The sequence below is a fragment of the Acinetobacter sp. ANC_7503 genome (genome assembly GCF_056780035.1).
Window position 1 is genome coordinate 57672 of record NZ_JBWYJA010000001.1, and the last position, 115343, is coordinate 173014.

The 115343-nt window shown below is 38.6% G+C and carries 133 protein-coding genes, 1 other RNA gene and 1 pseudogene (2 of these 135 cut by a window edge); 51 read left to right on the plus strand and 84 right to left on the minus strand.

Annotation, left to right across the window (positions count from 1 at the left end):
• The 3 genes from AC1M9M_RS00250 to AC1M9M_RS00260 all read right to left on the minus strand — a co-directional run.
• Positions 1-607, minus strand: partial view of a DUF4760 domain-containing protein gene (locus tag AC1M9M_RS00250; RefSeq protein WP_481595284.1) — the 5' portion only. It extends 332 nt beyond the left edge of the window; only the first 607 of its 939 coding nucleotides appear in the window; the start codon lies at positions 605-607; the stop codon falls past the left edge of the window.
• 252 nt (positions 608-859) lie between these two features.
• Positions 860-2254 (minus strand): class II fumarate hydratase, encoded by a 1395-nt coding sequence (fumC, locus tag AC1M9M_RS00255; protein WP_481595658.1) that lies wholly within the window; start codon positions 2252-2254, stop codon positions 860-862.
• A gap of 110 nt (positions 2255-2364) precedes the next feature.
• Entirely contained in the window at positions 2365-3366 is a 1002-nt protein-coding gene (locus AC1M9M_RS00260; protein ID WP_481595285.1) for an NAD-dependent epimerase/dehydratase family protein, read from the minus strand.
• 71 nt (positions 3367-3437) lie between these two features.
• Between AC1M9M_RS00260 and tusD the strand changes: the two genes are divergently transcribed.
• From tusD to AC1M9M_RS00280, 4 genes are read left to right on the plus strand one after another with little or no spacing between them, the layout of a single operon-like run.
• Positions 3438-3806 (plus strand): sulfurtransferase complex subunit TusD, encoded by a 369-nt coding sequence (tusD, locus tag AC1M9M_RS00265; protein ID WP_035267807.1) that lies wholly within the window; start codon positions 3438-3440, stop codon positions 3804-3806.
• Positions 3807-3850: 44 nt separating this feature from the next.
• Positions 3851-4201 carry a hypothetical protein gene (locus AC1M9M_RS00270; RefSeq protein ID WP_035267809.1) on the plus strand — a complete coding sequence of 117 codons (351 nt, stop codon included), beginning with the start codon at positions 3851-3853 and terminating at the stop codon, positions 4199-4201.
• Between the two features lie 5 nt (positions 4202-4206).
• Positions 4207-4506 (plus strand): DsrH/TusB family sulfur metabolism protein, encoded by a 300-nt coding sequence (locus tag AC1M9M_RS00275; RefSeq protein ID WP_035267811.1) that lies wholly within the window; start codon positions 4207-4209, stop codon positions 4504-4506.
• A gap of 27 nt (positions 4507-4533) precedes the next feature.
• Positions 4534-4857, plus strand: a complete 324-nt coding sequence (locus AC1M9M_RS00280) for a TusE/DsrC/DsvC family sulfur relay protein (protein ID WP_035267814.1) — start codon at positions 4534-4536, stop codon at positions 4855-4857.
• 247 nt (positions 4858-5104) lie between these two features.
• Here AC1M9M_RS00280 and AC1M9M_RS00285 read toward each other — a convergent pair whose 3' ends face one another.
• Both AC1M9M_RS00285 and AC1M9M_RS00290 read right to left on the minus strand, forming a co-directional pair.
• Positions 5105-5476, minus strand: coding sequence for a hypothetical protein (locus AC1M9M_RS00285; RefSeq protein ID WP_481595286.1), 372 nt, complete (start codon positions 5474-5476; stop codon positions 5105-5107).
• Entirely contained in the window at positions 5476-5826 is a 351-nt protein-coding gene (locus AC1M9M_RS00290; RefSeq protein WP_035267817.1) for an immunity protein Imm33 domain-containing protein, read from the minus strand. The genes AC1M9M_RS00285 and AC1M9M_RS00290 overlap by 1 nt, the downstream gene beginning before the upstream one ends.
• A 152-nt stretch (positions 5827-5978) precedes the next feature.
• Here AC1M9M_RS00290 and AC1M9M_RS00295 point away from each other — a divergent pair, with 152 nt between their 5' ends.
• The 5 genes from AC1M9M_RS00295 to accC all read left to right on the plus strand — a co-directional run bounded on the left by AC1M9M_RS00295 (position 5979) and on the right by accC (position 10466).
• The gene (locus AC1M9M_RS00295; RefSeq protein ID WP_257219868.1) at positions 5979-6596 is read left to right on the plus strand and encodes a LexA family protein; all 618 of its coding nucleotides are present in this window, start codon (positions 5979-5981) and stop codon (positions 6594-6596) included.
• A 28-nt stretch (positions 6597-6624) separates the two neighbouring features.
• Positions 6625-7956, plus strand: a complete 1332-nt coding sequence (locus AC1M9M_RS00300) for a Y-family DNA polymerase (RefSeq protein WP_481595287.1) — start codon at positions 6625-6627, stop codon at positions 7954-7956.
• Between the two features lie 236 nt (positions 7957-8192).
• Positions 8193-8648, plus strand: coding sequence for a type II 3-dehydroquinate dehydratase (gene aroQ / locus AC1M9M_RS00305; protein ID WP_481595288.1), 456 nt, complete (start codon positions 8193-8195; stop codon positions 8646-8648).
• 18 nt (positions 8649-8666) lie between these two features.
• Positions 8667-9086 (plus strand): acetyl-CoA carboxylase biotin carboxyl carrier protein, encoded by a 420-nt coding sequence (accB, locus tag AC1M9M_RS00310; protein ID WP_035267829.1) that lies wholly within the window; start codon positions 8667-8669, stop codon positions 9084-9086.
• Between the two features lie 15 nt (positions 9087-9101).
• A complete protein-coding gene (gene accC / locus AC1M9M_RS00315) occupies positions 9102-10466 on the plus strand; it encodes an acetyl-CoA carboxylase biotin carboxylase subunit (RefSeq protein ID WP_035267832.1) in 1365 nt (454 codons plus the stop codon).
• Between the two features lie 83 nt (positions 10467-10549).
• Here the strand turns inward: accC and AC1M9M_RS00320 are convergent, their stop codons facing one another.
• A complete protein-coding gene (locus tag AC1M9M_RS00320) occupies positions 10550-11032 on the minus strand; it encodes a hypothetical protein (protein WP_035270703.1) in 483 nt (160 codons plus the stop codon).
• Positions 11033-11284: 252 nt separating this feature from the next.
• Here AC1M9M_RS00320 and AC1M9M_RS00325 point away from each other — a divergent pair, with 252 nt between their 5' ends.
• Entirely contained in the window at positions 11285-12751 is a 1467-nt protein-coding gene (locus tag AC1M9M_RS00325) for a GGDEF domain-containing protein (protein ID WP_481595289.1), read from the plus strand.
• 4 nt (positions 12752-12755) lie between these two features.
• Here AC1M9M_RS00325 and AC1M9M_RS00330 read toward each other — a convergent pair whose 3' ends face one another.
• A complete protein-coding gene (locus AC1M9M_RS00330; protein ID WP_481595659.1) occupies positions 12756-13919 on the minus strand; it encodes an MFS transporter in 1164 nt (387 codons plus the stop codon).
• Between the two features lie 605 nt (positions 13920-14524).
• Between AC1M9M_RS00330 and AC1M9M_RS00335 the strand changes: the two genes are divergently transcribed.
• On the plus strand, positions 14525-14713 hold the full coding sequence (locus AC1M9M_RS00335) for a hypothetical protein (protein ID WP_481595290.1): 189 nt from the start codon (positions 14525-14527) through the stop codon (positions 14711-14713).
• 65 nt (positions 14714-14778) lie between these two features.
• Positions 14779-15003, plus strand: a complete 225-nt coding sequence (locus AC1M9M_RS00340; RefSeq protein ID WP_481590017.1) for a hypothetical protein — start codon at positions 14779-14781, stop codon at positions 15001-15003.
• Between the two features lie 451 nt (positions 15004-15454).
• Here AC1M9M_RS00340 and AC1M9M_RS00345 read toward each other — a convergent pair whose 3' ends face one another.
• The 11 genes from AC1M9M_RS00345 to AC1M9M_RS00395 all read right to left on the minus strand — a co-directional run bounded on the left by AC1M9M_RS00345 (position 15455) and on the right by AC1M9M_RS00395 (position 28710).
• On the minus strand, positions 15455-16219 hold the full coding sequence (locus tag AC1M9M_RS00345) for an N-acetylmuramoyl-L-alanine amidase (RefSeq protein ID WP_481595291.1): 765 nt from the start codon (positions 16217-16219) through the stop codon (positions 15455-15457).
• Positions 16206-16442, minus strand: a complete 237-nt coding sequence (locus AC1M9M_RS00350; RefSeq protein ID WP_481595292.1) for a holin — start codon at positions 16440-16442, stop codon at positions 16206-16208. The genes AC1M9M_RS00345 and AC1M9M_RS00350 overlap by 14 nt, the downstream gene beginning before the upstream one ends.
• 59 nt (positions 16443-16501) lie before the next feature.
• On the minus strand, positions 16502-18991 hold the full coding sequence (locus AC1M9M_RS00355) for a phage tail protein (protein WP_481595293.1): 2490 nt from the start codon (positions 18989-18991) through the stop codon (positions 16502-16504).
• The gene (locus AC1M9M_RS00360; RefSeq protein WP_481595294.1) at positions 18991-19422 is read right to left on the minus strand and encodes an NlpC/P60 family protein; all 432 of its coding nucleotides are present in this window, start codon (positions 19420-19422) and stop codon (positions 18991-18993) included. Before AC1M9M_RS00360 ends, AC1M9M_RS00355 begins: the two co-directional genes overlap by 1 nt.
• Positions 19400-20251 (minus strand): hypothetical protein, encoded by an 852-nt coding sequence (locus tag AC1M9M_RS00365; RefSeq protein ID WP_481595295.1) that lies wholly within the window; start codon positions 20249-20251, stop codon positions 19400-19402. Before AC1M9M_RS00365 ends, AC1M9M_RS00360 begins: the two co-directional genes overlap by 23 nt.
• 9 nt (positions 20252-20260) lie before the next feature.
• Positions 20261-22186, minus strand: coding sequence for a hypothetical protein (locus tag AC1M9M_RS00370; protein WP_481595296.1), 1926 nt, complete (start codon positions 22184-22186; stop codon positions 20261-20263).
• 58 nt (positions 22187-22244) lie between these two features.
• On the minus strand, positions 22245-23102 hold the full coding sequence (locus AC1M9M_RS00375; RefSeq protein WP_481595297.1) for a DUF2163 domain-containing protein: 858 nt from the start codon (positions 23100-23102) through the stop codon (positions 22245-22247).
• Positions 23099-23740 (minus strand): DUF2460 domain-containing protein, encoded by a 642-nt coding sequence (locus AC1M9M_RS00380; protein ID WP_481595298.1) that lies wholly within the window; start codon positions 23738-23740, stop codon positions 23099-23101. The genes AC1M9M_RS00375 and AC1M9M_RS00380 overlap by 4 nt, the downstream gene beginning before the upstream one ends.
• A 10-nt stretch (positions 23741-23750) precedes the next feature.
• Positions 23751-27446 carry a lytic transglycosylase domain-containing protein gene (locus tag AC1M9M_RS00385; protein ID WP_481595299.1) on the minus strand — a complete coding sequence of 1232 codons (3696 nt, stop codon included), beginning with the start codon at positions 27444-27446 and terminating at the stop codon, positions 23751-23753.
• 96 nt (positions 27447-27542) lie between these two features.
• The gene (locus AC1M9M_RS00390) at positions 27543-28475 is read right to left on the minus strand and encodes a phage antirepressor N-terminal domain-containing protein (protein WP_481590004.1); all 933 of its coding nucleotides are present in this window, start codon (positions 28473-28475) and stop codon (positions 27543-27545) included.
• 82 nt (positions 28476-28557) lie between these two features.
• Positions 28558-28710: a toxin-antitoxin system HicB family antitoxin gene (locus tag AC1M9M_RS00395; RefSeq protein ID WP_481590003.1), complete on the minus strand. Its 153-nt coding sequence runs from the start codon at positions 28708-28710 to the stop codon at positions 28558-28560.
• 108 nt (positions 28711-28818) lie between these two features.
• On the opposite strand from AC1M9M_RS00395, the gene AC1M9M_RS00400 reads away from it, so the two are divergent.
• A complete protein-coding gene (locus AC1M9M_RS00400; protein WP_481590002.1) occupies positions 28819-29070 on the plus strand; it encodes an Arc family DNA-binding protein in 252 nt (83 codons plus the stop codon).
• A gap of 35 nt (positions 29071-29105) precedes the next feature.
• Here AC1M9M_RS00400 and AC1M9M_RS00405 read toward each other — a convergent pair whose 3' ends face one another.
• The 23 genes and pseudogenes from AC1M9M_RS00405 to AC1M9M_RS00515 form a co-directional block, all read right to left on the minus strand.
• Complete coding sequence (locus tag AC1M9M_RS00405) at positions 29106-29873, minus strand: hypothetical protein (RefSeq protein ID WP_481595300.1); 768 nt, start codon at positions 29871-29873, stop codon at positions 29106-29108.
• Between the two features lie 96 nt (positions 29874-29969).
• Positions 29970-30260 (minus strand): hypothetical protein, encoded by a 291-nt coding sequence (locus AC1M9M_RS00410; RefSeq protein WP_179998024.1) that lies wholly within the window; start codon positions 30258-30260, stop codon positions 29970-29972.
• A gap of 4 nt (positions 30261-30264) precedes the next feature.
• A complete protein-coding gene (locus AC1M9M_RS00415) occupies positions 30265-30498 on the minus strand; it encodes a hypothetical protein (protein ID WP_481595660.1) in 234 nt (77 codons plus the stop codon).
• A 26-nt stretch (positions 30499-30524) separates the two neighbouring features.
• Positions 30525-30845, minus strand: a complete 321-nt coding sequence (locus AC1M9M_RS00420) for a hypothetical protein (protein WP_481595301.1) — start codon at positions 30843-30845, stop codon at positions 30525-30527.
• Between the two features lie 6 nt (positions 30846-30851).
• Positions 30852-31613 carry a hypothetical protein gene (locus tag AC1M9M_RS00425; protein WP_481595302.1) on the minus strand — a complete coding sequence of 254 codons (762 nt, stop codon included), beginning with the start codon at positions 31611-31613 and terminating at the stop codon, positions 30852-30854.
• A 60-nt stretch (positions 31614-31673) separates the two neighbouring features.
• Entirely contained in the window at positions 31674-32114 is a 441-nt protein-coding gene (locus AC1M9M_RS00430) for a hypothetical protein (protein ID WP_481595303.1), read from the minus strand.
• Complete coding sequence (locus tag AC1M9M_RS00435; protein WP_481595304.1) at positions 32107-32589, minus strand: hypothetical protein; 483 nt, start codon at positions 32587-32589, stop codon at positions 32107-32109. The genes AC1M9M_RS00430 and AC1M9M_RS00435 overlap by 8 nt, the downstream gene beginning before the upstream one ends.
• A 7-nt stretch (positions 32590-32596) precedes the next feature.
• On the minus strand, positions 32597-32791 hold the full coding sequence (locus tag AC1M9M_RS00440; protein WP_481595305.1) for a hypothetical protein: 195 nt from the start codon (positions 32789-32791) through the stop codon (positions 32597-32599).
• Between the two features lie 9 nt (positions 32792-32800).
• Complete coding sequence (locus AC1M9M_RS00445; RefSeq protein WP_481595306.1) at positions 32801-33184, minus strand: DUF4054 domain-containing protein; 384 nt, start codon at positions 33182-33184, stop codon at positions 32801-32803.
• An 8-nt stretch (positions 33185-33192) separates the two neighbouring features.
• Complete coding sequence (locus AC1M9M_RS00450) at positions 33193-33579, minus strand: hypothetical protein (protein WP_481595307.1); 387 nt, start codon at positions 33577-33579, stop codon at positions 33193-33195.
• 13 nt (positions 33580-33592) lie between these two features.
• Positions 33593-34588, minus strand: coding sequence for a DUF2184 domain-containing protein (locus AC1M9M_RS00455; RefSeq protein ID WP_481595308.1), 996 nt, complete (start codon positions 34586-34588; stop codon positions 33593-33595).
• A 6-nt stretch (positions 34589-34594) separates the two neighbouring features.
• On the minus strand, positions 34595-35065 hold the full coding sequence (locus AC1M9M_RS00460; RefSeq protein ID WP_481589993.1) for a structural cement protein Gp24: 471 nt from the start codon (positions 35063-35065) through the stop codon (positions 34595-34597).
• A 14-nt stretch (positions 35066-35079) separates the two neighbouring features.
• The gene (locus AC1M9M_RS00465; protein WP_481595309.1) at positions 35080-36264 is read right to left on the minus strand and encodes a DUF2213 domain-containing protein; all 1185 of its coding nucleotides are present in this window, start codon (positions 36262-36264) and stop codon (positions 35080-35082) included.
• Between the two features lie 102 nt (positions 36265-36366).
• Positions 36367-36663 carry a hypothetical protein gene (locus AC1M9M_RS00470; RefSeq protein ID WP_481595310.1) on the minus strand — a complete coding sequence of 99 codons (297 nt, stop codon included), beginning with the start codon at positions 36661-36663 and terminating at the stop codon, positions 36367-36369.
• A 47-nt stretch (positions 36664-36710) separates the two neighbouring features.
• A pseudogene (locus tag AC1M9M_RS00475) lies at positions 36711-37520 on the minus strand (phage head morphogenesis protein).
• Complete coding sequence (locus AC1M9M_RS00480) at positions 37495-38853, minus strand: DUF1073 domain-containing protein (protein ID WP_481595311.1); 1359 nt, start codon at positions 38851-38853, stop codon at positions 37495-37497. The pseudogene AC1M9M_RS00475 and the gene AC1M9M_RS00480 overlap by 26 nt, the downstream one beginning before the upstream one ends.
• An 8-nt stretch (positions 38854-38861) precedes the next feature.
• Complete coding sequence (terL, locus tag AC1M9M_RS00485; RefSeq protein WP_481595312.1) at positions 38862-40388, minus strand: phage terminase large subunit; 1527 nt, start codon at positions 40386-40388, stop codon at positions 38862-38864.
• The gene (locus tag AC1M9M_RS00490; protein WP_168396906.1) at positions 40366-40848 is read right to left on the minus strand and encodes a DUF2280 domain-containing protein; all 483 of its coding nucleotides are present in this window, start codon (positions 40846-40848) and stop codon (positions 40366-40368) included. Before AC1M9M_RS00490 ends, terL begins: the two co-directional genes overlap by 23 nt.
• Before the next feature lie 46 nt (positions 40849-40894).
• Complete coding sequence (locus AC1M9M_RS00495) at positions 40895-41539, minus strand: putative metallopeptidase (RefSeq protein WP_481595661.1); 645 nt, start codon at positions 41537-41539, stop codon at positions 40895-40897.
• Positions 41540-41580: 41 nt separating this feature from the next.
• Entirely contained in the window at positions 41581-41820 is a 240-nt protein-coding gene (locus AC1M9M_RS00500; RefSeq protein ID WP_481595313.1) for a DUF6953 family protein, read from the minus strand.
• A gap of 13 nt (positions 41821-41833) precedes the next feature.
• A complete protein-coding gene (locus tag AC1M9M_RS00505; RefSeq protein WP_481591008.1) occupies positions 41834-42073 on the minus strand; it encodes a DUF2158 domain-containing protein in 240 nt (79 codons plus the stop codon).
• A gap of 78 nt (positions 42074-42151) precedes the next feature.
• Positions 42152-42322 carry a hypothetical protein gene (locus tag AC1M9M_RS00510; protein WP_481591009.1) on the minus strand — a complete coding sequence of 57 codons (171 nt, stop codon included), beginning with the start codon at positions 42320-42322 and terminating at the stop codon, positions 42152-42154.
• 506 nt (positions 42323-42828) lie between these two features.
• The gene (locus tag AC1M9M_RS00515) at positions 42829-43059 is read right to left on the minus strand and encodes a hypothetical protein (RefSeq protein ID WP_179998039.1); all 231 of its coding nucleotides are present in this window, start codon (positions 43057-43059) and stop codon (positions 42829-42831) included.
• Positions 43060-43384: 325 nt separating this feature from the next.
• Between AC1M9M_RS00515 and xseA the strand changes: the two genes are divergently transcribed.
• The 3 genes from xseA to AC1M9M_RS00530 are packed head-to-tail and all read left to right on the plus strand — an operon-like array spanning position 43385 to position 45805.
• Complete coding sequence (gene xseA / locus AC1M9M_RS00520; RefSeq protein ID WP_481595314.1) at positions 43385-44647, plus strand: exodeoxyribonuclease VII large subunit; 1263 nt, start codon at positions 43385-43387, stop codon at positions 44645-44647.
• Positions 44640-44834 carry an exodeoxyribonuclease VII small subunit gene (gene xseB, locus AC1M9M_RS00525; RefSeq protein WP_481595315.1) on the plus strand — a complete coding sequence of 65 codons (195 nt, stop codon included), beginning with the start codon at positions 44640-44642 and terminating at the stop codon, positions 44832-44834. Before xseA ends, xseB begins: the two co-directional genes overlap by 8 nt.
• A 38-nt stretch (positions 44835-44872) precedes the next feature.
• A complete protein-coding gene (locus tag AC1M9M_RS00530; RefSeq protein WP_481595316.1) occupies positions 44873-45805 on the plus strand; it encodes a hypothetical protein in 933 nt (310 codons plus the stop codon).
• Between the two features lie 80 nt (positions 45806-45885).
• On the opposite strand, the gene AC1M9M_RS00535 is transcribed toward AC1M9M_RS00530, so the two are convergent.
• Genes AC1M9M_RS00535 through AC1M9M_RS00570 form a run of 8 tightly spaced genes read right to left on the minus strand, consistent with a single transcriptional unit; the run spans position 45886 to position 49775 of the window.
• Positions 45886-46386 (minus strand): hypothetical protein, encoded by a 501-nt coding sequence (locus tag AC1M9M_RS00535; RefSeq protein WP_481588167.1) that lies wholly within the window; start codon positions 46384-46386, stop codon positions 45886-45888.
• A 2-nt stretch (positions 46387-46388) separates the two neighbouring features.
• Positions 46389-46790: a DUF559 domain-containing protein gene (locus AC1M9M_RS00540; RefSeq protein ID WP_481595317.1), complete on the minus strand. Its 402-nt coding sequence runs from the start codon at positions 46788-46790 to the stop codon at positions 46389-46391.
• Positions 46790-47086 (minus strand): hypothetical protein, encoded by a 297-nt coding sequence (locus AC1M9M_RS00545; RefSeq protein ID WP_346792898.1) that lies wholly within the window; start codon positions 47084-47086, stop codon positions 46790-46792. Before AC1M9M_RS00545 ends, AC1M9M_RS00540 begins: the two co-directional genes overlap by 1 nt.
• Entirely contained in the window at positions 47068-47337 is a 270-nt protein-coding gene (locus tag AC1M9M_RS00550; RefSeq protein ID WP_481595318.1) for a hypothetical protein, read from the minus strand. The genes AC1M9M_RS00545 and AC1M9M_RS00550 overlap by 19 nt, the downstream gene beginning before the upstream one ends.
• A 3-nt stretch (positions 47338-47340) precedes the next feature.
• On the minus strand, positions 47341-48099 hold the full coding sequence (locus AC1M9M_RS00555; protein WP_481595319.1) for an ATP-binding protein: 759 nt from the start codon (positions 48097-48099) through the stop codon (positions 47341-47343).
• Positions 48096-48998 (minus strand): replication protein, encoded by a 903-nt coding sequence (locus AC1M9M_RS00560; RefSeq protein WP_481595320.1) that lies wholly within the window; start codon positions 48996-48998, stop codon positions 48096-48098. Before AC1M9M_RS00560 ends, AC1M9M_RS00555 begins: the two co-directional genes overlap by 4 nt.
• Before the next feature lie 49 nt (positions 48999-49047).
• Positions 49048-49500, minus strand: coding sequence for a phage regulatory CII family protein (locus tag AC1M9M_RS00565; RefSeq protein ID WP_481595321.1), 453 nt, complete (start codon positions 49498-49500; stop codon positions 49048-49050).
• Between the two features lie 23 nt (positions 49501-49523).
• Entirely contained in the window at positions 49524-49775 is a 252-nt protein-coding gene (locus tag AC1M9M_RS00570; RefSeq protein WP_481587470.1) for a hypothetical protein, read from the minus strand.
• 132 nt (positions 49776-49907) lie between these two features.
• Here AC1M9M_RS00570 and AC1M9M_RS00575 point away from each other — a divergent pair, with 132 nt between their 5' ends.
• From AC1M9M_RS00575 to AC1M9M_RS00605, 7 genes are all read left to right on the plus strand, one after another.
• The gene (locus AC1M9M_RS00575; RefSeq protein WP_481595322.1) at positions 49908-50573 is read left to right on the plus strand and encodes a LexA family protein; all 666 of its coding nucleotides are present in this window, start codon (positions 49908-49910) and stop codon (positions 50571-50573) included.
• A 138-nt stretch (positions 50574-50711) separates the two neighbouring features.
• Positions 50712-51773: a nucleoid-associated protein gene (locus AC1M9M_RS00580; RefSeq protein ID WP_481595323.1), complete on the plus strand. Its 1062-nt coding sequence runs from the start codon at positions 50712-50714 to the stop codon at positions 51771-51773.
• On the plus strand, positions 51766-53010 hold the full coding sequence (locus AC1M9M_RS00585; RefSeq protein ID WP_481595324.1) for a hypothetical protein: 1245 nt from the start codon (positions 51766-51768) through the stop codon (positions 53008-53010). Before AC1M9M_RS00580 ends, AC1M9M_RS00585 begins: the two co-directional genes overlap by 8 nt.
• A gap of 601 nt (positions 53011-53611) precedes the next feature.
• On the plus strand, positions 53612-54040 hold the full coding sequence (locus tag AC1M9M_RS00590; RefSeq protein ID WP_035265477.1) for a hypothetical protein: 429 nt from the start codon (positions 53612-53614) through the stop codon (positions 54038-54040).
• On the plus strand, positions 54040-55161 hold the full coding sequence (locus AC1M9M_RS00595; RefSeq protein ID WP_481595325.1) for an ATP-binding protein: 1122 nt from the start codon (positions 54040-54042) through the stop codon (positions 55159-55161). The genes AC1M9M_RS00590 and AC1M9M_RS00595 overlap by 1 nt, the downstream gene beginning before the upstream one ends.
• Entirely contained in the window at positions 55158-55301 is a 144-nt protein-coding gene (locus AC1M9M_RS00600) for a hypothetical protein (protein ID WP_481595326.1), read from the plus strand. Before AC1M9M_RS00595 ends, AC1M9M_RS00600 begins: the two co-directional genes overlap by 4 nt.
• A gap of 64 nt (positions 55302-55365) precedes the next feature.
• Positions 55366-55632 (plus strand): helix-turn-helix domain-containing protein, encoded by a 267-nt coding sequence (locus AC1M9M_RS00605; RefSeq protein WP_179998061.1) that lies wholly within the window; start codon positions 55366-55368, stop codon positions 55630-55632.
• Between the two features lie 14 nt (positions 55633-55646).
• Here the strand turns inward: AC1M9M_RS00605 and AC1M9M_RS00610 are convergent, their stop codons facing one another.
• Entirely contained in the window at positions 55647-56909 is a 1263-nt protein-coding gene (locus tag AC1M9M_RS00610; RefSeq protein ID WP_481595327.1) for a tyrosine-type recombinase/integrase, read from the minus strand.
• Positions 56910-57222: 313 nt separating this feature from the next.
• Entirely contained in the window at positions 57223-57456 is a 234-nt protein-coding gene (locus AC1M9M_RS00615; RefSeq protein WP_035270711.1) for a hypothetical protein, read from the minus strand.
• Positions 57457-57728: 272 nt separating this feature from the next.
• Here AC1M9M_RS00615 and AC1M9M_RS00620 point away from each other — a divergent pair, with 272 nt between their 5' ends.
• Together AC1M9M_RS00620 and AC1M9M_RS00625 are read left to right on the plus strand one after the other, a co-directional pair.
• Positions 57729-58277: a hypothetical protein gene (locus tag AC1M9M_RS00620; protein ID WP_179998064.1), complete on the plus strand. Its 549-nt coding sequence runs from the start codon at positions 57729-57731 to the stop codon at positions 58275-58277.
• A gap of 148 nt (positions 58278-58425) precedes the next feature.
• Positions 58426-58902 (plus strand): hypothetical protein, encoded by a 477-nt coding sequence (locus AC1M9M_RS00625; RefSeq protein ID WP_035263591.1) that lies wholly within the window; start codon positions 58426-58428, stop codon positions 58900-58902.
• 43 nt (positions 58903-58945) lie between these two features.
• On the opposite strand, the gene AC1M9M_RS00630 is transcribed toward AC1M9M_RS00625, so the two are convergent.
• The 3 genes from AC1M9M_RS00630 to prmB all read right to left on the minus strand — a co-directional run bounded on the left by AC1M9M_RS00630 (position 58946) and on the right by prmB (position 61508).
• Positions 58946-59299, minus strand: coding sequence for a hypothetical protein (locus tag AC1M9M_RS00630; protein WP_143047393.1), 354 nt, complete (start codon positions 59297-59299; stop codon positions 58946-58948).
• Between the two features lie 98 nt (positions 59300-59397).
• Entirely contained in the window at positions 59398-60483 is a 1086-nt protein-coding gene (gene aroC / locus AC1M9M_RS00635; RefSeq protein ID WP_092766326.1) for a chorismate synthase, read from the minus strand.
• A gap of 14 nt (positions 60484-60497) precedes the next feature.
• On the minus strand, positions 60498-61508 hold the full coding sequence (gene prmB, locus AC1M9M_RS00640; protein WP_035263595.1) for a 50S ribosomal protein L3 N(5)-glutamine methyltransferase: 1011 nt from the start codon (positions 61506-61508) through the stop codon (positions 60498-60500).
• A gap of 371 nt (positions 61509-61879) precedes the next feature.
• Between prmB and AC1M9M_RS00645 the strand changes: the two genes are divergently transcribed.
• From AC1M9M_RS00645 to AC1M9M_RS00670, 6 genes are all read left to right on the plus strand, one after another.
• Positions 61880-62089 carry a cold-shock protein gene (locus AC1M9M_RS00645; protein ID WP_035263597.1) on the plus strand — a complete coding sequence of 70 codons (210 nt, stop codon included), beginning with the start codon at positions 61880-61882 and terminating at the stop codon, positions 62087-62089.
• 122 nt (positions 62090-62211) lie between these two features.
• The gene (locus AC1M9M_RS00650) at positions 62212-62517 is read left to right on the plus strand and encodes a hypothetical protein (protein WP_481595328.1); all 306 of its coding nucleotides are present in this window, start codon (positions 62212-62214) and stop codon (positions 62515-62517) included.
• Positions 62518-62660: 143 nt separating this feature from the next.
• Positions 62661-64034 carry an ABC1 kinase family protein gene (locus AC1M9M_RS00655; RefSeq protein ID WP_092766329.1) on the plus strand — a complete coding sequence of 458 codons (1374 nt, stop codon included), beginning with the start codon at positions 62661-62663 and terminating at the stop codon, positions 64032-64034.
• Positions 64035-64261: 227 nt separating this feature from the next.
• The gene (locus AC1M9M_RS00660) at positions 64262-65557 is read left to right on the plus strand and encodes an acyl-CoA dehydrogenase family protein (RefSeq protein ID WP_481595329.1); all 1296 of its coding nucleotides are present in this window, start codon (positions 64262-64264) and stop codon (positions 65555-65557) included.
• Positions 65558-65587: 30 nt separating this feature from the next.
• Positions 65588-66787: an acyl-CoA dehydrogenase family protein gene (locus tag AC1M9M_RS00665; RefSeq protein ID WP_035263603.1), complete on the plus strand. Its 1200-nt coding sequence runs from the start codon at positions 65588-65590 to the stop codon at positions 66785-66787.
• Between the two features lie 73 nt (positions 66788-66860).
• Positions 66861-67346 (plus strand): GNAT family N-acetyltransferase, encoded by a 486-nt coding sequence (locus tag AC1M9M_RS00670; RefSeq protein WP_481595330.1) that lies wholly within the window; start codon positions 66861-66863, stop codon positions 67344-67346.
• A gap of 38 nt (positions 67347-67384) precedes the next feature.
• Here AC1M9M_RS00670 and AC1M9M_RS00675 read toward each other — a convergent pair whose 3' ends face one another.
• Positions 67385-68596: an alkane 1-monooxygenase gene (locus AC1M9M_RS00675; protein WP_035263607.1), complete on the minus strand. Its 1212-nt coding sequence runs from the start codon at positions 68594-68596 to the stop codon at positions 67385-67387.
• A 188-nt stretch (positions 68597-68784) separates the two neighbouring features.
• Here AC1M9M_RS00675 and AC1M9M_RS00680 point away from each other — a divergent pair, with 188 nt between their 5' ends.
• The gene (locus AC1M9M_RS00680; protein ID WP_481595331.1) at positions 68785-69717 is read left to right on the plus strand and encodes an AraC family transcriptional regulator; all 933 of its coding nucleotides are present in this window, start codon (positions 68785-68787) and stop codon (positions 69715-69717) included.
• A gap of 74 nt (positions 69718-69791) precedes the next feature.
• Here the strand turns inward: AC1M9M_RS00680 and AC1M9M_RS00685 are convergent, their stop codons facing one another.
• The 3 genes from AC1M9M_RS00685 to AC1M9M_RS00695 all read right to left on the minus strand — a co-directional run bounded on the left by AC1M9M_RS00685 (position 69792) and on the right by AC1M9M_RS00695 (position 72655).
• The gene (locus AC1M9M_RS00685) at positions 69792-71657 is read right to left on the minus strand and encodes a SurA N-terminal domain-containing protein (RefSeq protein ID WP_481595332.1); all 1866 of its coding nucleotides are present in this window, start codon (positions 71655-71657) and stop codon (positions 69792-69794) included.
• A gap of 128 nt (positions 71658-71785) precedes the next feature.
• Positions 71786-72058 carry an HU family DNA-binding protein gene (locus tag AC1M9M_RS00690; protein ID WP_035263613.1) on the minus strand — a complete coding sequence of 91 codons (273 nt, stop codon included), beginning with the start codon at positions 72056-72058 and terminating at the stop codon, positions 71786-71788.
• Positions 72059-72226: 168 nt separating this feature from the next.
• The gene (locus AC1M9M_RS00695) at positions 72227-72655 is read right to left on the minus strand and encodes a phasin family protein (protein WP_481595662.1); all 429 of its coding nucleotides are present in this window, start codon (positions 72653-72655) and stop codon (positions 72227-72229) included.
• 233 nt (positions 72656-72888) lie between these two features.
• Between AC1M9M_RS00695 and AC1M9M_RS00700 the strand changes: the two genes are divergently transcribed.
• The 8 genes from AC1M9M_RS00700 (at position 72889) to fdx (ending at position 79081) form a co-directional block, all read left to right on the plus strand.
• A complete protein-coding gene (locus AC1M9M_RS00700; protein ID WP_481595333.1) occupies positions 72889-73539 on the plus strand; it encodes a hypothetical protein in 651 nt (216 codons plus the stop codon).
• Between the two features lie 139 nt (positions 73540-73678).
• Positions 73679-74152 (plus strand): Rrf2 family transcriptional regulator, encoded by a 474-nt coding sequence (locus AC1M9M_RS00705; RefSeq protein WP_035263618.1) that lies wholly within the window; start codon positions 73679-73681, stop codon positions 74150-74152.
• A 1-nt stretch (position 74153) separates the two neighbouring features.
• The gene (locus tag AC1M9M_RS00710) at positions 74154-75371 is read left to right on the plus strand and encodes an IscS subfamily cysteine desulfurase (protein WP_035263620.1); all 1218 of its coding nucleotides are present in this window, start codon (positions 74154-74156) and stop codon (positions 75369-75371) included.
• A 103-nt stretch (positions 75372-75474) separates the two neighbouring features.
• Positions 75475-75861, plus strand: a complete 387-nt coding sequence (gene iscU / locus AC1M9M_RS00715; RefSeq protein ID WP_035263622.1) for a Fe-S cluster assembly scaffold IscU — start codon at positions 75475-75477, stop codon at positions 75859-75861.
• A gap of 30 nt (positions 75862-75891) precedes the next feature.
• Positions 75892-76212 (plus strand): iron-sulfur cluster assembly protein IscA, encoded by a 321-nt coding sequence (gene iscA, locus AC1M9M_RS00720; RefSeq protein ID WP_035263624.1) that lies wholly within the window; start codon positions 75892-75894, stop codon positions 76210-76212.
• Positions 76213-76313: 101 nt separating this feature from the next.
• Positions 76314-76829, plus strand: coding sequence for a Fe-S protein assembly co-chaperone HscB (gene hscB, locus AC1M9M_RS00725; protein WP_481595334.1), 516 nt, complete (start codon positions 76314-76316; stop codon positions 76827-76829).
• Positions 76830-76866: 37 nt separating this feature from the next.
• A complete protein-coding gene (hscA, locus tag AC1M9M_RS00730; RefSeq protein WP_481587493.1) occupies positions 76867-78726 on the plus strand; it encodes a Fe-S protein assembly chaperone HscA in 1860 nt (619 codons plus the stop codon).
• 16 nt (positions 78727-78742) lie between these two features.
• Positions 78743-79081, plus strand: coding sequence for an ISC system 2Fe-2S type ferredoxin (gene fdx, locus AC1M9M_RS00735; RefSeq protein ID WP_035263630.1), 339 nt, complete (start codon positions 78743-78745; stop codon positions 79079-79081).
• A 65-nt stretch (positions 79082-79146) separates the two neighbouring features.
• On the opposite strand, the gene AC1M9M_RS00740 is transcribed toward fdx, so the two are convergent.
• From AC1M9M_RS00740 to AC1M9M_RS00770, 7 genes are all read right to left on the minus strand, one after another.
• Positions 79147-80589 carry an adenylate/guanylate cyclase domain-containing protein gene (locus AC1M9M_RS00740; RefSeq protein WP_481595335.1) on the minus strand — a complete coding sequence of 481 codons (1443 nt, stop codon included), beginning with the start codon at positions 80587-80589 and terminating at the stop codon, positions 79147-79149.
• A gap of 52 nt (positions 80590-80641) precedes the next feature.
• Entirely contained in the window at positions 80642-81079 is a 438-nt protein-coding gene (locus AC1M9M_RS00745; RefSeq protein WP_035263634.1) for an HIT domain-containing protein, read from the minus strand.
• Positions 81080-81303: 224 nt separating this feature from the next.
• Complete coding sequence (gene mfd / locus AC1M9M_RS00750; RefSeq protein WP_481595663.1) at positions 81304-84762, minus strand: transcription-repair coupling factor; 3459 nt, start codon at positions 84760-84762, stop codon at positions 81304-81306.
• A gap of 101 nt (positions 84763-84863) precedes the next feature.
• Positions 84864-85214, minus strand: coding sequence for a hypothetical protein (locus tag AC1M9M_RS00755; protein WP_481595336.1), 351 nt, complete (start codon positions 85212-85214; stop codon positions 84864-84866).
• A gap of 99 nt (positions 85215-85313) precedes the next feature.
• Positions 85314-86099, minus strand: a complete 786-nt coding sequence (locus AC1M9M_RS00760; RefSeq protein WP_481595337.1) for a glutathione S-transferase N-terminal domain-containing protein — start codon at positions 86097-86099, stop codon at positions 85314-85316.
• A gap of 30 nt (positions 86100-86129) precedes the next feature.
• Positions 86130-86639: a ribonuclease E activity regulator RraA gene (gene rraA / locus AC1M9M_RS00765; protein ID WP_481591036.1), complete on the minus strand. Its 510-nt coding sequence runs from the start codon at positions 86637-86639 to the stop codon at positions 86130-86132.
• Between the two features lie 11 nt (positions 86640-86650).
• Entirely contained in the window at positions 86651-87316 is a 666-nt protein-coding gene (locus AC1M9M_RS00770) for a Rossmann-fold NAD(P)-binding domain-containing protein (protein ID WP_481595338.1), read from the minus strand.
• A gap of 215 nt (positions 87317-87531) precedes the next feature.
• Between AC1M9M_RS00770 and rpsT the strand changes: the two genes are divergently transcribed.
• On the plus strand, positions 87532-87801 hold the full coding sequence (gene rpsT, locus AC1M9M_RS00775; protein WP_035263646.1) for a 30S ribosomal protein S20: 270 nt from the start codon (positions 87532-87534) through the stop codon (positions 87799-87801).
• A gap of 33 nt (positions 87802-87834) precedes the next feature.
• Here the strand turns inward: rpsT and AC1M9M_RS00780 are convergent, their stop codons facing one another.
• The 3 genes from AC1M9M_RS00780 to AC1M9M_RS00790 form a co-directional block, all read right to left on the minus strand.
• Positions 87835-88584 (minus strand): histidine phosphatase family protein, encoded by a 750-nt coding sequence (locus tag AC1M9M_RS00780; protein ID WP_481595339.1) that lies wholly within the window; start codon positions 88582-88584, stop codon positions 87835-87837.
• Positions 88585-88645: 61 nt separating this feature from the next.
• Positions 88646-89494 carry a 3'(2'),5'-bisphosphate nucleotidase CysQ family protein gene (locus tag AC1M9M_RS00785; protein WP_481587497.1) on the minus strand — a complete coding sequence of 283 codons (849 nt, stop codon included), beginning with the start codon at positions 89492-89494 and terminating at the stop codon, positions 88646-88648.
• 323 nt (positions 89495-89817) lie between these two features.
• Entirely contained in the window at positions 89818-89955 is a 138-nt protein-coding gene (locus tag AC1M9M_RS00790; protein WP_171076720.1) for a hypothetical protein, read from the minus strand.
• Positions 89956-90252: 297 nt separating this feature from the next.
• Here AC1M9M_RS00790 and AC1M9M_RS00795 point away from each other — a divergent pair, with 297 nt between their 5' ends.
• The 4 genes from AC1M9M_RS00795 (at position 90253) to AC1M9M_RS00810 (ending at position 93254) form a co-directional block, all read left to right on the plus strand.
• Positions 90253-90945, plus strand: a complete 693-nt coding sequence (locus tag AC1M9M_RS00795) for an HAD-IA family hydrolase (RefSeq protein WP_481595340.1) — start codon at positions 90253-90255, stop codon at positions 90943-90945.
• Entirely contained in the window at positions 90929-91369 is a 441-nt protein-coding gene (locus tag AC1M9M_RS00800) for an RNA-binding S4 domain-containing protein (RefSeq protein ID WP_035263651.1), read from the plus strand. The genes AC1M9M_RS00795 and AC1M9M_RS00800 overlap by 17 nt, the downstream gene beginning before the upstream one ends.
• A gap of 146 nt (positions 91370-91515) precedes the next feature.
• Complete coding sequence (gene recA, locus AC1M9M_RS00805) at positions 91516-92559, plus strand: recombinase RecA (RefSeq protein ID WP_035263652.1); 1044 nt, start codon at positions 91516-91518, stop codon at positions 92557-92559.
• A gap of 68 nt (positions 92560-92627) precedes the next feature.
• The gene (locus AC1M9M_RS00810) at positions 92628-93254 is read left to right on the plus strand and encodes a regulatory protein RecX (protein ID WP_481595341.1); all 627 of its coding nucleotides are present in this window, start codon (positions 92628-92630) and stop codon (positions 93252-93254) included.
• Between the two features lie 27 nt (positions 93255-93281).
• Here AC1M9M_RS00810 and ffs read toward each other — a convergent pair.
• An RNA gene (gene ffs / locus AC1M9M_RS00815) (signal recognition particle sRNA small type) lies at positions 93282-93378 on the minus strand.
• 285 nt (positions 93379-93663) lie between these two features.
• On the opposite strand from ffs, the gene AC1M9M_RS00820 reads away from it, so the two are divergent.
• On the plus strand, positions 93664-94491 hold the full coding sequence (locus AC1M9M_RS00820) for a YbgF trimerization domain-containing protein (protein ID WP_035263655.1): 828 nt from the start codon (positions 93664-93666) through the stop codon (positions 94489-94491).
• A gap of 46 nt (positions 94492-94537) precedes the next feature.
• On the opposite strand, the gene lpxA is transcribed toward AC1M9M_RS00820, so the two are convergent.
• The 12 genes from lpxA to rimO all read right to left on the minus strand — a co-directional run bounded on the left by lpxA (position 94538) and on the right by rimO (position 106821).
• Entirely contained in the window at positions 94538-95326 is a 789-nt protein-coding gene (gene lpxA / locus AC1M9M_RS00825; protein WP_035263657.1) for an acyl-ACP--UDP-N-acetylglucosamine O-acyltransferase, read from the minus strand.
• Positions 95323-95805: a 3-hydroxyacyl-ACP dehydratase FabZ gene (fabZ, locus tag AC1M9M_RS00830; RefSeq protein ID WP_035263658.1), complete on the minus strand. Its 483-nt coding sequence runs from the start codon at positions 95803-95805 to the stop codon at positions 95323-95325. Before fabZ ends, lpxA begins: the two co-directional genes overlap by 4 nt.
• A 1-nt stretch (position 95806) precedes the next feature.
• Positions 95807-96877, minus strand: coding sequence for a UDP-3-O-(3-hydroxymyristoyl)glucosamine N-acyltransferase (gene lpxD / locus AC1M9M_RS00835; protein ID WP_092766345.1), 1071 nt, complete (start codon positions 96875-96877; stop codon positions 95807-95809).
• A 3-nt stretch (positions 96878-96880) separates the two neighbouring features.
• Positions 96881-97369 carry an OmpH/Skp family outer membrane protein gene (locus AC1M9M_RS00840; RefSeq protein WP_481591040.1) on the minus strand — a complete coding sequence of 163 codons (489 nt, stop codon included), beginning with the start codon at positions 97367-97369 and terminating at the stop codon, positions 96881-96883.
• Positions 97370-97397: 28 nt separating this feature from the next.
• Positions 97398-99893 (minus strand): outer membrane protein assembly factor BamA, encoded by a 2496-nt coding sequence (gene bamA, locus AC1M9M_RS00845; RefSeq protein WP_481591041.1) that lies wholly within the window; start codon positions 99891-99893, stop codon positions 97398-97400.
• Positions 99894-99934: 41 nt separating this feature from the next.
• On the minus strand, positions 99935-101290 hold the full coding sequence (rseP, locus tag AC1M9M_RS00850; protein WP_481595342.1) for an RIP metalloprotease RseP: 1356 nt from the start codon (positions 101288-101290) through the stop codon (positions 99935-99937).
• A gap of 1 nt (position 101291) precedes the next feature.
• A complete protein-coding gene (gene ispC / locus AC1M9M_RS00855; protein WP_481595343.1) occupies positions 101292-102488 on the minus strand; it encodes a 1-deoxy-D-xylulose-5-phosphate reductoisomerase in 1197 nt (398 codons plus the stop codon).
• Entirely contained in the window at positions 102489-103313 is an 825-nt protein-coding gene (locus AC1M9M_RS00860) for a phosphatidate cytidylyltransferase (RefSeq protein ID WP_035263666.1), read from the minus strand.
• Between the two features lie 2 nt (positions 103314-103315).
• Positions 103316-104062, minus strand: a complete 747-nt coding sequence (gene uppS, locus AC1M9M_RS00865) for a polyprenyl diphosphate synthase (protein WP_481587503.1) — start codon at positions 104060-104062, stop codon at positions 103316-103318.
• An 8-nt stretch (positions 104063-104070) separates the two neighbouring features.
• Entirely contained in the window at positions 104071-104625 is a 555-nt protein-coding gene (frr, locus tag AC1M9M_RS00870) for a ribosome recycling factor (protein ID WP_481588194.1), read from the minus strand.
• A gap of 76 nt (positions 104626-104701) precedes the next feature.
• Positions 104702-105430, minus strand: a complete 729-nt coding sequence (pyrH, locus tag AC1M9M_RS00875; RefSeq protein WP_035263670.1) for a UMP kinase — start codon at positions 105428-105430, stop codon at positions 104702-104704.
• 47 nt (positions 105431-105477) lie between these two features.
• The gene (rimO, locus tag AC1M9M_RS00880; protein ID WP_179998097.1) at positions 105478-106821 is read right to left on the minus strand and encodes a 30S ribosomal protein S12 methylthiotransferase RimO; all 1344 of its coding nucleotides are present in this window, start codon (positions 106819-106821) and stop codon (positions 105478-105480) included.
• A gap of 361 nt (positions 106822-107182) precedes the next feature.
• Here rimO and glnL point away from each other — a divergent pair, with 361 nt between their 5' ends.
• The 3 genes from glnL (at position 107183) to AC1M9M_RS00895 (ending at position 110527) form a co-directional block, all read left to right on the plus strand.
• Positions 107183-108292 carry a nitrogen regulation protein NR(II) gene (gene glnL, locus AC1M9M_RS00885; RefSeq protein WP_180027802.1) on the plus strand — a complete coding sequence of 370 codons (1110 nt, stop codon included), beginning with the start codon at positions 107183-107185 and terminating at the stop codon, positions 108290-108292.
• A complete protein-coding gene (gene glnG / locus AC1M9M_RS00890; protein WP_481591044.1) occupies positions 108279-109769 on the plus strand; it encodes a nitrogen regulation protein NR(I) in 1491 nt (496 codons plus the stop codon). The genes glnL and glnG overlap by 14 nt, the downstream gene beginning before the upstream one ends.
• Positions 109770-109873: 104 nt before the next feature.
• Positions 109874-110527 carry an aminotransferase gene (locus AC1M9M_RS00895; protein WP_481588197.1) on the plus strand — a complete coding sequence of 218 codons (654 nt, stop codon included), beginning with the start codon at positions 109874-109876 and terminating at the stop codon, positions 110525-110527.
• Between the two features lie 32 nt (positions 110528-110559).
• Here AC1M9M_RS00895 and prpC read toward each other — a convergent pair whose 3' ends face one another.
• Together prpC and prpB are read right to left on the minus strand one after the other, a co-directional pair.
• Complete coding sequence (prpC, locus tag AC1M9M_RS00900; protein WP_481595344.1) at positions 110560-111690, minus strand: bifunctional 2-methylcitrate synthase/citrate synthase; 1131 nt, start codon at positions 111688-111690, stop codon at positions 110560-110562.
• Positions 111691-111694: 4 nt separating this feature from the next.
• On the minus strand, positions 111695-112579 hold the full coding sequence (gene prpB, locus AC1M9M_RS00905) for a methylisocitrate lyase (RefSeq protein ID WP_035263679.1): 885 nt from the start codon (positions 112577-112579) through the stop codon (positions 111695-111697).
• Between the two features lie 219 nt (positions 112580-112798).
• Between prpB and AC1M9M_RS00910 the strand changes: the two genes are divergently transcribed.
• The gene (locus tag AC1M9M_RS00910) at positions 112799-113452 is read left to right on the plus strand and encodes a TetR/AcrR family transcriptional regulator (protein WP_092766355.1); all 654 of its coding nucleotides are present in this window, start codon (positions 112799-112801) and stop codon (positions 113450-113452) included.
• A gap of 118 nt (positions 113453-113570) precedes the next feature.
• The gene (gene argF / locus AC1M9M_RS00915) at positions 113571-114491 is read left to right on the plus strand and encodes an ornithine carbamoyltransferase (RefSeq protein ID WP_481595345.1); all 921 of its coding nucleotides are present in this window, start codon (positions 113571-113573) and stop codon (positions 114489-114491) included.
• A gap of 49 nt (positions 114492-114540) precedes the next feature.
• Here argF and AC1M9M_RS00920 read toward each other — a convergent pair whose 3' ends face one another.
• Positions 114541-115343: the 3' portion of an MFS transporter gene (locus AC1M9M_RS00920; RefSeq protein WP_092766357.1), read on the minus strand. 490 nt of this gene lie beyond the right edge of the window; only the last 803 of its 1293 coding nucleotides appear in the window; its start codon lies off the right edge, out of view; its stop codon occupies positions 114541-114543.

Below are 115343 nucleotides of genomic sequence, written 5' to 3' on the forward strand. Positions count from 1 at the left end.
TTGATTTGAAACTACTTTTTATTAAGTCTTCATCTAAGTTGTTATGTCTGATTCCAATTGCTACAAATTCCAAAAAATTTAATAAATATGTTACAGCCGATTTTTCCTCATCTTCCAATGAATTAAATTTTTCTCTAGTCAATTGCACTTTATCTTTCGACTCTACGTTTTGATCCTTCCCCAAATTCCTTCTTATTTTGGTTGCAATATCAACCTTAGCAATATACGCAGTAGAATTCCTACTATTCATCAATACTTGTACTGAATGACTTCTTATAGTGTTTATAATTTGCACCCTTGAAGTAAAAATCCAACCAAAAACGGCAGCTATAGCTGCTAAAACCGTAACTAATGCTGTCGTTTTAAACTGCCCATCTGTATTTTCTATATCAAAATTTAGAAATTTATAATCTTCAAAAAAACTTTTCCAAATTAATATTTCTACAAACGTGATACCTAATAAAATTAAGATGAGAAGGAGTTGATTACTACTTCTAATCTTAATAAAGAAATTATCTCTACGATAAATATAAAAATAAGCAATTACAGTGACATATGGAATAATCAAAAGATAAGTATAAAAGTAATTCAATTTTATTTTACTCAAAAATAAAGCACCCTAATGGATGCTTTATTACACAAATTTAAATGAGTCTCAACCTAATCCATAGCCTTCTTCAAGGATTAGACGAGCTTTATAATTATTCATGATTGTCTCCTTTGTAAAAGCCTTAAGTGACGTATGAAAGGTCGTTATATAAATAGTATTCTGAAATGAATAATTGGTCAATATATTAAAGACAGTTGCTTGTCAATATATGTTATCAACATTCAAATCATAAAATTCACCAAATCAAAATCACTTCACATTAGGTGAAACCATATTCTCAGGTACAACAACTTCATCAAACTGCTCAGCTGTGACTAAATTCAGCTCTACAGCAACTTGTTTAAGTGTTTTACCTTCCTTATATGCTGTCTTAGCAACTTTTGCCGCGTTTTCATAACCAATCACAGGATTCAATGCAGTCACTAACATCAACGAGTTATGCAAGAAATAATCAATCTTATCTTGGTTCGGCTCAATCCCCACAGCACAATGCTCATTAAAGCTATTACATGCATCACCTAGCAGCTGAATTGATTGCAGTAAATTATAAGCAATAACCGGCATAAAAACGTTTAATTCAAAATTACCTGAAGCACCAGCGATATTAATCGTCGTGTCATTACCCAAAACCTGCGCAACAACCATCGTCATAGCTTCACTTTGAGTAGGATTCACCTTACCTGGCATAATACTCGAACCTGGTTCATTTTCAGGAATACGAATCTCCCCAAAACCACAACGAGGACCACTCGCTAACCAACGAATATCATTGGCAATCTTATTTAAACTCGCAGCAAGTGTTTTCAGTGCGCCAGAAGCAAATACTGCAGCATCACGTCCAGCTAGTGCTTCAAATTTATTTGGTGCAGTCACGAAAGGTAAACCCGTAAGCTCAGCCAATTTCTTTGCTGCATTTATAGCATAATCAGGATGAGCATTTAGACCTGTCCCTACAGCTGTACCTCCTAATGGCAATTCATATAACCCTTCTAAAGCTTGCTCTAGACGCTTTAATCCATGATCGAGTTGGGATACATAACCACTGAATTCCTGGCCTAAAGTTAACGGCGTTGCATCTTGTAAATGTGTACGCCCAATCTTAACGATATTTGAAAATTCTTTAGACTTCTGATGTAAAGTTTCACGTAAAGCTTGAACTGCTGGAATCAGTAACTCATTGATCTGTAAACTAGCAGCGACATGAATCGCTGTTGGAAACGAATCATTTGTAGATTGAGCTCGATTAACATGATCATTTGGATGAACGGGTTTCTGTGCTCCAAGCGGATTACCCAGTTTTTGATTCGCAATATTTGCAATGACTTCATTACAGTTCATATTACTTTGAGTACCAGAACCTGTTTGCCATACCACTAATGGAAATTGACTGTCCCATTGCCCCGTGATTACTTCTTCTGCAGCATGCACAATATAATTCGCCAATTCAGCAGGAATCTGATTTAACTCAGCATTGGTAAGTGCAGCCGCTTTTTTGACCAGCCCCATACCACGGATCATCGCACGAGGAAGTCGCTCACCGCCAATTTTGAAATTTTGCAAACTGCGCTGGGTTTGAGCCCCCCACATCGCATCACTTGGTACTTCTACATCACCCATCGTGTCGTGTTCTATACGTGTTTGCATATCAGCCTCAAATATTTCGCTATTCATTGGAAGAATCATGTTTGATTCAGATTGATCCACCGTTGATTTGATGCTAATCAAAAAAACCATAAATGTAAATGATTATCATTTTAATTATTAAAGGTGCTTTGATAGTATCGCCATTGATCTTCAATCATTTGTTCTAGTGATCGATGTGCTTTCCATTGCAATAATTCAAATGCTTTTAAACTATTCGAACCAATTTGATCTAATTCTTGGAAAACATAATCAGTTTCCTCAGTTCTAATTTTTGTTTCAGTCACTTTTTCTACAGTATTAATCAAGTTTTGAATTGAACTTGGCTGACCTGCGATATCAAATGCTTCGCACGTTGATCTTTGATTAAATAACCACTTTAAAGTTGCAATGACTGCCTCGCACACATCAATGACATGCACAAAACTTCGTTCAACCGTTTGGTCTTTTGTCTTGGCATTCTTTTGTAATTGAATGGAATCGCGCTGCATGGCTGCGACTTGTAACACCAAAGGCAAAATATTTTTAGGTAAAGGGGCAACCACTTCACCCAAAACTCCATGTTCAAAAGCACCAGCTACATTTGCTAGTCTCAGGATCACAATACTCCATTCTTCGTCCGTTTTAGAGGTATCACGGATGATCTCTTCAATCATTTGCTGGGATTTAATATAAGGGTTTGGATTGGCAAAATTGAGAGGATGCTCTTCATTTAAATTCAAACTCGAAGTGCCATAAACCGCCATACTTGAAAGATGCAATAATGTTCGTACACCTGTTCGTTGCATTGCACGCATCAGACTCATAATGCAACTGACATTATCATTATAATATTCAAGCGGTTTTAAGCGAGACTCCTCTAAAGACTTAAATCCTGCAGTATGTATAACAGCACGGATTGAGTACTGCTCAAAAACTTTATTCAGAGCAGGCGTATTTCTAACATCTAGCTTTACAAAAGGTACATACATTCCAGAAATATATTCAAGACGTTCAAGTGTTTGTAAATTCGCATTGGCAAGATTATCTACAATGACGACTTCTTGACCATGTGCCAATAAGCTTAAAACAACGTGTGAACCTATAAAGCCTAATCCACCTGTCACTAAAATCATTGTATACTACCTTTTTGTTTAAAAGCCTGAACAAGCTATTTTCAGTTTGGTCACCCTATGCGAAGTTTTAAATGAGTACGTTATTACTAATTACCTCGGCACCTAGCTCAATCCATGCTTGGCATGCATTAGGACTCGCACAATCATTGCAAGCGAAAGGCGAAATTTTTCGAGTTTTCTTTTATCAAGACGGCGTTCAAGTTGCAAACAACTTACAGTGGTCGCCAGATGATCAAAGAAGTCTCACACAAGAGTGGCAAAAATTAAATATCAAACTTCCTGTTTGCGTAAGTGCTGCCCTAGCACGTGGAATCACTGATGCTGAAAATGCTCAACGCCATCACATTGAGTCCCATAATCTGGCCGAAGGTTTTCAGCTGGTAGGACTCGGTGAATTGGCAGATGCTGTCTCATCTTCAGCACGTCTAGTTCAATTCTAAATTATTCATTTTTCATTGATTGTTGCAATTGAAAGGTAAATTGTGTGAAATCTGTACTGGTTATATTAACCCAATCAAATCTCAACTCGCTACAAGTTCATGAGAGCCTTTCTGCAACCATGGTTTTAGCAACTTTTGGCGCTGAAGTAAAAGTTTTATTGCAAGGCGCAGCCTTAAGTTTACTCCGTTCCGAATTAAGCTTCGAACCCATTAAACATGCGTTTAAACTGGCTTCCAACCTCGTCGATAGCTTTGAGTTTTACGATCTAAGCCCTATTTTGGTTGAATCCAATCAACAAGATAATCCCTTTGTTCAACATACTACGCATGAAATTAAATTTATTGAATTTAATAAAGAGTTAATTCAAAGCTTTGACCATGTGCTGTATTGGTAACTCATATGACCGATAAAACGCTTTATTTAATACAATCTCAATTTGCAAATACTGAACATTGTATTCAACAGGTTCAAAAAACACTGGATACTAATGATGCTTTAGTGCTTATGGGGGATGCGGTGTTGGCATTGTTTACACCATCTGTACTTACGATTCAAAACAAGGTCTACGTTTTAGATCGAGATGCTGAGTTATTACCTTCGCATCTATTGAACGGCGAGTATTTTCAAATTGAAGTGATTGATTACACCACTTTTGCAGATATCATTCTGGGCTTTACACGCTGTATTAGCCTTAAATAAAACAAATTTATTGACTTAGGTTTTACCATGACCACTGAATTATCCCTTGAACTCGATCAAGATGGTCATTTAGTTGACTATACCATTTGGAATGAAAATGTAGCGCAAGTACTCGCGAATACGCTCGAGCTTGAGCTAACAGCTTGGCATTTCGAAGTATTGCATGCGGTGCGTCAGTTCTACGCTCAATTTGGTCATTCTCCTGCAACTCGTCCCTTAATCAAATTTTTAATGAAACACGTCAGCGCTGACATTGATAATGCAGTATTGCAAGAAAAGTTTAAAACAGGCCTAGTTGCTCGCCATCTAAGTCGATTAGCCGGAATACCAAAGCCTGCCAATTGTCTGTAAACCAAAACTACTTTTTGATTTACATAGCATATCGAGTCAGTTCGTAGCTTTAAAAAATGAATTAATCAGTGAAATAGACATTAAAAAACCCGCTATGCAGCGGGTTTAGACATCACCTAGACTAATGATGGTTAAGATGTCGCGTGTCAATCAGGGAAATTGGAATACGTCAACTCAACGCAAAAAATTATAATAAAGTTCGAGTTATCAATTCAGTCCAAATTCATATCAATATCTGACAAATTTGCTAGTTTGCGCTACACCAATCATCAATTGTCATGCCCGATTGTTGAAAACTCGTAGATTGCTGATTTAAATAAAATTGCGCAATACGTTTCATTACATGTGCTTGTTCAACTTGAATAAACTCGTCTGCTAAACCAACAATGTTTAGATAGGCCTTTAACCTTCCACATAAAGCAAGTTGTTGCTCCATCGGTGTGGCTGTACTGTGTTCATCATCTAAAATCTGCTTGGTTTGTTCGATCAGCTGCATTTCATGATCCAGTTTTTGCTGATACACCATCTGTTGTGCATCAATCAAATCATTCGCTACAACCTGTTGTGATACAAAAAAACTTAAACCTACAAAAATCAACCTCACCCATAACATGCGCATTAGATTCCTAAATCAGGCTCAGCTTTCCAAACATCCTCATAATCATCTCGATCAATCATAAAACGGAAACCTGTTTCCAATGCAAGAAATGGAATGGCATCGGGTAAAATTTCTTCAAGCTCTTTCACCGTCATCGTCTCAAAAAAATCTTCGCCCTCGCCTAATTCACCACCATAAATAAACCATGCCACTTTCTCACCTGGTTCAGGCTTATTACGCAAACCGACGATTGGCTCTTGATCTAAAGTATGCTTAGCCACAGCAACAACATCATCTTCATTCACTTTGATGTAAGCAGAATCAAACTCCTCACAGACTAATTTTTGCTCTTCAATAAAATCTTGCAACATGGATGATTCCATTTTCATCATAAATTCAGACCTAATTTTAAGCATAGTGTCGTATAAGCACAATCAATCCGACGAAACAATCTGTTTTTACAATGTTTTTTTTGCTATCTTGATTTTGTTACATATTCAAGATTAAATGGGGGGAATTTCATATGAGCAGCAATTCAAATATTTCAGCAACAAATACCGCTTCTCTACATGGTGGTAAACGTGCCAATGCAGGTCGAAAATCACAGTTTTCAGAAAAAACAGTAGTAATGCGTGTTCCTGAATCAAAAGTGATTCAAATTAAAGAATGGTTAAAAATACGACCTGAAGATGATTTCAATCAACAAATTGAAATTTCACCAATCCAATTTAGAACACGTTTAAAAATCGCCTATCCTATTGAATCTGTGGCAGCAGGCTTCCCTTCCCCAGCACAAGATTATGTAGAAGGACATATTGATCTAAATGAATACTTGGTTCACAACGTAGCATCTACTTTTATACTACGCGTAAATTCTTTATCAATGAAAAATGCAGGGATTGAAGTTGGTGATCAAATCTTGATTGACCGGAGTTTGAATGCAGAACATGGTGATATCGTCTTGGCACTGATTAATAATGAATTTACAGTAAAAAGATTAATGTTAGAAAAACAAAATGATGGAACGATCCTTTTATGGTTAAAAGCCGAGAATCCAGACTACCCTGACATCTATCCTCGTAGCGAAGAACAAATCATGGTCTGGGGTGTAGTGACTTGTATTTTAAAAAAACTGAAATAAATTGATCTAAGCAGTTCACCCTACTCCTATGCAAAATATTTATCATCAAGAGATTTTTGCGCTCATTGATATTAATAACTGCTATGTCAGTTGTGAGCGTGTATTTAATCCAAGTTTAAATGGTCAACCGGTCGTTGTTTTAAGTAATAACGATGGTTGTGTCGTATCCCGTAGTGAGGAAGCGAAAGCTCTCAATATTGGCATGGCCGTGCCATGGTATGAAATTGAAAAAGATATGCTTAAAGCTGGTGTTAAAGTATTCTCAAGCAACTATGCCCTCTACGGCGATATGTCTAGTCGTTTTTTCACTATTTTAGAGCAACACTTTCATGCAGATTCAGATTTAGAGCCCTATTCAATTGATGAATGTTTTATTCGTCTAACACATTATCAAAGTCTTTTTGATTTAGAAAAATTTTGTCGAGAATTAGTCGACCGTATTCAACAATGGATCGGTTTACCTTGTTGTATCGGGATTGGTTACAGTAAAACACAAGCTAAACTCGCCAATCACTTTGCCAAAAAACGTTCTGGTTTTAACCGAGTGTGTTCTTTATTGGATTTGGATCCATGCAGTTTTGATCAATTACTTATAGAAACCTCAGTATCGGAAATTTGGGGCGTAGGTCGAAAAATTAGTAAACAACTTGAAAGTTACGGTATTTATAATTGCTATGACTTAACTTTTGCCAATGAACACTATTTGATGAAGCAGTTTTCAGTGCTCATGGGGCGTACCATTCGTGAGCTAAAAGGTCAGTCCTGTATTTCACTAGAAGATCCTGATTTACCGTCTAAACGAATCTTAGCATCACGAAGTTTTGCATCAGCATTAAAGGATAAAGCATTAATCAAGCAAGCCATGATTTTTCATTTAAGTCGGGCTCATGAACGTTTAAGCAAGCAAGAACAATTATGCGCCTGTGTCCATGTGTCTCTTTATGAAAAAATTCCAGTAAAACCATTCAAGAAATCACATTCTCATGTAATTGGTTTGGAATATCCGACGGATGATTTATTAATCCTGACCCATGCAGCACAACAGCAAATTGATGTTTTATTTAAAGAAAATATACTTTATGTAAAAGTTTCCGTCATGTTTTCTGCTTTGAGTGCTAAAAAAACACATACACATGACCTTTGGCAGCCTCATGATTTAATCCAGCAGCGAGATTCACTCATGACAACAATTGGCGCTATGAAAAACCGCTTTGGAAAGCATTGTATTCAAGTGGGCTATCATACCAATCAACAACAATGGAAAATGAAGCAATTGCACCACTCTCCACGCTATACCACCTCATGGTCAGAAATGCTGACTATTGATGACTCACATATGGCGGTTACACAAAACAAATGAATACTTTTGGTCAATTCGGTTTAAAATAGCAGACTCGAAGAATTAAAAGAAAAATGTAATTTTTTAACATTGCCAATTGACTGCAAAGTTCTCAAAATACAACTCATTGACGACATTGTTTTTTTGCTATTTTTGAAACAAAATATAAATGAAAAGCTTAAAAACATGCCATAATATGCAAACTTTGCAGACATCTTGCAAGGTTATATTGCAACTTTCATATTGGAGCTGTCTTCATGAGTTCGACCATTTTGGTCATACATGGACCAAATTTAAATTTGCTAGGAAAGCGAGAACCTGAAGTTTACGGACATTTAACTTTAGACGATATCAATCATCAACTCATACAGCAAGCTCAAGAAATTTCAATTCAACTTGAAACCTTCCAAAGCAATTGGGAAGGTGCCATTGTCGACCGAATTCATCAAGCCCAAATTGATGGTATAAAATTTATCATCATCAATCCTGCTGCACTGACCCACACCTCAGTAGCAGTACGTGATGCCCTATTAGGTGTTGCGATCCCATTTATTGAAGTTCACCTTTCAAATGTTCACGCACGTGAAGCATTTAGACACCACTCTTATCTCTCAGATAAAGCTGTCGGTGTCATTTGTGGACTAGGCGCACAGGGTTATTCATTTGCATTAACTCATGCCGTGCAAAAAATTCAAACTTCTACACATCTTTAACCTTAGGAATACGAATTCATGGATATTCGCAAAATTAAAAAGCTCATCGACTTAATGATTGAATCGGATCTTCAATCTATTGAAGTAAAAGAAGGTGATCAATCCATTGCTTTAGCGCGTCGTAATCCTATCGTAGCCGCTGGTGTTGCACCAATACAATCTGCTGCGCCAGAAGCTCCAGTTGTGAAACCAGCTTCTCGTGGTGCTGTTGAAACCTCACCAATGGTTGGCGTGTTCTATGCTGCACCAAGTCCAGGCGAAGCACCATTTGTAAATGTAGGACAAACTGTTTCAGCAGGCGAAACGCTTGGAATTATTGAAGCAATGAAAATCATGAACCCAATTGAGGCAACTCAAAGTGGTGTGATTGAAGAAATTTTAGTTAAAAATGGTGATGTAATCCAATTCGGTCAACCTTTATTCCGCTACCGCGCGTAATCGTTGGGGGTTGGTATGTTGCAAAAAGTTCTCATTGCCAACCGAGGTGAAATTGCACTGCGTATTACACGTGCTTGCAAAACACTCGGTATTAAAACAGTCGGTATCTACTCGGATGCCGATAAAGACCTCATGCATTTACGCTTTGTTGATGAAGCCGTTTGTATTGGTCCTGGTGCAAGTAGCGAAAGTTATCTAAATATTCCTGCAATTATTACAGCAGCGGAAGTGACTGGTGCAGATGCAATTCATCCAGGTTATGGCTTTTTATCAGAAAATGCTGAATTTGCTGAGATTGTAGAAAGTTCTGGTTTTATCTTTATTGGTCCACGTCCTGAACATATTCGCCTTATGGGGAATAAAGTGTCAGCGATTATGGCGATGCGTAAAGCTGGTGTACCAACCGTTCCAGGTTCAGCTCATGCTGTAACACCAAACAATGCCTTGGCCGAAGCAAAAGAGATTGGCTTCCCACTTATCGTTAAAGCTGCTGCTGGTGGTGGCGGTCGCGGTATGCGAATTGTTGAACGTGTTGATACACTGTTGGAGTCTGTACAAGCAGCTCAACGTGATGCTGAAATGTGGTTCGGTGATGATACGGTTTACATGGAACGTTTCCTTCAAAAGCCACGCCATGTTGAAGTACAGGTGATTGGCGATGGTAATGGTCACGCCGTACATTTATATGATCGTGACTGTTCATTACAACGTCGTCATCAAAAAGTTCTTGAGGAAGCTCCTGCTCCGAACCTTCCAGAAGAAGCTCGTGCTGAAATTTTAGCAGCTTGCGTAAAAGCATGCGAATTAATGCAGTATCGTGGCGCAGGCACGTTCGAATTCTTATTTGAAGATGGTGAGTTCTTCTTTATTGAGATGAATACACGTGTTCAAGTAGAACATCCTGTGACTGAAATGGTAACGGGTGTCGATATTATTGAACAACAGCTTCGTGTAGCCGCTGGTCTTGGTTTAAATCTAGAACAAGATCAAATCAAAGTACACGGTCATGCAATTGAATGCCGTATTAATGCAGAAGATCCAACCACCTTCCTTCCATCACCAGGTAAAATCGAGCAATTCTACACACCTGGTGGTGCAGGCATCCGTTTAGATTCTCATATCTATCCAGGTTATAGCATTCCACCTTACTATGATTCGATGATTGCTAAATTAATCGCACATGGTAAAGATCGCGAAACCGCTTTGGCTCGTATGAAACAAGCCTTAGATGAAATGATCTTAACTGGAATCAAAACCAATATTCCGCTACACAAAGATCTCATCCTTGAAGATAAAAACTTTGCAGAACAGGCTATGGATATTCACTACTTAGAGAAACATTTGTTGAAACAGGTACAAGGACATAGCGAAGCTGAGTAATTACAGCTTTACAAGATGAATAAAAAAGCCTCTTTTTCAAGAGGCTTTTTTATTATTGAAGAATAGACTGCAAAGATTTTAGCTTAAGGCAATATACGATTAAGTTTTGCAAAACATTGTCCACCCTTTTCAGATGCACAGAAATTGATTTGATTCGGATTGTCCCATTTTACAAAATATTGAGACAAATCTCCTGCCTGATCTACTTGATTACCAGAGCAGTCTTTTTCGTTGTTCTCATAATTGACTTGCATGACCAAGGTAGGCAACAAGCCCGAAGAGCTGTCTTGAGATGGTTGATACTCAAATAAACCGACCGACCACTCTTTAGCACTATTCACGACCACCTCATTGTTACCACGGAAATTATAATACTCAACACATTTTTTATTATTTGGAATTTCCATTCCCCATAAACCTAAAATTTCTGGGCGCATGTTGATTCGAATATTATTTTCAGGCTGTTGTAAATCAGCACCTTTAGCTTGCGCTTGGACATTTTGATCGGCAGAAGAAAAAGACGTCATTAATAAAAGTAAAGGTGCAAAAAAAACTGTTTTTTTCATACAACATCTATAGGTCAACGTTTAGAGCTAAATTAGCACATTTCAGCAAGAAAACTCATAGAATTAACGTGATAAGAACAATTTTATATAAGAAAATGAATTCCCTATTGATGAACTTTAAATCATCAGCAGTTTAATGCGATCTATTGATTTATTAGTCCAAAAATATATTCTTATCAGAATAATATTCATTCTATACCTCACAGAAAGCTTAAAAATATAAGATTTTATGCAAGGGAATATACGTTAAGTATGACCATATGGATACGAACAGAGCTGATTAAAAACAATGCACAATCTTTTTTGATTGTCATGCTCATCATTACACTTTGTGCTTTGGCTGGAATACTTGGTCGACCTCTCTCATTTCTTGCAATTTTCTGGCCTGCAAATGCCGTACTACTTGGTCTTTTTTTAAGATTTAGTTATCTCAATAATCTTGGTGGCTGGCTTGGGGCCTTTTCTGGGTATATGCTTGCAGACCTAGGTACTGGCAACACTTTACAACTTACTTGGTTGTTAACTCTTGCTAACTTGCTAAACCCATTAGTGACCTTATACCTACTGAACCGGTTAAAAATCAATTATCAAGAATTCAATAAAGGTCTTACATTTGTTTACTTATTTTTAATTAGTGCTTTTGGAGGGTGCCTAGCGAGCCCAACCTTTGCGATTTTAACCATCCCTTATGTTCCTAACAGCTTTATGGAACTCAGCCGTATTTGGGTTGATTTTGGCATGTGGTGGAGTGGTGAAATTCTTAACTTTGTCGCTTTTTTACCTATTGTTCTCGCATTACCAAACAAAACTACAGTTCAACAATATTTTGTAAATCAAAAAAATCAACGTTTAAGTTTGCCCCTTGTCTTACCCTTCATATTTGTCGTTGTATCTGTAATTCTAACTCACTTTTTTATTGGCCCTGGCGCCATCATGTTCCCGATCGGAGCACTCATCTGGGCAGCATTAACCTACAATTTATTGTTGGTTGCAATCATCAACTGCTTTGTATGTATGTTCTTATACAACAGCTTAAGTGCATATTATCTAACAGAATCTCCCGAAGCATTTATTTCGACAACACTGTCTGTTCGCATCGGTCTTTTCATGCTGGCTTTAGGCCCACTAACATTATCAATTATTAGTTTGAATCGCCAAAAGCTATATCACCAAATATTATATTTAGCGAACCATGACAGTTTAACAACGACTATGAATCGCCGATATTTTTATGAAGAAAGCGAAAAGACGATAGACTCAACTCATAGGGAGGCGAAATCCAATATTCACAGCGTGTCTATTCTACTACTCGATATTGACCACTTTAAAAAAATTAATGATCAATATGGACATGAAATAGGTGATATTGTTCTCAAAGACTTTAGCAATATCGTCAGATCTCAAATTAGATCAAATGATTTATTCGGTAGAGTTGGCGGTGAAGAATTTGCCATCTTAATTAAAGATAGTAACCTACCAGCCTGCATTAAAATCGCACAGCGTATATGCGACCGCGTGGCAGAAACACCGATTATGATCAGGCAAAATCAACATCTCAATATTAGTGTAAGCATAGGTTTAAGTTATCAACAACTTCCGTCTGGCACCCCATTCCAACAATTGATTAATCGTGCAGATGTTGCCCTTTATCAAGCGAAATCTGAAGGACGAAATAGATTATGCGTGGATCCTCAATTACTATTTACTCAAACATCATAAGTCACTATCTTGCTTCAGTGGGCTTGAGATTTGGTAAAGCGGATAAAAATATGAAACCAATCAACGTTGAAGCTCCTGCAATGATAAAAATATAGCTGCCAGAAATCAGCTCCCAATATTGTCCTGCCAATACGCTTCCAGATGCCACACCCAAGCCCCACATCGTACTATACAAAGCTTGAGCTCTACCCTGCTGCCCAGCAGAAAAGTGCTCAAAAATAATGCGCATCGCCAATAAGTGAAATAAACCGAAACTGAATGCATGCATTGTCTGGGAGAGAAATTGGAGAACAAAACTTTCAGGAAATAAACCAACAATCAAAAACCTAAGCCCAGTCATCCATAAACAGATCGCAACCAACTGACGCCATGTAAAACGATTTAAAAAAAATGATGCATAGGCAAACATCATGATTTCAGCAATAACACCTGTTGACCAAAGAAATCCTGTTGCTGTGGTACTAAATCCAGATGACTGTAAGTAATTGCTATAAAAACTATAGAATGGTGCTTGAGCAAACAACATAATGAACTCAATTAAGAAAATTGCTTTCACAACTGGTTGTTTTAAGACTGGAATAATGGATTCAAGTGTTTTTTGGGCTTTTGGTGCGCCCTTCGGTTCTTTTACTGTAAATGACCATAAGAACGCTAGAAATGAAATACTCAGTAATAAAATCGGGAGATACTGAATATCGATGATTTCAAGAATTAGACCAATAAAGAAAACACCAACAATAAACCCAATCGATCCCCATTTTCTCACTTTGCCATAAAGTTCATTTCGTTTTTCGCCTAACCAAAATAATGTAACGCCTTCAAATTGAGCAAGTATCGCATTTTGAAAAAAGCTGAAGATCAACATTAACAAAGCAATTGATTGAAAATTATTAGGTATAATAAAAATGAGGAACCATATACTCGCTTCCATCCATGTTGCGATTCGCACCAATAGCATTCTTTTACCCGTTTTATCCGCCACCCACCCCCAAATAAACGGCGCAAAAAAACGTGTCATGATTGCAATTGCACTAAGCCACCCAATCTCTAAAAAGCTAAATTCCTGATCTTGCAGATATAGACTCCAATACGGCATGAAGGTACCGACAATCGCATAGTAGAAAAAGTAGAATCCACCTAATTTTGTTTTAATTGGCAACGCTTGTATCATATTGCAATTACCAGTATTTTCAATAAGTTAATATCATTTAATAGTTGCATACATTTGTTACCACTTAGGTGTAATTGCACTTCATCAGTCTACAAATCAGTCTACAAATTTATTTTTTTGTAGACTCTTCATTTTTTGTAGACTGAAGATATTTACGTCTTAGAAAATAATTCTGTGATCATTTTCATCAGAATTAATTGTTAGTAAGTTACTAAAGAAATTTTATACTTTACCTATAAGGTTTCCTACCCAATTTTGCTATTTCTCTTTTTTGAGAATTCAGCGGATAGCATAACTTGCAAAGTATTGAAAAAATTTCAATCTATAGATTGAATCGTACTAGACTGCGGTAATAGAGTTTGATGAGGAAATTACTGCTAAATTGCTAATGTATAAATTTATGACAATGCATGAGTAAGAGTTTTTATAAATTACAAATATATTAATTTAAATATTATATTAATAATCGATTAATATCAGGCACTCATAATAAATATTTCTAAAACTATAAATCTTGATACATATTCAGGGTATCTATTAATAAATATAAGGCACATGCTGAGTTTGTCGATAATACTATTGACAATTCAAGGACAATCATTATGTCAAATTTCACAAAGTCAAGTGACTCTAAAACCCAGCAACAACATAACCAGCAACAATCAAATCCTGCAGGCGATAATACGCAAAAAACTCAGCAAGAAAAAAATAAGGAACAGCAATTAAATGCTGAGAACAGACAAACTAAAGATGCTCCGAAAGAGCATACTGAGGTCGAAGTTAAAAAATAACTTATAACTCAGAATTCTTAAATCATTTAAAAGGTTTAACTCCTTTTAGGTGATTAGGATAAATAATGAATATTGTTAAAGTTAAAGTCCATAAAATGTATGAAAACTTTCACAGAAATCCAGCTATTCAATATGTTGGGTTTTTTGATGATAATAATGTATTAATCAGCTTATACGATAACAATAATATTAAACTCATTAATAAAATCGGGACGTTGCAATGGGTAAGCATTGCTACTAATCAAGCTTACTTTGTTGAAATACCAGATTATATTAGTGCCGAGAATTAAACTCATGATGATTAAATACCCTCAAGTAATCCTCGTTTTTCACAAAGAGTCAAACCACAGTGATCGTAGATGTGCTTGGGCAAACTATAATTATCAAGGGAAACTAAATAACATTACAGATTTTTATGGCCAGAATTTATCTATTTACGATGGCAATAAAGTTGTCATCGATGGTGATATTTGGGTTCTGGAAAGTCATCTACACAAGGTATATAGAGATAGAGGTCGCAAATGAAAAAAATTCTAAGTGCATTCGATTTAAAACGTAATTTATATTTCAGAAAATTAATGCTCGATGGTGATTACAAACAAAATGTATATGATTTAAAGCATAGGAATAATTATGATTTATATGTATATAAATTATTAGATAGTGAATCAGGCAGAAAACTGTATTTTAAAAATTTTATTATATTTAAATAAATTAGCCCTCATTTAGAGGGCTATCTCTTTACTGATTAGCAATAATTACTTTTGAGATTTCCCTGGCAATCAACCATGCTTGATCTTGAATTAGCTTTGCTTCAGCATCATGAGAGATAAAACCAACTTCAAGGATTAAACCTCCATTTTGTACGAAAGCCAATTTGCCTCGAGCCGATTTAGATTGATCAATCCAGCCACTATCTCCACGAAGTCGTGAACCTGTGATTTTCTGAACGGCTTTAGAGATCTCTTGAGCCAATTTCTTATCTTTAGGTAATGAGATTGTTTCAATACCAACAGCAGTTTTGTTTGCTGCTGCATTCATGTGAATCTCTAGAGCAATTTTAGAGCCTTTGATCAATTTGAGTGCTGAAGACAATGGATCGTTCTGAGTACCGATACCATCAGTTTTAACCTGTAAGCCCGCGTGCTTTAAGTAATAAGCCAAAGCATTTCGAATGGTTACAACTAAATCTGCTTCTTTAAGACTGCCATTTACCGCACCAGGATCAGAATTTGAATGCCCTGCTGTTACAGTTACAAACTGATTTACGCCATGCAGTTCAGGTTGAGCTTTTAAGCGCGCGAGCACCATTGCTACACCAACAAAACACCCGACAAATTCTTTCCATTGTTCTGGAATGTAGGTTTTTAGCTCTGGTGGAATAACATTCCACACCTGCACAAACTGATCACAGAATAAAATCAAGGCATAAAAAAAGGCGCCAAATGCGCCCACTTGTACTGACTTGAGTTTCCAAGCCTGTTTCCAATTATCAATTAATTTCATTTTTACCTCTGTGCTTTTCTTCAGCACGTTTGTTTTCAAGTCGTTTGTAATGCCAATTCACTAGAAATGTGAGAAATGCCAATAGCAGACTCAGCCAAGGAATCCAGTTGATAGTTGCCACCCATGAAAAAAGGGTGCCTATTCCTAGACACCCATATGTAAATTTTGTAGCTGTGGACGCGGCAACCGCAGCATCTACGGCTAATTGCGCCTTTTCAGACATCTCGCCCCCTAAATTTTGGTAATAAAAAAGCACCCGAAGGTGCTTTATGGTTGAAAACTTTAACTATCAGCAGTTGCCTGTGTGATTCGTGTTGAATAGTTCCACGAGGTCGGCTTCCACACGTCTCGCGCAGCAGCACGCACATAATATGTAGTCGTTGATTGCAAACCAGTAATCGTGCAAGCATTTTCAGTCCCTGTCCAACGTGCTGCCGTTGTATCAGGATCAAAGTTCGCATTGGTACTGATCCACACCTGGTAATCTTTCAGATCAGGCACTTCACTTGGAATCCAAGTCACTGTGATCGAATCTGCAGTTGCCGATGTGTACACGTTCAACAATTGTGGTGGCACTGGATTACTGATATTCAGCTCTGCAAAAGTGCTGACAATCGAACCGTTTTTACTTGCAACACGTACTGTATAAGCACGTTGAATACCATCGATTTTTGCTTCATCCATGCTGTATGAATAGTCGGTATTTGTTGTATCAACAGTTCGAAGCAATACACCATTCGACCAAATCTGCACAATATAACCTGTCGCACCAGCTGCACTTTGCCATTGAACTTTAAAGCTTGTGCCTTCAAATGCAGACTGCAGCGATAAACCTTTAACACCTGCAGGACGACCACCATTGATTGTGTAACTGTATGCCGTCACTTCATCCAAGGTTTCTTCCTTTTGCTCAAGACCATTGAAGCTTGTGAACTTCAGATAAATCTGCTTACCAACCATATTTGAGTTGAAGTCATACTCAAAAATGGCTCGGTCAATACGAACAAATGATTCACCTGCATTGTGTGAGCCTGCATCGTCAAAACGCCCACGAAGCATTCCACTTAATGTATAACGTCCTGATCCATCCAAGGTTGCATCGATATAGTTGATATATTCATCACCGACTTTACACAGTGTTGCATCAACTTCAGCGTCTTCAAGCGTACCACCAAAGATTTGACTAGAAGTATTCAATTGAACTTGCATCAATGTGTCATCTGCATCAATTGCTGAAACTAATGTACCGTAACGCGCTGAACCATAGATAGTGCCGATCATTTCATAAGTCGTATTGTCTATACTTGCCCAGACGTTACAGCCACCCCAATTAATACCACCTGACGCAGCTACCCAAATCTGATTTTTACCATCAGTCAATTCTAAAGGAGGCTCAAAAATAGCCGGTGCATTGACATTACCTGGTTCTTCATTGCCACCTTGATACCCATTCGATGATTGCAGGTCATACTCAACTGCTGAGCGAGATCCGACGGCTAACTCTTCAGCTGTAATCGAAAGCACTCCTTCTTCATCTTCTTCAACTCGTGTGATTCGTACTGGAAACTGATTCAAACCTAAGGATTCATCCGTAATCGTCACAATATCCATCGGCTCAAGTCGGCAGTACTTCCAGCCCAATTCAAACTCATATTCATTTCGAACATAGAGTTTTCGCTGTAATAGCAATTGCACCGCATGACGAGCAATTTTTGGCTCACAGAAAAAGTCAAACTTAACTGGATCTTGTGTACGTAGCCCAAACATTTCAATATTTGCTTGGTCCTTTGCTTCAACCGTTTCAGTATTGTATTGGTTAAAACGATTCACGTACTCAATTTGGCAGTGGTTGTATGCATCTGTATCACGACTTCGACGTACACGTACTGGCTGATCTTCACCTAAGAAATCATCATCTGTTAAGTGATATACCGGTTCAAGATTTGGCGTAAATGTCACACCATTACCCGTCACTGCACTGTCACCGAATGAACGGATTTTCAAGCCGTCTGGACTCGGTACCACAGCACAATTCACCGCTTCCACAATTTCATTGATGATTTCAAATGCTTCACGTTGTTCTGTCAAAGCAGGACTAATCAACAAATTAGTGGCTGCACAATAGGTTCGAAATTCAGATAAATCTGCCATATTCAAACTCGGTGCTGCACCGTACCGTGGATTTGTGATGAAGTCTTCAATCACATCCGCTGGGTTCGCATCATGGATCGTTTCTGAAAATGTAATATCGCTAATCACTTCAAAATTATGATTCGATAATGCTGCACTACCACCTAGATCATAATTTGCACATGCCACATATCCAAGGAACGGATAATGCACTGCTTCATCAGGATGCTTGGATGCTAAATATCCCCAAACAGGATTGTGATCACCATCAAAGAGTTCAAATCCAACTTGATCTATTGGCTTGAGTTGCACACCGCCTTCGGTTTTTGTGACGATCTGTTCTTTATCACGCCAAATGATGCCAATGTCTTTAATTTTGTTTTCACATAGACCAAGCATCAAAGATGCAGAATAAGTATATGTTGTGTTTTTGGTCTTGGTTTTTCCACCTTTACCACCAGATTTAGTCGTCGTAGTATGAGCAGTGGATTTAAAATCCCCGTACCAAAACATATTGGCTGCAACACGATTTTTGCCATAGACCAACGGCTGAGTCAGACCATATGCAGATTGCTGAATGCGCATCGAATTGATGCGCTTATCAGACGTACTGATCGTCGTACTTCCAAGTATTCCGCCCATTATTCTTTTAGCCTCTTCATACGAAAAAAGCCCGCAATTCTGCGAGCTAGACTTCCCTTGGTACCATCCTGCAGGATGACCCCCTGATGGATGTATGAATGAATGATTGTTGGCCATTCAACGACAATTGCACCATGACTGATGCACTTGCCAAAATGATAGAGAACAATGTCACCAGGCTGTGGCTTATCGACTTCATAGCACACAGATAAAACGTGCTCCAAATATCGTTGGCCGAGCTGGTGCATGTGCCAATCAGGTGGATATGGACGCGGATCTAAATGTTCCATCAAGCCCACTTTTTCATAGACTTCACAGATCAGCGTTCCACAATCCACACCCACACCTTTCACACGACCTTGGTGATGGTATGGTGTGCCGAGCCAAGTCATGGCTTCGGCAACTGCTTTATGGTGTAGACCAACTGTCATTTGAATAGATTCCACCTTCACCAAATCGTAAGTCGAATACAGCTTGCGAACTCTCATGTGCTTGTTCATAAGTTTGACCACTCACAGTTAGATCTTCAAGATAGAGGCTATACAAAATCCAAGATGGTTGACCTACGATTACGCTTGAATTTGAATGAGAACCAATCGTGAATAACTCAAATGCAATACTGTTTACATTCGTAGAGTCTTGAGGATTAAATAGCGTTTGAGCACCATCAGCCAGCCAGGGTGAATTTGGGGTTGCCGCATTTTGACGACCAATCAAGTTGTCACCTGGCTTAGCTCCTACAATTGTCCCGTTTGAAGTTTGCTGATAAACAGATGGTGTATATCTTGCAGCAGTAATCGGATTACTTAAACTACGCACGCCAGCTAAAGTAAACGCAGACGCATTTTCAAGTGAATTTCTAGTTACTACGCCCATTAAAGAAATATAAAACGCATGGTTTGGGTGTGCCATGCAGTAATCATTAATTGCAGTAGGTAGAACACCACTTAAAACACCTCGGGGAGTTTGGTTAGTTATATCTTGAGGATAAATGCCGTGAAGACCGCCTTTCGAAGTTCGTTCTGCAAGTCCACCCACTTCTGCTAAAGTATTGCGCACTTCAATACTGTTAATTGTTGCACCTGTGATTGTGCGTGCTTGATCAGCGGCATAGTTCACCAAGTGAGTTGGAATACCAGCTACTCCATCGCGTGCCGGCTCAATTAAAACTAATGAGCCAGCATTTAAGCGCACGTCTGTTTCATTTACATTAATACCGTAATCGAAGTCACGATCAATAATAAATTTTACGCCAGTCATGATTTTTCCTTATTTTAAAAATATAAAATTAACATCACTTTCAAAACTGAAAGCACTTGTAGTTGCGTAAGCATGCAACTGAACGTACGTGCACAAATTCCCACCATTTCTTGGCGAAATAGGTCTGATTAAATGTTCTGCATCAACGCGAGCAGATTCAATCGTAATCATTGTTTCATTGTCATTAATTACTCGTTCGAGTACACCTTGGTTGTTTGCGTTGTCATACCTGCAAACAATAATTTCATCTTTCATACATGGATCAGGAAATGATGCACCGTCGAAGTAGTTGGAATAAAAGGGCTTACCTGATGCTGCATAGGTGCGAATTTTCCAGCTGCCGTCAGATTCAAGAGAAATTACTTTGTAATTCCCTGTGTTTTGTAGCTGCCCTGCGGTCCACTCTAAATAAAGAATTGCAGGCGACATAGGTAATGATCGAACATAGAACATGCGCCGATCTATAGATGCGTTATGAGCCAAAACAGGGACAAAATTAGCTATATTGATTGGAAGATTTGCATGCGTCTTTACGTTTGCTATTGTCGTACCGAGATGATCTGTTAAATCACCAGAGACAATATCAATTTCCCAATAATGAATGCTGTTTAGGGCTTGAGAAGGGTTATAATAAGAAGCAATACGCAACTTATTGTCTGCAAGCGTTGACGTTATGTAATACTGTGCATCCGCAGTTAAAATATTATGCTGATCAAGGGTTGTGATAATTCCTGTTTCTTGATTTACAGAAATCTTTGTAAAACCCCATGATCTCTGCGCAAATCGCGAGAAAATATAGAAAATATCTTCTGTTTCCGTGCTTTCACTTTCAATGTGATGCAATTGTGTATATGAGATATTTACACCCGCTGCAATCTGTTGTTCAGCAGCTAACTCTAATGTTGAAATGTCGCCATCTTTCGTTGAAACCTTGGCTGATAAATACTGCGTTTTATCGTGATTTTGCCACATCACAATTGATCTGCGATTATCTTTTATGAACACAGATGGGGCGTTGTGATCATCTATAAGCGCAGTTTGTCCAACTTTAACCTTTCGTGTAATCCCGCGACCAATGACGTATTCTCCAACGTAAATTGAACCATCTTCCCCATAAATACCAGAAATAACGCGAGGGTATGGCTTTTCTGTATATGTGTGGATCGGATGAATCCACCACTCTTGAGATGCTTTTCCAAATTTTTCACTCTTTGTTTCTTCGGTTGAAAGTTCAATTTTATTGACTTTCAATTTATCAATCTGAATAACACCATCATTGCGGAGTGCAATAGGGTATTTATGTCCGTTGCCGATGCCAAAAACATACCCAGAGAATGGATCTAATGCTTGCATTTTCATGCCTGCGATAGATTGTTGTTCTGCTTGAAATTCATTCACATTAAATTCTTCAACAGCAAGATTCTGAGCTTCTATTTTTTCAGAAACTACAGTGCCATCTTTTTTAATGCCTAATGGCATTTTGCCGTTTTGCCCCACAAAACCAACTGAGTATTCTGAAAATGAGTCAAACATTTTTACATTCGTGTTGGAAACTTGCCAAAATGCTGTTTTTTGATCCGTATAATTTTTTGAACTTGATAATGGATCATAAGAGCTTTTTGTTAAGCTTGTAGCCTCTACAGATTCTTTGTAATAATCACCACCATCTGTTTCGCTAAGTACCGATACTTTGGTATTTAATGAAATATTAGCAATATCAGCATTTGCTGCAGCAAGAGTTGGATAAGTTTTTATTGCTCCATTTTGAAAGCTTGATAATGCGCCATCTACATAAGTTTTCTCGGCTTTTGACGACATTTCAACTTTTGTTGGTAGCTCAGTAGCTACATAATTTAAAAGCTTTTCTTGGGCAGCTTGAAATTTACGCTGAGTAATATTGGTACCAATGAATTCAATAATATTTGGTAAAGGCATTTTCCTACCCCATAAAAAAACCCAGCTCAAGGCTGGGTATGGATTATTACAAATTTGATTAAACTGCGGTTTCAGGTACCGGTATAAAAGGCGCACCACGGAAACGAACAAAATTATTAAAACGGTTTTGGCAAGTTTCTAAGCGTTTATCACATCCTGGATAAACCTTGATTCGTTGCCCTGCCTGCGGTGTTTCCAGCAATGGCAAAGTCAATAATAAAGCCCCCGATTCATGCATTCGGATCGTCCGTTTTAGACCAGCATTACCACCGTCCAAGAACTCGATCACGCCTTGGGTAAACCAACCTTGTGGCTGATTCACCTGGCATAAAATTCGAGCTGAAGTACTGCCTGCTTCAATGGTTGTCTGCACCATAAAGTTTTGCCGCAAGAGACCGCATGCCGTGTCAAATAGCGTATTGGTACAACTTGGCTGATACAGATTTCGCGGCATTTGCACATTCAATTCATCCAGATCTGATGCAACACTGGCTTGAATTGAATTACGATCTAAGTCAGGCTCAATGATTCGACCTTCGAACAACTTAATGGTGCCGGCACTGGTGTCCGTTGGCATACTCATATCCATAAATATGCGCTCCAGCTTAAATCGAGCACCATCTAATTGGCCATTATGAAACGCTTGAACAACATTAATGCCATTCCATTCATTATCATCAATACAATTAATGCTGATCGATAAATTATCAACTTCAATACCGAGTGACAGGCTAATTCCTTCACGACTGATGATCGGACCTCTCGAACTATATGCTTGACCTGCAACAGTCAAATCAAAATCATAATTGGTATATCTGAATACATCACCCTGCACAGTTGTAATCGTATAGAGATCTGCCATTACAAACCGATCTGCATCAAGCAACGCAATTAATTTTGGAGAAGCAGCTCTCATACTTTATTTCCTAAAGATCCCACCAGATCAACTCTTTTTGCGTTCCAAAGTTTATGCATAAAGTTCGTAAACTGTTGCTCATCATCAGCAAATCGACACCGATAATAAAAAATGCCATCAACTTGCAACGTATCACCTTCAGCAAGGGGTATCGGTAAATTTAACAAACCGTTCTTTGTAATTTCATACTGTGTTACCCACATTTTTGCCTCAAGATCAGTCCACATTGGTTGATCAAGATCATCACTCCACATAAGAGGGTCTTCAGATACAAACTCTGCCGTATGACTTACCGGTATTTCTAGGCTGGCCATTTTCTTATGCAATTGAAAAGAAGTGGTTTCACCATCACCTTGAAAAGTGCAATTAAACTCATAATCATCAGGCATCTTGAAAAGAAATGAATCGAAAGCACCACGGCGCTCTAAAAAGAAACTTTCAAGTTGCTGTAATTCATTCCTACCATTGTTTTCACGTAAAAATGCAAATGACATTGAGATTTCATACTTAGGAATGGCTTGGTAACTTGCGCGAAGTTCCCGACCGTTCACAGACGTCATTATTTTGGTATTAAAAATGGGAGTTTTTGACAACTCCCATTCAAGACCAGGTAATTCAGGAAATAATACATCAGACACAAAAACCTCCTTAGGTACCGAAATTACGGCGATGGCCCTTTAATCCACTCGCCAATTCACGACCATGCTTTTCAAAGAAACGCTTTACGTCACGTGAGTCAAAGGCTTGAATTGAGAAATGGTTACTCACTTGCTGACTTGGAGTTTGAGGTGTGCCAAAGCCTCCATCTGCACTTAGTGACTTACCTAAGGCACGAATCGTATTTGCGTGCTGCTTAGGTAAAACCATTTCTTCTTCGTGAAGTTGTGTCATAGGGTTTACACCTGCAGGAATATCGTAACCACCTCGGGCTGATGCCACTTTTCCCACAATTGCAGATACACCAGCAAATGCGGCAATACCAGCAGCTACACCCAATGCAGGGCCTACAATTGGTATTGACGAAAGCGCCGCCCAAGCACCAGCCATAGCTTCCCAAGCCGACATCATGATTGACTTTAAGACTTCCATGAGCTTTAAACCTAAACGAGCAATTACACCTGTTGAAGTTGCAGCGGTTTTCATGCCTTCACCAGCCACCACAGCACCAGTCTGAGCAGCTTGTCCAGCTACTTCAGCCGCCGTCTCTGATTTGATAAACCCTAATTTAATCGCCATACGAGTTGCTAAACTTGCAGCGTATTTTTTCAGTGGTTCACTAATCATGCTTTGAATAAATGCCCCTGCTAGTTCTGTAAAAATGGCATTCATGGCATTTTTCCAGGTCAATGTTCCATTCATCATGGACTGAATGCCTTTATCCCATAGACCAGACATTCGTGACGTTAGATTCCCAAACTTATCTTCAAAGTCTTTCATTTGGGCATCAGAAATCATGCCTGGTGCTTGGATATCAGACACCGATCTTTGATGATCTAATGCACTGATTTCATTGGTTACGCCACTTACCCCAGAACTATTCCCAGTGAGTTGACTTAGCTCTTGTTCAAGATCTAGGCGCTCCTCCAATCCAATACGCTTGATGGCATACAACTGTTCTTCAAGTTGCTTTGCAAGACGTACCTTTTCAACATTATTGATTCTTCCAGCATCAAAATCAGCATCCAAACGTGCCATTTCTAGCTCGAATATTTGCTGAGACAAAATCATTTTGCCTTGAAGCTCTTCCTCATGAAGCGTCTTGAGTTTTTCAAGTTGTTCAACACGAATCGCTTTGATTTTGTCGGCGGCTTCCTGCTCAGCTTTGATTGAAAAAGCTTTCTTTTCTTCAGCTGACAATATAGAAGAATCAATGTCACTTAGTTCTTTCTTAAGATCTAAAGCAACCTGCTTGCTTTCATCTGCATATTTATACTGCAGTGCTAGCATTTCCTTTTCAGCTTCTTCAGCTTTGCGGATTTGCTCTTGAAGTGATTTATCAAAATCTGAAGATTCAGTCCCTGCTTCTACACCGTTAACGCCAGCCATGTAACCCTTGACGTTTTTCACGTACTGGCGATTAATTGGACCAATACCGGTACCACGATCAACATTCCCTTCACCTGCATGATAAGCAGAAATAGCCTTGTTGATATCACCATACTTATCTAGCAAGAAACGCATGTATTTGGCTGCGCCTTCAGCAGCTTGTTTTGTGTCGGATGGATCAGATAAGCCAAAGCGCTTGGCGGTCATATCCAGCATTTGAAAGTTGCCTTTCGCCTTGCCGTATTTAGTCTGAACGCCTTCAACATTTCGACCCTTAGTCTCTTGCATGTTAAGAGCTGATAGCATGCCACTCGGCAAGCCATACTTGGCTTCAAATCCTGAATAGTTAAACTTTTCAGCATTCGCTTTTACACGTGCATTGACCTGCAAGATCTGTTGCTGTTTTTCAAGCTCCTTAGTTTGACGTTTTTGAGTCTCCTCAGCTTTCTTTTCAGCTTCCTCACGCGCTTCAGCTGCTTGTTTACGCTTCCAGTCCGCTTCTTCAGCCTGTTTAACAGCTTCAGGCATTGCACCGTCTTTAGCGGTGTATCCCATACCTGCCTTATCACGAGCATCTGCCATGTGCTCAGCACGCTCACGCGACACACCACCAACTTTCATGTTGTGTTGAATATAGCGTTCTCGTTCAGAATGTTTGTTAGATTCACGAACATACTCCATCTGCTTTGCAGTCAAATTGGCTAATGCATTTGCTTTATCGTTGATGGAATTTGTGTGTTCCTTATTATCCTTAGTACCTTGTGTCACAACTTGGTTATAAGTTTTTAGAACACCCTGAGCATCAATGACTGCTTTACGCTCTTTATTAACGGCAGCAGCTTTCTCATCAATTCCAGCCTTATGTTTAGACTCAACTGTTCGTAGGTTATTAATACCTGTGGCTAGTTGATCTGCATTCAGCTTGCCTTGAATATATTGATCGTGGAGCTCTTTAGCTGCTTTTTTATCAGCATCTGATGCATCGGAATGATTAACTACCGCACGCACCAAGCCAAGTAATGCAATTTCCTGTTTACGAAAGCCTTGTTCAGCTTTGGATAAATCCGCCGTGGCTTGCCGCGTCAAAACACGCTGTTGAGCCTTATCAAGCTTTTCATATTCCTCACGAAGTTGAGCAACTGTTTTGCCTTGTGTGCTTAACGCTGGAACAGCTTCATCACTGCTTCGTTTCATGTAAAGGAATGCAGCACCTGCCGCTAGACCTTGAAATGCCAACATACCTAAGCCAGTAGGTCCACCGAGCAATGCTGACGCACTACGCAGTACACCCATCGCCGTAGCAGTACGCATCGCTTGACCCTGAAGCGCAGACAATTGCATTTGATAAGCCATGCCTTGGGCAACACCAATCACAAACTCTTTAGCCAATACGGCGCATTGAACAACCAATTTAGCTGAAATAGCTGCACCTAAAGCGATGACCACAGCTTTGATGTTGTCAAAGTTCTGCGCAATAGCAGTCACTGTAGGCGTTACTGAATTGATCAGCATTGCTTGGAAGCCTTGGAACTGAAGCTCTAGTGTGTAAAGGTTTTCTTTGGCTTTACCGAGGTTGTCCACCATATCTTTAGACATGATAGCGCCAGCATTCTTGGCTTCCTCACCCCATTTTTTAAAGCCTGCACCGCCGTCTTTGAGTAGTGGAATAAGCAAACTGCCATCATTGACGATCTGCTCCATGTAGGTGATAGTTTCAGCGTGCGATAAATTGGCTTTTTCCAATCCATCGTAATATGCCTGGATAACTTCTGGACCACTTAAATCTTTGAACATATCGATGGTCACACCAATCTTAGGCGCAACCTTTTCAAAGAAGTCCATCATTTCGCCTTCACCTCGGCGTGCTTCACCGAGACGATCTAGCGCATCCTTACCCATCATGCCGAACTGTTCTAATGACAATCCAGCTGTTTGAGCACCCTTGGCAAAGTATTGGAGGTCTTCTACCGATTCACCCAGCATGTCAGACATTTTCTGAACTTCTGAAGCGGTGCTAATTGCATTGCGAGTGAAACTGACCAATCCATCTACAGCTAAGGCAGAACCAATACCAGCAGCAATTTTTTTACCTAGGCCCAGCATCTGCGTTGAGATATTGCTTGAAAGATTATCGAAGATCTTTTGCACACCAGACACGTCAATCTGAAAGTCCACTTTCTTACCTGTGACTTCAATCTCCTGCGCCGTATCTTTAACAATACTTTCGGCTTCATTCATGCCTTTTTTAAGTTCAGAAGTCTTCGCACCAACGTGCACTTCCACTCGATTGTTGCTCATAATTCCTATCTCGCAGGCATAAAAAAACCGCCGTGAGGCGGTTGTAGTCAGTCAAGGTATGGTGAAAATCACCACACCTTCGAATTTTTTTTAGGGTTATTTAACTAGGCGTTCCATAGCATTTTGCATAATTAAAGGGAGCTGCTCTTTTGAAACTAAATCTGTACGATTCACCAATTCTGGGATTTTATTAGACTCAATCATCACGGCGTTTTCGGGCACAAGGTCAATAGCAAACCCACCCTGATAATTCAGTTTTACAGTCATTTGCTTGCCTTGAAGTATCTCCGACATTAATGCCTGAGCAACTTGTTCAGGATTAAAGGATGGATGTTCAGGCATTTTTCCACCTAAGCGTTTAACCTCGGCTTCCAAATTCTTTTGGTACTCAATCAAACGATACTGTAAAACGCCGTGACAATTCTGAATAGCATTTACATCTACTGGGGCGTGAGATTGGTATTTATCGAAAGTCAAAATTAATCCATGAACATACTCGACCGCATCATCCAAGTTTTCTAATGGTATTTCGTCAATGTGATCAACATTAAATCGCTGTTGAACCATGATATACGCATCTGAAAAGTTGATTTTCACACGCGATACTAAGTTTGATACAGCATGACGTAAGTTCTCACGATCTTTAGGAGTTGTTTTACGTGGATTAACAGCCTTACCTTTAGCCCAATAATCCCAAAGTACATCGTCGCATTCCTCTTGATACTTAATAACCGTGTCTCGAAGTTCAGGTTTTACTTTGTTTGGGCTAATAGTCATAAGCCAGCCAAATAACTTTTTAACTGGCAAACACGTCATAAGACGATCTTTACCATCATTTGCAACTATTGTGATTTCCACAATGGTTGAAGCGAAGCGCTGTTTTAGCTTCACAAATTGAGAACCCCAGTCTAAACCCATGCCATCAACAATAGGCTTCATAGGTGTGTATGGTTGCCCATTATGCTCAACTAAAAATAATTCAGCATTGTGGAAAGGTACTGTGATTTGTTGTAAACTCATAGTTGTCATAACTATTTTCCTTTATGGTTAATAGGCAACTAAACCTTGTGATATGTGAGAGTTGAACAAGGTTTTTTTGTGCCTGTTGATTTCATGCTTTCGCATTCTCTTGGTCAAGTAAAAGTTCAACTGCTTTGTTGATTAAATAATTCATTGAACGGTCTTCCTTTACAGCCTTTTCTTTTAGTTGCTTGTGCAACTCAGGTGGAATTCGTACTGCTACCTGTGTATCTGAACGTGCCATTTAAATCTCCAATAAAGCACCGTGATCACATTAAAGCACACTGCTTTATTGATGTAAAGCACAGTGATGCAATATTATTCTTTATATCACTAGCAGAGTCTTTCGTACATGGCACGTAACGATCCACAAATGAACCTCCGTGTACCCATGGAGTTAAAAGAACGTATTGAAAAAGCAGCTCTTGAAAATGGTAGAACCATTACAGCGGAGGCGGTCTATCGCCTTGAAGAAAGCTTTTCTCAAAACCTATCTGCTGTTGAAAAAATACCTACCGAAGTTCTAATGATGGAACTTGCTAGTCGTATGAAAGGTTATAGCCTTACCGTGGAAGAGGTTGCGCGCATTAAAAAAGCACCCTAAGGTGCTTCTTTAAGTAAGTTTCAAAACTATGGGAGTTACTGTTTTGTTCCTAAGTACAGTACTGCGTTCTGTCTATTACTATTTTCTGCCACTGCATAAAGTGATTTAATTGATGAATCATAATAAACCACACCCTTTACAGACTGTCCCGCTAAGAGACAAGGTGAATAACCAAAAGCTAAATCAACATTGTAGTAAGGTGCATTTTCTTCAACTGCTATTTTCCCCGTGAACGTACAGCCACTTTGTCCCTTACCTGAAATCACACCCGTATTTGAAATTGTTAAGGTTGCTTCTTCAATACCTTCAACTATCGCTGATTGACCTATATAAGATCCTGCGATTGTCGTGAGATTGGATACCGAGTTATTTAATTCAGCATCATATAAAGTGTCAAATGTAACCTGATTTGAAGGCGTATAAGTGATCGTTCCATTTAGGCTCTTTTTAGTTTCAAAAGTACCATTAATAGATGTGTCGTAAACTGCACTACCACCAAAATAAAAGTCTTTCCCTTTAATCGCTTTTACTGTGTTACCAGAAACAGTTAAGTCACCAGTCATGAAGCCAGTAATTCCGTTAGAATAAGGTGGTGTATATAGAAACCAGAATTTATTATTTTTATCTACCAACCCAATAACATTTTGCGCTTGATTGGTCTTGCCAGTGTAAACACCAGTGATTTCAGCATTAGCTACAGGTGTTTTATCTCCCTCATTATTAGAAGAAGATGAATTACCCCCGCCACCACCGCAAGCAGTCAATGCCAAAGTTAATAGACCCAATCCAATTACTTTTTTCATGGTTATATCCAAGTTGTTATAAAGTTCCCGCGAACTTTAACCAACTCAAAAACTTTAATCAATCAGGGCAGCCTTAGCCACCCTGAATAAAACTGACTACGCATTACGCATAATTTTGATTTTAGGCTTATCCACAATGCCAGCATAATGATTTACCTGCTCAACAACATGCATCAATTCTTGGTTAATCGAAGTGATTTCATTCACCAAACTACCCAACTTTGCATGATCTAGTGTTTGTATGGAATCAGATACACTTCCAGAAATACGAGCATTCAAAGTTACTCGATCAATACTGCTTGCTAAATTATGTCGCTGGGTTATTAATCGCTGGTACTGCTCCAATACAGTATGGTAACGACCTAATGCCTCATAATCTACAGTCATAAAATTATCCTTGTGGAAAGTTAATCAAAGCATCCATTAAATCATCTTCATCATCGCTTTGAGCATCTTCTGAACCAGTACTGTCTTCAATCCCCATAAATGCCTCAAGGATCCGACACAGACGCTGAATGCCAACATGGTTGGGAGGACACTGCTTATGATACGCATTCAATGCTTTGACTCTTGGAAAATCCAATTCATTACGCACATAGTCGTAATCCTTGCCCAATGTAAGCACCAAATGCGTGTACAGCTCCTCCCAGTCTATTCCCCCGAATCAGTGGCCTGCTCGTCTTCACCTGTATAAACTAGACCAGAAGCCCCCATGACCGTATCAAATACGGCGTTCACGTGACCAATATCAAGTAGTTCATCAGCAATAAATTCGCGGGTAATGTCAGGATAGTTACGCTTTAAAGAGCTATGTGCTACATCTGCCACTAAAGCAAAGTCACTTGGATCAAAGGTTTTAAGCTTCGGCATCAGCTTTTCAGCAGTACCTAAGGACAACGGCGCAAAAATCCAAATCTGGCCATTAATTTTAAGTGGGTTACCACGTGGGTTTTCGACCTGATTAAATTGCATATGGTATTACTCCGAAGTAGTCCATTTGAAGACACGGCCTAAATCATCGGCCATTGGCTGGAATTCAAACTCAGGTAGATCGTAATCATCTTGTTTTGAACTGAACGCAAGCTTATTGCTTGTACAACGGTAGAATTCAATACCAAGACCCTTGCCCTTGTATTCCCGGAACAGATCAACACTGAATTCAGGCGTATAGCCCATATCCAAGTTACTTACGACACCTGACTTAGCACCTGCCACCGTCGCTGTGTATTTAAAGCTGATAAATACCGTTTTACCCACATCAGCTGCTGCAAAGGTATAAACACCTGTCGCTTCATCCACACTGTATTGACCTGCAACTGGTGCACTCGCCACACGCTTTAATGGAATTGCCTTACTGTCAGTCACGCCTAAATCTTTCACGAATGTACCGCTGTTCGGAACGACTGGTGTTACTGACACTGCAACGACTTCACCATTGATGGTCTGCGCGACTGCAGTAATACCACCTTCAGTGACCACGCCACCAAAGAAAATGGAATTTAGCAATGCGCCATTGATACGACCCATTGTCGCTTTACACTTAATCGAACCTTTACCGCGTGCGGCATCTACGGCGAACTGACCACGGCCATAGAGTTCTTTTAAGTCATAGCTGATATCAACTGACGTTGACTGCAGTACGCCCACTTCAACGGGTGTGCCGTTGGAGATTGGATTACCGTGCACATCCTGTAATGGTGTGGCAAAGATTTTACCGGCACCAAATAAATATTGAGCCATATCGACCTCTTAAAAATGAGAAAACCGCCGTATTGGCGGTCATGGAATTTATGAATTGCTTTAGGTAGTGGTGAGGATCCGTATCGGAATAATGGCAATCCCTTGGTCATCAAGCATATTTTCCACTGCTTCAAAAACTTCGATCGTGCCCTCGATCCAACAATGCTCGACCAATCCTCCTAAGGTTTGGTATTCGCAGATGTCAGGATGATCAGGCGCAAGCTTGGCACGTACTTGATCAATCATCTGATTTAACTGCACGCTCGGCGGTATAGATGGATTTGATTCATGAATGTAAACGTACACTTCCGCTTCAAGTTCAACCTTGGCATCCAAGCCTTTGATCGGTGCTTCAGTCTGGTTGCCTTGCGTCACAAATAACGCTGGGCGCTGTTCGGGTGTAACATGGTTAAAATGCCTTAGCCTGCGACTCGTGGTTTTAATCCCATCGATACCCGATAGACGATCAAACAATGCCTGGTAAATGGCTTCACTATTCACTGCTCAATCCCCTTTCAATTGCAGCATCAATATTCTTCGGCACACTCTTCGCCACTTCATCCAATGAATCACGCATAAAACGGCGCTCTTTCATATCGACTTTACGAGAATGGGCTTTGATCATGATTTGACGTGCTGTGATCGGCTGACCAAAGACTTTCTTGATCATCCGAAGATGCGCCTTAATGGCCAATGCACCTTTAAGCCCAAGTTCATGAGCAAAGGCATAAGGTACCAAAGCACCACCCGCACCGACTGTACCCTCGATCCAATCCTTATCCTCTTCCACCTTAGATGCAACAGATCCCCTTAAACGCCCAGACTGCACATTCAAGCGCTGACCTGTCAGCATGTCTTCCTGAATAGTGCGCTGAAGTTTAAGTGTGAGTGCATTTACCGTGCGCCGTATTTCAGCACGTACACGTTCATTGACCTCGTTAAAATCAACATCAGCATCAACACGGTAATCACTCATACATCACCTACTTTGCAGCAGCAGTTTCTTTTTTAGGTTCTGCTTTGATTTCAGGTACCGCACGTTTAAAACCATGTGGTGCCAAGATGTGTGCAATGTCGGTATCCGACTCGATCACACCTTTTTCAACCTTGTACGTGGTGCCTGCAATTTCAAGCGAAGTCGCTTTGAAATTTTCAGGCGCTTGATACTTAAATGACATGCCTTGCTCCTAAACAACGAAAGCACCAACACCCAAACGATTAGGATTGGTACCATCATTGCCAATTGGAATTGAATTTTTTAATGCCAGGTAACGCTGGCCATAAATGCTTTGGTTATAAAATGCATCAGTACCAGAACGTGAAAAGCTCACACTCTGACCTGCAATAGTCATACTTGATGCATCTGAAAAGCTGCTACCAGACTTTGATTTGTATGCAACTCTGAGAATATGTGCTGCATATAGACCCACAGCACGTTCTTTCAGATCACCAAATTCAAGCGCCGTTACAACAAGACCAGCTTCTTCTAATGCATCGGCAATTTCAGCATCAGAAGTATTTAATAATGTTGTGTCGTACTTAAACTTTAATTTAAAAGCTTGTGGGTCCATAGTTCACCTTATTCAGTAGCTTGAGCAAGTTTTTCTTGCAGCTGTTCAAGTGTTTCATCTTCAGCGAAGGTGATTTCAAGATCAGTCAGCGCTTTACGCACGTCATCAATCGTGAGCTCAGGAGTTTTGGATTCATCCTTGCCTTTACCATCGTCAGCTTTGCCAGATTGTGCGCCTTTGCCACGACCTGAAGCAGGTTTTGAATCACCGGCTTCTGCAATTTCTTCAACAGCCAGCTCACCTGCATCAATAATATGCTTGGCAAACTTGTTCTTTTGGAGTGCTTTATGGTGATTGGCTTCAACTACTACGGCGATCCCTTTAGGTAAAGTCACCAGGCCTGCAAAAACAAAAGCGGCATTAGAGCCGCTGTAAGTGTATGAATATTTAGCCATGAGATTTTAATCCTTATGCATGATCAAGGTAACGAAGTGAATCAACACGTTTCAACCAAACGCCCTGATATTTGTAATGACCAGGTACAAGCACATCTAAGCCTTTTGGTTGCGCCGTCAGGAATACAACGCTGTTACCTTTGAATTGAATACATGATGGATCACGGCGATAAATGATCGAACGGTCAGCACTTGCAGTACCTTTACCATTACCACGACCAGAACCACGAATCGTTAATGGCTTACCCTGAGTGGTGAAGATGTTGTTTTCTTCAATGTACTTCAGGAATGTTTTACCGCCTGAGTTTGGTACCACACGTGTTGAAAGGTGTGTGTACTGCGCTGATGCCATCAAGTAGGTATCAGGCTCAATAGACACATCACCGTCAAACAAGTCTGTCGAGCTTGCCAACGAGTTATTGAAGTCAGATAAAACCTCTTCAATGGTCGCTGTAGCCCAATCGTGCTGACCTGTCACGATGGTAACGCCTGTTTGGTTCAAGAAGCCATTCACTTGTTCAAGCTGTCCACTGGCATTCGCTTTGGTGTAACCGTACCAAGCGACATTTGACATGTGCTTTTCAGCAGCTAAGTTTGCAGCCTGAACTTTATCCGCTTCAAGCGTGAGGTTCATTTGCTGTGCGGTCGCCAATTCAACCACTGAATATTGGTAGCCAATCACACCGACTTTCACTGGTAGGCTTACAGTATCGTATTCAACTTCTGCAAGCGGAATATCATCACCTGTACCAGCATAGTCTTCGCCGATACCCACGCCTTTTTTACGAGACAGAATTTCACCACCACCATAAACCGCATTTACATTGGTCACTGGGATGAACTTAGCGTAGTCAAGGACCTGTGCAAGCTGTGGTGTAATTTCGTTTTGTTCTTCGATCTTTATGAAGAGCTGTGCCAATGCATCCATGTTGAACGCATCGCCAACTTGTGCCTGAATGGCATGTGAAATCGGCGTTAAACGCGCTTTCATTTTTGCTAATTTGCTCATGTGTTATTAAGCTCCACGAAGATTAAGAAGGGCTAAACCATCGGCACCTGTCACGGTTTCCCATGCTGCACCTGGAAATACTGTTCCGTCAGTTGCTGAGCTCGACAAAGAACCCAACGGCGCTGCTGTGGTACCGTTTGCAGTTTTTACATAAACCGCAGCAGTAATGTCGGTGATCGGCGCTATAGGCTTGACCCAAATTGCACCTTCAAACATCACAGGCAACATATCAGCCGCTTTATAGGCTTCTTTACCAGCCGCCGTTTTGCCTGTCTTACCAACACCGTGGCGTACCACTACTCCAAAACGTGTCGGTGTAGCGCCTGCCACAGCCGTTACAGATTTGCCATCAGTCGTGCGGACAACCACATCACCGTCATTGACTAAAGTCAGACCTGAAAGCGGTAATGACAGTACAACTTCTTTGGTAGTTAAACGGCCACGCTGACCTACCACCGCATTTAATTGCTGAACCATGATTCAAGTTCCCCTTAAATTGTTTTGTATGCAGCAGACTTGTCATAACCCTTATTTTCTTTAGGGTCTTGACCTTGGTTTTGCTGTTGTTGCTGTTGATGTAATGCATCACCGACTGCATTGCCTGGTGTGGTCGACTTCACTGCTGACAGTGCACGGAATACCGTGTCGATCTTTTCAGGATTCGCATCACCTACGGCGACACCACCTAGTACGGCAGTCACCAATGCATCGCCTGCTTTGGCTGCAATCACATCACGTTTAATTTGTTCACATGAACAACCTTCAGTTTTGATACCTGGTACCAATGCAACGGCGTCCGCAACCACTGACGCACGTTCAGCTACGACCTGATCAAGCTTTTCAGGAGTGATTTGGTTTTTCTCGAGATCACCTACTTTTTGCTTCAGTTCTGCATTTTCAGTCTGCAAGGTATCAACCACTGCTTGTACAGTTGGCAATTCGTCACCGATGGCAAATTGTTTATCACCGACTTTGAGTTTTGCTGCTTTCAAGTTTTCAAGCTGGTCTTCTTGTTGCTTTACAGCATCTGCTAGCGCTTGGTTATCACCAATCTCAAAGCGAATACCGTTTACTTTAATTTCCATCTTTTTCCCCTTTGGGTTTGGTTTATGGTCACCGACGCGACAATCACCGCCACAGCGACCGTATTTCACCAGCGCCACGTGATTGCCTTTAAAATTGATAAATTTGGCTTGATACGGCGTACCATCTGGCGCCGTGCCTTGTTCAAGGACAAGATCAGCCGCATAGCCTAATGAGATCTCAACGCGCTCATTGTTTTGGATTAAACCGATACTGTTCTGATCTTTAATGATCAGATCACCGACCAAGAAATCACCCTCTTGGCGCACATTGAAACATTCGCCAATGTGGTATTCCTTCCAGTTGGAAGCATTGATTTCATTCTTAGGTGGGTGATAGTCCGTTGCATCTACACCTTGAAGACTATTGATGACTTCAGGTTTGAATAGGTCCTCAGCTGCCACATAGACATTGATAACCTGATCCGCTGAATAACCTTCCAAATTTGGAAATTCATAAGCGTAGTACTGACGTACTTGAGGTGCTTTGGCCAAACGTACATTGACGCATTTCAGATACCCTTCTTGAGTAAATGAGCGTGTACTTTCGCTTGGTGCAAAATCACCAATTTTGAGTTGGTAAATGAGTTTCATAAATTGAGCTCAATAAAAAAGAGCCTTTATGGCTCCTTCAATTTTTGGCAATAAAAAACCCACCAAAGTGGGTTAAATTAGATAAAACAACAAGTGACTTTACTATTGATCTTTAAGCGAATTCATCATTACCGAAGCATCTGCTGCCCAACACTCTAAAGCACAATCTTTATCAAATTTACTTAAACCAATCCCTTCGCAACAATTTTTAGTCACTTGTAGAATTTCAATTGAATCCATATTCAACAGCAACTCGATATCGAAGTTCGATTCTTTAAAAACATCAAATAAAGGCTGAAAGTGGGGATCAACCACATCCATAGAAAGATACTTTCCAATCCATTTATTTGCTCTAGTTTTTACATCCAACAAAATATCTAGTTTTTGGTCTTGATGCATCTGTAATCCCCTGCATATCGAAAGATACTTTAAATCAAACTATTAAATCAGTCGATCAAAATATCCTCATAATTCGGCAAGGCGGTGCATCGACATCCAATCTTTTGACCAGGATGACCACCCTTAGGCGGCGTATCCCATCGAAAGGTTTTGCCATGATGGCTGGCACATAACGGACGAACCTTTTCATCCTTTGATGTTAAATAATCGTAAGTCGTTACACCTAAAGACGTCTGACGTTTCTTATTGATAGCGCCGTTGATCTTACCCATCTGATCGGCTGCAATCAGTCATGCACGATTGTCTGTGCTATGACCGAGTTTTTTTATTTCCTGAGCCAGTTCTTGATTAGTTTGCCCTGTCTGCAAGGCATTCATCACCAACGCTTCAAGCTTATCAGTGTACTGACTTGGAATAGACTTAATCAGCGAAACGTTTGCAGCAATCTGATTATCGATTTCATCCTGAATATCAGCGCCACGGAAAAACGGCGTAAGGTCCACACCAAGAATGGTCTTGGTATGACTAGCAATCTGCTTATCAACATCTTTGCTGGTATCCATAACCACTTTAGTGGCCAAAGATACCGACACTTCCATGGTGTACTTGACCATCTTTTCACGTAACGCCGTGAATAGGTCTGTCACCCAGCTATCACCAATGTTTTGACCAACGGCTGGTAAAACAAAATCCTTGGTTTGGTCTTGGCAATATTTGGATATTTCCAAAAGCTGACGTGTATAGAAAAGTTCTACACGGCGATTGACCTTAACTGCCTTAGGCTTAGCCTTGCGCCCTTTCTTGCTTTTCTTAATCTGCTGAAGCTGAGGCTTAAGGATCTGTATGATCGTCGTCATTTGGCTTCACCATGGTTTCCAGCAATTTGATGTGTTTTTCATCAATGACTGAATAAACGCCGTCGATATTAAGCTGACGAGCGATCTGCGGTTCAGTGATGATGCCCATATTGAGATACTTCTCATCGCGCTCAGCATTGGCTTTTTCCACTTCCGCACGGACTTTAGCATCCAATTGCCAAAGCGGATTAAATACGACATCCAGCTCAGGTATTTGACGTCCAAATGTAGACTGACAGATCACAGCAAGAAATTTCATCAAGATCGGCTTAAGGTCCCATTCCTGCTTAGTAGCAATCGAGTCGTAATAATTACGAGTGTCATGCTCACCAGTGGCATTCATACCTGCGGGTGACTGGCCAAACAGAATCGTATATGGGATATCTGCGGCACCCGCCGTCTGGACTGAGAATTCACGCATCATGTCAGGCAAGCCGCCGAAACTATACGTTTTTGATTCGTACTTTTCTTCAGCATCAAGGACTAACATACCGTTTAGGCTTTTCATCAGCCCCACAGACATGAAACGTTCCATGACGCCTTTCATATCCTCTCTAATCTTATCAACCAAGTTCGGCGTTTGAATGACATCAATCTTTGATTCATGAATAAGGCTAGCAGATCCACGCTTCACACTGGCATGATCCAGCAGATCCTCATAGACTTCTTGCAGAATGCTTTGAGGCTCTTCATTCACCACATCGGCATGAGCAATGCGAATTAGACGAGTATGGTGAATGCGCTTTTTCGCTTCATTCCCCATTTTCATTTCGTAAAATTCAGGCTGTTTCAGTAGTCCACAACATGCCGACGGCGGTAAATAACTGTTTTTATCCGCCGTGATATATTTCTTTTTAACGACCGTGAAGAATTCCAAACGGCCTTGGCCGAGATTGGAAATATCTAAAGGTTGGTCTAAGGCAGCGCCGTCAGCCGTTCCAAGCAGAATGTACACAACGCCGTAGAGGCGAGAAAGAATTAGGCCCGATAAAAGCACATGCTCTAAGTGAAACGCCTTACACGCTTCCTCAAGGCGTTTTAAATCATCACCTTGAATGCCTTCATAGAACCATCCAGCACGCAGCATGTCAGATGCAGGGCGATTGACAATACGGCGTGCAAGCCAATTCTGATACACCGCTTCAAGTTGATCATCGTCAATGTCTTTACGGACGAACTTGCCACCTGTGGCTTTGTCACGCTCGGTACCAATATTGGATACCAAGTTGGTATATGCACCAGCATCGCCAATGGCGTTGATTGCCTGTTTTACTGCATCTGCTACAAGCGTTTTAATTTTACCGCCTGTATCAGACTTTTTATCTTTAGCCATAAATACCTCTAATCAAATACAGTCGGCTTTTTCGCAAGTGAGTCATTAATCGCATCGATGGTAGGATCCCATTGGTCATCATGCTCATGTGTGAAGTCGGCTTTAAGACCCTCGATTTCTTCAACATAATTCAATAACCACGGCGCACTCACAGGTAGAACAACACGACGATCCTCGACATAGAACACTACATCCATAGTACGAGTCAGCTTGTCTGTATCACGCTGAATCGCTTTGATCGGTAATGTGGTTTCACGCGAAATGTTTTGAATCAGCATCGTTCCAGATGCTTTATCCTCGATGGCCATGTATCGAAGCTTGCCGATCTTGGTATTGCTTTCCTTATGCTTATTGATGAAAGCCTTAGCTTCCTTAATCAGCTCAGGTGCTTCCCATTTGCCACGGCGCACATCGATGATGTACAAGCGATTGTCATAACCAAGCCCTGCACATAAGAACACTGAATAGTCGTTATGCTCTTTGGTTTTTTGCGCCGTATCTGCCCATATCGCACGCCACTTGAGTACTGGTAACTCATGGTACCGATCGAACCATTCAGCCTTAACAAGGTCACCACCGAGCTTTTTAGGCTCTTGCTGGTACTGACTGCTGAACGTATAACGTGACACTGTAGCGCCGTCTTTATCCTGACCGCCCTTCTCTAACTGCAGTAATGACTGTAACGACTCTTTCAGTGGCCAATAACTCTGACGTCCTTTCTCATCACGCTCGACATCACGTGGCACTTTACGGCGTATATGCTCAGGCAAGGTATTGATGTAAGCATCATCAATCAGTGCCGGTATCGAGATCTGATGCCATTTCCCTGGCACGTTGCCAGTCATCACAAAGTTAGTCGGATCCTCAACGTGTAAACGCTGCATAATCAGAATAATCGGTGTAGATGATTTGGCTTTACGTGAGTTGACCGTGTTCAGAATCTTACGATTTGCCTTGTTACGTGCCGTCTTACTAAATGCATCTTCAGGCTTGAGCGGATCGTCCAGGATAATCGCACCGGTAAATCCAGCATCTGCCAAAGTACCTGCACGGCGGCCCGTAACTTGACCACCCATCGAAGCTGAATAAACATGTCCCGCTTCATATCCATCTACAGTCGTTTTCCAGCTTGCCTTAGCATCGGTACTGGTCGAGATCTTCACAGGCCATAAGCCCTGAAAATCAGCCGATTTCACGATGTTTCGCGCCGTAGACGACACATCCTCTACAAGTGACTGCGAGAATGACAAATATAAGAATCGTGAACGCTGATTCCGTGCGATACCACGTGCGATCAAATTGGTCAGTAGTTCAGTCTTACCTGAACCAGGTGGAACGTTAATAACTAAATTTTCGATTCGTCCGGCAATGACTTCATCAATGGCCCAAGCTATGTATTCATGGTGCCAATTGACTGAGAACTTAAACCCCATACGAGGCATGAAAAAACGGCGTGTGAAAAACAAATGTTCACGTTCGCATTTCTCACGTTCGATCTTTATCTCAAGCGGTCTAGTATTTACTTTCGAGTTCATCTAACACCTGCTTCACTAATTCAGGGCTAGCATCCACGTAGGTAACATTTTCGCTTTGTAATGGTCCACCACCTGCGCCAGTCAATTCTGTTTTATTGGTGTATTTGCCACCGACGTCTTCAGCCACCTGTTTAAGAATGGTCAGCTGTAAAATCGGATTGCGTTTGTTCTGTGGGTTATTCAGCAAGTTCTCATAATGACGTAAGCGCACGGCGAGATTCGCCAAGGGCATTTCATCTGTATTTTTACGGAACTGCTCCCGGGTTTTATAAAACTCGTCAGCTAATGCTTTACTGAGGTTTTGTCCTGTCCGTTTGGTCGGGTCGTATGCCTCACACTGCTGACGTGAAATAGTGATGCCAAACTCTTGTTGGACAAGCTCAACGGTTTCAGTAGGTGTATTCCACTGCGCTAAGCTACGTACGATAAAGAGTTTGTGCTTTTGATTTAGCGTTGCCATTGCTCTTTATCCGTCCAACTTCGTCCAACTCAATGGACAAAAAAATTTAAACGACCTTCAGAAAGCAAGTACCGCACGCATGGTAAATATCGGCTCTTGAAATTTCAGGTCGCTGTTTCGCTGCATCAATCATGTTTTGAACTTCTTCGCTTGCACCATAACGGCGTACCACACCAGTGAATTCCTCCACGTCATGCCCTTTGATCTCAAGCTTTGGTAAACCTGTTTCACGGTTAAATTGTGGGATACCCCATTCATCACGCTTATGTGCAATGTGGTAAAGCTCATGCTCAACCAGTGCACAAAAGGCAATATCATTCGCCACTTGGGCAAATTTGGAATCAACCGTAATGAGATATTCAGGAACTTGACCAAACCATTGTTCAAATTGTTCCTCTTGGCGTGCTTTCTTCCATCCACCCATATTGATCATGACTTTTTCAGCTTGACCAACGACAAAACGCCCCTGTTTGATAAATCCGCCGTTTGCCCACATCACGGCGATCTGTGGCCAGTAAAATGAGTCCAGGTGAATATGATCAGGGTTAAACACTTCAGAATGTTCATTTAGGAATACAGCTTTAATCCATGCCCATAGTTCTGGTGCTGGCATGAAGTTAGGTGTATCCAAATCGAATATTTCTTTTGGTGGGTATGGTCGAACTGGTATGGCTTGTCCGACTTCTTTCATAAATTTTTCCATTAAAAAAGCCACCTTACGGTAGCTTAAATTTAACCTCTAGCTTCTCTGCCAGTCTCATCTTCAGCAATTCGATAACGCCAATATCGATCTGGCTTAACCCAAACCACATTATCTTCAGTTTGCATTTTGAATCCACTATTTACATTGAGCTTAAGAACCAAGTTTCCATCTGTATTTTCTTTCAAAAAATCCATTTGGTTTTGTTTTACAAGGAAATCAACCACATCTTCTTGATAGAGACATCCATCTTTTTCCAAATTATTAAGCATCCAATGAATCACATCACTCAAGTTCAGGCTCTGAACTGGGAGTAGACCCTGCTTGCTGCTCCTCTTTAACCAGTACTAACTCACTTTTATAAAAGAAGCCTGACTCCAATTTCTTTCCAGCAAACCACTGACAGCGATATTGTCCTATATTTTGTCCAGTAGTCATAAGTTTGTTCACAGACATATCTGGGCCACCTGCTACGGACTTAACCACTGTTCCTACAACTAATTCTTGATTATTGTCTTCACTCATTTTTTTCTCTAAAAGTACTAATGAAATTAATACTTTGGGTTTAACACAAGTAATTCAAGATATAAATTTAAAAATTTTTTAATATAATACGTTCCGTAAGTTTCGGATGCGCTCCTTAAGCTCAATCATGATTTCATCAATCGCAATCATTTGATGACGCTTAAGTCCTGAACGGCTGAGGTTTTGATATTTAGCCAGCTCCGCACAACAGAACTGTAAATCTTGTTTAGCTTGCACACGATCTGTCATATAAGTCCCTACCGCGTTAATACAATATTTCAAACAAAAGAAACCCCACTAACAATTACGTTAGTGAGGTTTAGTGCCGTAATAAGTTCGGCAAGTACTTCAAAAAGGGCTTGCTCTTACCTGCGAGCCCTTTAGGTTGGCATGGTGCAAATACATGCATGCGTTAGAAATTCAAGTTAGATGTTAAACATCCAAGTTTGTTGAAAGGAAAACGCAATTCCGTATTTCAACTTGAACACTTCCGTATTGCTTACGGTTACAACCCAAGATCACATTAACACCCCTTTAAACTTGAAAAATAAAGTTAATGTAAGGGAATTTATTTATCGCTTTAACTTGCTAATTCAATGAACGATTAATTATGTTAATAATTTAAATGGCAAAAAAATACCTCCTGAGTGAGGAGGTAAAATTGAAGAACAGGTTAGGTCCTGTGCATAAATAATATTCAATTTCTAAAAGCGTAGCATTAGCAATAAGTTACAATATTATATTAGAAGAATTCATTAACCTGAAGATTTTAATTCAAGCTGTCTATCATCTTGAGTAACCTTAATTTTAATATTTTGATAAGTACGCTTACTAGGATTCATAGCGGATCCCACCACCTCTTCAAAAAACCTTCTATCTTTCATTAACTCTGCATATAGCTTGTAGCCTATCAATATTCTTTCAGGTTTTTTATTATTTGCTAATGTTTCTTTAAAAATATTGTTTAACTGGTTTACATCTACCATAAATAAAAATTAGCTCTAAATTTAAGAAGCCCATTATGCCTTATTTAAAAGTACAAACAATGACAACTGCCTGTTATTAAAGCTTTCAGAACAAACAAACGTTTAAAACACTATACTTCGTAACTTTATCACCAAAAAAAAGAAATATTGATAACAAAAAAGCCCACCATTTGGCGAGCTTTTAAATTAACTTCATGTATCAACGTACACTTCGGTCACTATAGCTGAAATATGCCATAACCCTTGTGCAAGGTCAAACATTCATCATTGTCTTTGAACAATATGTTCGTTAGTATTTTTAGTAACCTCATCTCGCTGCTCAATGATGTCTGATTACAAGCTAACCTTAAGTGAATATTTATCCACTGTTCAAGAAGTTATACGGGTCACCTTTGATGAACCTGTTTGGGTCAAAGCAGAGATAAGAAATTTAAATATTAAAAGCGGACATTATTATCTTGAGCTGGCAGAAAAAGAGGAAGGTTCAGACAAAGTGATCGCCAGTTGTAAAGCGACTATTTGGAAGTCTTCTGCTCAAAAGATGGTTCTAAAGTTCGAACGTGAAAGTGGTATTGAGTTATCACGAGATCTTAATGTTCTGATAAAAGTTAAAGCCAAGTTTGACCCTCAATATGGTTTCTCAGTTAATGTAGAAGATATTGATTCAAGCTTTACGTTAGGTGATATAGCACGGCGCTATCAGCAGACATTAGAAAAATTACAAACCGAAGGTCTTGCAGATAAAAATAAACAGCTACCTACGCCGTTTGATATTCAAAATGTCCTGGTCATTGCACCTGAAAATGCTGCAGGTTTAGGCGATTTCAAAAAGGATGCTGACGCATTAGACAAAGCCGGTGTCTGCCATTTCGTTTATCACAGTGCAACTTTCCAAGGCAATACAGCGCCAACAAGTATCCGAGATTCTTTAATAACTGCCCTTAAGCAATGGGTCAAAGATTATGAAGTTGCCCCTGATCTCATCGTTCTTATTCGCGGTGGTGGATCTGTAAATGATTTAGCATATTTAAATGATTTTGATTTGGCAGCTCTGCTTTGTAAGCGTTCCGTCCCTATCTGGGTCGGTATTGGCCATGAAAAAGACCGAACGATTTTAGATGAAATTGCACATCGATCTTTTGATACACCCAGTAAGGTCATTGGAGGTATACGTAATTTGATTATAGAGCGTGTCCAAGATGTATCTGATTCTCTGCAAACTATTAAGTTGTTATCTCAGCATCAGATCACGGCGTATCAAAGCCAGAATGATCAATACATAAAGTCAATCAAGACACTGGCGAATAATCAAATTAGTTTAACTAATCGAAATTTAGACTTAATTAAAGACACCACTCAATATTTAGCTCAGCAACAGGTTAAGCTGGCTTCTCAGCAAGTTGAATCTCTCATGCGCGAAACATTACTTCAGAATCCCAAAAATGTTATGGCCAAAGGTTTTGGTATCGTCCGTAGCCAAGGCAAAGCCATACGTTCAATTCAACAAATATCAGGTGATAGCATTCAAGTAGAATTACAGGATGGTATTATCAATGCCAATGTGACTCAGGTATCTAGCAATGACTAAGAAAGAATTAACGTTTAAAGAAGGCTATGAAATTCTCAAAAAGAACGCCGAGCTCCTTGAGTCTCAAGATGAACCAGATATTGATAATTTGATGAAGATTGTTGAGGAGTCTATGACTGCTTATAAAGCCTGCAAATCACGTGTAGATGCTGTGCAAAATGCTTTGAATGAAACTTTCAAAGATTAATTTTAAATAAAAACCAAGAATTACATTGAGAACTTAACTTGAAAACAAATTTTAATTTAGACCTTGCCTTATTTTTTACATCCTTATCAATAATTCTATATTCATGTGGTTATTTTTATATACAAGCATATGTAAAATATTTCGATTACTCTCATGAAGCATTAGGCTTTGATTTTCAAAATTATTTAGTTTATGGTGGCTTACAAGGTTTTCAAGTAATTATTTTAGGTATATTAGTTTCTATAACTTTATCTTTAATAAATAAATTTATCGGTGAAAACATCACCAAATCCATCACCAAATCATTTAATTATTTGTTAATTTTCGCACTAACCTCCATTTTCAAAATTACACTTAAATTCCTTAATTTTATTTACACTCCAGTAAGAGCACTATCAAATTTTATATATAAATTCCCTCGACTTTCCAACATTATTGATTTTTATATTTTTATATTTTTACTAATAATTTCTTCTCCTTTAATTATACTTATATTTTTTTTAAAGTTTATTATTCGAAGAATTAAGCCATCAATTTACCGTACACACAGATTTGCAAAACGTGAAGTCAACTGGGATAACACTATTGATACACCTAATATTGACAAAGGTTTTAGAGAGCTTTTAGCCCATTACTTAACTTCAATCTTGATATACGCAATTTTTATTTTATCAATATATTATCTTATGGATGTTGAAAAAGATGGCTACGATGACGCTAAAAAAATGATAAATAATGGGCCTATTATTGTGGCACAAATTAAAGATGATAAAATAACTGAATGGTATAAAGTAAATAAAATAAATGAACCAAATAGTAAAAATATAAAAATCTTAAAATGTGGAAAATCAAAATGCTTAATTGCAGTAAAAATTCCTAGTCAATATTATTTTACCGAGCAAAACCTTTTAGCTTCAAAATTATATCTAATTACCACAATTAACAACGATAGCTATTCTGTCACATATTAAAATTAAATTAACGGTTAAAGCTAAGTGCCTTACAAGGCACTTTCATCTTTAAATGAAATAGGTTGTCTTAAAAATTTTTATTAATATTTAATAAACCCATACCGACTATGCAAAGCAGCCAACCCACATTTCACATCCATTCGAGAATCTGCTTGAGTACGATTTTCACGTACCATTTCAGACCAAGAATTCCCATAAAAATATCGATCTATAACTGCATCCATCCAATCATCTAAAATTTCAGATTGTCCCTGCATATCTAATATTAAACGCTGTACGGCGCGTGCTTCATTATCATCAATCTGACACACAATTTTTGTCTGCTTTAATTTTGGTAATTGATAATCACCAGTCAGGAAGTCAACAATGATTTTTGATTCCTGTAGATTGGTCAGTTTTTTCTGTTTTCTTTTCTTAGTGGCATGATCCATGGCCACTGCAATCGGATTAATACTTTGGCTACATGTACCACTAACTGAATTCATCCATGCGCCAAATTGGTGTAACCATCCTTCTAAATCAAAACGTGACCAATCTATTGTTTGTAAAATATGTTGTTTCGTTGCCTCTGCTACGACCATTACTATTCCCCTACCATCTTCTCAATTTGTTCTATTGCTAAACCTGATTTCACTTGTTCTGTACTAAACCGTATTACCTGGTAACCCATCATTGTTGCTGCGTTGTATTTTTCCATATCGTCGATATAACCTTTGCCTCTAGTGTGTCTACCTCCACTCCATATACCGCCCTCAACCTCAATCAATATTTTCTTGCCGATTAGGTGAAAATCAGCTTTCCATTTGCGTTTGGGATGAAACCTAAATTCCTGCTCAAACTTAATTTTCACCGCACGCAATTGCATGGCCAAAGTGGACTCACCTACACTTTCACGTGCTGCTTTAACCGTTGGACGCTTACGCCCCTTTTTCGGTTTTTCGATTCCTAACATCTTGTAGTATTCAGCCAATGAGTAACTCGTCATTAATCACCACAAGTCCTAATAGTAAAAATTTGTTTTGTTTTTTCTGTCGGCGTAAAACCTGCCGGTGTCGCATCATCTCGGGTTACATAGCCAGCTCTTTCCAACTGATCTAAGTAGCGTTGTGCGGTACGACGTGTTTTTCCAATCCATCCTAAAACATCAGTAGCACTTGTTTTTCCACGTTTAGCCATCATTTGACGCAATACCAGTAGCATCTGCTCACCTTGAGCCACCGCATGTTGTGATCGGCACCAGTCCATCGTTTGGAAGTCATGCACTACTTTTTGCTGTGCCATATCCTTTCCCCATCAACGGATCCAAAACCACAGATCAAACATGCAACGTCATAATCATGTTCACATGCTTCAAGCTGAATCACTTCAACATCACTTGGCGAGCACATAAACGGCGTACCGTCATTCAATCGACCAAATACGTACCCATCTTCCATACGATCTATAACGCCGTGGCCAGTGAAGCGATTGCCTGAAATCTCAGTACGTGATTCAGAAACAAAATCCACTTTTACACTATTTCCTACATGCATCATTTAGCCCTCAAACTGATCTACAACGTATGATTTGATTCGTGCATCTTGCCAATTACACTCAACGATATTTAATCCCTCGTGCTGGAATCTAGACCACAGTCGGTCACCCAAATCTTCTTTAAGTTTTTGAACTGTCAAATTAGAAATTAACATTGTGGGTTTGGCTTCGTCGTACCGTGAATAAAGAACCTTGTGAACCAGCTGGAGTCGATTTTCATGGCGATCATGCAAACCATATTCATCAAGTATTAAAAGATCAGTATCGGTGAATCGATAAATCGCTGCAGCTTCACTGTCATCAGCTTTCTTCCAAGCATTTGCAATTTCATTAGCCATATCTTCTGAAGTTATGTATCTAACAAATAAACCCTTGTTAAGTAGTGTTCTTGCAGTCGCACAGCCCAAATGCGTCTTCCCTGTCCCAGTCTTGCCAGACAAAATCAAGTTTCTTTTTTCACCATCGATCATTGCCTTTGAAAACGATATGCAGCTTTTGAGTGCAAAATTTTGTCCAGGTAATTCTGTCGTATAGTTTCTGAATCCAGAATGTGAGTGACGATGTGGAATCATGGCACCAGCGAAATGAAGTTCACGAACTCTTTGATCAACTTTCTCTTGATGGTTTTTATTTGATTCTGCTACTAATTTTTTGGCACATTCAGGACAAATTTGATTCGGTCCTGCCTGAATTTTTTGGATCTTGTGCACAGTGCAGTAGGCTGCAACTTGCTTGAACTTCATTGAAATCATGTCGTTCATACGAAATCCTCTGGTATTTCAACCGCTGATACTTCACCCTGATACTGTGGAATATCAGCCCAGGCATCATTAACGTTGCGTCCATGATTTTGTGATAGTCGGCTGCCTAATTTTTCAGTCTCTCTCACAGCTTTCGAAATTTGTTTTTCAAACTCCTGAATCAACCAAGCTGCAAATTTTCTCGTTTTTTGGTTTTCAGTAAGATTTATTTTGTTTTCCCAATGAGCATTAAAATTTCCTAGGTGAAAATTGAAATCAGGAAGTGCGATTATTTCATCTGCTCGATTACTGAATTTTGTTTGAAAAATTACTGTCTTCAAAAAATTTAAATTTGGATTCCACTGTTCTACGAAATCGTTTTTTTCGTGCACGTTTTCTTGTGTGTGTGTTTCTTTAATATTTTCTTTAAGTGTTTCTTTAATAGGGTCCCGTTTGGCGGTACTAGTCCCGTCACCTTTCACGGTACTAGTCCCGTCCCGTTTAGAGGTACTACCCTCAGATGGTACTAGTCCCTTTTTGCGGTACTGGTTAAGCGTCAAGAAATACTCATTTAAACATCCTGTTTTTCTCTCAACATGAATTAAAAAACAGTCTTCAAGTTCTTTAATCGCTGACATAGCGGTATCACGTTTTTTTAAACCGCAATACTTTTGAAATTGAGTGATTGAAATAGTGTGAGATTCACGCCCAAAACCTACAGTTTGGCGAACAATGAACATTAAACACTTGAAAGCTTTATCACTTAAATCAGCCATAATCTCGCCATCAATAAGCAAATTAGGCATTCTTGTGTAGCTCTCGTCTTTGTCAGACATAGCATGTCGCTCTTTCTTAGGGAATTGAACCACTTCACCTTGCGAATCAAATGGATCATGTGCTAAATTTGATTTCATATTCATATTTGATTTACCTCGAATTGAATTACCCGAATAAGCCTGACCTCGACCGTCAGGCTTTTTTGTCTACGCATGCATGAATTTGCGAATCCAGCTTTGCTAAAAATAAATGCAGTTGATGTATGACTTTCGACATGTCCAAGGCTTCACCTTGCGTAATACGTCCATCTGCCATCATTTCTCTAAAGACTTCACATACATCCCCACCACCCTTACCTATGCTTAAAACTAGATCTGTTAGCGCTGTATCTCTACATTCGGGAATCTGAGGAAGATCAATTGAGACTTTTCCGTGTTCAGCATTGAGTGCTTGCAAAATCCTGCAGTCCCCTGTGATCGCGATTAACTTTGAAGCTTCGACAAGCGTTAGATGATGTGTTTCCGTATTTGGATTGACTTTACTGTTCAACACAGCAGGACTTTTAATGCCAAGACGTGGCGCGAGTGCATTTGCTCCGCCTGGATAATCGTGAACTGTGTTATATGCAGCATCAGTGATGTTCATTCATATTCCCTTTGAACGTGTTTTTAGGCAGATGCTTTATTACTATTTTGGTTGTTCACTTCATTTCTAGGAATCAACCCAAAATGTTGCAAAATCTCGGTTTCCGATACTTGACCATTACTTGCTTGAGCCAAAGATTTTCTAAGATTTTTTCTTGGCTCTTTATAGCCATAAAGTAAGTGTGTTTTTAAATAACCCACTGTAGTACCAGCATTTTTTGCATAGATCTCTAAATCACTAGGATTTAATTCATTAATAAAATCTCTAAAATTCATAGATTGACCCTCTCATATGAATTCAAATATTACCTTTTAGGTAATGTAAATACAACCTTTTTTCTTGTTTACCTTTTTGGTGATAAATCTACAATTAATAAATGTGTCTCGTAACACAGAAATAGGAATACTATGGACAGCAAATCAATCAGATACAAAAACACTCGCATCCTTGTTGATCAAGTCGGCGGAGTATCCAGTTTTGCTGAGAAAATTGGTAAAGGACAATCTCAAACCAGTCAGTTCGCAGGTACAAATCCTATAAAAGGAATTGGTAATAAGGTTGCTCGTGAAATCGAAGATGCATTCGATAAACCACATGGTTGGTTAGACATTCCGCATGTCGATGAAAAAGCAATATTAGAACCAAATATTTCTTCCCCAATCCCTATCGCTGGTCGCCTAGTTCCAGTCATTTCGTGGGTTCAAGCTGGATCTTGGACTTCAGTTGACTCAGTACCTAATGGCACACAATTTGAAGAATGGTTGCCCCCTAATCCTAAGTGTGGAAAGAATGGGTATGGATTGGAAGTCGTTGGAGAATCCATGATGCCTGACTTTAGACCAGGCGATAAGATTTATGTAAATCCTGATTTTCAAACGGCGGATTTGAGAACTGGGGATCTTGTAATCGTTGCTTGTGAAGGTGATGCTGAAGCAACTTTTAAAAAATTAATATTAGAAAGTGGGAATGTTTACCTTCAACCTTTAAACCCTCATTGGCCAGAACAAACTATCGCATTAGTAGATGGTTGTAAGTTGGTGGGTAAGGTAGTTGGGTTGTATAGGGATGTTTGAAAGTTGAATTACTGTTGCTTTGGGGGATATTAGAAGTGCAAACGATACAGATCAATTCCCTTAAGATTTTCCGTATGTCTTATCAACAATTTTTATTACCAATAGTACTTAAGACGTTTTTTTATACCGGGGGTAACAATGGAAATTACAAATGTAATATTTCATCAATTAGAAAAAAAAGCTGAAAAACGAGGCTCTGAGACTGTAAAAGTTGAATTTGCATCAACACTTTTATCAAATAAGGATCCAATTGTACTAAAATTTTGTGAAGAAATTATTGACTCTTATCGCCAACAAAACCCAATTTGGGGATATATTGATGAAGAACATAAATTTCATAGCAAACTTGAAAACTTCTATTCACCTTCGGACAGTGATTTTATAGATTTTTCTAAATCAGTGTGTGAACTCATCAAAGAAGAGCTAGCAACAAGTATTTTTGGTACAGGTGGATTTGTTATGATTCTAAACTATACCCATTCTGGAAAAGAATGGATGTTAGTGGCAATGCTAAAAAATGATGAAGGTTATGGATTAACGGAAGCCTTATCACTTGAAAAACGAAAGTATTTAAATATTAAAAAACTCCATGAGTCTGCACGTATTAATGTTGAGGAATGGAAGAACAACATAAGTTTAGATAAAGAAGAGAAAGGAAATTGCCTTTCTTTTATGAAAGGTAATAAACAAAAAGACAATGACGTAACCGAGTATTTTAGAGATGCTTTAGGGTGTCTGGGCTATCATAGCAGCAATAAAAATACTAAAGAAGTAATTAACACCATCGCCAAATACATGGAAGAGAAAGGATATGAGCCTTTAAAAAAAGATAACGTAAGAACTAGTTTATATAATTATTTCGATGACCAGAGCAAGCTGGATTTAGAGGTAGATTTAGAAACAATTGCTAGAAAGGTCAACTCGGATAACCCTGAAGATTTTACAAACTATATTAAAGAAAACGATATTAAAATTGATTCATCGTTTAAACCCAGCCAAAAATCTTTTAAGGTCTTGCAAAAACTTTCATTTACAGTGGGTGATATTCGAGTAAGTTTCTCTTATGATGATATCAATGATAAAGTAATTCTTAGTGAGCAAGGACTTCTCATTAAGTCAATTCCTTCACATATCATTAAGGAAATGGATGGATATAAGCCGCGTATTGCTCAATTACCGTTGAAAAAGATAGATGAATAATTCTATACAAAAAGAAGGTGTTGATCTTTTAATTGAACTAATTAAGTTAACTCAAGATAAATACCTGTCTAACCGACGCACCTACTCAGGCCGAATTAAGCGGTCTGATCATGCTCGTGCTCTAGATTTATTATCAAGCCTCAAAAGCTATATAGCCGAAGATAATCGATTCTATCCAAATTACGATGAAGAGGATTATGAAATCGAAATTACTCTTCCTCCATTCTACAATTTTTCTTTATCAGATATGCTTACATCATATCCTGAACTACGAACAGCTGTACCAGATCAAATAATTTACTTTGAAGATATAGATTATATCTATGTACCAACAGATTTTCATAAAATTGATGATTCAATTGCTTCCTCAGTAGTAAAAAACTACTTAAAAAGTGTGTCTTTATATAATTTATTAAAAACACAAGCCGATCACTCAAGCAGAAATGCAACAAATGATGAAACTATTTATTTTCTAGGGTCAAAGAAAATTTCAATTTTTAACAATTTGACTGCAAATGAAAATACTTGTCTTAATAACCTGTGTGCATTTGAAATCAACTACATCAACTCTAACATTCATAAAGATGCTATCAAAAACATCATCACTGATAGTCTAAATTCATTTTATATTGATAAAGAGGTTTCATTCAATCAGATCTGCAGTGACTTTGATTCAATTTATGATGTAATTAAAAACAATTACGATGTATACATTTCTCAATTTACTTTTGAAAAAATTAAAAAAGAAGTTGAAAAATTTCGTACTGAATCAATTACTCGTATAAACAAGTCATTTTCTGATATCCAAATGCAAATCATTGCAATCCCTGCATCTTTGATAGTAGTTGCTAGTAACTTAAAAACAGGAGATAGTTTTTCATTTATAGCAAACACCATAATTCTACTTGGTGCATTATTTTTCACAATAGCTGTTTTTATTATGTGTGAAAATCAAAATGACACTCTTGACAATATTAAACATGAGATTGATGCACAAGAAAAAGAGTTCACTAAAGACCCTTTATTTAAAGATAAAAATGAAATAAATAGCAATTTCATTGTAATGAATACTAGATTTTTAAAACAAAAAAGTAACCTAAGATTAGTTAAAAGAAGTATCTATGCCTGCATTTTAATAATGATACTTACGTATTTTTACATTCATGTAGATAACACTTGTTTAAATATTCAAATACCTGAATTGGATAGCTTCTATTGTGCAGTAGCAAAAAAATAAATTCATATCTCTCTAGGCTCTTAAGCTACTATCAATGTAATTTACGTAGGATCAACACCATGCAAGTGGTTTAAGCAGCCCATCTTAGTAATGGCTTTTCATTCAAATACCTTTCATTTTTTAGCGTTAGAACTTACATAGATATCCTTAAAGCCTGTACGACTAAGTGAAAACAGATTCTTAGTAGTGTTTATCAAGATTTTTAGAATAAAGAATTTGTCACTTTTTTACTCAATAGTTACCCTAATAACTACACATAAGCAAAACTTGATTGTGATCTTAAAATAGTTTTGGTTTGCCAAAAATTGAAAAAGAATATTGAAAATTAAGGTTTTTAATTCTTAAATCTTAAATAAAGATTTCATAAACTAAGATCAAGTCCACCTACACAAGACCTGTGACTACAAAAGCAATCGAAACAAACCCACCCCATCGGTGGGTTTTCTTTTGCCTAGTATAAAATAAAAACACCTTAAAGATAATAAAAAGATAATTTAATAGTTGCAATTAATTACCTTTTAGGTAATATTTATCTCACAGACAACAAAAAAGCACCCCTGCCTTCGAACTCATGGGTGCTTTGCAAACTGCGAGATCAATTATGAATCTAAATTTCACCCCATTCAATACCGTCGCCGTAAGTTTATTAGTTTCTAGTGTAACGATTGGTGCATTAGTCTTCACTAAACAACCTCAAGCGACAGATTTAAAGCTTAGCTATTCAAGCTATGTACCTAATCAAACATCAGTTGCAGCCCTAAAACTGACCTCTGAAACGACTGGCTACGCTGTAGTACGTCTTGATGAATACACGCTAGATGTATCATTTGACTACGAAAAATTCACGAATGATTACGGCGTTCCTGGTAGTGAATTTGACGATGCAATGATTACATCTCTGACGATCGACAAAATTCACGATGTATTAGGTAACTCTGTATCAGATTTCACTGATCACAATGACCATTACAACATTAATCAAATGCTGATTACTCACATGCATAAGAATCGCATGTTAGGGGGTGTGTAATGGCCCTTCCTATCATTGAAGCGAACCAAACATTATTGGTGCAAGCCATCATTGTTTATCTATATGCGGATCCAGGACTTGGCAAAACATCAATTGGCTTTACAGGTGATAAAGCCATTTCCTTTGACTTTGATAAAGGAGCACATCGTACTGGTGAACTTCGTCGTGGTGCAGTAGTTCAAGTTCAACAATGGTCAGATGTAGCAAATCTTACACCTCAAGATTTAGCACCATATAACACAGTGGTTATTGATACTGTTGGCGCCATGCTTGAAAGCATCAAGACACACTTGGCTTTGAACAATACCAACAAACAAAAAGATGGTTCACTGAAATTAAAAGCTCAAGGTTTAGCGAACAATATCTTCAAACAATATGTAAATACATTGATTGCATCAGGCAAGGACGTGGTTTTCATAGCACATGCTTCTGAAGATCAAAACGGCGATCAAATTGTATATCGTCCTGATCTAGGCGGTAAGAACCGTAACGAGCTTTATCGAATAGCCGACATTATGGGTTATTTAACGACTGTGACCACTAGTGAAGGTAAAAATGCTCGTGTCATTAGCTTTAAGCCTTGCCCTACTCATCATGCAAAAAATGCTGGTGGCTTAGGTGGTGAAACTGGTGAGGTGTGGGTACCTGACTTAAAACAGAATCCTACATTCTTGGCTGACATCATTAAACAAGCGAAAGACCATATCAACAGAATGACACCTGAGCAGTTGGAAACCATCAAAGCGGATGAAGATTTTGAAAATTGGAAACAAAGTTGCAATGAAGCTCAACATGCTGGGGATTTAAACCAACTCACTGAATCATTACCTCAGGGCCATCGGTATGTAATGGATATGTGGTACGCAGTTCAACTTCGGGCTAAAGAACTAGGCTGTCCATACAACAAAGATGAAAAGAAATGGCTCAATTCACCTGAATTCAATGGCATTTCAAATGAACAACTAGCTCATCTTCAAGACTTTATTGCAGAACGTGGCTTAGACACTAAAACCGTTTGTGAATACTTAGGCTTAGATGCCTTGGCACAGATTGAGGTAAAGCAATTTGCAGCGGTTAAAGTCGATATAGATAACTATGCGAAAAGTATGGTGAAAACATGAAATTTAATTATTCCTCTATTACCCGAACACTTACAGTGTTCGGGACGCGAATGACCCATATTTTCGAAAATGTTGGTATTGGTGAAATTGATACGTTGCTCATCAATGCAAAGTTTAAAGAAGCAACATGGAGAAAGTAATGAAAAAAAATTATGTATCAGATTTGCATAATGAAAAACAAATACAAACAACAGAGGTGTTTTCATGGCTTTGAAAAGTTTAAAAAATATCAATGAGGATGAACGATCTAAATTATTAAAACCTTTTTTAGATGCTCCAGATGATCAAAAGTTTGGACAAGATTTGGTAGCTCTATATTTAGATTGTTCGCCTTGGACTTTAGCTAGAATGCGCTGTGATGGGTCTGAACTTCCCTACACCAAAATAGGTCGTCGAGTTGCTTATAGAAAAGCTGATGTACTCGCTTTCGAAAAAAGGAGAACTGTGACCTGCACTGCTCAATACGTATAATTAAGAAGGCAGGTTTATTCTGCCTTTAATTGTTTGAGTCTTTCATCCCAGACACTTTCGTAGTTAAAACAATCAATTTTTCCTTGGTATACAGCCTCAATCATATTCATGGAAGCTCTTAATTCCTCCATCGGTATTTGTACATATCCACCTGTTACATCTAAACGCGGTTTAGCAGTATGGTTAAGCAGTCGTTTAGTCACATAGATATTAAATCTTAGTAAGTTACATATCGTCGCGAAGGTGCGTCTAAAATCATGCATCGATACATAAAAATTAACTTGGGTACCTATTTTCTTGAGTGCAGTATCTACTACAGTAGCGTGAATATTATGAGAAGTTGGAAGTTTAGTCGCTGGGAACACCCAATCATTTTCTTTTAGTAAGTATCTTTCTTTAAGTATGGATAGTAAGTGGTCCCCTACTGGAAACTCATGATTTGAACCATTTTTCGTATCTCTAAAAATAACTATACCTTCTTTAAAATTCACATCTTCCCATTTAAGACCACAGACTTCTTGGCGACGGCAACCGGTATACATGGTAAATAAAATGATATCTCTATGCGTGTTGGATCGTGCAGTATTTTCTAAATTGAGCTCATCCTCATAATTTAGAACGGCGTTGTAGTATTTATGAATGATACTTTTATCTAAATGCCTATTACGACTTTCAATCTTATTCCAACCTTTAGTTACGGCAATAATATCTACCGGATTGCTTTTTAAAATTGGGTTTTCATCGGTTGAATAAAGTACATGAATATATTTCCATACCGTGCCAAGCAATGAAATAGCACCATTGGCTGATGACTTGCTGAGCTCAGATACTTCGATAAATTTATCCAGGACTTCTTTTTTTGTAATTTCAAAGAGCTTTCGATCTGACCACTTTAAGTATAAATCAAAGTATTTTTTATACTGTCTAATTGTTTTAGGTTTGAAATCATTTCTATCAATGTAAATTTTTAATGCTTCATCCACAGTGATATTTAAAAAATTATTTACGCTTACTTTTTCATTTGGACTAATGTATTCCCCATTGGAGATTTGAGCCAAAATCATTTGGGCTTTTGCTCGAGCAGAATTTACGGATATTTCATTCGCTTTCCCAATCACGACTCGATAAAGTTTCCCCTCGTGTCTACGTTCAACAATATAGGATTTTGATTTCGTGGTGACTCGAATCGCGAAACCGATCAAATCTTTATCTCGGATAATTTTTTGACCAGAATCCGTCAATGGGATAGCATCAACATTAGACTTGTTGAGTTTCATGATTAATCCAATAAACCTTCAGTAAGTTTATTAAATCATGCTTCTCAACAGTCTACAAATAGTCTACACGTGATTTTTTAAGACTTTTATAGCATCGTTAAAATTGATATAAACCACTAATAAATATATAATTTTAAGTTAATAATATTCCACAATGGTGTTATAGAAAAAGTAGAATCCACCTAACCTACTTTGGATTGGGAATGTTTGGTGCATATTGAACCGTGCTTAATTTCGAATAGAACTATAATATTATAAAATAGATAATGAATAGTGATGAGAATGAGTAAGGCAGCTCAAGGCTGCCATTAAATTAATTCAGTGCGATGACTTTAACTAAGATTGTTTGTGATTCTTCAAAGTCATCAAATATTTGCTTTCGATTAAGTTCTTTTGACTTCACTTTAAACTCATGATTCTGGTACTGAATGACTGATGGAATTGAATCGAAATACGCATAGTCTGCCTCGATGGTTTCTTCAAACAATGGAGTGCCCAGTTGATAGTCTTTGCTCTTCAGCACCACATATTTCACAGTCGTTTTCATTTCATACTCTTTTATTAACGCTTTATTTTTAGTTATATCACCTTTTGAAAAGTGTTCAATCAAAAATAGAAACGTTTGACCATAAAGGACTCAATCAATTATTTTTTACCACCTTTAAACTTAATTCAAGCAACCTGACAAGCATCACAAAAAGAAAAATAGCAAAACACGACAATAAATATATATTTTTTGATAACTGGTTAACATTTATATGGATTGTATGCTAAATTTAGCATATACAAAAACAACATCTATTTAACTGGTTGATAATAATGAAAGTTCAATTTATATCTATTCTTACTGCTCTTTCACTGAGTGGGTGTATCGTTGTATCCAATAAACCAAATGCAAGTTCTGCAAAAGCTTATGCATCTAATGTTATTGATTTTAAACCTTCAGAAAATGCCAAACGAATTGAAACACGTGGTCAGGTGATTTGTGAACCATCAAAACCATGTACTGAGTTAACATTTGATTGGAAACAGCAGAGCAATAATTTATTTAGAGTACATACCAATCTATTTGATCGAAAATCTTTTGATATCAAGCAAGTGATTTTCACGCTAGATGGTCAAACTTATCCTTACACAACTTTAACTCAAACCAATACACGATCAGTCAACAATTCTGATCTCATTAACTCTACAAATTACATTGATGTACCAATGAATTTTGTCGTTATGTTTGATCAGTCTAAATCTATCGATATTGCTGTAGTGACAGATCAAGGTGCTATTACGCATAGCATTTTAAAAGATGGGCATGCATCGTTTGCCTATCAAACATTTAAAAGTGGCTACCAACAATTTAAGCAAAAGTAAAAAAAGACCCACTATGGGTCTTTTTTTAATCATCGATACAAAACTGCAACGTGTTATTAGACTGCTAGGCATTTCATTTTTTAGAATTTTTCGTTAGATTTAACAAATTGTGTACACAGTTATAATAAACAAGACAATAGGTAAAATCATGAAAATCAAACTAGCGCTTATTTCAGCATTGGTTGTATTAACAGGTTGTGCAGGAAGTTATCCAGAACGTGTTGTAACCAAAGGACCTCTCATCTGTGCTACTGATGAAATTTGCCCTGAGCTTGCACTCCGTTGGAATGATGAAAAGCGTAATGGTTTTAAAATAACTGCAGATGTAAATGACACTATACAGCACGATATAAAACAATTGAACTTTATTGTTGATGGTCAGCCTTATGTCTATTCAACAATTCAACCAACCCAATATGCAACTGCAGCTGGTGTAACGAATTCATCTAATTTTATTGTCGTTCCTGTAAGTTTTTTAAACTCATTTAGAGACGCAAAACAAATTGATCTAAAAATCGTGACAGCTAACGGCGAAGTGACTCGTCCCATACTGCAAGCTGACGGTCAGAAGTCTTCTGCTTACTTAACATTTATCAAAGGTTATACAGGTCAAACTATCGAATAAATGAATTATTCACTAAAAAGCCAGTTCGTTGAACTGGCTTTTTTTAAGGCTTACAACTTTTTTGATAACTTGTTCCTAAATCTTGGAATGATAACTCAAAAGAATTTCTCATTTTTTTTGCAAATAATGCTTCTTCTTTTGCTTTAGCCATATGAATATTCTTTTGTGCTATTCGCTCTAAAGCATTTAATGCATCTGCATATTCACAAGCTCTTTGAATGATCAACGAAATATTCTGCTTACTATCGACCGATTGATGTAATCGAATTTGACTCGCTTCAATTTCGTTATAAATTGACTTCACTTCAATATCAAACTGAGATTGTGTTAAGCCATTCGCATAACTATACGATAATCCGCATAAGACCATCGCCCCAACCAATATCCTTATTTTCAATTGAATTCCCCATAAAACGTTCAATTGCAATTTTAAAATTATATTAAAAAGCCAGATCAATCATCTGGCTTTTTACATCATACGCTTTTTTACTTTGGTTAAATTGGCTCAAATGGCGCAACAACGTCGGCATTTTGGGCACGATGACGCATAAAGTGATCCATTAACACGATTGCAAGCATCGCTTCAGCGATTGGTGTCGCACGAACACCCACACAAGGATCGTGACGACCTTTAGTAAGAACATCCGTATCTTCTCGATTAATGGTAATCGTTTTGCCTGGTGTGGTAATAGAAGCAGTAGGTTTTAGTGCAATTGATACACGAATATCTTGACCACTTGAGATACCACCTAATATACCACCAGCGTGATTCGCTAAGAAGCCATCAGTTGTCAGTTCATCACGTGTTTCATGACCAAATTGTTCAGCCACACCAAAACCATCACCAATCTCTACACCTTTAACCGCATTAATTGACATCATCGCATGTGCGATATCAGCATCTAAACGGTCGAAAACAGGTTCTCCCCAGCCTACGGGTACTTTAGAAGCAATAATTTCAAGTCGTGCTCCACAGCTTGTTCCTTTTTCACGCAATGATGTCACAAGTGCTTCAAAGCGTGGTACGGCATCAACATCACCACAAAAGAATGGATTATTCGGCACTTCATTCCAATCTAATTTTGCTGTTTTTTCAGTTCCGATTTGAGTTACATGCCCACGGATTTCAATACCAAATTTTTCAAATAAGAATTTTTTAGCAATTGCACCCGCTGCAACACGCATCGCTGTTTCACGTGCGCTTGAGCGACCACCACCACGGTAATCACGGAAACCATACTTTTGTGTATAGGTATAGTCTGCATGACCTGGACGGAAAGTTTGTGCGATATTACCGTAATCTTTAGATTTTTGGTCTGTATTACGAATTAAAAGACCAATGGATGTCCCAGTGGTTTTACCTTCGAACACACCTGAAATAATTTCAACTTCATCTGGTTCTTTGCGTTGTGTTGCAAATTTAGAGGTACCTGGTTTACGACGATCTAAGTCTATTTGTAAGTCCTCAGCTGATAACTTCAGACCTGGTGGAACTCCATCTACAATCGCCATCAAACCCACACCGTGAGATTCACCACAAGTTGTTACACGGAACAATTGTCCAATACTATTGCCAGCCATGTTCAACAACTCCTTTAAACTTGAACAGATTGAATGAATAAATCACGATATTGACGGCATTGTGCTGCAGTCAGTGCAAAAATACCTGATCCACCACGTTGGAATTGCAACCAGTAGAAATCAACAGTATTAAAGTTTTGCTTCATCGCCCATTCTGAGTTGCCCACTTCAATGACGATTAAACCATCTTCAGTTAAATAGTCTGCGGCTTGAGCCAGCATTTTACGCACAAGATCCAAACCATCTTGACCCGCTGCCAATGCCAATTCTGGCTCGTGATGAAACTCATCTGGTAAATCTGCCATATCTTCAGCATCGACATACGGCGGATTAGAAACAATTAAATCATATTGATTTTCGGCAGGTATTTTAGCGAAAAGATCAGATTCCAATAAAGCGACTTGATACTGTTTATTGTGATGCTCACAGTTGATTTGTGCAACTTCAAGGGCTTCTTTTGAAATATCAGTAGCATCGACTTCAGAATCAGGGAATGCATATGCCAAAGCAATCGCGATACAACCAGAGCCAGTACACATATCCAAAATACGCTGTGGAGTTTTAGGATTTGGATTCACTGGCAAATTATTGACCGCCTCACCCATTTCACCATTTTCAGTCAAACAATAAGGTGCAAAACGATTTTCAATCAGCTCAACGATTGGTGAGCGTGGAATCAGTACACGCTCATCGACATAAAATGGTTTACCAAAGAAATAAGCAAGATTTAATAAATATGAAGTAGGAACACGGTCATTGATACGACGTTCGAGTAAGCTCAAGAATTCCGCAACTTCGCTTGGCAGCAATTTTGAGTCTAAAATCTCAGCATCGGCATTCCAGTCCAGTGACAAAGTTTGTAAAACTAAAGCAGAACTTTCAGCAAAATAATCTTCAGTACCTTGACCTAAGTGTGCATCGTATTGACGTAATGCTGTAACTCCAAAACGAATAAAATCTCGAATAGTTGTTAAGTTTTCAGCGGCTTCCTGTAGATGTTCAGGGCTAATAGTCGGTCGATCCACTTAAGGCGTCTCCAAGGTCAAATTTTTAAAAACGGTCTATGATACCTTGTTTTATCCTTTTAATAAAAAGTTCTATCCGTGTTATTCGGCAAATTTGTATTGAAAATTTGAATAGTTAGAATTATCCATTGAATAAGGTCTACTCATTCAAGTTTTAAAATAGCGAGAAAGTTGATTAAAACTAACGATATTGAAAATAATCGTGTATACTCGAAGCCAACTAGAAAATTTATGTTGTTTCATTAAATCTTTTATTTCGCAGTGTTAGTCATAATCCTACGTTTGGTTTCAGATTTTAAGTTTCATTTTTTTTCCAAGTTACATCATTGAGTTCAAACTCATAACATTAAAGTTTTATTAGGATTCCTATTATGTCTAATACTGTTAAAGGTACAGTTAAATGGTTCAACGAAACTAAAGGTTTCGGTTTCATCCAACAAGAAAACGGTCCTGACGTTTTTGCTCACTTCAGCGAAATCAAAGGTTCAGGCTTTAAAACTTTGGCTGAAGGCCAACAAGTTGAATTCAGCGTAACTCAAGGTCCTAAAGGTCCTAACGCTGTTGACATCGTAGCAGTTTAATTAACTGTTAAAAAAAAGCGGGCTTTGCCCGCTTTTTTTGTCTCTCGAAAAGCTCACCAGACTTGAAAAAGAAAATTTAGACTCAACCTAATTAAAGTTAAAGTGGATTTAAAAGTTGAAGTATGAGTTATAAACACAATAATTTAATGGCAATCCGTCAAAATTACTGGAGTGATGATTCTTCCCCTCGTGTCACAACAGAAAAACAATTTCTTAAGCAATTTTTGATGGATCATCAAGTTTTTGAAAATCCAAGTTTGGATGATGTTAAATATTTTGTCTTCAGCTTACCTAGCGTCATTATTATCAAAGCATATGCCCTTGGATTTATTCATGAAACTGTTGTCAACTTAATGAAGTTATTCATCTCTGAGTATCGCGTGCCTCTGTCTAATCGAGCTCAACTCCCAGTTAAATATCGACTTTAAAAAGCTTAGGCTATTTCAGTTTTAATAAATTGACCATTTATACACCTGATATTGAAATACTTGAACTATTTTAATACGTTCATAACATGTAATATTCAATACAATGATTTCTCTGCGCGATTCGCTTAAAGGACCTAAACTTCATGTCAGATCAGAATGAAAAGCTTAAACAATTAAAAACTTCTTCAATGGATCGCCGTCTTTCGATTGCGAAAGCTTCTCTACTGGCTGGCACACGCTGGGCTGCTTCAAGTGCGAGTTCTATTTTTTCAAGCGAAGAAGAAAAAGAAAAAAAACGTAAACAAGCGATGAAAGAACAAGCTGACTATCTCGTTGCTGAAATCGGTAAATTAAAAGGCTCTATCGTCAAAATTGGTCAAATGATGGCGTTATATGGTGAGCATTTTCTACCTGAAGAGATCACGCAAGCTTTAAACACTTTAAATAATCAGACCGTTGCCCTCGCGTGGCCTGCGATCCATGAGCAACTGCGCAACCAACTTGGCTCTAAACTCGATGATCTCACCATTGATCATGAGCCTTTAGGCACCGCATCATTAGCACAGGTTCACCGTGCAACACGCAAGTCTGATGGTCTTGAATTGGTGCTCAAAGTTCAATATCCAGGTGTAGCAAGCGCAATTGACTCAGATATGAGCTTGTTTAAGAACATGCTCAAACTTACACGCATGGTTCCTCAAACTCGTGAATTTGATCAATGGTTTGATGAGGTTCGCGAAATGATGCACCGTGAAGTAAATTACAAAATTGAAGCTGAAACAACACGTCGTTTTAGAGCGCGTTTAAAAGATGATCCGCGTTATGTTGTTCCACAAATTATTGATCAATATTGTACAGATCAAGTGCTTTGTATGACTTTTGAGCGTGGTGTTCCGATTAATAGCCCAGTCATGCTTTCACTCCCTCAGGAGCGTCGCAACAAATTAGGTGAAGCATCGCTTGAAATTGCCGTTCGTGAAGTGTTTGAATGGGGCGAGATGCAGACTGATCCTAACTTTGGTAACTACCTAGTACGCTTAGGTGACGGCGCGCAAATTGAAGATAAAATCATTCTTTTAGACTTCGGTGCGATCCGTCAATTTGATGATCAACTCCTCAAGGTAGCTCGTAATTTAATTACCGCGGGCTATCATCATGATGCTCAAGCCATGGTCAATGCTATGACAGGTTATGAGTTTTTCGATGCAATGCCATTAAGCATTAAACCTGACATGGCAAAAGTGTTCCTTCTAGCTACTGAAGCTTTTAGTACTTATAGCAATAATCCAGACCTACCAACAGGCATTATGGATGAACAGCAGCGCTATGATTGGAAACAAAGCCAACTGCATAGCCGTGTGATGCAACGAGCATCCAAGTCGATGGCATCGCGCTATTTTTCAGTTCCACCGAAAGAATTTATGTTCATCAGTCGTAAGTTCATAGGTGCATATACATTCATGACTGTGATCGAAGCAAAAACAAATGTGCGAAAAATGATCCAATCATATGTTTAAGGAACAAAGACCATAGTGATCTATCGTGTCACTATGGTCAATTTATTAAATAAAAAATTTAATTACTAAAAAGAATATATCTTAAATTTCATTAGAATACCTATTCAATTACCATTTATCTGTTTGGTCAAAAAAGTCTTTTAAGCTAGTCATTTTCGACATAGTCATTTCACTAAACACATGTCACGATCTTGTTGTATAAAAAAACCATCAGGGAATTTACAACAATGAATGATATCGCAAACAAAGCGCAAGGTTTAGGCTTAGCCTTGATCACTAAGCTCGCAGGCAGTGATTTAATCGATCAATTAAAACTAAGAAAAATTATCGAACGCTCGCTTTATCAAGGTTCTAAGGCTGGATTTAAAACCTTGGGCTCTACACAGAAAATTTTTAAACAAAAATCCAATACTCCGACTCAACGTCTATCCAATCAGCAAAAAGGGTTATTTGATCTCAGCCTTTCTGAAGAACAACAGATGACTGTTGATGCGATGCAACAATTTGCTCATGAAGTTCTCTACCCCCTAGCACATACAGCCGACCACCAAGCTACTTTTCCAGAAAACTTATGGGCTCAATTTAAAGATTTAGGTGTCAATTATTATGCATTGCCTGAACAATACGGCGGCGTTGCTTCAGAAAAGAATGTGGTTACAAATGTGCTGATCGCAGAGCAACTTGCACAAGGTGACTTCTCATTAACAGCTACATTACTCTCCACGTTCTCAGTCATTAATGCAATTACACAGTGGGGTTCAGCAGAGATTCAAAATAAGTATTTGTCGGCATTTAGCGAACAAGATGATCTATTTGCAACTTTTGCTGTTCAGGAAAATACACCTGCTTTCAACCCTTTCCAATTAAAAACAAAAGCGACACACCAAGGCGATCATTTTGTCATTAATGGTGAAAAAACTATCGTTATTCTAGGTGAGCAGGCAGATCTTTTATTGGTTTCCGCAGATTTAGATGGAACAGCTCAAGTTTTCATTGTTGAGCGAAATGAAACGATTTCATATAAAGCAAATCCAGCAATGGGGCTTAAAGCAACCCAATCTGTGAGCCTAAAATTTAACAACACACCAGCATTTAAACTAAATGAGCAAGATTTTGATTATTCAGCGTTCATTGATCTGGGCAATTTAATGTGGTGTGCAATGGCAGTGGGTACATGCCAAGCGGTTAAACAATATTGCATTCAGTATGCCAATGAACGCACCGCATTTGGTGAACCAATATCCCACCGTCAAAGTGTTGCATTTATGATCGCGGATATGGCTATTGAAATTGATGCTATGAAAATGTTGGTTTTGAATGCTGCAAGCCGCGCAGAATCAGGTTTAAGTTTCCATCGTGAAGCATACTTAGCACGAATTTTGTGTGCAGAAAAATCAATGAAAATTGGCACTGATGGCGTACAACTCTTAGGTGGACATGGCTTTACCAAAGAACATCCAGTTGAACGTTGGTATCGGGATTTGCGTGCTACTGCCATTATGCATTCTGGTTTACATGCTTAATCAAATAATAAAAATTTAAGGACAAAGATGATGAATTTAGAAAATCCGAAAAAATTTAAAATGCTTGTTGATCAAGCTCATCAGACAGCGTTAAACGTGCTTCGCCCTATTTCACGCAAATATGATAAAGCTGAACATGCTTATCCCAAAGAACTCGACATGTTAGCATCCCTATTGGATGGTATGAATGAAGGTGGCGATGGCATGAATGCTGGCGCTGCCGTCAATAAACGTGGAGATACTACTCAAGGCAACAAAAATGGCGTGAACATGTCTACTGCTTTGGGTGTAATTGAGATGTGTTATGGCGATACTGGTTTATTACTTACCATGCCTCGCCAAGGATTAGGTAACTCTGCAATTGCTGCTGTAGCCAATGAAGAGCAACTTGAACGCTTCAAAGGAACTTGGGCTGCGATGGCAATTACCGAGCCAGGCTGTGGATCTGATTCTGCAGCAATACGCACCACAGCGACTAAAGATGGTGATGATTATATTTTAAATGGCGAGAAAATTTTCGTCACTTCTGGTGAACGAGCTGATTCAGTCGTGGTTTGGGCAACACTCGATAAAAAACTTGGGCGTGCAGCAATCAAATCATTTGTTGTTCCTAAAGGCACGCCTGGCATGACCGTTGAACGTCTTGAACATAAACTCGGAATTAAAGCTTCAGATACTGCTGTCATTCGCTTTATCGATTGTCGTGTCCCTGCTGCAAATTTATTAGGCAATGCTGAAATCGATGTTGCAAAAGGTTTCGCTGGCGTCATGGAAACTTTTGATAATACACGCCCTCTTGTGGCCGCAATGGCAGTTGGGTGCTCTAAAGCGTCTTTAGAGCGTATCAAGGAAATTTTTAAAGACCAACTAGATGCTGAATATGCCACCCCCTACCTTCAATCCTCAAATATTGCAGCTCAGATTTATCGTATGGAAGCAGAATGGGAAGCTGCTCGTTTATTAACCCTAAAAGCTGCATGGATGGCTGACAATAAAAAGCCTAACTCGCGTGAAGCTTCAATTGCAAAAGCGAAAGCTGGACGAATTTGTAATGAAATTACATTGAAGTGTGTCGAACTTGCTGCAAGTGTAGGCTATACCGAAGATGAGTTGTTGGAAAAATGGGCGCGTGACTCCAAAATCCTAGATATCTTCGAGGGCACACAACAAATTCAACAGCTTATTGTTGCGCGCCGTGAACTTGGAAAATCATCAAGCGAATTGAAATAAATCACGTTGAATTAAACTCAACTCCGATGAAACTTAGATATACTCTGTGAAGATTTACTAAGTTTCATCGATTATGTACTTTATTCGAACTATTCAACCCCAAGATAATCCCCATATTGCAAAAATCATTCGTGAAGTCTCAGTGGAGTTTGCTCTCGCTGCTGAATCAGGCTTCGCAGTAGCAGATCCAATTCTAGATCAACTCTATGACGTTTATACAAAACCTCACTCCATATATTGGGTTATTAGCAATGACCAACACGAGGTCTTTGGTGGTGGGGGCATTGCACCTTTGCTGTGCCACGAAAACACCCTAGAGATACAAAAAATGTATTTTATGCCCTCAATACGAGGTTTGGGTTTTGCAAAACAAATTCTAGAAAAATGTATCCAATTTGCACGAGATCAGGGTTACACGCAAATTTATCTCGAAACCACAGCATCTCTCTGGCAGGCTGTAAAATTATATGAAAAATTAGGTTTTCAACATCTAGAACACCCATTAGGAAATACTGGACATAGTGATGCATGCGAAATACGCATGTTAAAAGTATTATAAAAAAACCGACCTATGGTCGGTTTTTTTATTTTTGAGTGTTAGCCCAATAATTTATCAATAACACCAAATTTTTTAAAAATTTTTGCTCGTCGTTTTGGATGAATATTGGCTTTATTTAAATCGCCACCATAATGGTCAAATACGCGCTTATCCATAATTTTAAACCATAACTTAGGTATTAAAACTGGGATCAACATCGTCGCATATCCACTTGGCAACACTGGCGCTTCTTCAAAGTTTCTCAATGCTTGGAATGGTCGTGTCGGATAAGCATGATGATCCGAATGGCGCTGCAACTGGTATAAGAATAGATTGGTTGTGATGTTATTATTATTCCAACTATGTTCAGGCATAGTACGCGAATAACTTCCATCTTCTTTCTTTTCTCGCAATAAGCCGTAGTGCTCAAGATAGTTGACCATTTCAAATAAAGTCACACCGTAAAGTGACTGTATGGCTAAGAATGGTAAAATTTTCTTACCATACAGTTTTAGCATCGTTGCGTGAAAAGTTGCACTAATGGCTGCGCCGTGAAATAACTCATTTTTCAGTGAAAAGAACGACTCACCCTTACGATTTAATCGATGTTTTTCAATCTGTATTGCTGACTTCAAGCCACCGCTAATGGTTCTTGGAAGAAACTCGTAAAAGGTCTCACCCATCTTAGAGGTCGCTGGATCTTCTGGAGTAGCTGCGCGCTTATGATGCCCATATGGGTGCTCAATACGGAAATGATTGTATCCAAGTGGTGCTAGTGTCACGTGTGACCAATAATGATCTGCACGCTTCGGTCGATGGCATAGTTCATGGGCAGTATTCACACCAATACCATTGATCAACCCCATAGTACAACCAATCAACAACTGATCCAACAATGGGGTTTCTTTACGAGAGACCACATATCCAGCAAAAAAATTGGCTGCATATTGTAAAGGCACAAACATTTTTACTATACGATCATAGTAAGGATCACTGACTAATTTTTTGATCTGCTCATCACTCGGATTATTCTCATCAGTACCGACCAAAGCATCAATGGTGGGAATAATTACGTGTAATAATAAAGGTCCACCTAATGCAAACAATTTTTTAGTTGCTTTAGGTCCGTATTGATATCCAGCCAAAAAGCCCATCCCTAATACAGGTAGTGCTGGACTAAGCAACCATAAGTAACGCTTCTTATCCAGTTGTAAGCCTTGCGCTATCGGGTTCTGACTCAATAACTCTTCAACTTTTACCTTTGCATTCACTTGCCATTTTCCTTTTCTATTTCTTATTTTTATCTTTGTTCATTTCAAATTTCAAATACAGTCGTAATCGTCCAAAAAAGCTATTGAGTCGTATTTCCACAACGATTTTGAAGCTAAAATACATTATAGAAATCTTTACACATGTTAAGATTCAGCAATTGTAAGCGTATAGGGAATATACGAAAAACATGGATGCCCTCAGTCAAGTTTTTGAAGATATTCACCTCAAAAATACGGAATATCTCTACCTTCAAGCACAAGGTAAATGGGCTTTTGAGTTAAGTCATCAAACAGCCATGATTACCTATATTTTATTATACGGTCAAGCCTTTTTTAAATTTCAAAATGGCGAACAGCTACACTTAAAAGCTGGAGATATGGCAATTATTCCTTCTGGAATGTCACATCAAGCCTATAGCCATCAAGAACAAAGATTAGTCAACATTACTCAAATAGATCATTTATTTAAAGGTTTAAGAGATGATGAAATTATCCTCGGTGACGAAGATGATAAATCTGAGAAATCTCTCATCTTCAGTATACGATCTAACATGGACAGTATTATGGGTGGACCATTGATTCAAGCCTTACCCACTTATATCCATTTAAACAATGCACTGAATGCTAGAGAGCCGGAGTGGTTAAGGATCGGGCTTTATTTCGTGGCTGATGAAACCAAGATGAACCGACCTGGTCGCCATAAGATTATGGATCACGTGGTGAGTATTATGTTAATCGAATGCGTGAGAGATTACATTTCCACGCTTACAGATCAGAATAACTGGTTAAATGCACTTACTCACCCAGAATTGAGCCCTGCATTTTCAGCGATTCACAGCCAACCAGAACGAAACTGGACTGTAGAATCATTGGCAGAAACTTGCTTTATGTCGCGTTCAAAATTCGCTCATTTATTTCAAAATATGGTGAATGAAACACCATTAGCATACTTACAGAAACACCGTTTAAGATTAGCCAGTCAACTTTTACGCTTGAGCCAGCTTTCAATCCAACAAATCGCGCACAAAGTTGGTTATTCATCAGAGACCGCATTTAGTCAAGCCTTCAAAAAACATTATCTATGCAGTCCAAGCCAGTATCGGAATACTTATTTGAATTAATCGAATTGAATAAATCATAGCAAAATAAAAAAAGCACCGAAGTGCTTTTTTATGAAGATAGAATTACTGGTGAGTTACTTAATTTTTGCAACTGACTTTAAATACTCAGTGTAATCTTTAAGTAATTGTGTACCACGATAGTTTTGATAGAGCTGTGCAAGCTGCTGTTTTTCTTCAGCCGAAATCGAATCCATAGATGGTTTTTTTACCTCAGCCACACCGATAATTACCATTTCATTTGGTAATTGAGCTGTAGTCACAGACCACATTCCTGCTTTAGGTGCAGGTACACTAAATGCAGCACGTTCAATTTCTCGTTTAAGACCTTGAGAACGACTAAAAACACCAGCATTTACGAAAGATTGCTGATGCTTAGTTAAAACCTGCTGCGAAGGTAGTGTTTTAAAATCCTTTAACATTGCAGCAACTTTTGCTTGAGCAGCTTCATATGCCTTTTGATTCAACAGCTTTTCTTTAACCTTCGCTTTTGCTACTGATAAAGGTTGAACACCAGCTTCACGGTATTCACGAACTTTCAACCAAACTGTATCACCATTCGCCAATTGTATATTGCTGGTCGCGTTACGATCACCATTTTTTACATCTTGACTAAAGATCTTAGCTTTTACAGCAGGATCCGCTAGGACTGTATTTTGAGTGGCAAGAGTTACATTATTCGCAGTGACCAATTTAGCCGATTTTAATTCCTGAGGGACTACATCTAATGCATCGCTACTTACAACGAGCTCGTTCAAACCATTTACTAGATCAGAATAAGCATTGGCATTTTTAGATTTTAATAAATCAGCTTCAAGACGTGCTTTTTCAGACTCAAAACTAGCAACATTCACTTGATCAGCTTTAGCTTGAATAATATGTACACCAAAATCGGTTTTTACTGGCTTAGAAATCGTACCTTTTGAAGCTTGAACTGCATTATCAAAAGCATCACCGAATACACCGGCTTCATAACCATCAACTCGACCCGCATTATCTTTGGAACTAGAATCTTCAGAATACTGTTGAGCGGCCTCTGCAAAAGATAATCCTGATTTAATTTTTGCATAGACCTCATTGGCTATTTTTTCAGCCTCAAGCGCAGTACGATTATCTGTTGTAATCAAAATATGTTGGACTTCAACTTTGGCATTTTTATTTTGTTGAGTTACATATTGATCATAAGCTTGTTTTAATTCTGCATCTGTAACAGTTGTTGTGGCATTTGCTACCATAGCAGGCGTTACCAATACATAATCAAGATCAACTGAGGCTGGTTGCTTAAACAGCACTTTATGTTTTTCATAATAAGCAGCGACTTCAGCATCAGTTATTTTTAAAGACGTTTTGTAATCATCCAATTTTACAGATGACATAAATAACGTACGTTGCTCACCTTGTAGATTTGCGATTTGCTGAATATCACTTTGGCTTACCAAAGAATTATCACGAATGCTTGAAACTAACATTTGAAGCGCATGATCTTGTCTTAAATTTTGGATTAGACCCTGGCTCGTCATATTAATTGATCGAAGATAGTTTTCATAAGCTTGTTGTGAAAATTTACCATCAACCTGCAGACTTGGCTGTTGAGCAATCATTTGTTCAATCTGAGCATCACTTAAACTGATGCCTAACTTTTCAGCCTGCTGAACCAATAAAGCACGATCAATTAAACTATCTAGAGCCATTTGTTCAATATACGATTGATTCAGAAGTGATTCATCACCTTGAACCATTTGTAAGAATTGATCTTTATAATTCTTCGTTTGAACTTCTAGCTCTTTATTAGAAATTTCTAAATCATTAACGGTTTTAGCAATCCCATCTTTGTTTCCACCACCGAAATAGCCTTCAATACCGACCAATGCCAATGGTGTCAAAAATAATACTAGAAGGACTTTGCCGAGCCACCCTTTAATGAGTTTACGAAACGATTCCATAGGTATTCCAATATTTTATTTCAAAGCGATTCTAACTGATAATCCAAACCGAATATATCAGATGAAGCCATAAATTTTCTTTTTAATAAAAAACGCGCCAAGTCGGCGCGTTTTGGACTTAATAAGAATTAAGCTACAGAATCTTTTAAACCTTTACCAGCTTTAAAGCTAGGAACTTTGCTTGCTTTAATTTGTAATTCTTCGCCAGTTTTCGGGTTACGACCAGTGCGTGCAGCACGATCTTTAACGCTGAAAGTACCAAATCCTACTAAAGTAACAGAGTCACCTTTTTTCAGCGCTTCGCCAATAGAAGCAATAGTCGCGTCCAATGCCTTACCAGCATCAGTCTTAGACAATCCCCCTTTCTCTGCAATTGCATCAATCAATTCTGATTTATTCATGAAGATTACGTCCTCTTATATCGTTTGTTTAAAATCCAAGGCTTGTATTTTAAAAGGCCATGACGACTTTATAGCAATGCTTTGGGGGGAAACGCAATACTGCTCGACCTGTTTTGATCAAAATAAGCGACAAAAAATACCAAAATTACAGTTTTATCTCTAAATCCATCATTTTTTTTCGAGTTTAGCTCGTAAAGCTTGATTTTCAGCAATGAGCACATCTAATTTCTGGTTAATATCTAAAATCATATTCTCAAGATGTTGTACATCTTTAGTTGAGACGAGCCCAATACGATTAAGCGAAGTACTCACCCCATGATCTAAAAGTTTTTCGACCTTATCTTTTTTATCCGTAACAGACTCTTTAGTTTTTTCCGCAACTTTGTTTACTGTTTGATCTGTAAATTCAACCGTTTTTGATTCAAGCTCTTCACCAACTTTGACTAAAGAGTCAAACATTTTATTACCTTCTTCCTCTGCGCGAGAAAAAGCACCTAAACCAGCAAGCCAAATTTGTTTAGTATATTTACGAAAATCAAGTGTGGACTTGCGTTGATGCTTTGTTTTACGTGAGTTTGCAGGTTGTGAGTTGTCCATTAATTCCTGTTCTTTATTGTTATTTACATCTTGATCCACCGTTACACTCCTGTATATTTTAGCCTCTAAACTGACTATTCGTGCATAAAATACATTGATAATATCAAATATCGCTATTGAACCTTGTTCAAAACTGTTCTACAAAGCAATGATAAATGATGTAATCTTAGACTTAATTTAAGTTTGTGTTAATAGAACTTTTTAGATTTATTAAATTTGAATAGGATTTATTTATGAGTGAATCGCAACAACAACAAGGTCATACCCGTTTGTTGCTTAACATTGTTATGTTAGTTTTAGAGACATTCTATTCTTTCGTCTTAAAACATGACCGTGTTGTTCGCCTTCAAGCAAAAAAATTTGTAGAACAACAAATTACAATTAAAATGAATAGCTATATCCCCTATTTTGACTTTTATATCCAATTTACGGATAAAGGCATCTTATTTGACCTTCAAGCGCCAGAAAAAGAACCTGACCTCAAGGTAAGTAGTACTTTAGTCGATATCATTCAAATTTTCGGGTTTGCAAACCGCAGAAGTTTGAAAAAAATGCGTATTGAAGGTGATCAAAACCTTAAAGACGAATTCAGAGATTTAGCATTACATCTCTCAACACCGAAATTACTTTCAGATTGGAAAAACTGGTTAACAACAGCTTCTGAAGACCAAGACACAAAGGCTTCGAGAAAACGCATTGCACCATTACTTGAAAAAATTGACTTACAAAGATCTAAAATCAATACACTTCAAGTAGAGGTAAAACAATATAAAAATCGTATTCGTCGCATGCAAACCAACCAAAAACGCACCAATATTGCGTTCGGGATAGTTTCGGTTCTATTCGTGGCTTTAATCGTGTATAATTTATTGAATATTTATTAAAATAATAAAGTTTTATCTGTTTAAATCCTCGCCATATTTAATTCCGATTAATTTAGTTGGTTTTTAGAAAAAATACTTGACTAAATTAGTCGGAATTCATAAAATTTCATCATCTAGCCTTTTACACGTGTATCGAATCATGCGCTTAACCACTCGCGGTCGCTACGCAGTGACTGCATTACTTGATCTAGCTTTGCAGCCGACTGAACAAACCATTACTTTGGCAGAAATTGCTACTCGCCAAACTATTTCTGTGGCTTATTTAGAACAACTATTTGCTAAATTAAAGCGTCATGGCTTGGTTTCGAGTGTACGTGGTGCTAATGGTGGATACCATTTAGCGCGTAATGCTTCTGATATTACGGTCTTAGAAATTATTGAAGCTGTAAACGAAACTGTTGATGCAACACGTTGTGACCACAAAGGTAACTGCCAAAATGGCGCAATGTGTCTAACTCACGATTTATGGCAAGAACTCTCCCTCCACATTGCCGATTACTTAGCTAAAATCTCTCTTGCTGATTTAGTTGCTCGCGATAACGTTCAAACTGTTGCGATCCGCCAGAATACAGCTCCATTAGATTCAGCCCTTTTATCGGTTACAGGTATTTGACATGAAACGTCCAATTTATCTTGATTATGCTGCAACGACTCCAGTCGACCCACAAGTTGCTGAGCGCATGATGGAATGCCTTACATTCGATGGGACTTTTGGTAACCCTGCATCACGTTCGCACGCATATGGTTGGCAAGCTGAAGAAAAAGTTGAATACGCTCGTGAGCAAGTTGCAAATCTTGTAAAAGCAGATCCACGCGAAATCGTTTGGACATCTGGCGCTACAGAATCTGACAACCTTGCACTGAAAGGTGTTGCACAGTTCTACGCTTCAAAAGGCAAACACATCATTACGAGTAAAATTGAACATAAAGCAATTTTAGATACTTGCCGTGAATTAGAACAAGAAGGCTTTGAAATTACCTATCTTGAACCAGAAGCTCAAACAGGTCTAATTACTCCTGAAATGGTTCAAGCTGCTTTACGTCCAGATACAATTCTTGTTTCATTAATGATGGTCAATAATGAAATTGGTACTGTGACTGATGTTGCCGCTATTGGTGAATTAACTCGTGCGAATAAGACATATTTCCACGTAGATGCCGCTCAAGCTGCTGGTAAAGTTGAAATCGATTTATCAACCATGAAAATTGATTTAATGAGTTTCTCTGCTCACAAAATTTATGGCCCTAAAGGTATCGGTGCACTTTACGTACGTCGTAGTCCACGTGTGCGTCTTAAAGCTCAAATGCATGGTGGTGGTCATGAGCGCGGTATGCGTTCTGGTACGCTTGCAACTCACCAAATCGTTGGTATGGGTGAAGCATTTGAACTTGCAGGTAAAAACCTAGTTGCTGAACAAACTCGCTTACGCACTCTACGTGACAAACTTTGGAATGGTCTACAAGATCTTGAACAAGTTTTCTTAAATGGTCATCCGACTCAAAACGTAGCAAACTACTTAAACGTAAGTTTTAACTTCGTTGAGGGTGAATCTTTAATGATGTCACTTAAAGATGCTGCTGTTTCATCTGGTTCAGCTTGTACTTCTGCAACATTAGAACCTTCTTATGTTCTTCGTGCATTAGGCTTATCTGATGAGTTAGCACACAGTTCAATTCGCTTCAGTTTTGGTAAATATACGACTGAAGAAGACATTGATCACGTACTAGAAGTGACAAAAGCTGCTGTAGAAAAATTACGTGACCTTTCTCCACTTTGGGATATGTACAAAGAAGGGATTGATCTGTCGAAAGTTGAATGGACAGAACACTAATTTAAACCAAACACATGCATCTTATTAAGCTTAAATATTGAAATTTAATAAGATGCACCCATATTAAATATTATCAGCCGACCCTGAGGTTTGGAGACGCATCATGGCTTATAGCGAAAAAGTGATTGATCATTACGAAAATCCTCGTAATGTTGGTGTTTTAGATAAAAACGCAGAAAACGTAGGTACAGGTATGGTCGGTGCACCAGCTTGTGGTGACGTTATGCGTCTTCAAATCCAAGTGGATGAGAATGGTGTAATTGAAGAAGCTCGCTTCAAAACTTACGGATGTGGTTCTGCAATTGCTTCAAGTTCACTTGTAACTGAATGGCTAAAAGGTAAAACTTTAGACCAAGCACAGCAAATCAAGAATATTGATATTGCAAATGAACTTGCGCTTCCTCCTGTAAAAGTACACTGCTCTGTACTTGCAGAAGATGCAATTAAAGCTGCTGTAGAAGACTACCGTAGCAAAAAAGCGAAAGCTTAATTTAGCGCTTGATGATTGAATGGAGTTTTCATGATCAATTTAACTGAAAATGCTGCAACTCATATCAGCAATTATTTATTGAATCGCGGTAAGGGTGAAGGTATTCGCGTTGGTGTGAAAACTTCAGGTTGTTCTGGATTGGCTTATGTTCTCGAATTCGTTGATGAAGTTGACGAACATGATCAAGTCTTTGAACAGTTTGGGGTTAAAGTTTTCGTTGATCCGAAGAGCCTTGTTTATCTAGAAGGTATGGAAATGGACTATGTTAAAAATGGTCTAAACGAAGGTTTTGAATTCAACAACCCAAACAAAAAAGGTGAATGTGGTTGTGGTGAATCTTTCACTGTTTAAGATAATCATTCTCTTTTTACCTGATTAAAACAGTGCCCTGCACTGTTTTAATTCTATTCAGCGCCCACTTTTATTTTTCACTATTTTGGAATTTCCAATCCATGAATCATTTTGAGTTGTTTAATCTCCCTGTAGCACTCGATATTGATTTAGCAACTTTGAAAGCTAACTTTCTAAAATTGCAGCAACAATATCATCCAGATAAAGCTGAAAATAAAGACCAAGCCTTGATCAAATCTAGCGAAATCAATCAAGCTTATAAAGTTTTATCTCAAGTTGACAGCCGTGCTGGATATTTACTTACACTCAAAAAACAAGACTATCATTTAGATCAATCCATCAATGATTTCGAATTTTTACAATCTGCATTAGAAATTCGTGAACAGTTAGATGAAGCTCAAAGTTCTGAACAACTTTCATCTTTAAAAACTGAAGTGCGACAATGGATTGATGGTTTAGTTCGCGAATTCAAAATAGACTATGAAGCTGAAGATTGGGCTGAGTCTCGCGATACTGTTCGAAAATTACGTTTCTTCCAAAAAGTGATGAATGATATACATCAAGCTGAAGACCGTATTCTCGATGATGAAGATTTTGACTTAGATGACGAATTCTAATTTTATTTTTTTGTTTTATTTTCAAGGGATTTAACACATGGCACTCTTGCAAATTGCTGAACCTGGACAATCAAGTGCGCCACATGAACATCGCATTGCTATTGGTATTGATTTAGGTACGACCCACTCTCTTGTAGCAACTGTGCTTTCTGGCAAACCTAAAGTTCTAAATGATGAACAAGGTCAAGTGTTACTTCCTTCTATCGTACATTATGCTGAAAACTCTACTGTGCTCGGCAATGACGCAAAACCGTTTATAACTCGTGACCCACAGAATACTATTGTTTCTGTAAAACGTTTTATGGGACGCTCAAAAGCTGATATTAAATTTCAACACCCATATCAATTGGTGGGTGAAGACAATCAGATGCCTGCTTTTGAAACAGCGCAAGGTCGTAAAACACCTGTGGAAATTTCTGCTGAAATTCTAAAAAACCTAAAAGATCGCGCTGAAGCAAGTTTAAAGAATCCCATAAATGGTGCTGTCATTACAGTACCTGCCTATTTTGATGAGGCACAACGCCAAGCAACACGAGACGCTGCACAGCTCGCTGGTTTAAACGTACTGAGATTATTAAACGAACCTACAGCAGCAGCTGTAGCGTATGGTTTAGATCAAGCAACAAATTTAAGTACAGATCAAAATTATGTGATTTACGACTTAGGTGGTGGTACTTTCGACGTCTCCATCCTACGTTTCTCACAGGGTGTATTTGAGGTACTCGCTACAGGTGGACACACTGCACTTGGAGGCGATGATTTAGATCGTCTTATCGTCAAGTGGGCTAAAAAATCACTCAATATCGAGACCTTAGATGATAACGAGTATGCACACTTCCTTGTTGCAGCACGTAAAGCGAAAGAAGCTTTATCGGACCAAGATCAAGTTAATCTTCAGCTTTTAGAAAACGAATTAACTTTGGATCGTTCAACGTTTGAAAGCATCATTAAAGTTGCTCTAGATAAAACGATTTCAGTGTGCAAACGAGTATTACGTGACGCTAAATTGAAATTAGACGATATAAAAAATGTCGTTTTAGTAGGTGGCTCTACTCGCTCTTATGCGGTACAAAAAGCTGTAGCAGAAGTATTTAGTCAAGAGCCTCTGTGTACCATTAATCCAGATGAAGTCGTTGCAATCGGTGCTGCAATTACTGCCAACCAATTAATTGGTAATAGTACAGATGGTTCTCTACTACTTGATGTAACACCATTATCACTTGGTATTGAAACCATGGGTGGACTAGTAGAGCGATTAATTTCACGCAATACTGCAATTCCTGTCGCTCGTCGTCAAGAGTTCACCACGTATCAAGATGGTCAAACTGCGATGTTAATCCATGTTGTCCAAGGTGAGCGCGATTTAGTAGAACATTGCCGTAGTCTCGGACGTTTTGTTTTACGCGGCATTCCACCGATGACTGCTGGTCAAGCACGCATTGAAGTGACTTATCAAGTCGATGCTGACGGTCTCTTATCGGTATCTGCTCGTGAAACAACATCTAACGTCTCAGCTCAGATTGATATTAAACCATCGTATGGTTTATCTGATACTGATATGGAGCGCCTACTGGTTGATGGTTTTAAATTTGCAGCAGAAGATAAAGCCCTTCGTCATTTACATGAAACTAAAGTTGAAGCTCAACGAGAACTTGAAGCTCTTTCTCAAGCGCTTAAAGCTGATATTAAACTCTTGACTGAACAGGAAGCTCAGGATTTAATTTCGGCACAAACTCATTTGGCTCAACAACTTGAAACTTCTGATATTGAAGCAATTGAAGCTGCTGTTGCTGCGTTAAAAGTTCATAGTGATGCATTTGCTGCAAAACGAATGAATCAACATATTGATCATGCTCTCAAAGGCACTAAGCTTGACGATTGGTCAAACTCAAACTAAACATAGGTAAAAATTTATGCCACGTATTAAAGTTCTTCCACATGCGCAAATTTGCCCTGAAGGTGCTGAGTTTGAAGTTGAGCAAAATGCCAATCTTTGCGAAAGCCTTCTAAAAAATGGTATCAAAATTGAACATGCTTGTGATATGTCAGCAGCTTGTACGACCTGCCATGTTATTGTTCGTAAAGGTTTTGATGGTCTCGAAGAAATGAATGATGTAGAAGCAGATTTACTCGATCGTGCTTGGGGTCTAGAGCCAGATTCACGTCTTTCTTGCCAAGTAAAAATTGAAAATGATGATTTAGAAGTTGAAATTCCGAAGTACACGATTAACCATGCTTCTGAAAATCATTAATCATTTGTAAAACCATATAAAAAAGGTCACTTAAGTGACCTTTTTATTTGTGTAGATATAAAATCCTAATTTAGATATTTTACTTCATCAGATATTTTTAATTTCACAATACCAGAAGAGTTGGTTAAATCCTGCTGAAGTTTAATACGTTCAATCATTTTTTCTAAAACTGCGATTAATTCAGCATATTCGTAATTTTGTACTTCTTCCATATTCAGTACCAGTTGAAACCCTTTGTACTCATAATCAAACCAATGCTGATGGGTTTGCTTGGTGCTATATTTTTCCATGACCTGCCAACTTTTAATTGAACCATGAATCCCTTTCAGCTCTATAGGTTCCTGAGGTGCACAAAGATAATAGTTTTTAACTAACTTATAAGTCTCATCCGAGATTAAAATTTCATCAATTTCTGCAGCATTTTGAAGTCTTGCAGCTAAATTCGCATCCCGCCCAACAATGGTATATGCCATTCGATGAACTGCGCCATAGTTACCAACGTGACAATAACCAGTACTAATGCCCATACGTATATGCAGTGCTGAGTATCCCATTTTCACCCAGCGTTCACGCAAAAATTTCATTTGTTGACGCATTGCCATCGCCATATCGATGCAATTTTTGGCATCTTGTTCAACCCCTTGCGAATCTGGATCTCCAAAGAAAATGAGAATCGCGTCTCCCATAAACTTGTCAATTGTTCCACCATATTGCTTGGCAATTTCAGTCATATGGCTCAGATAGTCATTCAAAACAAAAGCTAAGTCATCTGGAATAAGAGTCTCTGAAAGCTCAGTAAATCCCTGAATGTCAGAGAAAAAAATCGTAATTTTTTTTCGTTTATATTCAAGTTTCGCTTCAGTTTCACCACGCATGATTGATTGCCACAATTGAATTGGTGCATAGCGGCTTAACTGATTCGATAACTCAATATATCGATTCATTTCTTTAAAATAAGTTTGACGTTGAACATCTAATTTTTTTACACGTCGATTCTGATAATAATTAGCAAAATTCACAAAAAGAATCGCACATATACACGAGACTACGGACAATTCGATTGAAGTTTGCTGGAAATAATCTTCAAAACCAAAAATAAAAATTGTACAAATATAAAAAACAATGATCGCAACTAAAATTGCAATCGAACTCACCATCATCGAAATTTTATTATTAACGGCGGTAAACACCAATCCAAACAGGAAAACAAATGTTGGCAACAAACTTAAATGCACTGCTGCTAAGGCGGTAGCTACAACAACAACATCAATAATAAAGAACGCAAAACGTCTGGTTTTACTACCATAACGATATTGGATACTGTGTGAAATTCGGGGTGCCAATAGAATCAGCAAGAAAATAAATAGAGGGTATAAAATCTGATAATTTTGGTTTTGTGAAGTGAAATAATAGATCACAACAAGAATCGCGATCATCACATACCCCATCATCCTGAGGAGTACTTCAAACTGCTGTGGCTCTTTATCCAGCATTCGTTCAAATGGCAATTGCTATTACCTCAATTCACATTATTTTTATTCTTCCTTGAAATTGACGTATTTACTCCATACGCCAATCGAAAGGCATGTCACCTTGACCACGTAGCGCGAGCATGAGCGTTTGACGCATATGCGCTAAAACATCATTACTGTAAGGAACTGCAGGTGAAGCACCCCAAACAGGCTTAGGCCATGCAGAATCATTCTGATAACGAACTACATGATGAAAATGAAGTTGAGGAACCATATTTCCTAGTGCTGCAACGTTCATTTTATCCGCACGGAAAACTCGAGATAATTGACTAGATAACCAGCTAGATTCTCTTAAAAATTGTTCTTGGTCTGCTTGGCTTAATTCATATAATTCAGTTACACCAGGAACACGCGGCACCAAAATCAACCATGGAAATTGCATGTCATTCATTAAACGACAAGTTGAAAGTGGAAAGTCGCCAACAAAAAAAGTATCTTGAGCAAGTTGTGGATGCAAACTAAACATATATTTATAAATGACGCAAAAATTAAATGGATAGCTAATACTAACACAACAGTTTTAGACTGAGTATTATTAGTCATGTGTTTCGATACAAAAAAATATGTATTTCATTGATTTGAATCTCACTCATTCATTGCAACTCATCGCTAAAAAATCAACCTATGAGGTTGACTGTCAGCCAGTGCATTTTGAGCAATGAACAAGTCTAGATTCAAGCCCAACTTAGATCAGTTGAGCCCTCTCATCAATTCATCTAAAAGATCATTAATAAACTGAATTCTTTTGTCATTTTCCTCAAGCATAACCATCACTTTCAGACGTTGACCACCGTCCATTCTAAAAAATGTCGGATGTTTTTGCATCATTTGGATAATACTCATCGCTTGAACAGGAGTATCAGGTGAAAATTCAATTTGGCCACCCTGCTTACTCAAATCAATCTTGGTAATACCTAATTTTTCTGCTTTTATACGCACCTGATGAACAGTAAAAAGATATTTCACTTGTTGAGGTAGCACACCAAAACGATCGATAAGCTCCATACGGATATGATCGAGTTTTTCTTGTGTATCCGTATTACTAATTCGCTTATAGAACAATAAACGCTGATGCACATCACCTAAATATTCATCTGGAATTAATGCAGGCATATGTAAACTAATTTCAGCCGTGAGTGACAAAGGGGCATCAAAGTTAGGAGTCTTACCATTTTGGATAGCTTTAGTCGCTTTCTCAAGCATTTCCATATATAGACTATATCCAATTGCATGCATTGAACCACTTTGTTGCTCACCTAGAAGCTCGCCTGCTCCACGTATTTCTAAATCCTCTGTTGCCAATACAAAACCAGCGCCTAAAGTAGAAGCACGCTGAATGGCATCAAGTCGTTTTTCAGCATCACCTTTTAAGCCTTTAATAGACGGAACCATCAGATACGCATAGGCTTGATGATGAGAGCGCCCCACACGACCACGCAGTTGATGAAGTTGTGCCAAACCTAGCTTGTCTGCTCGCTCGATGATAATTGTATTGGCATTTGGTACATCAATTCCCGTTTCAATAATGGTCGAACACACCAATACATTATATTCTTTATGATAAAACTGCTGCATGACCTGTTCTAACTCACGCTCACGCATTTGACCATGCGCAACTGCAACCCGAGCTTCAGGAACTAACAACCGAATATTTTCAGCCGCTCGTTCAATGGTATCCACTTCATTATGCAAAATATAAACCTGACCACCACGTAATAGTTCACGCAAGATCGCCTCTTTCATCGTGGCATCGGTCTGCTCATTGACAAAGGTCTTAACAGCGAGACGGCGTGCAGGTGGTGTAGCAATAATTGAGAGGTCACGCATACCTGAAAACGCCATATTTAAGGTACGCGGGATTGGCGTAGCGGTTAGCGTCAGCATATCTACATCGGCACGCATCGCTTTAATACGTTCTTTATCTCGCACACCAAAGCGATGTTCTTCATCAACAATCATCAATCCAAGTTGTTTAAACTGGACATTTTCCTGCAAAATTTTATGCGTTCCAATGACGATATCAACTTTACCCTCTGCCAAATCTTCGATCGTTTTTAAGTGTGTTTTATTTGAGCCAAATCGAGATAACACTTCAATACGGATAGGCCAATCAGCAAATCGATCTTTGAAAGATTCATAATGCTGTTGCGCAAGTAAAGTTGTTGGAACTAAAACAGCAACTTGCTTATTGTTCTGTACAGCAACAAAAGCAGCTCTCATCGCTACTTCTGTCTTACCAAATCCAACATCACCACAGACTAAACGATCCATTGGTTTAGCTTGTTGCATGTCGTATAAAGTCGCTTCGATAGCATTCGCTTGATCAAGCGTTTCTTCATAAGCAAAACCACTAACAAACTGCATATAAGTAGTGTGATCTAATTCAAATTGAATACCTGGTTTTGAGTGGCGTCTTGCTTGAATATGAAGAAGTTCGGCTGCAACATCATGTATCTGTTCTAGTGCTTTGCGCTTAGCTTTATTCCAAGCATCTGTACCAAGTTTATGCAGTGGTGCTAAATCAGGATCACCTCCACTGTATCGACTAATCAGATGCAAATTGGTGACAGGAACATAGACTTTGGCATCATCAGCATAATTAAGTTGCAAAAATTCGTGGTCTTGATCATCAATACATAAAGTCACTAATCCCGCATAGCGACCTACACCGTGATCAATATGAACTACAGGAGCACCTATACTTAATTCAGTTAAACTTTTAACTAAGAACTCTTCAGAAACTTCATGCTGGCGTTTTCTACGGCGTTGTACAACACGATGCTCATAGAGTTGATTTTCTGAAATGACAGATATTTGTCCTTTAATCTCCAAGCCACGTTCAAGTGGTGCATGCGTTACTGCTACTGAATATTGTTGATTAATAAACTCCTGATAATGCTCTACAACAGGAATTTCACCCATACTTGCTCGCAAGGAGTCCTTTAACGATTCACGACGTCCCGCACTTTCAGCTACGAGTAAGACAGGGTGTTGCGCAGCATCGATAAATGATTTTACAGCATGAAATGGCTGTTGATGTTTAGGCTCTACCGCTAAACGAGGTGGCTGTTCAGCAGAGGTATTAATTACACCCGCTTTAGGTTCAAAAACTTCGTCAGATGCGATAATACGAGGAAACTGATTGAGTTGTTCAAAAATTTGATTTTGTTGAAAGAAGATTTGTTCTGGAGCTAATAAAGGTTGATCAACATTGTGACGTCTGTCTTCATAACGCTGATAAATATCTTTCCAAAATTGAGTTAATTCACTTTCAATATTGCGATCTGTAATGACAATGGAATGATTTGGTAAGTATGATGAAATACTACTTTGTTCTAGCATTTCTTTTTTTGAAAAGAACAGTGGAAAGTAATAGTCCAATCCTGGTGAAGATATCCCCTCCATTACATCCTGATAAATCGGATTTTTTTTCGGGTTCGCCGTTGGAAACTCTTCAGCATAACGGTCTCGAAATTGAGCTCTACCTTCTTTTAAAGGAAACTCTTTAGCTGGTAAAACCTTAAAATGTTCAAGTTTCGTCGTGGTCCTTTGAGTTTCTGCATCAAAAAATTTTAAAGAATCAATTTCATCATCAAACAAATCTATTCGAATTGGAGCATCTTGCCCTGAAGCAAAAATATCAACTAAACTTCCCCGAACAGCAAATTCTCCATGATCATATACAGTATCGACCAAATGATAACCAGCCTGAATCAGGCGTTGTTTCTGCTTTTCTAAATCAAATTTTTGCCCAACGCTAATATCAAAATGCTCACCTAACACCCAAGACGTCGGCGCAACACGTTGTGCCAAAGTTGTGCTTGAAATGAGTAGTATCCCTTTTGCTGGCATATTAGAGAGCACTGATAATCTTTCTGAGACAATATCTTGATGCGGAGACAACCGATCGTAAGGTAAGATCTCCCAATCTGGAAAGATGGTGGGCTTCACACCATAAAATTCAAGTTCACTCTCAAGTTGAGCTAAATGTTGATTATTTCTAGCTACCAGAACAAAGAGTCGATCAGAGTTTTGACTTATTTCTTTTAAAAGCAAAGCGATGGCAGAGCCTTTAAGCGCCCCTAACCATCTTTTTTCGCCAGATTTTATTTGTGATAGATTAAGTTGAGAAATTTCTTTTTGGAACATGAAGATCGCTTTAAAAGTCTGGTAGGACATTGCACTATTTTATCATGTTCAAAATCGAGAATGAGTTATTTTTAGATATCACAAACATTCAGTCGCAAACATTAGCGCTCACGTTTGAATTCACGATAATAATCATTGAGCAATATCACGAATTTTTTTAACTGTTCTAGATTCTGTTGATTATTACCTAATCTCGTAGTAAAACGACCTGTATTCAACTCGAGATCTATTTTCTCTTTGATCAACATTCCTCGATAAAATAAATTTTCCAAATCATCAAAACGAGTCACCTTTCGGTTCGAAAAATATGACAATCTTTCATTTAGTTCATTCAAAACAACGTCATCGATAATATATCCTAATTCAGGATCATGACGAATTTGATGGGTCTGTAAATAAACTTGCTCAGCCGATGGTTTTTTTTGAAACAAATCAGAAAATTTTTTAAACATAGTTCGGTAAGAAAAGCTGAAAACTCAAAATGATGGTCTATCTTAGCATCTGGTCACGAATACACCTATATTCATGACCAAAAAGCACTCAAACTAAAATTAACCGTAATTTTTTCTTAAATATTCTACAATCTTCTTCGATTCGAACAATTTTACGCCTGTGTTAGGATCAACTAAGTACGGGACTTGTATATCCTGCCCCTTGCGATTCATTAACTTTACAACCTGCTCGCGTTTACCGCCAGCCAAAGGAATATATTTCCCAGGCTTCAATCGTAAAATCGCTGGTCCTTGATCCTGCCAACGCTCTTTAGCAACATTATGAAACTTAAATGGTAATTCAAGTTCTGTGAGTTCAGCGCGCACGATTCTGGTGTATGGACTCGCTTCAAACCCCCATAGCTCAATTAAATGCTTGGGTTGTGGTCTCTGCTTAATCGCTTTATTTATAAAAATCCCACGAGCACCATTAATCAGTGTTCCAGCTAGAGCAACTACAGGCAATTTGGGGTAATGTGAGAATTGCTTCGGTGTTTGACCTGTCTCACCATAATGCTTAAAAAGATAGTGAATAATATCCTGAGACTCGTAAAGTTTAGCCCCAGTATTTTCATCAATCAAAAAAGGAAATTGAGTCTTACCCCCAAGTGTTTTTACTTGATCTCGATAGACCCTTCCACCTTTTGGACAAGGATACACTTCGTAATCAAGATTAAGTAAAGTCAACACTTCTCTTACACGACGACAGAATGGTGATCCTTCAAATTCGTAAAGCTTTAATGCTTTTTCTGGCTGTTTAGGAAACGGTGTACCTGAAGTCCCACGTCCACCTTCTGCAACAGCTGAAGCTAGCGCTTGAGCCACTTTTAATTGATGAATCACCATACTGATTACCTCGTTTTTGTTTTATTTAAATTAGTCGACTAATTTTTTCTTGGAAACAATGATTCCATTATTGTCTGCATAGATATAATCACCTGGTTGGATTGTGATATTTCCAATTTGAATCGTGATATTGGTTTCGCCCACCCCTTTACGATTACTTTTTTGAGGTATAGCTGCAAGTGCGTGCACGCCTAGATTTAAACTCGCAATGGCATCAACATCTCTAACACAACCATTAATAATGACACCACTCCATCCATATTTAACGGCAGACTCAGCAATCATATCTCCCATCAATGCACAACGCATGGAAGAACCACCATCTACAACTAAAACTTTGCCTTGCCCATCTGTAGCGAGTAACTCTTTTACTCGTGAATTGTCCTCAAAACATTTAACAGTGACAGCTTCACCACTAAAGCTTTTTACACCGCCGTAACTTTTGAAGAATTTTCCATCAATAGATGGATACAATACTTGAATATCTAAATCAGGATGGTCATCCAGTAAATCACACGTCACAAATGTTGGCGTTGTCACTTTTTATACCCTCAGTTATGTTTTTGAATCTCTAAATTATCATAAATCTTAATTTTTTCATTTTGAGTTCTTGCGCTCACGACCATAGTATTAGCGACTTGCTCTGCTGTCACTGGCTTATATTTGAATGTATTTGGCAGAAATTGCGATACTCGCTTGAAAATACTCTGAGAAATATCTTCGAGTGTCCTTGTTTCAGCTCTTTCACCAATTAAGAGTGAAGGTCGAATGATCGCCAATTGATAGAGTGATAATGATTTTAGATAATTTTCTAACTTTCCCTTCACTTGATTATAAAAGAATGGAGATCTTTCATTCGCACCTTCCGCACTTACAATTGCAAAAAAAGTATCGGTATTCACGAGCAAATCAGCAAAATGAGCATTTATCTCAAAATCGATATTATAAAAATTTTCTTTAGAGCCTGCTTTTTTAATTGTACTTCCTAGGCAACTAAACGCATGTGAGAATCCAGAAGCGTCCTCATCATTTAACATTAAAAAGTCATCAATGACCAACTGATCAACTTTGGTGAACTGTTCAAATTGTTCATCATGCTTACGAACAACTACGACAATTCTTTCGCAATCTACCAATTGATTCAAATGAATTACCAAAGATCGACCAACTAAACCAGTTGCCCCTATAACTATTGCACTTTTAATATTTTTAATCATTTTTTCGCCATTCCTTCCAATATTTATATAATCTAACGTGCTAACCGCATTTTATCTGCATCAAAAATGTTGTCAAAGCATGTCAAGACTTGACTTTGCCGCATCATTTAATCACAATATGGCACTTGTTTACGGGCTGGTGTAAATTCTTCTAATGTTTGTATTTAGTTGAAATTTCAGCCCGCCCAGACCAATCAATTTCAAGGAGTGCACGAGTGGCAAACTCTGCTCAAGCAAAAAAACGTGCTCGTCAAAACGTTAAAGCACGTAAACACAACGCAAGCTTACGTTCTATGGTTCGTACTTACCTTAAACGCACAGTAGCAGCGATCGCTGCGGGTGACTATGCAGCAGCTTCTGAAGCTTACAAAACTGCAGTACCTGTAATCGACCGTATGGCTGACAAAGGTATCATCCACAAGAACAAAGCTGCTCGTCATAAGAGCCGTTTAAATGCACAAGTTAAAGCTTTAGCTTCTAACTAAGTTGCGTTAAAAAAAGCCCTTTAAGGGCTTTTTTTATATCTTAAATTTACTTTCTTGCTCTACAAATTCACGAATAGACAGCTCATTACATTCACCACGCCATATCCATTTCAATTTTGCATCTATGAATGCTTCACCTTCAAACCAAACAAACAAACCTTCCATCATTTCTGGCCAATCCTGCTGAATAATCTGTGTTTTACCTGAAATCACAGCCAGAATACCAGCCAGAATAGTGTCATGGCTAACCGCCAAACTTAATCCATGATTCTGTTGAGGGTGAGTTTGATAAAGCAAATGTAAAACATCAACCACACCTGTAATTGGCTGCTTCATCCCAGGTAAGGTATTGTTTACAAAGCTATTGATAAAGCCCAAAGCACCTTGTTGCTTAAAATATGGCGCAGCTTGATCGATATCTAAAACAAAGCTACCAGGCTCGACCAAGAGCCCCTGCTCAACAATCTTAATATGATGGGTATTTGACTTAGGATTGATTTGATCAGCACCTTGAATCATCAGTGCAGCAGTATCAATACAACGTTGAATTGGACTAGAAATACAGTGTTCTATCACACGATCTGTTTGATCTATAAGATAAGCCCCCCAAGCCTGCGCCAGATCCTTACCTTGATCAGTTAATTGCAAATCATATCCAGCGAGTCCTTGGCCCACCACCATTTCACGTATTGAGTGGCGAGTAAATAGTGTAACAGGCACAGCAACATCGGGCAGTAAATCAACCGCTCTGAGCATACTTGGAGGAAGCAACTTCAGCGACATAATAATTCTAATAAATGAAATTAATTTGACTATAACACGATGAAATTATAGTTCCACTCCCCTAAAGTACATTTGACAACGCATCTAAAGCCAATTGCCTCATTTCAGGATCACGATAGGCGATAAAACCATTATTCAAAACAGTATCACGCTGATTATAGGTAAATGGCACAGAATCTAAGGTCAATAAACCACCCCCTATACTCTCTAGCAAGCCTTGTCCAGCACTGGTGTCCCACTCAGAGGTTGGATGAAATCTTGGGTAAATATCTATCTCACCTTCAAGCATCATGCAAAATTTATAAGCACTTCCAGCTTCACGACGTATAACCGGTATTTCTCTTTCAATATAATCAATATAGTGTTGATACTTAGGATTTTTACTACTATGACTCAGTCCAATTTGGATGGCATCGACTGGTGAGGCTTTAAATTTGCAATATTTTTCCCAAATATTGTTCATAAATGAATATTTATAAGGAAGATCCGTCAAATAGCCCATATACATAACTTGCTCTGTCGGCACGACTATAACTGAAAATACAGTTTGATGGTTCTGAATAAGACTCAGATTAATCGTAAATTCATCACGCTCATGAATAAACTCCTTCGTACCATCCAAAGGGTCTAGCATCCAACATTGAGGCCATTCATGTCGCTCCGAATAATCACTTTCTTCAGAAATGATTGGAATATCAGGTGTAAGTTTTGCAAGCTCTCTGAGCAGATATTGATTGACCTTTAAATCTGCTTGAGTTACAGGAGAATGGTCATCTTTTTCGTTAATTTTAAAATCACGTCCAGCACAATAGTTTTGATATTCTTCTAATAATATTTGGCTTGCAACAGCCAAAATCGGAACCAAATTTAACATTTGTTGATCTTGGGGAGCATGCGTTGTGATAAACATGGATAAAACCTATTTTTTCTGGCGCTACACACTCTAAGCACGACGATCATATTAAGAACCTCAGCCTAAAATGCAGCGTGATTTAATTTGCATTGTTGGATTTATATTTATAGTAGCAAACCTATAAAATATAACCACTTTGAAACACATAACCCATTTCAATCATAAGAACTCTAACACTTTTAAAACAAAATCCGAAGCATGATTGCCAACAACCCTCAATTCATCTTAAATAACACCCGCAATAGTTCCAAAAATCAGAGCGCGCCTTAGAGTCAGTATCAACATAAAAAAACAAGCCTTCTTAAAGAAGGCTTGTTTTTTTATTTTTGCTCTTTGACTGGACTTTCAGGCTGTTCATTTGGTTTTTTTACAGGCTCTTTATTTTTAAAAGAGTCCTGATTCCCTTTATCCTCATTAGATTCTTTGTGTGGTTTCGAACTATTATCATGTTTTGTCATACTTCAAACTCCTATGCACCATTTTCAAAAAATATGATGCTTTCATAGCGACTTCTATACTATTTTTGTATTCATTATCAAGATCTAAATTTGTGACCTCACACATCTAATTCGATATAATACGAATGGAATGAAATATAGAAGTCACCACGCCCACTCATTCTTGAAGTTCAATTTTAAAATGCTGATGCGAGTCCAACCTTTTGCATCAAATGATGGTGTAAATCGATATTTAAATAACACCCATTTTGTTGTTTTTATTTGTGCTAAATTGCAACAATACCTGAGGAAAGATGAATGAATAAACCCATCATCATGTTTGACATGGATGGAACCCTACTCGATCTTGCTTTTGACGATTTAATTTGGAATCACAAACTCCCTGAGCGACATGCCAAAACTCATCAAATCAGTTTAGAGCAGAGCAATCAAATTCTATTTAAATTTTATCAAGATCATAAGCACACGCTCGATTGGTATTCTACGCGCTTTTGGACAGCCAAAGTCGGCGTTGATACTTTTCAGCTTCAACACGATCACAAAGAATTCATCAAGCCGAGACAGGGATGCATTGCGTTATTATCAAGCCTTAAGCAAGCTGGATACCGAATATGGTTAGTCACCAATGCTGATGAAAGAGGTTTGGCATTGAAAATGAATCAAGTTGACCTCACCTCTTATTTTGAAGTGATGATCAGTAGTGAAACAATCGGTTTTGCTAAAGAGCGTTTTGAATTTTGGGATCAATTACAGCAAATGCACCCATTTGAACCTCGTCACTGCGTTCTCGTTGATGATACTGCGGTTGTACTCGAAGGTGCTAAATCTTTTGGTATTGAGCATCTAATCACAATTACCCAACCATCTAGCGCTCAACCTGAGCGCGAAAGGTCTAAACTTCAGTATCCTGCAATTAATGATCTAAAATCATTAATCCCCTATTTAGACCAAATTAACCATGAGAAAGAAATGAATGTCAAAACAGCATGAAACTAAAATCACTGATTCAATGCGAATTGATAAGTGGCTTTGGGCAGCACGCTTTTTTAAAACCCGCTCAATTGCCAAAGCAGCAATCGAAGGTGGTAAAGTTCATCACAACAATGATCGTGTTAAAGTTTCCAGAGAAGTACGTGTAGGAATGGAGTTAACGATTCAGCAGGGATTTGAAAAGAAAACCGTCATAGTGAAAGCATTATCATCTGTACGAGGCGGGGCACCTACTGCACAATTACTCTATGAAGAAACTGAAGTCAGTATCGCGCGTCGTGAGTTGCTTTCTGCACAAAGAAAATTGCATAATCTTGCACGACCAGATCATCGACCAAGCAAAAAAGATCGACGTGATATTACAAGATTCCGTCAACAAAATGGTCAGCAATATGACGAAGTTTGGTCATACGATGATGAATAAGTTAAAGCGACAAATACTGTCGTTTTGAAGTTTAAAATTATAGAACAGTTCGATTTTTTCTGTCACTATAAATGCCGTGGACATTAGACTTAATTAAAGACATCCACTTAAGTTATCAGTGATTTACATCGTTTTGAGGTTATGAGATGGATGATAATAAAAGCAAAGCACTGAGTGCTGCTTTAAGCCAAATTGAAAAACAATTTGGTAAAAATACGGTAATGCGCCTCGGTGACAATACTGTTCAAGCTGTAGAAGCTGTATCTACAGGCTCTCTTACATTGGATATCGCACTAGGTATTGGTGGTTTACCTAAAGGCCGTATTATTGAAATTTATGGTCCAGAATCATCAGGTAAAACCACCATGACACTTCAAGCGATTGCGCAATGTCAAAAAGCTGGTGGTACTTGTGCATTTATCGATGCTGAGCATGCTTTAGATCCTCAATATGCTCGCAAACTTGGTGTTGATATCGATAACTTATTGGTGTCACAACCTGATCACGGTGAACAAGCACTAGAAATTGCAGATATGCTGGTACGATCTGGCGCTATCGACTTAATTGTTGTCGATTCTGTAGCAGCCTTAACCCCTAAAGCCGAAATTGAAGGTGAAATGGGTGACTCTCATATGGGTCTACAAGCACGCTTGATGAGCCAAGCATTGCGTAAAATTACAGGTAATGCAAAGCGCTCCAACTGCATGGTGATCTTCATTAACCAAATTCGTATGAAAATTGGTGTCATGTTTGGAAGTCCAGAAACCACTACTGGTGGTAATGCGCTCAAATTCTATGCTTCTGTACGCTTAGATATTCGCCGTATTGGTCAAGTAAAAGAAGGTGATGAAATAGTTGGTTCTGAAACACGCGTTAAAGTGGTGAAGAACAAAATGGCACCTCCTTTCCGTGAAGCATTATTCCAAATCATGTACGGTAAAGGTACAAATCAGCTTGCTGAATTGGTCGATCTCGCTGTACAACAAGAACTTGTTCAAAAAGCTGGTGCTTGGTATTCATACCAAGGCAACAAGATTGGACAAGGTAAGAACAACGTGATTCGTCATCTTGAGGAAAATCCTCAACTTGCACAAGATCTTGATCGCATGATTCGTGAACAGTTGTTAACCACAGCGACTCCAGCTCCAACCGAAGAAAATGACGAAGAAGCTGATTTATTTGAAGTATAATTTTTCAAAAAATTTGAAATCGAAGCGCCCAAATTATGGGCGCTTTTGTTTAAGAGCATGGATTTAAAATGTCAGAGAAGTTTCCCAAGTTCATTCATTATGAGGACTTAAAATCAATAATGAATGAAGATGAACCTCAACATCTCATCAATGATCAACATGTGGCTAGCCAACACCCGAAAAATCAAGCATCAAATGAATGTGATTTAGATGACAACCATTCATCAGCTCTAGCACAAAATAAAGGCTTAACAGGAACTCGTTTGAGATCGTATGCATTTGCAGTCTTAACTCGCAAAGAATACTCAAAAAAAGACTTAATCGATAAACTTGCTTTGTATGCACAAAATAAAGAAGAGGTTTTGAGCTTAGTTGATGAGCTAGCGCGAGAAAATTATCAAAGTGATGCTCGCGTTGCAGAAATGACGGTACGCAGCCAATTACGCAAAGGAAAAGGTCCAAATCGAATAATGCTAGCGCTTAAAAGCAAACACGTTGATAAAGCCTTGGCTGAACCAGAAATGGAAGAAATAGATTGGTATGAACAAGCATACTTATTGAAAGTCAAAAAATATGGCTATGAAGTTGCTCAGGACGCAAAATTAAAAGGAAAACAAATTCGCTTTTTACAATATAGAGGCTTTGAAATGGATGCGATTATGAAAGCTATAAAACGAAAAGAGAATGAAGAATAAGAAATAAAATTATTATAATGGTGGCAACCCTACTAGCAAAACTCCGGCACATTATAGTTCTGATACCGTTGCTACCTTCCGGTCCTGGCGGGGTTCTCAGAGTACAATTGCGAAGCCACCAGCAGGGCTACCATTGCAAGAACAGAGTATAGAGATTTTTAACGATCTTGCAAGACCATAATGGGCTTTAAAGGCACTAAAAAAGTTCAAGTGAATATTTACTAATCTATTAACAACAAACTTGATATTTTTCATCTAAATAACTTCAACTTAAATTTCTTCATTTATACAGTTTCATTGTAAATTTATATTGATTTTAAATGCTATGACGTTTTTAATGATCTGATTATTAAGAATTGAAAATACTCAAAGTTCAAATTTGAGTATGGACACAAATGGAATAATGAACATGCTCAATAAGCGTACTTTTCTTGCACTAGCATTGATGAGCTCAACATCAGTTTTTGCCAATATTCCTATCGAATCAAAAGGATTAAGCCAAAATTCGAGTTTGAACCAAACAGCAGTCGCAGCGAATAACACCGCTACAGCCCCTACCAACACCAGTTGGCAGCTTATCCAACAAAATCAACGCTTAGAAAATCAAATTCGTGCACTTCAAGGCAAATTAGAAGAACAAGAACATCAAATTAATCAACTGACCAACGAATTAAAAAATCGCTATACAGATCTAGATCAAAGATTAGAACTCCTTCAACAAAAAATTGATCCTGTGGAGGAGTCCAATGCCGATGATCCTAATGCTGCACCACCCATTCCTAACGAGCCAACTGCACCAAGCACTAGCACTAACTCCAATACCACAGCATCACAAAATGCAACGAACTTGAATCAAACCAACCAACAAGAACTTGATAAAGCGGCTTATACAGTTGCCTTAGATGCATACAAACAAGGTGGCGCAAAAAAAGCCATTGCACCTATGCAAAACTTTGTACGTAACAATCCAAATAGTGTGTATACAGGTAATGCCTATTTTTGGTTAGCTGAATTCAATTTAGCAATTGAACCACCCAATTATGAAGAAGCAAGAAAACACTATGAAACTGTCGCTTCGAAGTTTCCAAATTCAGGAAAAGCACCGCGATCTTTATATCAGCTGTATAGCATCGCGAAAGATGTAAATAAAAACGCTCAAACTGCTGAAATTTATAAAAATAAACTACTAAGCACCTATCCTGACTCAGAAGAAGCTGGATATTTCAAAAAAAGTTAAATAAAAAAGACATCATAAGATGTCTTTTTTTTGCTAGCAAAAGCTCTTAACGAACAATACCGCGCTTAGATTCATTTAGAGAATCTATGAGGAGCTGAGCTTCAGAAACATTTGGTAAAATTTCAGCAGTAATCTGCTCAATGGCTTGTTGTGTCGTCAGACCACTTTTATAAATCAACTTAAATGATTCTCGTAAACCATTGATTACATCTTTGGACCAACCCTTACGACGCATACCTTCTACATTCATTCCAAATGCATGCGCCGGATTACCAGACACCATCACATAAGCAGGAACATCCTTCAAAATCAATGATGCTCCACCAATCATGCTGTATGAGTCGATTTTACAGAATTGATGAATACCGGAGTTGCCACCGACAACAACGAAGTCACCAACATGCACATGACCTGCGACACCAACATTGTTTGCAAAAATGTTGTTATTACCCACCACACAGTCATGCGCAATATGCGTATTGACCATCAACAGATTATTACTACCAATTTTAGTAATACTTTGATCCTGCACTGTACCGCGATGCAGACTGCAATGCTCACGAATTTTGTTGTTGTCGCCAATCTCAAGCCAAGTTTCTTCACCAGCATACTTAAGATCCTGACACACCTCACCCACACTGGCAAACTGGAAAATTTCGTTTGATTTACCGATGCGAGTATATCCACCAACCACCACATGAGAATGTAACACTGTCCCACTATCAATCGTCACATGAGGACCAATAATCGAATAAGGACCAATTTTTACATCAGAAGCAATCGTTGCCGTAGGATCAATAATTGCTGTAGGGTGGATTAAATCACTGTTACTCATGCTTGCTCTAATTTCTGATGAGAAATAATAATTTCAGCTGTCGCTGCAATTACACCATCAACGCTCGCACTACAAAGATACTTGTAAATACCACGTTTCTGCATTACAAGCTCTGATTTTAACACGAGTTGATCACCAGGAACGACTTGTTTTTTAAAACGAACTTTTTCAGCGCCAGCGAAAAGAAAAAGTGAACCAGGTTTGGGTTTTTCATTGTTCATGATAAAGCCAAGAACGCCAGAAATTTGTGCCATCGCCTCAACGATTAAGACACCCGGCATGATTGGATAACCTGGAAAATGACCTTGCATAAACTCTTCATTTATGGAGACATTTTTAAATCCGACAATTCCATTCTCAGTCACTTCTGTAACACGGTCTACCAATAGAAATGGATAACGATGCGGCAAATATTCACGAATTGTTTGAATATTCATCGGCAATTCAGGAATTGAAAAAGATAAAGTAGACTCTGTCATATTATTTACGCAATTTTAAAGTTGATTCGATTGACTCTAACTGAGCCTGCATATCATCTATTTGTTTGACTAATTTGGTCAATGGCACATCTGCTAATTGTCTTAGACGAACAACTGTTCGTTTCCAACGAGAATTTTCGAGCAATCCCATTCCTGAAGAATATGTACCAGCTTCTAAAATGCTACCTGTGACCATTGACATTCCAGTTAGCGTCACATTATCTACAATTTTAAGATGTCCTGAGATACCACAAGCACCTGCAAGGATACAGTTTTTGCCAATCACAGTACTGCCCGCAATACCGCATTTTGCAGCAATTGCAGTATTTTCACCGATTTGAACGTTATGTGCGACTTGCACAAGATTATCAATAATCACACCATCATGAAGTATAGTGTCATCCAAAGCGCCACGATCAATACTACAGTTGGAACCAATTCTGACATCATTTCCAATTTGAACAGACCCGAGTTGAGCAATTCGGTTCCACTTACCTTGATAAGGAGCAAAGCCAAAACCCTCTCCTCCAATTACGGTATTCGCATGGATACGAACACGTTTAGCAATTTTAGATCGACCCGTAATCGTGACATGCGAATCAATGAAACAATCCTCACCGATTTCAACATACTCATCAATTTTAGTTTGCGAATGAATGACTGTATTTGAACCAATCACGGCATGCGGGCCAACCACCACATAATGTCCAATATATACATTATCCCCTATCATAGCACTCGGATCGATTACTGCGGTGGCCTCGATACCACGTTGCACAGTTTTAGATTCGAACACATGAGTTAAAATCGCGAAAGCAAGATACGGATTTTGTACGACAATAAAATTATTATGCTGATTAAGCTGAGCCTGCATCTCAGAAGTGACAATTAAGGCACCTGCTTGAGATGAAATCGCTTCGTCTAAATACTTATCAGAATTTACAAAAGAAATTTGGTTTGAGTTCGCTTGAGTTAAACTTGCAAGACCCTCTAGCAACAGATCTGCATCACCAATAACTTGGCCTTGTACAAGTTTGGCCAAGTGATCGAGACGAAATTGATTTGATTTCATTGACTATTTGATTGCATTAACCTTTTGAATCATTTTAGCAGTTAAATCGTATTTTGGGTCATATGCCAAGGCAGCATTTTTATTTAAAACTAAATCAAGATTATTTTCTTTGCGCAATTGTTCAGCAACTTGTTTAATTCTTGAGTCGAAAACTTTATTTGTATTTTGAATGGTACTTTGAACACGTGATTGAACAATCTGTTGCAAAGATTGAAATTCGTTCATCTTCGTTTGATATTGAGAGGATAGTTTCTGAGCATTCGATTGATTGGCTTGAGCTGATTTAGCCAACGCTTCAATTTCTTTACCCAATTGTTCTAATTTTACCGTTTGCGGTTTAATTGACTGCTCAAGCTGAGTATTCTGCTGTTTTAAGTACGTGCTATTTTCTACCACTTTTTCCAAATCGATTACCCCATATCCTGCTGCATGCGCAAAGCCAACTACAGATGTGAGTAAAACCGTTGATATCATTGTTTTAAATATATTCATTATTATTCCTTAAAGGCAAAAGGCCGTACTAGAAAGTACGACCAATTTCAAACTGAACAGACTTAGTTTCATCACCAGGCTTATCATTCAGTGGGTACGCATAGCTTAATGATAGTGGACCAATCATCGTAATCCATGTGAAGCCTACACCAACACTATAACGCATATTCCCGGCATCGAAGCCAAAGTTATCTTTACAGTATTGTCTCGCACCAACTGGAGTTGCTGGAGAATTACCAAAATATATGTCCCCAGTTGGAACATCACATTGAGTGTCGAACACTTGAGCGCCTTCTGCAAAGATCACAGGACGTACTTGGCGTGCCCAATCACCTTTAAATGGTACTGGTAAAATCAATTCAGTACCAAATTGCACTAATGCATTACCCCCCACTTCTTCAGGGTTTCTATCTTCTCGAGTTAAAGCAGCATCTGTAATACTCGGGTATTTTGGACCTAATGTACTATTATCAAAACCACGGACAGACCCATAGCCACCAGCGTAATAGTTTTTATAGAATGGTAAATCATTACCGAAACCTAACTTACCATAACCACGCCATACAAAATCCTTACCTATCGGAATAAAGGCTTGCGTATCGTATGTAACCTTCTGATATTCAACATCACTACCTGGCAATGCAATCTCAGCATTAACACGATGAGACATCCCAGACGTTGGGAAGCGTGGATTATTTAATGTGTTATAAGACCAACCTAAATTTAAACTATAAGTAAAGAAATCACCTTTGAACTCAGTGCCAATCTCATCAGTTTCATTAACACATAATGTTGGGTCATCTTTACTATACTCGAGACAATATTTCTGAGCTTTCGTTTGTCGACCATCATTTGCAAGCAAATAATCACGCACATATGTAGAAACAAATGGACCAGTCGTTACTTCAGTTTGATCAATATTAATACCAGCACTTAAGCTCTGATTCTCATCAATTGGGTAACCAAAGCTCAGACCACCACCAAAACTATCCGTAACATAGTTGTTAACGTTATAGTCTTCGTCTAATTTCGTCTTACGATAATAGAGATTGTAACCACGGCTGACACCATCAATTGTAAAGTATGGATCAGTAACACTTAGGTTATAATAATCTTGTGTCTCAGAACGAGAAAGATCAATCGCTACACGGTTACCTGTACCTAAGAAGTTAGTTTGACTTAAACCTGCTTGGAACGTAATACCGCCATTTTGCGAATAACCCACAGCTAAAGTACTTGATCCTGAGTGTTGTTCTTCAACAGCGATATTCAAATCAATCTGATCAGGCGCCCCCGGAACACGTACCGGCTTAACATCTACTTTACTGAAAAATCCAGTACGCATTAAACGGACTTTTGAAAGATCAATTTTTTCGTTACTCGCTAATGCACCTTCCATCTGGCGCATTTCACGACGTAAAACTTCATCAGCAGTCTTGGTATTACCTGTAAAATTAATACGTCTAACCGTAACTTGCTGACCCGGATTGATGTAATAATTCAAATTAACTTTTTTTGTTTCATTGTCAATTTGAGGCACAACATTAATTTCAGCATAGTAATAACCAGCATTACCATACTTACGCTGTAACAACTGTTTTACTGCATTCACCAACTCTTGTGAATAAGTTGCATCATCTTTATAAATCTTTAGTGCACGAAGATCTTCGTCTTTATATAAAGCATCACCTAAAAATTTGGTTTCACCAAATTTAAATTGCTCACCCTCATTCATTGAAACTTCAATGAAAATATTTTTTTTATCTTCACTGATATTCAAATTAGAGTTGGTAATTTCAAAATTGATATAACCTTTATTAAGGTATAAAGCTCTTAATGCTTCAAGGCTTGCTGCCATTTTTTCACGCGCGTAGCGATCATTTCTGGAAATGACAGATAACCATCCGCTTTCCTTGACAGCAAAGACTTGCTTAATTTCATCGTCTTTAAATACAGTATTACCAATTAAATTAATTTCAAAAACTTTAGCTGGTTTACCTTCAATGAAATTAATATTGACATCTACACGGTTATTAGCTTTTGCAACAGTTTCAACCTGAATATCAGCATTGTAGCGACCTTGTTGTGAATACTGTTGTTCAAGCTCGGTTTCTAGCGTCTGAAGTGCAGATTTAGTGAGCACCTCACCTTCAGCTAGACCCATTTTCTTCAAGCCCTCTTCCAAGGCTTCTTTTGGAATGAGCTTATTACCCTTGAAATTAATTTTAGAAATAATAGGACGTTCAACGACTTTGAAAACCAAAACATCGTTTTCTTTGAAAGCTTGAATATCATCAAACGAATTAGAGGCATACAACGCACGAATCGCATTCGCAATCACTGGATCATTAATGCGATCCCCAGCATTCACCGGTAACATTGCGAGTACATTAGCTTGCGTTAGTCGAACTAATCCATCAACACGCACATCCCGCGCGATAAACTCGTCTGCTGCATATACTTGTTGTACTGCTGCCATTGCGCTAACGAGTGCCAATGGCATAAATAAATGTTTGTGCTGCATGCCTATTGTTTTCCAGTAAGTTAATTATCCATCTATAACGCTTATAAACGCATAAAATCATTAAATATTGCGAGAAACATCATACTTCCCAGCAACACCATACCAATTTTTAATCCAACCAATTGTATTTGTTCAGAAACAGGTTTACCACGAATTAATTCAATTATGTAATAAACTAAATGCCCACCATCCAACATCGGAATCGGAAGCAAATTTAATATACCCAAACTTACACTCATTAATGCCATAAATGAAATGAAAGTTTGCCACCCCATTTCAGCACTTTGACCTGCAACTTTAGCAATCGTAATTGGACCCGAGAGATTATCCAACCCAATCAATCCACGAATCATTTTGACAATTGAGCCAAGTATCATAGAAGATAATTGACCCGTTTTTTCAACCGCAACCACGAAAGCTTCCGCTGGATTATATTGAATTGTATGCTTATATTCAGCAGGAATATTGATCTGACCAGATTGAGCTTGCACTCCCAACATTCCTGTCGTATTGCCCATATTGTCACGCTTTCCTTGCGGCATGACCTTTAATTGAACAATCTCGCCTTGACGCATCACTTCAATATTCAATAGTTTTTCTGGTGATTTTTGTACTATATCAACAACTTCAAACCAATCGTTAATTTTTTTATTATCAATCGCGACAATTACATCACCTTCTTTCATCCCTTGGCGTATAGCAGCACCATCTTCAGATAATTTATGCACAACTGGTTGAATATGAGGTCGATATGGTAAAAACCCCAAGACATCCAAAGGTGATTGAGACTGATCTTTTAAAAAATGCTGAATCGGTAAATTAAAAGTTTGTACCTGACCATCACGATCAGCTTGAATTTGAATCGTACCACTTTCACCTACGCGATCAATCAGCGCATAATTCAATTTTTCCCAAGTTGGCGTCGCAGTTCCATCCACAGCTATGATTTTATCACCAGAACGCATCTCTACTTGTGCGGCTGGCGTATTTTCAATCACTTTACCAACTCGAGTGTTTAATTGTTCCTGAGCTGGTAAGAACAGAATCCAAAACAGTAAAACAGCAAAAATTAAATTAACAAGTGGTCCCGCAGCAACGATTGCAATTCGTTTTAAAGGGGATTGCCGATTAAACGCATAAGGTAAATCTTCTGCACTTACATTACCTTCACGCTCATCTAGCATTTTTACATAACCACCTAAAGGTAATGCAGAGAGCTGATATTGAATGCCTGACTTTTTAGAGGTCCACTTTAGAACTGTTGGACCAAATCCAATTGAATACACAAGAACCTTAACGCCAAGTTTTCGTGCTACCCAGTAATGTCCAAATTCATGAATTGCAATCAATGGACCTAGAAGCAAAATAGCCGCGACGATAATGAAAAGTATATTCATCTTAGGTACTCAGTGAATTCGTGAGTTGAATAGCATAGCGACGTGAAAGCGCATCAGTCTCTAGGATTAGCTCTAAAGAATCAGCATTTGAATTTTGAATATGGTTCAAAGTGGATTCAACAACTTTAGGAATATCTAAAAATTTGATTTTATTTTTTAAAAATGCTTCAACCGCGATTTCGTTTGCAGCATTTAAGATCGCAGGCGCCAATCCTCCAGATTTCATTGCTTCACGAGCCAATTGCAACGCTGGAAAGCGTACAGTATCAGGCTGCATAAAATTAAGCGTATCGTTTAGAAATAAATCTAGCGGAGGAACATGTGTTTCAATCCGATCTGGCCATGCAAATGCATGTGCAATCGGCGTACACATATCAGGATTACCCATTTGAGCCAAAGTACTACCATCAACATACTGAACCATTGAGTGAATAATACTTTGTGGGTGCACAACCACTGTAACAAAATGTTCTTGAATTGAAAATAAATGACAGGCCTCGATCAACTCGAGACCTTTGTTCATTAGCGTTGCCGAATCAACTGATATCTTCTGCCCCATAGACCAATTAGGGTGCTTACAAGCCTGTGCAGGTGTCACATTACTGAGCTCATCTAGCGTATGATGCAAAAATGGACCGCCAGAAGCAGTCAACAAAATTTGTGAAACACCTAACTGGGGTTTACCACCTGTATCTAATTGTAAATAATTTTGAGGCAGGCACTGAAATATTGCGTTATGTTCAGAATCTACAGGTAATAATAAGGCTTTATTCTCTTTAGCGGCCTTCATCATGATGTCACCAGACATCACCAACGATTCTTTATTTGCTAGAAGAACACGCTTACCAGCTTGAACAGCAGCGAGTGTTGGCAATAATCCTGCCGCACCCACTATCGCCGCCATCACGATATCAACCTGAGGATGCTCAGCAACAGCGATTAAACCCGACTCATCAGAGAGAATTTCGGTTGAAGTGATATTTTTTAATTTGAAAAATTGATGTAGTTCATCCACCTTGCCTGAAGGTACAACAGCATAATGTGGATGATATTGTTGACATATTTCGCTTAACTGCTCTACACGACTAAATGCAGATACCGCAAAAACATTGTACTTCTCTGGATGTCGATCAATGACTTTTAAGGTACTTTGTCCAATTGAACCCGTTACACCTAATATACATACTGATTGAGACATCTATAAATCTACACCAACAAGTTTTAAAACAAATATTCCCGCAGCAAAAATAGGTGCGGCAGCAAGCAATGAGTCAATGCGATCTAATACACCACCATGACCAGGCAAAATACGACCTGAATCCTTAATACCTGCACGACGCTTAATCATTGATTCAAATAAATCACCTTGAACTGAGCTAAATACTGTCAGCACAGATAGGAGTAAAAATAGAATATGCTCTACTGCGGTTAAATCTAAATAGTTAAATTGTACAAATAAGATAACAATGATGACTGTAATTACACCACCGATTAACCCTTCAATAGATTTATTCGGGCTCACCTCAGGTGCAAGCTTACGCTTACCAAGCTTCCTACCTACAAAATACGCCCCACTATCAGCACCCCACACTAAGAGGAATAGATACATGAGCCACCAAGGTGAACTTATCCAGACTTCGTATATTGCCGATACTGCAGCGCTAATAATCACTACACCAATCCAATTCAGTGAAGTGTTATACCACGCATCATAAAGAGGATATTGCTTAACCCAATAAATGGTAATAACCCAAGTAATAATCGAAGCACTCCACAACAGCAGTACTAGATCATCAAAATAAAGCGCAATTGCAGAAAATACCGCAGTGATTACACCAAAGCATCCTGCTTTAAATTTATTCACTTGATCAGTTTGACGAGGCATGAGTTTAAACCACTCATAGCCAGCCCCCCCGGCAGCGATAATCATTAACGCTAACATTGGATAAATGGATGTAGTTGCAAACATACAGCTCAAGACTACAGCCACTAAAATCAATGCGGTAATTATCCGCTCTAACATTATTAGTTCTCTATTTTCTCTTGTTGGACCTGCTCAGAGGTTTTTCCAAAGCGCCTTTCACGCCCTAAAAACACACCAAAGGCATGATCCAATTCTTCTGTTGTGAATTCTGGCCACAACGTCTCAGTAAAATACAACTCAGCATATGCAGATTGCCATAATAAAAAATTAGACAATCGATAATCACCACCAGTACGAATCAATAAGTCGACTGGAGGTAAGTCACCTAAACTGACATGCTGAGCAAACAAATCAACATCAACTTGATCAACATCAATTTTTTGTTCTTTGACGAGTTGTGCGATTGTTTTAGCAGTTTGTGCGATATCCCACATTCCACCATAGCTCACAGCAATTGTGAGCGTCATTTCTGTGAAAGTAGCAGTCCTTTGTTCTGCTTGCAACATTAATTGTTGCAATTCTGGCGATAAACGAGAGCGATCCCCGATGAATCTAAGCCCAATCTGAAACTTTATCATTCGAGGAATTTGTTCATTAATCGTCTCTTCCAACAGTTTCATGAGCAAATCAACTTCGTATTGAGGTCGATTCCAGTTTTCACTTGAGAAGGCATAAACAGTAAGTGCTTTTACACCCACTTTACGACAATGCTCTACAATCGGATCAAGGACATTTTTTCCTTCACGGTGTCCATCACCTTTTTGTAGATGTTTCTTTTTTGCAAAACGATTGTTGCCATCCATAATGATGGCAACATGTTGAGGCAGAAGCTCTGCTGAGATGGTCATTATATAGCTTAGACCTTCATCAACTCTGCTTCTTTTGCTGCTAAACGCTTTTCAACTTCAGCAACAAATTTATCTGTGATTTTTTGGATTTCATCGCCAGCACGACGCTCATCGTCTTCAGAAATTTCTTTTTCTTTCAGCAACGCTTTAATATCACCTAATACATCACGGCGAATATTACGAATCGCAACTTTTGCATTTTCAGCCTCGTTACGTGCCACTTTTTGCATATCACGGCGTGTTTCTTCAGTTAATGCCGCCATTGGTACACGAATTGAATCAGCAGTAATTGGGTTCAAACCTAAATCTGACTCACGAATTGCTTTATCAATTGCAGCAACCATATTGCGCTCGAAAGGTTGAACAAGCAATGTACGCGAATCTTCAACACCAATGTTAGCAACTTGGTTTAATGGCACATCAGAGCCATAGTAAGGAACCATTACGCCGTTAAGAATTGATGGATGTGCACGACCTGTACGAACTTTAGCAAAACCATGCTCTAATGAGTCCAATGATTTATTCATGCGCTCTTCAGCATCTTTTTTAAGATCGTTAATCATGTGATCTTCCTTACCTAATTCTCAAAATTTAAATCAAAATAGTGTTTAGTATAAATAGCTTTGAAAGCCACGTACATCAATTAGTAACGTGAGTACCTTCTTTTTCACCCATAACCACTGACAATAACGCACCTGATTTATTCATATCGAATACTTGAAGTGGAACATTATGGTCACGGCATAAGCAAATCGCGGTTAAATCCATTACACCAAGTTTCTCATCTAAGACTTGGTCAAATGTTAATGCATCATATTTAACAGCATCTTCGTATTTGCTTGGATCTTTATTGTAGACACCATCTACCTTCGTCGCTTTAAGAATTAAGTTGGCCTCAATCTCAATACCACGTAAGCAAGCAGCGGTATCTGTCGTAAAGAATGGATTACCAGTACCCGCCACAAACACACAAACTTCACCATTATTTAAATGACGAATCGCATCACGGCTAGAATATGATTCTACAACTGTACCGATTGGTAATGCTGACATTAAACGGGTTTTAATATTACGACGTACCAATGCATCTCGTAGCGCCAAACCGTTCATCACAGTTGCTAGCATACCCATTTGATCACCTGTTACGCGACCAACCAACCCATCTTGCTGTAATTGGCTACCACGATAAAGGTTACCACCACCCACAACGATACCAACTTGCACACCTAGACCAACCAAGTGAGCAATAGATAAAGACATTTGATCAAGCACTTGTGCATCGATACCCATATCTTTATTGCCTGCTAGCGCTTCACCCGAAAGTTTTAGCAGAATACGACCAAAGCGTGGTTTTTTAGAATCTAACATTACAAACTCCAATATCCGAATTCATTTATAAGTATTACTTCAAACAATTATGCGGTTTTAATTTCAATCAATTCTGCATAAAGGTCGTATTCATCCGCATCAGTGATTTTAACAACCAGTAAATCACCTGCTTTAATCATGCTCTTATCAATATCTTCCACAAAGACATTTCCATCAATTTCAGGGGCATCTGCATAAGAACGCGCCACTGCAACTGGAAACTCTTCTTCTAGATCATCAACCAGCACAGTCATGGTTTGACCAATACGCTTTTGTAGTTTTGCAGCAGAAATTTCTTGCTGAACCTGCATAAAGCGTTCGTAGCGTTCCTGTTTAATTTCTTCAGGCACATGATCTGGCAGATCATTTGCAGTTGCACCTTCAACTGGAGAGTATGTAAAACAACCAACGCGATCGAGCTGAGCTTCTTTCAACCAATCTAGAAGTTGCACGAAATCTTCTTCAGTTTCACCCGGGAAGCCAACAACAAATGTAGAACGAATGACTAAATCAGGACACTTTTCACGCCAAACTTTTAAACGCTCTAGCGTGTTTTCACTATGCGCTGGACGCTTCATCAGTTTTAAAATTTTAGGGCTAGCGTGTTGGAATGGAATATCTAAGTAAGGCAAGATCTTACCCTGTGCCATCAAATCGATAACCGCATCAACATGTGGATATGGGTAGACATAATGCAGACGCACCCAAATACCCAATTGACCTAATGCTTCACACATATCGTAGAACTTAGTTTTTACAGGCTGACCATTCCAAAAATCAAGCTTGTATTTTGTATCAACACCATATGCCGAAGTATCTTGAGAAATAACCAAGACTTCCTTCACACCAGATCGTTTTAAAGCCGCCGCTTCTTCTAATACAGAACCAACTGGGCGAGATACCAGATCGCCACGCATACTTGGGATAATACAGAAGGTACAACGATGGTTACACCCTTCAGATATCTTCAAATATGCATAATGTTTTGGTGTTAGTCGAATACCTTGTTCTGGTACAAGATCAATAAACGGATTGTGTTTAGGGGGTTCAGGAACATATTGATGCACAGCTTCCATTACTTCTTGATAAGCTGCTGCACCAGTAACTTTAAGTACGTTTGGATGCATTTGACGAATTTTTTCTTCATCTTTACCCAAACAACCTGTTACGATGACGCGACCGTTCGCACTCATCGCCTCGCCAATCGCGTCTAATGACTCTTGTACTGCAGATTCAATAAAACCACAGGTATTAACAACAACTAAATCAGCACCGTCATAATCCGACGCTACATCATAACCTTCAGTTTTTAACTGAGTAAGAATTCGCTCGGAATCTACCAATGCCTTAGGACAACCTAAAGAAACAAAACCGACTTTGGGGGATTTCATGAATCTGCGCTCCACTAGAATCCGCGTATTGTATGTCTTTTCAATTCATAAAAACAGTTGAAAACCCCACTCTTTGCATAACGCACCAAAATATTCCTATAAATTTTAAAAAATATTGCAATCGCACCAATATGATGCATTATTAAATAAACCCAACTTTGCATGAATATTTTGCAATCGCTTCGCGCTTTTTTTCTTAATAAATGAGTTCATTTTAGTTGTATTTAACGATTTCAAACAAAGTTGGCTCATATTTTGCTTTATTTGAGGACGTTAAAATTAAATAACTCCCTCTTTGTGAGCAGTGATGGAAAAACTCATAGATGCAATTGCTCTATTTTAAGACAGGATTTTGAGGTTAATGAATCAACAACCAACGATTGATTACCGTTTACTCGTAGACAACTTGAGCACTGCGATACTTTTAGTCGATAGTGAATTAAATATTTTTTATTTAAATTCCTCATGTGAAGCACTCTTTGATATCAGCTTATTAAGAGCATCAGGTCAATCTGTGCTCAGTATTTTACAATCTCCAGGTGATTCATTTAACACAGAAGAAGCACTCACGAATACATTACTCACGGGGCAAGCTTATACCCGCCGTGAAGCGACTATTATTGTGAACTTTAAAGATGTACATGTTGACTATTCTGTTGCCCAACTTAACACTGGCAAAAGTTATCACCCCCTCCTTCTGATTGAACTCAATCCAATTGATCGAATGTTGAAAATTTCTAAAGAAGAAAATTTTATTCAACAACATCAGGTCGCACGCCAATTAATCAGAGGTGTCGCGCATGAGATTAAGAATCCATTAGGGGGCATACGTGGCGCAACTCAATTATTGGCACGTAGTTTAAATGATCCTGAATATAAAGAATTTACGGACATTATTATTAGTGAAGTAGATCGCCTGAGAAATCTTGCTGACACAATGCTCGGTTCTCGGCAGTTACCAAGCTATGAACCTGTAAATATTCACGAGCCTTTGGAACGCGTTCGTTCTCTGATTGTGAACCAAACAAAAAAGAAAATTAAAATTACTCGTGATTATGATCTTTCTTTACCTGATGTTGAAGCAGATCGGGATCAACTTATTCAAGTGATGTTGAACATCAGTGTAAATGCTATTCAGGCCATGACTGAAAATAAAGAGTTTTTTCAAGACACTCAACCTGAATTAACCCTGCGTACACGTATTCATCGCCTTGTCACGATTAACGGAACTTTACATCGCTCAACTGTTCGAATTGATATCGAAGATAACGGCCCTGGCGTTCCAGAGGAAATTTTAGAGTCCGTATTTTATCCATTAGTCACAGGACGCGCTAAAGGAACAGGCTTAGGTCTGAGCATCGCACAAAATATTATGCATCAACACAATGGAATGATTGAATGCCAATCTGTTCCAGGCAAAACCGTATTTAGTCTTTATATACCTTGGGAGTTAAACCATGTCGCGAAATAAAATTTGGGTAATAGATGACGATCGCGCCATGCGTTGGGTTCTAGAAAAAACATTTAAAGAAGAAGGTTTAGATGTTACCAGTTTCGAAGAAGCTCAATCTGCACTGGATCAGTTACTTGATGATACACCTGATGTAATTTTGACAGATATACGGATGCCAGGAATTGATGGTCTTACCTTTCTCGCTAAAGTCAAAGGTCATTATCCTGATCTACCTGTGATCATCATGACGGCACATTCGGATCTAGAGTCAGCAGTATCAAGCTATCAAACGGGTGCTTTTGAATATTTACCAAAACCATTTGATATTGATGAGGCTTTAGCACTTGTCAATCGTGCCATCATGCACATTAATAAGCTCCAACAACAAGAATCTGCGAAATCATCCGTACAGCCAATTCAATCAACTGAGATCATTGGAGAATCTCCTGCAATGCAGGAAGTCTTCCGAGCAATTGGACGTTTGTCGCAATCACACATTACGGTATTAATTAATGGTGAGTCAGGTACAGGTAAAGAGTTAGTCGCTCATGCATTGCATCGTCATTCACCACGTAGCAGCAAGCCATTTATTGCGCTTAATATGGCTGCCATTCCGAAAGATTTGATTGAAACTGAATTATTTGGTCATGAAAAAGGTGCATTCACTGGCGCTAATACTCAGCGACAAGGTCGTTTTGAGCAAGCCAATGGCGGTACATTATTCCTTGATGAAATTGGGGACATGCCATTCGAAACCCAAACGCGTTTATTGCGTGTTTTAGCTGATGGCGAGTTTTATCGCGTCGGTGGACACATTCCAGTGCGTGTTGATGTCCGCATTGTCGCTGCGACTCACCAAGATCTAGAAAAATTAGTACATGATGGACGCTTCCGTGAGGATCTTTATCATCGTCTGAATGTAATTCGTATTCATATTCCTAAACTTGCTCACCGCTCGGAAGACATTCCGATGCTCGCACAACACTTTCTCGCACGAGCAGGTAAAGAACTTGGTGTAAGTCCAAAGATTTTACGTACAGAAACTATTGAATACATGAAACAGTTGCCTTGGCAAGGTAATGTACGTCAACTTGAAAACACATGTCGCTGGCTGACAGTGATGATTACTGGAAGAGAGGTTTACCCAGAAGATCTTCCTTCTGAGTTAAAACAACTACCAATCCAAAAATCTGATGATCCAAATCATCCACACAATCAAGCAGATCGTATCGCTATTCAGCATTGGGATGAGTTGCTTAGCCAGTGGGCTGTACAAAAACTCAAAAATGGCGAAATGAAATTATTGGATATCGCCACGCCTATGTTTGAACGCACCTTAATTAATGCGGCACTACAACAAACTCGAGGAAGAAAACGCCATGCTGCTGAGCTTTTAGGTTGGGGTCGCAATACCTTGACTCGTAAGCTAAAAGAATTAGGAATGGATACTGCTGAAGATGATGAAGATGAAGTTGTAAGCACTACTGCCGAGTAAACTTCTAGATTTAGGTTAATCAACACATTTGATTAACCTATTCTTCATCATAATTCTAAAATTTTAAATCATGCTCAATATAAAATACAAAAAGATGAGTCCAAATGAACAATAATCACTTAAAGCATAAAACTTATCTAGGTATCATCTTCTGCCTTATTTCTTCACCCTCCTTTGCCACAGTCGGCGGTCCGGAGACAATAGAAGTACTAGGTTCAGATATTAAAGATCAGAAAATATATTATTTACGCCATTACCATGATGAATCTGGTCGACTACCAACACTTTATTATTATTTGCTCAACAGCAGAAACCCACATAAAGCGATTGAGGTTCAATCCATTTATACCCCATTAAATAGCCGAAATCACATTACTGAAACTCAGCATACGCTTCGCAAAATTCAAAGTATTCAAGCTCGCCTTGTCAAACCAGCGCCATTAAGCCCTAAGACTGCTAACCTAAAATTAAATAAACAAAGAGAACAGACTGGAAATTTTTGGTTAAACGTGCCTGAAATTAAAGTAAGTAAATTCCAATCTCAGGTACAACTCAGCCAAAGTTCTAAACCTTCAATGTATAAAAGCCAACAATTCGAGAATATTCGATATCATCGTAATTTACCTCAGATCAAAAAACTTTACGCATTTCCTCACACTTTCCCCAATTATCGCGTTGCAGTTATTAGTTATATGGGTATTCCTACTGAAACAGGCTACGAAAAACAAGATGCCATTTTACTCTGCTCAACAAAATAAAAAGCTCCCGAAGGAGCTTTTTATTATGCTTTTCAAGCACGCTGTTCAATTGGTACAACTTTGCGTAATTCAGGTCCTGTGTAATCTGCACTTGGTCGAATAATACGGTTGTCCGCACGCTGCTCCATCACATGTGCCGCCCATCCTGTTACACGAGACATCACAAAAATTGGCGTGAATAGCTTCGTTGGTATACCCATAAAGTGATAAGCAGAAGCATGGAAGAAATCAGCATTACAGAATAATTTTTTCTCTCGCCACATGACTTCTTCACAACGTACTGATACTGGATATAAAACAGTATCTCCTACGTCCTTAGCCAAGCGCTCAGACCATACCTTAATAATCCCATTACGTGGATCATTGTCTTTGTAAATTGCATGACCAAAGCCCATGATTTTTTCTTTGCGTTCGAGCATACCCAGCATTTCGCGCTCAGCTTCTTCAGGAGATTTCCATTGCTCAATCATATCCATTGCCGCTTCATTTGCACCGCCATGCAGTGGACCACGCAAAGAACCAATCGCACCTGTAATACACGAATGTAAATCTGATAACGTCGAAGCACACACACGTGCCGTAAATGTTGAAGCGTTAAATTCATGTTCTGCATAGAGAATTAAGGAAACATTCATGACTTGTTCATGCAATTCATTAGGTTTTTCGCCACGCAATAAATGCAAGAATTGAGCACCAATTGAGTCGTCATCAGTATTTTCTTCGATACGAACACCATCATGGCTATATCGATACCAATAACAAATAATGGCTGGCAATGTTGCCAAAATACGATCAGCTATATCTTGCTGTTCACCAAAGGACTGTTCTGTTTCTAAGTTACCCAACATAGAAACACCTGTACGCATAACATCCATAGGATGTGAATCTGCTGGAATACGCTCAAGCACTTCTCTTAGTGCTTGTGGTAATGCTCTCAGTGATTTTAGTTTTGCTTTATAGTCCGCAAGTTGTTGCGCCGTAGGTAGTTCACCAAAGAAAATTAAATATGCAACTTCTTCAAATTGGCAATTTTCCGCCAAATCCTGAACATCATAACCACGATATGTTAAGCCCGCACCACTTTTCCCAACGGTTGAAAGTGCTGTTTTACCTGCGACTTGTCCACGCAATCCTGCGCCAGTCAATACTTTTCCTTCAGCCATTTTTTTATTTCTCCTGAGTGAATAGCTTATCTAGTGTGTTTTCGAAAGTATGATAATCAAGGAACTCGTATAATTCTTTTCGTTGTTGCATTTTATCAATAACATTCACTTGCGTGCCGTCTTTACGAATAGAATGCATCACTTCTAATGCTGCTTTCTGCATCGCACGTGTCGCAGACAATGGGTATAACACCATAGAAATTCCCTGTTCTGCTAGCTCTTCGGTCGTATAATAAGGGGTATCACCAAATTCAGTGATATTCGCTAGCACAGGCACACCTACAGCATCACAGACTGTTTTATACATCGTTATATCAGTCATCGCTTCCGCAAAAATAGCATCAGCTCCAGCTTCAACACATGCACATGCACGATCAATGACGGCTTGAAGCCCTTCTTTTTGCAGCGCATCCGTACGTGCCATGACCACGAAATTAGAATCAGTTTTTGCATCAACAGCAGCCTTAATACGGTCTACCATTTCTTGTTGTGACACAATTTCTTTATTCGGACGATGTCCGCAGCGTTTTTGCGCAACTTGGTCTTCAATATGAACAGCAGCAGCTCCAGCAGCGATCATTTGCTTGATACTTCGTGCGATATTAAATGCACCGCCCCAACCTGTATCAATATCCACAAGCAAAGGCGTATCTACACGTTCAGTGATACGACGAACATCTTCAAGCACATTATCTAAACTCGTCATTCCCAAATCAGGAAGACCATAGGAATAGTTTGCAACACCTGCGCCTGATAGATAAATTGCTTTATAGCCAACTTGTTTTGCCATCATTGCTGCATATGCATTTACAGTTCCGATGATTTGTAATGGCTTTTCCACTTCTAATGCTTGTCTAAATCTTAAGCCTGCAGACGATTGTTCTGTCATATTCCTTTCCACAGTGTTTACTATAATTATCGAGTTTTTAGTATATCTATAAATTTAGTTTGATATATGACCGTTTAGTATTTTTGCTCTAAAACTTTAGTCATATAAAAATGAATTATCATTCATTTTTTGATTTTGTTATTATTTTGAGTGTCAGGCGTTAAGTGCTTTAATTTGTTATACTCCATCTTCAATTTCATTTTTCGCTATTGTTACTGCATGCAACATCCATTTCCGCATATTGAAACTTCTGGTTGTGATATGCCCCATACTCGCCGTGGTCAAGAACGACGTTTAGCATTATTGCTAAGCGCCAATACGCTATTCTTGGAACGTGGCTACGATGCTGTGTCTTTGGATGATATTGTTCAACATGCTGGAGGCTCCAAAGCATCTATTTATAAATATTTTGGCGGCAAAGAAGGCCTTTTTACTGCTATATGTGATTATCGACGTGAACTCTTTTTTAAAGATATCTGTGTTGCATATGATCCAGATCATGGCGATTTTAGATCTTATCTGATACATACACTACTTAACTTTCATCGCCACATTAAAAAAGAAGATCATACTGCCTTTATGCGCCTCGTGATTGAGCAATCCCAAAAAAATCCAGAACTTGCTCTTTATTTGCACGAAAAAGGCCCTAAACATATCCAGTTAGCGATCGCAAATGCATTAGAAAATGCGCATAAACTTGGTGTGTTAAAATGTGAAAATCCTTTATTTTCTGCTCAATTATATTTTGGAATCTTAAGAAATTTAGAATGGAAAATTTTAATGGGGATACCAGTACTTGAAACCGATCAAGAAACCATCGAATACATCAGCTATTCTGTCGATCGCTTCCTAGATGGGCACCAAAAAGTCTAGTTTTTTTGCAATTCTCTTTACATATAGTATATTAGTCGATTCTCGTTTTTTTTCATCAACCAACAATTATTGGTCGTCTCATTCACTATTTTGACGAAACAATGATTGTGGAGTAACCATGGCTCTACGACATTTTCTTACTTTACGTGACCTTTCAACTGCAGAATTAAATCGCATTATTGATCGTGCTATAGAATTAAAACGCATGCAGCATAATCATGAAGTCTACCAACCCTTTGTTGGTAAAGTAATGGGAATGATTTTTGAAAAATCGAGCACACGTACCCGTGTTTCTTTTGAAGCTGGTATGACCCAATTTGGTGGTAGCGCAATTTTCCTCTCGTCCCGGGATACGCAATTAGGTCGCGGCGAACCGATTGAAGATTCAGCTCGCGTTATTTCAAGCATGCTTGATATTGTGATGATTCGTACTTTTGGCCACGATATTGTCACACGTTTTGCAGAATATTCTAAAGTCCCAGTTATTAATGCACTGACCGATGATCACCACCCTTGCCAATTGCTTGCTGATGTTCAAACATTCGTAGAACACCGTGGCGCTATCCAAGGCAAAACCGTTGCGTGGATTGGTGATGGTAATAATATGTGTAACTCATATATCGAAGCTGCACATATGTGGGGCTTTAAACTTAAGATTGCATCACCAAAAGGTTATGAACCAAAACCTGAATTTCTCTCTGAATTCGCGCACTGCGCCGAAGTTGTAGACTCTGCTGAAGATGCTGCAGTGAATGCCGACCTTATCGTTACTGATGTTTGGGCCAGCATGGGACAAGAAGAAGAGCAAAAAATTCGTGAAAAAGCTTTTGCTGATTTTCAAGTCAATGAACGTCTAATGGATCTTGCTCATCCAGACTGTTTATTTATGCACTGTTTACCTGCCCATCGCGGTGAAGAAATTTCAGAAAATATGCTCGATCACAAAAATGCTGTGGTATGGGATGAAGCTGAAAACCGCCTTCACGCTCAAAAAGCACTTGTTGAGTTCCTCATCAATGAACGCTTAAAAAAAGATTAATTTCATCCACTAAAAAAGCACCCTCGGGTGCTTTTTTATTTTCTAAATCTTAATGATCATCTTTTAAATATTTAGGTTCTTTGGGAAGTTGCCAACTACAAAAGAAACATACGATTAAAATAATGATCACGTAAATAAAAAATGAATTTTCAATTCCTGCGGCCTTAAACTGCAAGGCAACAGAAGGTGCAGAACCACCAAATACGGCATTACCTATCGCATAAGAGAAACCTACACCCAACGCACGTACATGCGGAGGAAACATTTCAGCTTTTACAATACCGCCAATAGAGGTATACAAACTAAGCAATAGCATCAGGAAAATCAGTAGCATCGCGACAATAAATGGAGTTTCGCTAAAATATCTCATCCCGATTGCCATGACTGGATAGATAAATATAGCCATCAGACCACTAAATAACAGCATAGAATTTCTGCGACCAATACGATCTGACAATGCACCAAAGAATGGTTGCGCGACCATGAGTACAAAAATGCAGGCTGTCATCATCAACCCTACCGTTTTAGGATCTATTCCAATATTGGTAAGGTAAGTTTTTGAGTAAACTGTAATCACATAGAAACTAAGAGAGCCTGCTGAAGTATAACCAACCACCAAAAGGAAAGTTTTCCAGTGATTTTTAAAAAGCTCACGAAGTGTACCAGAATCTTCTTTATCACTTTCATCACTGGATAAAGTCTCTTCTAATCTACTTCTCGCTAATAAAGATAAAATTGCTGCAACACCACCAATAATAAATGGAATTCGCCATCCCCCATCATAAAGCTGCTGTTCAGACATAAAAGCTAAGAATATTACACCCAATAAACTTGCAAGGAGTTGACCACCCG

Bases quoted from the DNA above. Each gene is read 5' to 3' on its own strand.
- fumC (WP_481595658.1), bottom strand. From the start codon at position 2,254: ATGCAAACACGTATAGAACACGACACGATGGGTGATGTAGAAGTACCA.
- AC1M9M_RS00260 (WP_481595285.1), bottom strand. From the start codon at position 3,366: ATGATTTTAGTGACAGGTGGATTAGGCTTTATAGGTTCACACGTTGTT.
- tusD (WP_035267807.1), top strand. From the start codon at position 3,438: ATGAGTACGTTATTACTAATTACCTCGGCACCTAGCTCAATCCATGCT.
- AC1M9M_RS00275 (WP_035267811.1), top strand. From the start codon at position 4,207: ATGACCGATAAAACGCTTTATTTAATACAATCTCAATTTGCAAATACT.
- AC1M9M_RS00280 (WP_035267814.1), top strand. From the start codon at position 4,534: ATGACCACTGAATTATCCCTTGAACTCGATCAAGATGGTCATTTAGTT.
- AC1M9M_RS00285 (WP_481595286.1), bottom strand. From the start codon at position 5,476: ATGCGCATGTTATGGGTGAGGTTGATTTTTGTAGGTTTAAGTTTTTTT.
- AC1M9M_RS00290 (WP_035267817.1), bottom strand. From the start codon at position 5,826: ATGTTGCAAGATTTTATTGAAGAGCAAAAATTAGTCTGTGAGGAGTTT.
- AC1M9M_RS00295 (WP_257219868.1), top strand. From the start codon at position 5,979: ATGAGCAGCAATTCAAATATTTCAGCAACAAATACCGCTTCTCTACAT.
- AC1M9M_RS00300 (WP_481595287.1), top strand. From the start codon at position 6,625: ATGCAAAATATTTATCATCAAGAGATTTTTGCGCTCATTGATATTAAT.
- aroQ (WP_481595288.1), top strand. From the start codon at position 8,193: ATGAGTTCGACCATTTTGGTCATACATGGACCAAATTTAAATTTGCTA.
- accB (WP_035267829.1), top strand. From the start codon at position 8,667: ATGGATATTCGCAAAATTAAAAAGCTCATCGACTTAATGATTGAATCG.
- accC (WP_035267832.1), top strand. From the start codon at position 9,102: ATGTTGCAAAAAGTTCTCATTGCCAACCGAGGTGAAATTGCACTGCGT.
- AC1M9M_RS00320 (WP_035270703.1), bottom strand. From the start codon at position 11,032: ATGAAAAAAACAGTTTTTTTTGCACCTTTACTTTTATTAATGACGTCT.
- AC1M9M_RS00325 (WP_481595289.1), top strand. From the start codon at position 11,285: ATGACCATATGGATACGAACAGAGCTGATTAAAAACAATGCACAATCT.
- AC1M9M_RS00335 (WP_481595290.1), top strand. From the start codon at position 14,525: ATGTCAAATTTCACAAAGTCAAGTGACTCTAAAACCCAGCAACAACAT.
- AC1M9M_RS00340 (WP_481590017.1), top strand. From the start codon at position 14,779: ATGAATATTGTTAAAGTTAAAGTCCATAAAATGTATGAAAACTTTCAC.
- AC1M9M_RS00345 (WP_481595291.1), bottom strand. From the start codon at position 16,219: ATGAAATTAATTGATAATTGGAAACAGGCTTGGAAACTCAAGTCAGTA.
- AC1M9M_RS00350 (WP_481595292.1), bottom strand. From the start codon at position 16,442: ATGTCTGAAAAGGCGCAATTAGCCGTAGATGCTGCGGTTGCCGCGTCC.
- AC1M9M_RS00355 (WP_481595293.1), bottom strand. From the start codon at position 18,991: ATGGGCGGAATACTTGGAAGTACGACGATCAGTACGTCTGATAAGCGC.
- AC1M9M_RS00360 (WP_481595294.1), bottom strand. From the start codon at position 19,422: ATGACAGTTGGTCTACACCATAAAGCAGTTGCCGAAGCCATGACTTGG.
- AC1M9M_RS00365 (WP_481595295.1), bottom strand. From the start codon at position 20,251: ATGACTGGCGTAAAATTTATTATTGATCGTGACTTCGATTACGGTATT.
- AC1M9M_RS00370 (WP_481595296.1), bottom strand. From the start codon at position 22,186: ATGCCTTTACCAAATATTATTGAATTCATTGGTACCAATATTACTCAG.
- AC1M9M_RS00375 (WP_481595297.1), bottom strand. From the start codon at position 23,102: ATGAGAGCTGCTTCTCCAAAATTAATTGCGTTGCTTGATGCAGATCGG.
- AC1M9M_RS00385 (WP_481595299.1), bottom strand. From the start codon at position 27,446: ATGAGCAACAATCGAGTGGAAGTGCACGTTGGTGCGAAGACTTCTGAA.
- AC1M9M_RS00390 (WP_481590004.1), bottom strand. From the start codon at position 28,475: ATGACAACTATGAGTTTACAACAAATCACAGTACCTTTCCACAATGCT.
- AC1M9M_RS00395 (WP_481590003.1), bottom strand. From the start codon at position 28,710: ATGGCACGTTCAGATACACAGGTAGCAGTACGAATTCCACCTGAGTTG.
- AC1M9M_RS00400 (WP_481590002.1), top strand. From the start codon at position 28,819: ATGGCACGTAACGATCCACAAATGAACCTCCGTGTACCCATGGAGTTA.
- AC1M9M_RS00405 (WP_481595300.1), bottom strand. From the start codon at position 29,873: ATGAAAAAAGTAATTGGATTGGGTCTATTAACTTTGGCATTGACTGCT.
- AC1M9M_RS00410 (WP_179998024.1), bottom strand. From the start codon at position 30,260: ATGACTGTAGATTATGAGGCATTAGGTCGTTACCATACTGTATTGGAG.
- AC1M9M_RS00420 (WP_481595301.1), bottom strand. From the start codon at position 30,845: ATGCAATTTAATCAGGTCGAAAACCCACGTGGTAACCCACTTAAAATT.
- AC1M9M_RS00425 (WP_481595302.1), bottom strand. From the start codon at position 31,613: ATGGCTCAATATTTATTTGGTGCCGGTAAAATCTTTGCCACACCATTA.
- AC1M9M_RS00435 (WP_481595304.1), bottom strand. From the start codon at position 32,589: ATGAGTGATTACCGTGTTGATGCTGATGTTGATTTTAACGAGGTCAAT.
- AC1M9M_RS00440 (WP_481595305.1), bottom strand. From the start codon at position 32,791: ATGTCATTTAAGTATCAAGCGCCTGAAAATTTCAAAGCGACTTCGCTT.
- AC1M9M_RS00445 (WP_481595306.1), bottom strand. From the start codon at position 33,184: ATGGACCCACAAGCTTTTAAATTAAAGTTTAAGTACGACACAACATTA.
- AC1M9M_RS00450 (WP_481595307.1), bottom strand. From the start codon at position 33,579: ATGGCTAAATATTCATACACTTACAGCGGCTCTAATGCCGCTTTTGTT.
- AC1M9M_RS00455 (WP_481595308.1), bottom strand. From the start codon at position 34,588: ATGAGCAAATTAGCAAAAATGAAAGCGCGTTTAACGCCGATTTCACAT.
- AC1M9M_RS00460 (WP_481589993.1), bottom strand. From the start codon at position 35,065: ATGGTTCAGCAATTAAATGCGGTGGTAGGTCAGCGTGGCCGTTTAACT.
- AC1M9M_RS00465 (WP_481595309.1), bottom strand. From the start codon at position 36,264: ATGAAACTCATTTACCAACTCAAAATTGGTGATTTTGCACCAAGCGAA.
- AC1M9M_RS00470 (WP_481595310.1), bottom strand. From the start codon at position 36,663: ATGCATCAAGACCAAAAACTAGATATTTTGTTGGATGTAAAAACTAGA.
- AC1M9M_RS00480 (WP_481595311.1), bottom strand. From the start codon at position 38,853: ATGGCTAAAGATAAAAAGTCTGATACAGGCGGTAAAATTAAAACGCTT.
- terL (WP_481595312.1), bottom strand. From the start codon at position 40,388: ATGAACTCGAAAGTAAATACTAGACCGCTTGAGATAAAGATCGAACGT.
- AC1M9M_RS00490 (WP_168396906.1), bottom strand. From the start codon at position 40,848: ATGGCAACGCTAAATCAAAAGCACAAACTCTTTATCGTACGTAGCTTA.
- AC1M9M_RS00495 (WP_481595661.1), bottom strand. From the start codon at position 41,539: ATGAAAGAAGTCGGACAAGCCATACCAGTTCGACCATACCCACCAAAA.
- AC1M9M_RS00500 (WP_481595313.1), bottom strand. From the start codon at position 41,820: ATGCTTAATAATTTGGAAAAAGATGGATGTCTCTATCAAGAAGATGTG.
- AC1M9M_RS00505 (WP_481591008.1), bottom strand. From the start codon at position 42,073: ATGAGTGAAGACAATAATCAAGAATTAGTTGTAGGAACAGTGGTTAAG.
- AC1M9M_RS00510 (WP_481591009.1), bottom strand. From the start codon at position 42,322: ATGACAGATCGTGTGCAAGCTAAACAAGATTTACAGTTCTGTTGTGCG.
- AC1M9M_RS00515 (WP_179998039.1), bottom strand. From the start codon at position 43,059: ATGGTAGATGTAAACCAGTTAAACAATATTTTTAAAGAAACATTAGCA.
- xseA (WP_481595314.1), top strand. From the start codon at position 43,385: ATGTCTGATTACAAGCTAACCTTAAGTGAATATTTATCCACTGTTCAA.
- xseB (WP_481595315.1), top strand. From the start codon at position 44,640: ATGACTAAGAAAGAATTAACGTTTAAAGAAGGCTATGAAATTCTCAAA.
- AC1M9M_RS00535 (WP_481588167.1), bottom strand. From the start codon at position 46,386: ATGGTCGTAGCAGAGGCAACGAAACAACATATTTTACAAACAATAGAT.
- AC1M9M_RS00540 (WP_481595317.1), bottom strand. From the start codon at position 46,790: ATGACGAGTTACTCATTGGCTGAATACTACAAGATGTTAGGAATCGAA.
- AC1M9M_RS00545 (WP_346792898.1), bottom strand. From the start codon at position 47,086: ATGGCACAGCAAAAAGTAGTGCATGACTTCCAAACGATGGACTGGTGC.
- AC1M9M_RS00550 (WP_481595318.1), bottom strand. From the start codon at position 47,337: ATGCATGTAGGAAATAGTGTAAAAGTGGATTTTGTTTCTGAATCACGT.
- AC1M9M_RS00555 (WP_481595319.1), bottom strand. From the start codon at position 48,099: ATGAACGACATGATTTCAATGAAGTTCAAGCAAGTTGCAGCCTACTGC.
- AC1M9M_RS00560 (WP_481595320.1), bottom strand. From the start codon at position 48,998: ATGAATATGAAATCAAATTTAGCACATGATCCATTTGATTCGCAAGGT.
- AC1M9M_RS00565 (WP_481595321.1), bottom strand. From the start codon at position 49,500: ATGAACATCACTGATGCTGCATATAACACAGTTCACGATTATCCAGGC.
- AC1M9M_RS00570 (WP_481587470.1), bottom strand. From the start codon at position 49,775: ATGAATTTTAGAGATTTTATTAATGAATTAAATCCTAGTGATTTAGAG.
- AC1M9M_RS00575 (WP_481595322.1), top strand. From the start codon at position 49,908: ATGGACAGCAAATCAATCAGATACAAAAACACTCGCATCCTTGTTGAT.
- AC1M9M_RS00580 (WP_481595323.1), top strand. From the start codon at position 50,712: ATGGAAATTACAAATGTAATATTTCATCAATTAGAAAAAAAAGCTGAA.
- AC1M9M_RS00585 (WP_481595324.1), top strand. From the start codon at position 51,766: ATGAATAATTCTATACAAAAAGAAGGTGTTGATCTTTTAATTGAACTA.
- AC1M9M_RS00590 (WP_035265477.1), top strand. From the start codon at position 53,612: ATGAATCTAAATTTCACCCCATTCAATACCGTCGCCGTAAGTTTATTA.
- AC1M9M_RS00595 (WP_481595325.1), top strand. From the start codon at position 54,040: ATGGCCCTTCCTATCATTGAAGCGAACCAAACATTATTGGTGCAAGCC.
- AC1M9M_RS00600 (WP_481595326.1), top strand. From the start codon at position 55,158: ATGAAATTTAATTATTCCTCTATTACCCGAACACTTACAGTGTTCGGG.
- AC1M9M_RS00605 (WP_179998061.1), top strand. From the start codon at position 55,366: ATGGCTTTGAAAAGTTTAAAAAATATCAATGAGGATGAACGATCTAAA.
- AC1M9M_RS00610 (WP_481595327.1), bottom strand. From the start codon at position 56,909: ATGAAACTCAACAAGTCTAATGTTGATGCTATCCCATTGACGGATTCT.
- AC1M9M_RS00615 (WP_035270711.1), bottom strand. From the start codon at position 57,456: ATGAAAACGACTGTGAAATATGTGGTGCTGAAGAGCAAAGACTATCAA.
- AC1M9M_RS00620 (WP_179998064.1), top strand. From the start codon at position 57,729: ATGAAAGTTCAATTTATATCTATTCTTACTGCTCTTTCACTGAGTGGG.
- AC1M9M_RS00625 (WP_035263591.1), top strand. From the start codon at position 58,426: ATGAAAATCAAACTAGCGCTTATTTCAGCATTGGTTGTATTAACAGGT.
- aroC (WP_092766326.1), bottom strand. From the start codon at position 60,483: ATGGCTGGCAATAGTATTGGACAATTGTTCCGTGTAACAACTTGTGGT.
- AC1M9M_RS00645 (WP_035263597.1), top strand. From the start codon at position 61,880: ATGTCTAATACTGTTAAAGGTACAGTTAAATGGTTCAACGAAACTAAA.
- AC1M9M_RS00650 (WP_481595328.1), top strand. From the start codon at position 62,212: ATGAGTTATAAACACAATAATTTAATGGCAATCCGTCAAAATTACTGG.
- AC1M9M_RS00655 (WP_092766329.1), top strand. From the start codon at position 62,661: ATGTCAGATCAGAATGAAAAGCTTAAACAATTAAAAACTTCTTCAATG.
- AC1M9M_RS00660 (WP_481595329.1), top strand. From the start codon at position 64,262: ATGAATGATATCGCAAACAAAGCGCAAGGTTTAGGCTTAGCCTTGATC.
- AC1M9M_RS00665 (WP_035263603.1), top strand. From the start codon at position 65,588: ATGAATTTAGAAAATCCGAAAAAATTTAAAATGCTTGTTGATCAAGCT.
- AC1M9M_RS00670 (WP_481595330.1), top strand. From the start codon at position 66,861: ATGTACTTTATTCGAACTATTCAACCCCAAGATAATCCCCATATTGCA.
- AC1M9M_RS00680 (WP_481595331.1), top strand. From the start codon at position 68,785: ATGGATGCCCTCAGTCAAGTTTTTGAAGATATTCACCTCAAAAATACG.
- AC1M9M_RS00685 (WP_481595332.1), bottom strand. From the start codon at position 71,657: ATGGAATCGTTTCGTAAACTCATTAAAGGGTGGCTCGGCAAAGTCCTT.
- AC1M9M_RS00690 (WP_035263613.1), bottom strand. From the start codon at position 72,058: ATGAATAAATCAGAATTGATTGATGCAATTGCAGAGAAAGGGGGATTG.
- AC1M9M_RS00695 (WP_481595662.1), bottom strand. From the start codon at position 72,655: ATGGACAACTCACAACCTGCAAACTCACGTAAAACAAAGCATCAACGC.
- AC1M9M_RS00700 (WP_481595333.1), top strand. From the start codon at position 72,889: ATGAGTGAATCGCAACAACAACAAGGTCATACCCGTTTGTTGCTTAAC.
- AC1M9M_RS00705 (WP_035263618.1), top strand. From the start codon at position 73,679: ATGCGCTTAACCACTCGCGGTCGCTACGCAGTGACTGCATTACTTGAT.
- AC1M9M_RS00710 (WP_035263620.1), top strand. From the start codon at position 74,154: ATGAAACGTCCAATTTATCTTGATTATGCTGCAACGACTCCAGTCGAC.
- iscU (WP_035263622.1), top strand. From the start codon at position 75,475: ATGGCTTATAGCGAAAAAGTGATTGATCATTACGAAAATCCTCGTAAT.
- iscA (WP_035263624.1), top strand. From the start codon at position 75,892: ATGATCAATTTAACTGAAAATGCTGCAACTCATATCAGCAATTATTTA.
- hscB (WP_481595334.1), top strand. From the start codon at position 76,314: ATGAATCATTTTGAGTTGTTTAATCTCCCTGTAGCACTCGATATTGAT.
- hscA (WP_481587493.1), top strand. From the start codon at position 76,867: ATGGCACTCTTGCAAATTGCTGAACCTGGACAATCAAGTGCGCCACAT.
- fdx (WP_035263630.1), top strand. From the start codon at position 78,743: ATGCCACGTATTAAAGTTCTTCCACATGCGCAAATTTGCCCTGAAGGT.
- AC1M9M_RS00745 (WP_035263634.1), bottom strand. From the start codon at position 81,079: ATGTTTAGTTTGCATCCACAACTTGCTCAAGATACTTTTTTTGTTGGC.
- mfd (WP_481595663.1), bottom strand. From the start codon at position 84,762: ATGTTCCAAAAAGAAATTTCTCAACTTAATCTATCACAAATAAAATCT.
- AC1M9M_RS00755 (WP_481595336.1), bottom strand. From the start codon at position 85,214: ATGTTTAAAAAATTTTCTGATTTGTTTCAAAAAAAACCATCGGCTGAG.
- AC1M9M_RS00760 (WP_481595337.1), bottom strand. From the start codon at position 86,099: ATGGTGATTCATCAATTAAAAGTGGCTCAAGCGCTAGCTTCAGCTGTT.
- AC1M9M_RS00770 (WP_481595338.1), bottom strand. From the start codon at position 87,316: ATGATTAAAAATATTAAAAGTGCAATAGTTATAGGGGCAACTGGTTTA.
- AC1M9M_RS00780 (WP_481595339.1), bottom strand. From the start codon at position 88,584: ATGTCGCTGAAGTTGCTTCCTCCAAGTATGCTCAGAGCGGTTGATTTA.
- AC1M9M_RS00785 (WP_481587497.1), bottom strand. From the start codon at position 89,494: ATGTTTATCACAACGCATGCTCCCCAAGATCAACAAATGTTAAATTTG.
- AC1M9M_RS00790 (WP_171076720.1), bottom strand. From the start codon at position 89,955: ATGACAAAACATGATAATAGTTCGAAACCACACAAAGAATCTAATGAG.
- AC1M9M_RS00795 (WP_481595340.1), top strand. From the start codon at position 90,253: ATGAATAAACCCATCATCATGTTTGACATGGATGGAACCCTACTCGAT.
- AC1M9M_RS00800 (WP_035263651.1), top strand. From the start codon at position 90,929: ATGTCAAAACAGCATGAAACTAAAATCACTGATTCAATGCGAATTGAT.
- recA (WP_035263652.1), top strand. From the start codon at position 91,516: ATGGATGATAATAAAAGCAAAGCACTGAGTGCTGCTTTAAGCCAAATT.
- AC1M9M_RS00810 (WP_481595341.1), top strand. From the start codon at position 92,628: ATGTCAGAGAAGTTTCCCAAGTTCATTCATTATGAGGACTTAAAATCA.
- AC1M9M_RS00820 (WP_035263655.1), top strand. From the start codon at position 93,664: ATGCTCAATAAGCGTACTTTTCTTGCACTAGCATTGATGAGCTCAACA.
- lpxA (WP_035263657.1), bottom strand. From the start codon at position 95,326: ATGAGTAACAGTGATTTAATCCACCCTACAGCAATTATTGATCCTACG.
- fabZ (WP_035263658.1), bottom strand. From the start codon at position 95,805: ATGACAGAGTCTACTTTATCTTTTTCAATTCCTGAATTGCCGATGAAT.
- lpxD (WP_092766345.1), bottom strand. From the start codon at position 96,877: ATGAAATCAAATCAATTTCGTCTCGATCACTTGGCCAAACTTGTACAA.
- AC1M9M_RS00840 (WP_481591040.1), bottom strand. From the start codon at position 97,369: ATGAATATATTTAAAACAATGATATCAACGGTTTTACTCACATCTGTA.
- bamA (WP_481591041.1), bottom strand. From the start codon at position 99,893: ATGCAGCACAAACATTTATTTATGCCATTGGCACTCGTTAGCGCAATG.
- rseP (WP_481595342.1), bottom strand. From the start codon at position 101,290: ATGAATATACTTTTCATTATCGTCGCGGCTATTTTGCTTCTAGGTCCA.
- ispC (WP_481595343.1), bottom strand. From the start codon at position 102,488: ATGTCTCAATCAGTATGTATATTAGGTGTAACGGGTTCAATTGGACAA.
- AC1M9M_RS00860 (WP_035263666.1), bottom strand. From the start codon at position 103,313: ATGTTAGAGCGGATAATTACCGCATTGATTTTAGTGGCTGTAGTCTTG.
- uppS (WP_481587503.1), bottom strand. From the start codon at position 104,062: ATGACCATCTCAGCAGAGCTTCTGCCTCAACATGTTGCCATCATTATG.
- frr (WP_481588194.1), bottom strand. From the start codon at position 104,625: ATGATTAACGATCTTAAAAAAGATGCTGAAGAGCGCATGAATAAATCA.
- pyrH (WP_035263670.1), bottom strand. From the start codon at position 105,430: ATGTTAGATTCTAAAAAACCACGCTTTGGTCGTATTCTGCTAAAACTT.
- rimO (WP_179998097.1), bottom strand. From the start codon at position 106,821: ATGAAATCCCCCAAAGTCGGTTTTGTTTCTTTAGGTTGTCCTAAGGCA.
- glnL (WP_180027802.1), top strand. From the start codon at position 107,183: ATGAATCAACAACCAACGATTGATTACCGTTTACTCGTAGACAACTTG.
- glnG (WP_481591044.1), top strand. From the start codon at position 108,279: ATGTCGCGAAATAAAATTTGGGTAATAGATGACGATCGCGCCATGCGT.
- AC1M9M_RS00895 (WP_481588197.1), top strand. From the start codon at position 109,874: ATGAACAATAATCACTTAAAGCATAAAACTTATCTAGGTATCATCTTC.
- prpC (WP_481595344.1), bottom strand. From the start codon at position 111,690: ATGGCTGAAGGAAAAGTATTGACTGGCGCAGGATTGCGTGGACAAGTC.
- prpB (WP_035263679.1), bottom strand. From the start codon at position 112,579: ATGACAGAACAATCGTCTGCAGGCTTAAGATTTAGACAAGCATTAGAA.
- AC1M9M_RS00910 (WP_092766355.1), top strand. From the start codon at position 112,799: ATGCAACATCCATTTCCGCATATTGAAACTTCTGGTTGTGATATGCCC.
- argF (WP_481595345.1), top strand. From the start codon at position 113,571: ATGGCTCTACGACATTTTCTTACTTTACGTGACCTTTCAACTGCAGAA.